This is a genomic window from Micromonospora sp. NPDC047812 (assembly GCF_040704175.1).
Lineage (GTDB): Bacteria > Actinomycetota > Actinomycetes > Mycobacteriales > Micromonosporaceae > Micromonospora.
Genome location: NZ_JBEYRY010000012.1, coordinates 56,330 through 149,426 on the forward strand (window position 1 = coordinate 56,330; position 93,097 = coordinate 149,426).

General features: G+C 73.4%; 82 protein-coding genes and 1 pseudogene. 36 read left to right on the forward strand and 47 right to left on the reverse strand.

Features of this window, described 5'->3' with window-relative positions:
• Window positions 1-133 precede the first annotated feature (133 nt).
• From AB0883_RS27505 to AB0883_RS27530, 6 genes are all read right to left on the reverse strand, one after another.
• Window positions 134-736, reverse strand: a complete 603-nt coding sequence (locus AB0883_RS27505) for a hypothetical protein (RefSeq protein ID WP_366644219.1) — start codon at window positions 734-736, stop codon at window positions 134-136.
• Between the two features lie 223 nt (window positions 737-959).
• Window positions 960-1,376 (reverse strand): CBS domain-containing protein, encoded by a 417-nt coding sequence (locus tag AB0883_RS27510; RefSeq protein WP_121399506.1) that lies wholly within the window; start codon window positions 1,374-1,376, stop codon window positions 960-962.
• Between the two features lie 76 nt (window positions 1,377-1,452).
• Window positions 1,453-1,893 (reverse strand): PPOX class F420-dependent oxidoreductase, encoded by a 441-nt coding sequence (locus AB0883_RS27515; protein WP_366644220.1) that lies wholly within the window; start codon window positions 1,891-1,893, stop codon window positions 1,453-1,455.
• 157 nt (window positions 1,894-2,050) lie between these two features.
• The gene (locus AB0883_RS27520) at window positions 2,051-3,076 is read right to left on the reverse strand and encodes an aspartate-semialdehyde dehydrogenase (RefSeq protein ID WP_366644221.1); all 1,026 of its coding nucleotides are present in this window, start codon (window positions 3,074-3,076) and stop codon (window positions 2,051-2,053) included.
• A 258-nt stretch (window positions 3,077-3,334) separates the two neighbouring features.
• On the reverse strand, window positions 3,335-4,681 hold the full coding sequence (locus tag AB0883_RS27525; RefSeq protein ID WP_366644222.1) for a pitrilysin family protein: 1,347 nt from the start codon (window positions 4,679-4,681) through the stop codon (window positions 3,335-3,337).
• Entirely contained in the window at window positions 4,681-5,973 is a 1,293-nt protein-coding gene (locus AB0883_RS27530) for a pitrilysin family protein (protein WP_366644223.1), read from the reverse strand. The genes AB0883_RS27525 and AB0883_RS27530 overlap by 1 nt, the downstream gene beginning before the upstream one ends.
• 89 nt (window positions 5,974-6,062) lie before the next feature.
• Here AB0883_RS27530 and AB0883_RS27535 point away from each other — a divergent pair, with 89 nt between their 5' ends.
• Entirely contained in the window at window positions 6,063-6,803 is a 741-nt protein-coding gene (locus AB0883_RS27535; RefSeq protein ID WP_366644224.1) for a phosphodiesterase, read from the forward strand.
• Here AB0883_RS27535 and AB0883_RS27540 read toward each other — a convergent pair.
• Both AB0883_RS27540 and AB0883_RS27545 read right to left on the reverse strand, forming a co-directional pair.
• Window positions 6,770-6,985, reverse strand: a complete 216-nt coding sequence (locus AB0883_RS27540; RefSeq protein WP_121400099.1) for a hypothetical protein — start codon at window positions 6,983-6,985, stop codon at window positions 6,770-6,772. The two genes, AB0883_RS27535 and AB0883_RS27540, sit on opposite strands and share 34 nt — an antisense overlap.
• Before the next feature lie 88 nt (window positions 6,986-7,073).
• The gene (locus AB0883_RS27545) at window positions 7,074-8,228 is read right to left on the reverse strand and encodes an alkaline phosphatase PhoX (protein WP_366644225.1); all 1,155 of its coding nucleotides are present in this window, start codon (window positions 8,226-8,228) and stop codon (window positions 7,074-7,076) included.
• Between the two features lie 304 nt (window positions 8,229-8,532).
• Between AB0883_RS27545 and AB0883_RS27550 the strand changes: the two genes are divergently transcribed.
• From AB0883_RS27550 to AB0883_RS27560, 3 genes are all read left to right on the forward strand, one after another.
• Window positions 8,533-9,630, forward strand: a complete 1,098-nt coding sequence (locus AB0883_RS27550; RefSeq protein WP_366644289.1) for a 3-deoxy-7-phosphoheptulonate synthase — start codon at window positions 8,533-8,535, stop codon at window positions 9,628-9,630.
• A 610-nt stretch (window positions 9,631-10,240) separates the two neighbouring features.
• Window positions 10,241-10,489: a hypothetical protein gene (locus AB0883_RS27555; RefSeq protein WP_199729530.1), complete on the forward strand. Its 249-nt coding sequence runs from the start codon at window positions 10,241-10,243 to the stop codon at window positions 10,487-10,489.
• Window positions 10,490-10,623: 134 nt separating this feature from the next.
• The gene (locus AB0883_RS27560; RefSeq protein WP_121399515.1) at window positions 10,624-10,833 is read left to right on the forward strand and encodes a hypothetical protein; all 210 of its coding nucleotides are present in this window, start codon (window positions 10,624-10,626) and stop codon (window positions 10,831-10,833) included.
• Window positions 10,834-11,012: 179 nt separating this feature from the next.
• Here AB0883_RS27560 and AB0883_RS27565 read toward each other — a convergent pair whose 3' ends face one another.
• Genes AB0883_RS27565 through AB0883_RS27575 form a run of 3 tightly spaced genes read right to left on the reverse strand, consistent with a single transcriptional unit; the run spans window position 11,013 to window position 12,232 of the window.
• On the reverse strand, window positions 11,013-11,549 hold the full coding sequence (locus AB0883_RS27565; RefSeq protein ID WP_132239401.1) for a DUF1360 domain-containing protein: 537 nt from the start codon (window positions 11,547-11,549) through the stop codon (window positions 11,013-11,015).
• A 36-nt stretch (window positions 11,550-11,585) separates the two neighbouring features.
• Window positions 11,586-11,906 (reverse strand): hypothetical protein, encoded by a 321-nt coding sequence (locus AB0883_RS27570; protein WP_366644226.1) that lies wholly within the window; start codon window positions 11,904-11,906, stop codon window positions 11,586-11,588.
• Window positions 11,906-12,232: a DUF6158 family protein gene (locus tag AB0883_RS27575; RefSeq protein ID WP_366644290.1), complete on the reverse strand. Its 327-nt coding sequence runs from the start codon at window positions 12,230-12,232 to the stop codon at window positions 11,906-11,908. The genes AB0883_RS27570 and AB0883_RS27575 overlap by 1 nt, the downstream gene beginning before the upstream one ends.
• Window positions 12,233-12,354: 122 nt before the next feature.
• Between AB0883_RS27575 and AB0883_RS27580 the strand changes: the two genes are divergently transcribed.
• Together AB0883_RS27580 and AB0883_RS27585 are read left to right on the forward strand one after the other, a co-directional pair.
• On the forward strand, window positions 12,355-12,789 hold the full coding sequence (locus AB0883_RS27580) for a hypothetical protein (protein WP_366644227.1): 435 nt from the start codon (window positions 12,355-12,357) through the stop codon (window positions 12,787-12,789).
• A gap of 26 nt (window positions 12,790-12,815) precedes the next feature.
• Window positions 12,816-13,145, forward strand: coding sequence for a DUF3817 domain-containing protein (locus tag AB0883_RS27585; RefSeq protein ID WP_121399519.1), 330 nt, complete (start codon window positions 12,816-12,818; stop codon window positions 13,143-13,145).
• 6 nt (window positions 13,146-13,151) lie between these two features.
• Here the strand turns inward: AB0883_RS27585 and AB0883_RS27590 are convergent, their stop codons facing one another.
• Window positions 13,152-13,676, reverse strand: coding sequence for a DUF6232 family protein (locus AB0883_RS27590; RefSeq protein WP_366644228.1), 525 nt, complete (start codon window positions 13,674-13,676; stop codon window positions 13,152-13,154).
• Window positions 13,677-14,174: 498 nt separating this feature from the next.
• Here AB0883_RS27590 and AB0883_RS27595 point away from each other — a divergent pair, with 498 nt between their 5' ends.
• Window positions 14,175-15,149 (forward strand): NlpC/P60 family protein, encoded by a 975-nt coding sequence (locus AB0883_RS27595; RefSeq protein ID WP_366644229.1) that lies wholly within the window; start codon window positions 14,175-14,177, stop codon window positions 15,147-15,149.
• A gap of 75 nt (window positions 15,150-15,224) precedes the next feature.
• Here the strand turns inward: AB0883_RS27595 and AB0883_RS27600 are convergent, their stop codons facing one another.
• From AB0883_RS27600 to AB0883_RS27615, 4 genes are all read right to left on the reverse strand, one after another.
• Window positions 15,225-16,214, reverse strand: a complete 990-nt coding sequence (locus tag AB0883_RS27600; RefSeq protein ID WP_199729496.1) for a sigma-70 family RNA polymerase sigma factor — start codon at window positions 16,212-16,214, stop codon at window positions 15,225-15,227.
• A gap of 435 nt (window positions 16,215-16,649) precedes the next feature.
• Window positions 16,650-17,606 carry an N-acetylmuramic acid 6-phosphate etherase gene (locus tag AB0883_RS27605; protein WP_366644230.1) on the reverse strand — a complete coding sequence of 319 codons (957 nt, stop codon included), beginning with the start codon at window positions 17,604-17,606 and terminating at the stop codon, window positions 16,650-16,652.
• Window positions 17,603-18,517: a MurR/RpiR family transcriptional regulator gene (locus AB0883_RS27610; RefSeq protein ID WP_366644231.1), complete on the reverse strand. Its 915-nt coding sequence runs from the start codon at window positions 18,515-18,517 to the stop codon at window positions 17,603-17,605. The genes AB0883_RS27605 and AB0883_RS27610 overlap by 4 nt, the downstream gene beginning before the upstream one ends.
• A 299-nt stretch (window positions 18,518-18,816) precedes the next feature.
• Window positions 18,817-19,557 carry a dTMP kinase gene (locus AB0883_RS27615; RefSeq protein WP_366644232.1) on the reverse strand — a complete coding sequence of 247 codons (741 nt, stop codon included), beginning with the start codon at window positions 19,555-19,557 and terminating at the stop codon, window positions 18,817-18,819.
• Window positions 19,558-19,658: 101 nt separating this feature from the next.
• Between AB0883_RS27615 and AB0883_RS27620 the strand changes: the two genes are divergently transcribed.
• From AB0883_RS27620 to AB0883_RS27640, 5 genes are all read left to right on the forward strand, one after another.
• Window positions 19,659-20,297 (forward strand): nucleotidyltransferase, encoded by a 639-nt coding sequence (locus AB0883_RS27620; protein WP_121400101.1) that lies wholly within the window; start codon window positions 19,659-19,661, stop codon window positions 20,295-20,297.
• Window positions 20,294-20,569: a hypothetical protein gene (locus AB0883_RS27625; protein ID WP_121399527.1), complete on the forward strand. Its 276-nt coding sequence runs from the start codon at window positions 20,294-20,296 to the stop codon at window positions 20,567-20,569. The genes AB0883_RS27620 and AB0883_RS27625 overlap by 4 nt, the downstream gene beginning before the upstream one ends.
• Window positions 20,570-20,578: 9 nt before the next feature.
• Window positions 20,579-21,355 carry a metallophosphoesterase gene (locus AB0883_RS27630; protein WP_366644233.1) on the forward strand — a complete coding sequence of 259 codons (777 nt, stop codon included), beginning with the start codon at window positions 20,579-20,581 and terminating at the stop codon, window positions 21,353-21,355.
• The gene (locus AB0883_RS27635) at window positions 21,346-21,489 is read left to right on the forward strand and encodes a GPGG-motif small membrane protein (RefSeq protein ID WP_165947907.1); all 144 of its coding nucleotides are present in this window, start codon (window positions 21,346-21,348) and stop codon (window positions 21,487-21,489) included. Before AB0883_RS27630 ends, AB0883_RS27635 begins: the two co-directional genes overlap by 10 nt.
• A gap of 158 nt (window positions 21,490-21,647) precedes the next feature.
• Window positions 21,648-22,142 (forward strand): TspO/MBR family protein, encoded by a 495-nt coding sequence (locus tag AB0883_RS27640; RefSeq protein WP_366644234.1) that lies wholly within the window; start codon window positions 21,648-21,650, stop codon window positions 22,140-22,142.
• A 66-nt stretch (window positions 22,143-22,208) separates the two neighbouring features.
• Here the strand turns inward: AB0883_RS27640 and AB0883_RS27645 are convergent, their stop codons facing one another.
• A complete protein-coding gene (locus tag AB0883_RS27645) occupies window positions 22,209-22,985 on the reverse strand; it encodes a peptidoglycan DD-metalloendopeptidase family protein (RefSeq protein WP_366644235.1) in 777 nt (258 codons plus the stop codon).
• A 247-nt stretch (window positions 22,986-23,232) separates the two neighbouring features.
• Here AB0883_RS27645 and AB0883_RS27650 point away from each other — a divergent pair, with 247 nt between their 5' ends.
• The 5 genes from AB0883_RS27650 to AB0883_RS27670 all read left to right on the forward strand — a co-directional run bounded on the left by AB0883_RS27650 (window position 23,233) and on the right by AB0883_RS27670 (window position 29,510).
• Window positions 23,233-24,576, forward strand: coding sequence for an ABC transporter substrate-binding protein (locus AB0883_RS27650; RefSeq protein ID WP_363899365.1), 1,344 nt, complete (start codon window positions 23,233-23,235; stop codon window positions 24,574-24,576).
• 70 nt (window positions 24,577-24,646) lie between these two features.
• Window positions 24,647-25,696, forward strand: a complete 1,050-nt coding sequence (locus AB0883_RS27655; RefSeq protein ID WP_363899362.1) for a sugar ABC transporter permease — start codon at window positions 24,647-24,649, stop codon at window positions 25,694-25,696.
• A gap of 1 nt (window position 25,697) precedes the next feature.
• Window positions 25,698-26,666: a carbohydrate ABC transporter permease gene (locus AB0883_RS27660; protein WP_366644236.1), complete on the forward strand. Its 969-nt coding sequence runs from the start codon at window positions 25,698-25,700 to the stop codon at window positions 26,664-26,666.
• 60 nt (window positions 26,667-26,726) lie between these two features.
• Window positions 26,727-27,773, forward strand: a complete 1,047-nt coding sequence (locus tag AB0883_RS27665) for a LacI family DNA-binding transcriptional regulator (protein WP_366644237.1) — start codon at window positions 26,727-26,729, stop codon at window positions 27,771-27,773.
• Between the two features lie 60 nt (window positions 27,774-27,833).
• A complete protein-coding gene (locus tag AB0883_RS27670; protein WP_366644291.1) occupies window positions 27,834-29,510 on the forward strand; it encodes a glycoside hydrolase family 13 protein in 1,677 nt (558 codons plus the stop codon).
• A gap of 48 nt (window positions 29,511-29,558) precedes the next feature.
• Here AB0883_RS27670 and AB0883_RS27675 read toward each other — a convergent pair whose 3' ends face one another.
• From AB0883_RS27675 to xylA, 4 genes are all read right to left on the reverse strand, one after another.
• Window positions 29,559-30,983, reverse strand: a complete 1,425-nt coding sequence (locus tag AB0883_RS27675; RefSeq protein WP_366644238.1) for an MFS transporter — start codon at window positions 30,981-30,983, stop codon at window positions 29,559-29,561.
• 62 nt (window positions 30,984-31,045) lie between these two features.
• Entirely contained in the window at window positions 31,046-32,149 is a 1,104-nt protein-coding gene (locus AB0883_RS27680) for a DUF5925 domain-containing protein (RefSeq protein ID WP_366644239.1), read from the reverse strand.
• Window positions 32,150-32,189: 40 nt separating this feature from the next.
• Window positions 32,190-33,641, reverse strand: a complete 1,452-nt coding sequence (xylB, locus tag AB0883_RS27685; RefSeq protein ID WP_366644240.1) for a xylulokinase — start codon at window positions 33,639-33,641, stop codon at window positions 32,190-32,192.
• Between the two features lie 11 nt (window positions 33,642-33,652).
• Entirely contained in the window at window positions 33,653-34,840 is a 1,188-nt protein-coding gene (gene xylA, locus AB0883_RS27690) for a xylose isomerase (protein ID WP_366644241.1), read from the reverse strand.
• Between the two features lie 75 nt (window positions 34,841-34,915).
• Between xylA and AB0883_RS27695 the strand changes: the two genes are divergently transcribed.
• Both AB0883_RS27695 and AB0883_RS27700 read left to right on the forward strand, forming a co-directional pair.
• Window positions 34,916-36,154, forward strand: coding sequence for an ROK family protein (locus tag AB0883_RS27695; RefSeq protein ID WP_366644242.1), 1,239 nt, complete (start codon window positions 34,916-34,918; stop codon window positions 36,152-36,154).
• A 128-nt stretch (window positions 36,155-36,282) separates the two neighbouring features.
• A complete protein-coding gene (locus tag AB0883_RS27700) occupies window positions 36,283-37,953 on the forward strand; it encodes a PP2C family protein-serine/threonine phosphatase (protein ID WP_366644243.1) in 1,671 nt (556 codons plus the stop codon).
• Between the two features lie 76 nt (window positions 37,954-38,029).
• On the opposite strand, the gene AB0883_RS27705 is transcribed toward AB0883_RS27700, so the two are convergent.
• Entirely contained in the window at window positions 38,030-38,563 is a 534-nt protein-coding gene (locus tag AB0883_RS27705) for a MarR family transcriptional regulator (protein ID WP_366644244.1), read from the reverse strand.
• A 96-nt stretch (window positions 38,564-38,659) separates the two neighbouring features.
• Here AB0883_RS27705 and AB0883_RS27710 point away from each other — a divergent pair, with 96 nt between their 5' ends.
• Window positions 38,660-39,790 carry a PP2C family protein-serine/threonine phosphatase gene (locus AB0883_RS27710; RefSeq protein ID WP_366644245.1) on the forward strand — a complete coding sequence of 377 codons (1,131 nt, stop codon included), beginning with the start codon at window positions 38,660-38,662 and terminating at the stop codon, window positions 39,788-39,790.
• A gap of 42 nt (window positions 39,791-39,832) precedes the next feature.
• Here the strand turns inward: AB0883_RS27710 and AB0883_RS27715 are convergent, their stop codons facing one another.
• The 9 genes from AB0883_RS27715 to AB0883_RS27755 all read right to left on the reverse strand — a co-directional run bounded on the left by AB0883_RS27715 (window position 39,833) and on the right by AB0883_RS27755 (window position 50,708).
• Window positions 39,833-41,314, reverse strand: coding sequence for a sugar transferase (locus AB0883_RS27715; RefSeq protein ID WP_366644246.1), 1,482 nt, complete (start codon window positions 41,312-41,314; stop codon window positions 39,833-39,835).
• 213 nt (window positions 41,315-41,527) lie between these two features.
• Window positions 41,528-43,288: a substrate-binding domain-containing protein gene (locus tag AB0883_RS27720; protein ID WP_366644247.1), complete on the reverse strand. Its 1,761-nt coding sequence runs from the start codon at window positions 43,286-43,288 to the stop codon at window positions 41,528-41,530.
• Between the two features lie 143 nt (window positions 43,289-43,431).
• Window positions 43,432-44,469 (reverse strand): lactonase family protein, encoded by a 1,038-nt coding sequence (locus AB0883_RS27725; RefSeq protein ID WP_366644248.1) that lies wholly within the window; start codon window positions 44,467-44,469, stop codon window positions 43,432-43,434.
• Window positions 44,470-44,601: 132 nt separating this feature from the next.
• Window positions 44,602-45,204, reverse strand: a complete 603-nt coding sequence (locus AB0883_RS27730; protein WP_366644249.1) for an ATP/GTP-binding protein — start codon at window positions 45,202-45,204, stop codon at window positions 44,602-44,604.
• Complete coding sequence (locus AB0883_RS27735) at window positions 45,185-45,574, reverse strand: DUF742 domain-containing protein (protein ID WP_366644250.1); 390 nt, start codon at window positions 45,572-45,574, stop codon at window positions 45,185-45,187. The genes AB0883_RS27730 and AB0883_RS27735 overlap by 20 nt, the downstream gene beginning before the upstream one ends.
• Window positions 45,564-45,983: a roadblock/LC7 domain-containing protein gene (locus AB0883_RS27740; protein ID WP_366644251.1), complete on the reverse strand. Its 420-nt coding sequence runs from the start codon at window positions 45,981-45,983 to the stop codon at window positions 45,564-45,566. The genes AB0883_RS27735 and AB0883_RS27740 overlap by 11 nt, the downstream gene beginning before the upstream one ends.
• Entirely contained in the window at window positions 45,983-48,535 is a 2,553-nt protein-coding gene (locus AB0883_RS27745; protein WP_366644252.1) for a nitrate- and nitrite sensing domain-containing protein, read from the reverse strand. Before AB0883_RS27745 ends, AB0883_RS27740 begins: the two co-directional genes overlap by 1 nt.
• A gap of 230 nt (window positions 48,536-48,765) precedes the next feature.
• Complete coding sequence (locus tag AB0883_RS27750) at window positions 48,766-50,256, reverse strand: catalase (RefSeq protein ID WP_366644253.1); 1,491 nt, start codon at window positions 50,254-50,256, stop codon at window positions 48,766-48,768.
• 32 nt (window positions 50,257-50,288) lie between these two features.
• Window positions 50,289-50,708 (reverse strand): Fur family transcriptional regulator, encoded by a 420-nt coding sequence (locus AB0883_RS27755; RefSeq protein ID WP_366644254.1) that lies wholly within the window; start codon window positions 50,706-50,708, stop codon window positions 50,289-50,291.
• 196 nt (window positions 50,709-50,904) lie between these two features.
• Here AB0883_RS27755 and AB0883_RS27760 point away from each other — a divergent pair, with 196 nt between their 5' ends.
• The 5 genes from AB0883_RS27760 (at window position 50,905) to AB0883_RS27780 (ending at window position 55,187) form a co-directional block, all read left to right on the forward strand.
• The gene (locus AB0883_RS27760; RefSeq protein WP_366644255.1) at window positions 50,905-51,498 is read left to right on the forward strand and encodes a hypothetical protein; all 594 of its coding nucleotides are present in this window, start codon (window positions 50,905-50,907) and stop codon (window positions 51,496-51,498) included.
• A 10-nt stretch (window positions 51,499-51,508) separates the two neighbouring features.
• Window positions 51,509-52,510 (forward strand): hypothetical protein, encoded by a 1,002-nt coding sequence (locus AB0883_RS27765; RefSeq protein ID WP_366644256.1) that lies wholly within the window; start codon window positions 51,509-51,511, stop codon window positions 52,508-52,510.
• Window positions 52,511-52,743: 233 nt separating this feature from the next.
• Entirely contained in the window at window positions 52,744-54,402 is a 1,659-nt protein-coding gene (locus AB0883_RS27770; protein WP_366644257.1) for a sodium:solute symporter family protein, read from the forward strand.
• 16 nt (window positions 54,403-54,418) lie between these two features.
• Window positions 54,419-54,727 (forward strand): hypothetical protein, encoded by a 309-nt coding sequence (locus AB0883_RS27775; RefSeq protein WP_366644258.1) that lies wholly within the window; start codon window positions 54,419-54,421, stop codon window positions 54,725-54,727.
• A gap of 88 nt (window positions 54,728-54,815) precedes the next feature.
• Complete coding sequence (locus AB0883_RS27780; RefSeq protein WP_366644259.1) at window positions 54,816-55,187, forward strand: hypothetical protein; 372 nt, start codon at window positions 54,816-54,818, stop codon at window positions 55,185-55,187.
• A gap of 111 nt (window positions 55,188-55,298) precedes the next feature.
• On the opposite strand, the gene AB0883_RS27785 is transcribed toward AB0883_RS27780, so the two are convergent.
• Window positions 55,299-57,086, reverse strand: a complete 1,788-nt coding sequence (locus AB0883_RS27785) for a glycoside hydrolase family 6 protein (RefSeq protein ID WP_366644260.1) — start codon at window positions 57,084-57,086, stop codon at window positions 55,299-55,301.
• A gap of 571 nt (window positions 57,087-57,657) precedes the next feature.
• Here AB0883_RS27785 and AB0883_RS27790 point away from each other — a divergent pair.
• Both AB0883_RS27790 and AB0883_RS27795 read left to right on the forward strand, forming a co-directional pair.
• The gene (locus tag AB0883_RS27790) at window positions 57,658-58,701 is read left to right on the forward strand and encodes a hypothetical protein (protein ID WP_366644261.1); all 1,044 of its coding nucleotides are present in this window, start codon (window positions 57,658-57,660) and stop codon (window positions 58,699-58,701) included.
• 1 nt (window position 58,702) lies between these two features.
• The gene (locus AB0883_RS27795) at window positions 58,703-59,377 is read left to right on the forward strand and encodes a class F sortase (RefSeq protein ID WP_366644262.1); all 675 of its coding nucleotides are present in this window, start codon (window positions 58,703-58,705) and stop codon (window positions 59,375-59,377) included.
• Between the two features lie 89 nt (window positions 59,378-59,466).
• Here the strand turns inward: AB0883_RS27795 and AB0883_RS27800 are convergent, their stop codons facing one another.
• Window positions 59,467-64,545 carry an NAD-glutamate dehydrogenase gene (locus tag AB0883_RS27800; protein ID WP_366644263.1) on the reverse strand — a complete coding sequence of 1,693 codons (5,079 nt, stop codon included), beginning with the start codon at window positions 64,543-64,545 and terminating at the stop codon, window positions 59,467-59,469.
• Window positions 64,546-64,833: 288 nt separating this feature from the next.
• On the opposite strand from AB0883_RS27800, the gene AB0883_RS27805 reads away from it, so the two are divergent.
• Window positions 64,834-66,795: a penicillin-binding transpeptidase domain-containing protein gene (locus AB0883_RS27805; RefSeq protein ID WP_366644264.1), complete on the forward strand. Its 1,962-nt coding sequence runs from the start codon at window positions 64,834-64,836 to the stop codon at window positions 66,793-66,795.
• A gap of 1,116 nt (window positions 66,796-67,911) precedes the next feature.
• On the opposite strand, the pseudogene AB0883_RS27810 reads toward AB0883_RS27805, so the two are convergent.
• From AB0883_RS27810 to AB0883_RS27835, 6 genes and pseudogenes are all read right to left on the reverse strand, one after another.
• Window positions 67,912-68,847: pseudogene (locus AB0883_RS27810) on the reverse strand (arginase family protein); the annotation flags it as partial.
• An 87-nt stretch (window positions 68,848-68,934) separates the two neighbouring features.
• The gene (locus tag AB0883_RS27815) at window positions 68,935-69,852 is read right to left on the reverse strand and encodes a tetratricopeptide repeat protein (RefSeq protein WP_366644265.1); all 918 of its coding nucleotides are present in this window, start codon (window positions 69,850-69,852) and stop codon (window positions 68,935-68,937) included.
• A 232-nt stretch (window positions 69,853-70,084) separates the two neighbouring features.
• A complete protein-coding gene (locus AB0883_RS27820) occupies window positions 70,085-71,773 on the reverse strand; it encodes a methylmalonyl-CoA mutase family protein (RefSeq protein WP_366644266.1) in 1,689 nt (562 codons plus the stop codon).
• Between the two features lie 108 nt (window positions 71,774-71,881).
• Window positions 71,882-72,295 (reverse strand): Asp23/Gls24 family envelope stress response protein, encoded by a 414-nt coding sequence (locus tag AB0883_RS27825; RefSeq protein WP_366644267.1) that lies wholly within the window; start codon window positions 72,293-72,295, stop codon window positions 71,882-71,884.
• A 74-nt stretch (window positions 72,296-72,369) separates the two neighbouring features.
• The gene (gene meaB / locus AB0883_RS27830; RefSeq protein WP_366644268.1) at window positions 72,370-73,374 is read right to left on the reverse strand and encodes a methylmalonyl Co-A mutase-associated GTPase MeaB; all 1,005 of its coding nucleotides are present in this window, start codon (window positions 73,372-73,374) and stop codon (window positions 72,370-72,372) included.
• Between the two features lie 33 nt (window positions 73,375-73,407).
• Complete coding sequence (locus AB0883_RS27835) at window positions 73,408-74,607, reverse strand: acetyl-CoA C-acetyltransferase (RefSeq protein ID WP_366644269.1); 1,200 nt, start codon at window positions 74,605-74,607, stop codon at window positions 73,408-73,410.
• A 61-nt stretch (window positions 74,608-74,668) separates the two neighbouring features.
• On the opposite strand from AB0883_RS27835, the gene mce reads away from it, so the two are divergent.
• From mce to AB0883_RS27860, 5 genes are all read left to right on the forward strand, one after another.
• Entirely contained in the window at window positions 74,669-75,142 is a 474-nt protein-coding gene (gene mce / locus AB0883_RS27840) for a methylmalonyl-CoA epimerase (RefSeq protein ID WP_121399562.1), read from the forward strand.
• Between the two features lie 285 nt (window positions 75,143-75,427).
• Entirely contained in the window at window positions 75,428-76,783 is a 1,356-nt protein-coding gene (gene ccrA, locus AB0883_RS27845) for a crotonyl-CoA carboxylase/reductase (RefSeq protein WP_366644270.1), read from the forward strand.
• A 288-nt stretch (window positions 76,784-77,071) separates the two neighbouring features.
• Window positions 77,072-78,334: a cell division protein DivIVA gene (locus AB0883_RS27850; protein WP_366644271.1), complete on the forward strand. Its 1,263-nt coding sequence runs from the start codon at window positions 77,072-77,074 to the stop codon at window positions 78,332-78,334.
• Window positions 78,335-78,518: 184 nt separating this feature from the next.
• Window positions 78,519-80,735: a hypothetical protein gene (locus AB0883_RS27855; protein ID WP_366644272.1), complete on the forward strand. Its 2,217-nt coding sequence runs from the start codon at window positions 78,519-78,521 to the stop codon at window positions 80,733-80,735.
• A gap of 394 nt (window positions 80,736-81,129) precedes the next feature.
• Window positions 81,130-82,401: an AI-2E family transporter gene (locus tag AB0883_RS27860; protein ID WP_366644273.1), complete on the forward strand. Its 1,272-nt coding sequence runs from the start codon at window positions 81,130-81,132 to the stop codon at window positions 82,399-82,401.
• A 78-nt stretch (window positions 82,402-82,479) separates the two neighbouring features.
• Here AB0883_RS27860 and AB0883_RS27865 read toward each other — a convergent pair whose 3' ends face one another.
• From AB0883_RS27865 to AB0883_RS27895, 7 genes are all read right to left on the reverse strand, one after another.
• Window positions 82,480-83,289 carry an alpha/beta hydrolase gene (locus AB0883_RS27865; RefSeq protein ID WP_366644274.1) on the reverse strand — a complete coding sequence of 270 codons (810 nt, stop codon included), beginning with the start codon at window positions 83,287-83,289 and terminating at the stop codon, window positions 82,480-82,482.
• Between the two features lie 66 nt (window positions 83,290-83,355).
• Window positions 83,356-83,682: a hypothetical protein gene (locus AB0883_RS27870; RefSeq protein ID WP_366644275.1), complete on the reverse strand. Its 327-nt coding sequence runs from the start codon at window positions 83,680-83,682 to the stop codon at window positions 83,356-83,358.
• Between the two features lie 65 nt (window positions 83,683-83,747).
• Window positions 83,748-84,800 (reverse strand): hypothetical protein, encoded by a 1,053-nt coding sequence (locus AB0883_RS27875; RefSeq protein ID WP_366644276.1) that lies wholly within the window; start codon window positions 84,798-84,800, stop codon window positions 83,748-83,750.
• Window positions 84,797-85,291: a SigE family RNA polymerase sigma factor gene (locus tag AB0883_RS27880; protein ID WP_366644277.1), complete on the reverse strand. Its 495-nt coding sequence runs from the start codon at window positions 85,289-85,291 to the stop codon at window positions 84,797-84,799. The genes AB0883_RS27875 and AB0883_RS27880 overlap by 4 nt, the downstream gene beginning before the upstream one ends.
• A 40-nt stretch (window positions 85,292-85,331) precedes the next feature.
• Entirely contained in the window at window positions 85,332-87,119 is a 1,788-nt protein-coding gene (locus tag AB0883_RS27885) for a 3-hydroxybutyryl-CoA dehydrogenase (RefSeq protein ID WP_366644278.1), read from the reverse strand.
• Window positions 87,120-87,302: 183 nt separating this feature from the next.
• The gene (locus AB0883_RS27890) at window positions 87,303-88,364 is read right to left on the reverse strand and encodes an alpha/beta hydrolase (RefSeq protein WP_366644279.1); all 1,062 of its coding nucleotides are present in this window, start codon (window positions 88,362-88,364) and stop codon (window positions 87,303-87,305) included.
• Between the two features lie 99 nt (window positions 88,365-88,463).
• Window positions 88,464-88,916: an FHA domain-containing protein gene (locus tag AB0883_RS27895; protein WP_366644280.1), complete on the reverse strand. Its 453-nt coding sequence runs from the start codon at window positions 88,914-88,916 to the stop codon at window positions 88,464-88,466.
• A gap of 315 nt (window positions 88,917-89,231) precedes the next feature.
• Between AB0883_RS27895 and AB0883_RS27900 the strand changes: the two genes are divergently transcribed.
• Together AB0883_RS27900 and AB0883_RS27905 are read left to right on the forward strand one after the other, a co-directional pair.
• Window positions 89,232-90,728, forward strand: a complete 1,497-nt coding sequence (locus AB0883_RS27900) for an aldehyde dehydrogenase family protein (protein WP_121399573.1) — start codon at window positions 89,232-89,234, stop codon at window positions 90,726-90,728.
• A 68-nt stretch (window positions 90,729-90,796) separates the two neighbouring features.
• A complete protein-coding gene (locus tag AB0883_RS27905; RefSeq protein WP_366644281.1) occupies window positions 90,797-91,474 on the forward strand; it encodes a class I SAM-dependent methyltransferase in 678 nt (225 codons plus the stop codon).
• 114 nt (window positions 91,475-91,588) lie between these two features.
• Here AB0883_RS27905 and nucS read toward each other — a convergent pair whose 3' ends face one another.
• The gene (gene nucS, locus AB0883_RS27910; protein ID WP_334565082.1) at window positions 91,589-92,248 is read right to left on the reverse strand and encodes an endonuclease NucS; all 660 of its coding nucleotides are present in this window, start codon (window positions 92,246-92,248) and stop codon (window positions 91,589-91,591) included.
• A 71-nt stretch (window positions 92,249-92,319) separates the two neighbouring features.
• Here nucS and AB0883_RS27915 point away from each other — a divergent pair, with 71 nt between their 5' ends.
• Window positions 92,320-92,937, forward strand: coding sequence for a DUF4126 domain-containing protein (locus AB0883_RS27915; protein ID WP_366644282.1), 618 nt, complete (start codon window positions 92,320-92,322; stop codon window positions 92,935-92,937).
• Window positions 92,938-93,097 lie beyond the last annotated feature (160 nt).

The window sequence follows — 93,097 nt, forward strand, 5'->3', positions numbered from 1 at the left end:
TCCCCCGTCGGTCAATGTCCCGAGCAGGGGGTCCCCGTCCGGTGCCGGACCAACCTCGCCCGGATGGGGTGAGGCGCCCCTGTCCGGCGCGTCGCGACGGCGCGGCCCGCCTCCCCGTTCCGGGGCGCACCGGCTAGATCACCAGGGTGTCGTAGCGGCCCTTCCACCGGCGGACGTGGCCGCGCCACCCGGCGAGCAGCGCGATGACGGTCCAGCCGACGCCGCCGAGGAGCAGTGCCGCCAGCATGCCGCCGGGGTCGACCCGGTCGGCGACCTCGAGGTCGACCACCCCGTCCGGGTCGGTGAGCACGGCGAGCCTGTCGCCGACCCGGTGGCCGGGGTTGCTGCCCTGGTGGACCAGCGGCTCGTCGAGGCGCCCGTCGGCGCCCTGGAGCGTGAACTCGTGCCGCTTGCCGACGACCCGCACGTCGACGATGCTCACCTCCTGGCGGACGCCGCGCGCCTCCAGCACCGCCTCCGGGGCGAGCTGCACCGATCCCACGAGGACGAAGAGGGCCGGAACCACCGCGAGAAAGGCGAGCCACGCGGCCCGGTGCAGCAGACGGACGGCGAACACGAAGGCCAGGCAGAGGAGCAGGCCCGTGATGATCGGTACGACCGTCGCGCCCACCGCCACGTACGCGACGGCGGTGTTCAGCGCGATCACGACCAGACCGAGCAGCACCACCAGCAGCGTCGTCGTGATCGACCTGCCGGCCGACCAGGCTCCCGCCATGGGTCCGGAACCGGTAGGCGGCGCCCCGGCCGGCGCCGTCATCGTGGATCGGTGCTGGGGCGGCCATCCGCCCGGCTGGCTCCGGCCTGGTGTGGGGAACTCTGCAGACACGGCAAGATCATAGAACTGGCGGTCCATCACGCCGGGGCGGCGACGTCACGCCCACGGTGAAGACGCGACGCCGGCTCCCGCTTCGGGGAGCCGGCGCGCCCGCGGCGGACGGTCAGTTGTTCGGTTCGTCGGCGCTGATGTCGGCGAGCACCGACTGCGGCTCCCGCTCCACGGCGAGGTCACCCATCGAGACCAGGCCGACCAGCCGCCCGTCGTCGATGACCGGCAACCGGCGTACGGCGTACGTCCGCATGAGGTCGGCGGCCGCGACCGCGTCGTCGTGCTGGCTCACCGTGATCACGTCCTTGCTGGTGATCCGGTTGAGCGGGGTCGAGTTCGGGTCCATGTTCTCGGCCACGCCCCGGACCGTGATGTCCCGGTCCGTCACGATTCCAATGACGTCGTCCCCGTCGGTCACCACCACGTCGCCGATGGCGCTGTCGCGCATCTCCTGCGCCGCGGCGGTCAGCGTGTCGTTGCCGTCCATCGTCACCAACCGGGTCGTCATGAACTCTCCGACCGTTGTCATGGTGCTCCCCTCTCGGTGTCGGCACCGCCGTCTACCCGCCGACCGGACGGGGTAACGCGAGCGACCCCGGCCCGGGTCAGGCGCGCGGCGGGAGGCCGTAGAGGCGCTCGACGTGCAGCCGGAGCACGAGGCGTCCCTCGGCGACCATCGCCCGCCGGTAGTCGGCCCAGTCCGGATGCTCACCCTGGATCGCCCGGTAGAGGTCGACCAGCTCCGCCACGGTCGCGTCGTCCGGGTCGGCGGCCACCGGGGTCAGCTCGGCGCGCCCCTCCGCGACCGCGTACGCCCAGCCGTCGTCGCTGGCGACGTGGAAGGAGGCGCGCGGGTCCCGGCGCAGGTTGGCGGTCTTGGCCCGGCCGTCGGTCACCGAGACGCGGATCAGGGCCGACGGACTGTCGAAGGCGTAGATGACGGTGGAGAGCTGCGGTCGCCCGTCCCGCTTGAGCGTGGCCAGCACCCCCAGCCGGTGGCCGGCGATCAGCGCCGTCAACGCCCGCTGGGTCTCGTCGTCCGCCACGGCAACCTCCCGCTCGACCGGTCACGGCGTACCCATCGAACCACGGCGGACGCCCCGCCCGCGCCCGCGCGCCTGCCGTACGCCGACGCGGCGGGCCGCACCGGAGGACGCGGCGGGCCCCCGCCGCGGCCGGCGGGGGCCCGAGGAGGCGCGTCGGTCAGCGGCGCTCGGCGGCGACCAGCTCGGCGAGCTGCACCGCGTTGAGCGCGGCGCCCTTGCGCAGGTTGTCGTTCGAGCAGAACAGGGCGAGGCCGTGCTCGACGGTCTCGTCGGCGCGGATCCGCCCGACGTAGGTCGGGTCCTGGCCGGCGGCCTGCAACGGGGTCGGCACGTCGGCGAGCGCCACGCCGGGGGCGCCGTCGAGCAGCTCGCGGGCCCGCTGCGGGCTGACCGGGCGGGCGAAGCGGGCGTTGATCTGGAGCGAGTGGCCGGTGAACACGGGCACCCGCACGCAGGTGCCGGAGACGCGCAGCCCGGGGATCTCCAGGATGCGGCGGCTCTCGTTGCGCAGCTTCTGCTCCTCGTCGGTCTCGAAGCTGCCGTCGTCGACGATCGAGCCGGCGAGCGGGAGCACGTTGAACGCGATCGGCCGGGCGAACGAGCGGGGGGCCGGGAACTCCACGGCCGCGCCGTCGAAGGCGAGACCGGCGGCGTGCTCGGCGACCTTGCGGACCTGCTCGTCGAGTTCGGCGACGCCGGCCAGGCCGGCGCCGGAGACCGCCTGGTACGTCGAGACGACCAGGCTGACCAGCTCCGCCTCGGCGTGCAGCGGGCGCAGCACGGGCATCGCGGCCATCGTCGTGCAGTTGGGGTTGGCGATGATCCCCTTGGGGCGTACGGCGGCGGCGTGCGGGTTGACCTCGGCGACGACCAGCGGCACCTCCGGGTCCATGCGGAACGCCGAGGAGTTGTCGATGACGACGGCGCCGGCGGCGGCGACCCGGGGCGCGAGCTCCTTCGCGGTGCCCTTGCCGGCGGAGAAGAGCACGATGTCGAGCCCGGAGTAGTCGGCGGTGGCCGCGTCCTCCACGGTCACCTCGCCGTCCCGCCAGGGCAGGGTGCGCCCGGCCGACCGCGCCGAGGCGAACAACCGCACCTGCTCCGCCGGGAACTCCCGCTCCGCCAGCACCTGCCGCATCACGCCACCGACCTGGCCGGTGGCCCCCACAATGCCGATCCTCATGCCCGCGAGGCTACCCAGCCCGGCGACCCGACCGGGAACGCTTTCCCACCCACCGGGGCCGCCGGTGCTCCCGCCGGGCGGTGGCCGTGGCCGCCCCGGGCCTCGACCGGGACGGAACGACGCCGCCGGAGGGGCCGGTGGGACGCAGGATCGTCAGCCGGCGGGGCGGCCCGCCGAAGCATCCACGCCGGCCGCCCCGGACAAGCCACCCGCACCCGGCGGGGGCGGCGCGACCGATGTCACACCGCCCCGGGCCGGTCAGGAGGCGTGCTCGACCAGTTCACCCAGGCCGGTGGCGACGAGTTCGTCGCGGATCACCGCGGCGTCGCCCTCCACGACGAGGGTGAGCTCCTCCGGGCGCAGGTGCGTGGCGGCCGCCGCGGAGACCTCCGCCACGTCGGCGGCGAGCAGCGCCTCGCGCAGCCGGGCGTGGTAGTCGTCCGGCAGGTCGTGCACGACCAGGGTGGTCAGCGCGGAGGCGATCGCCCGGGGGCTCTGCAACTCGACCGAGAGCTGCCCGGCCCGCCAGGAGCGTGCGACCGCCAGCTCCTCCTCGGTCACCCCGGTCTCCCGGGTACGGGTGATCTCGCCGACCGCCTCGACGACGGCCGGCGCGGTGACCGCCGTCTGCACGCTGGAGCTGACCCCGAAGCGGCCGAACCGGCGGGACGAGGCGAAGTCGCCCCGGATGCCGTACGTGTAGCCGCGCACCTCGCGGATCAGGTGGTTGAGCCGGGAGGTGAACGCCCCGCCGAGCACCGTGCCGGCGAGCGTCATCGGCACGTGGTCGGGGTGGGCGCGGTGCGGCGACGGGTGGCCCAGCCGCAGCGTGGACTGCACCGAGCCGGGCCGGTCCACCAGGATGATGCGCCGGCCGGAGCGGGTCGGCACCTCGATCGGGCCGCCCCGGTCGACCGGCCCGCCGCCGGTGCCGGCGAAGGCCGCCGCGCCGAGCGTGTCCAGGTCCAGCCGGTCCAGGTCACCGGCGACGACCAGCGTGCCGGGGCGGATGAACCACTCGGAGTGGAAGACCGTGACGTCCTCCACGTCCAGCGCCGCCACCGACTCCGGGTCGCCGTACAGGGGGCGACCCCAGCGGTTACCGGCGCCGAACAGGTCCGCGCGCAGCGCCGCGTCGGCCCGCGGGCCGGGGTTGGCCCAGTCCATCCGCAGCGCCGTCGCCTCGTCGTCGCGGACCCGCCGGACGTCGTCCGGGTCCAGCTTCGGGGTGCGCACCGCCTCGGCGAGCAGTTCCACGGCGGCGTTCAGCCGCTCCACCGGCACCTGCACGCTGACCTGGAAGGAGTCCCAGTCCAGCCCGATCACCAGCTCGGTGCCGAGCCCTTCGATCGCCAGCGCGTACGCCGTCGCGTCGCGCTGCGCGGTCCCCTCCTCCAGGGCCTTGGCGAGCACCGCGCCGAGCCCCTCCTTGCCGGTCGGCTCGCGGCCGGCGCCCGCGTCGAGCAGCAGCAGGGCCACGGCCAGGTTCTGCCCGGGCAGGTGCGCGGCGACCACCTGACCAGCCGCCACGGTGCGGCGGACCACCTGCGGGAACCGGTACGGGCGGGCGGCGCCGGGCCCGGGACGGTCGGCGATCAGCGTCATCAGGGCTTCTCCTCGGGCAGGTAGGTCAGGGTCACCCGGTCGTCGGCGGCGAGCACCTCGGCGGCGGCCTCGGCGATCTGCTCGGCGGTCACCGCGAGCCAGGCCGGCAGCCGCTCCGCGGCCTTCGCCGGGTCGCCGAACTGGGTGGCGTAGCGCCCGAGCGTGTCCGCCCGGCCGTCCACCGTGGACATCTGCCGCCACCACGAGGTGCTCAGCAGGGACTTGGCCCGGTCCAGCTCGGTGGTGGTGACCGGGACGGTGGCCAACTCGTCGACCACCTCGGCCAGCCCGGCGCCGAGTCGTTCGGCGCTCACCCCGGGGCGGGCCGTGGCGGTGGCGATCAGCGGCGCGGGGGCGTGCGCCAGGTCCACGCCGTACGCCCCGACCAGGTCGGGCTGGGCGATCCGCTCACCGTCGGCGAGGCGCTGGTAGAGGCGGCTGCCCCGGCCGCTGCCCAGCACGGTGGCGAGCACCGTCATCACGTCGTAGCCGGGGCTGCCGAAGGGGTGGGTGCGGTGCGCGACGTAGACGCGCGGCGCCGGCACCTCGGCGGTGACCGTCTCCACGGCGGGTCGGCCGGTGGCCGCGACGGTGCGGCCGTCCGGCGCGGGCGGGATCTGCGCGCGGGGCGGGATCGCGCCGAAGTACTTGTCGGCCAGCGCGAACACCTCGGCGGCCGAGGCGTCGCCCACGACGGTGAGCACGGCGTTGTTCGGCGCGTAGTACGTCCGGTGGAACGCCTGGAAGGTGCCCAGGTCGGCGGCGTTCAGGTCGGCCATCGACCCGATCGTGGCGTGGTGGTAGGGGTGCCCGGGCGGATAGAGCAGCGGCAGCAGCCGCAGCCAGGCGTCGCCGTAGGGCACATTGTCGTAGCGCTGGCGCCGCTCGTTCTTGACCACGTCCCGCTGGTTGTCCAGCGTCTCCTGGGTCAGCGCGGGGACCAGGCCGCCCATCCGGTCCGCCTCCAGCCACAGCGCCAGTTCCAGGTGCTCGGCGGGGACGGTCTCGAAGTAGTTGGTGCGGTCCGGGTTGGTGGTGGCGTTGAGCGAGCCGCCCGCGCCCTGCACCAGCTTCATGTGCTCGGTCTTCGCCACGTTGACCGAGCCCTCGAACATCAGGTGCTCGAAGAGGTGCGCGAAACCGGTCTGCCCCTCGGGCTCGTGCCGGGAGCCGACGTCGTACCAGAGGTTCACGGCGACCGCGGGGGCGGTGCGGTCCTCACTCACCACCACGCGCAGGCCGTTGTCCAGTCGGGTGGTCTCGATGGGCCAGGGGTAACCGCTGTCGGGCATGGCACGACGCTATCCGATCAGGTGGGCGGGAAGGGGACGCGCCGCACGCGGCGAGGCATCGACCGCCCGCGGCCGGGTACCGGGGGAGCATGCCGACTGCCGCCACCGTGACCGACCGGGCCGCCGTCGCGGTCGACCACGCGACCGCCGCCCTGACCCGGCTGCGCCGGGCCCGCCTCCTGCACCCCGCGGGCCGCTCGTTCGCGGGCGAGGTCGTCGTCTGGGGTACGCCGGGACCGCCGACCGGGGTGCCGCTGCTGGACGGTCCGGGTCGCTTCCGGGCGACCGTCCGGCTCTCCAAGGGCGTGCCCACCCCGGGCGGCTGGCCGGACGTGCTGGGGCTGGCCGTGCGGCTGCACCGCGACGGTGGCCGGCCGTTCGACCTGCTGGTCAGCTCCAGCGGGGCCGCGCCGCTGCTGCGGAACCTGCCGCTGCCCCGGCGGCGCTTCGCGGGGACGTACAGCACGATCATGCCGTTGCGCGCGGGCCGGCGGCGGCTCTTCCTGGCCGCGCTGGCCGACCCGGAGTCACCCGACCTGGGCCGCAGCCTGGCCGAGGTGGCCGCCGCGGCCCGGTCGGACGCGCCGCGCCTGGTGCTCGCGGTCGCGTCCGCCGTCGGGCCGTGGCGGCCGTTCGGCCAGGTCGGCCTCGGTGCCCAGCTCAGCGCCCGGGAGGACGCCGCGCTGGCCTTCGACCCGATCGGCAACCTGCCGCCGGGGCTGCGGGCGGTCGGCCCGATCGCCTGGCTGCGGGAGCACACCTACCGGGGCTCGCGACGGGCCCGAGGCGCCGTGGCTCAGTCGGGGGGCTCGATGGGGGTCACCGTCTGATCGGAGGTGCGTCGTTCCAGCACGGTGTCGGGGGCGGCGTTGCGGTCCTCCTCCCGGATGTCGGACTCGGCGAGGATCGCTTCCGCCTGGGCCTGGGGGTCGTCGCTGCCGACCGCCGCCTCCTCGGGCAGCAGGTGCGCGCGGGACTCCACCCGTTCCTGGTCGCTCTGCTCGTGACTCATGACCGCCCACATACCCCGCCGCCGCCTCCGGCACGCCGCATGATCGCGACCGACCCGGCGGGGCGGGGCGCAGGCGGAGGCGGGCCGCTCAGGAGCGGAACGGTCCGCGCACCTCGTAGGTGATGCCGCCCGAGGACGAGCCGGACGTGCCGCGCTGCGACGAGAAGTAGAACCGGCTGCCGTCGGGCGAGAAGGCCGGCCCGCAGATCTCCGACGACGACTGACCGGTGATCCGCAGGAACGGGGCGACCACCCCGGCCGGCGTGATCACGTTGATCTCCATGTTGCCGCCGTCCTCGGCGACGTAGAGGTCGCCCGAGCGGGCCCCGGTGATGTTGTCCACCCCGGTCAGCGGCGCCGTCCCGGAGACCAGCGAGTCGTCGTACGCCAGGTCGATGCGCTGGTTGACCGCGTCGTAGGCCCAGACCCGGTTGTCGCCCTTGGTGGTGAACCAGCAGGTGCCGCCGGCGTACCAGCAGCCCTCGCCGCCGTTGAACCTCTTCGCCCCGGCGACCTGGTCACGGGTGAGTGTGGGCGAGCCGTCCGGGTCGGGCACCCGCGCCCAGCTCACCGGGCCGCTGGTGCCCGTGCCCGCGACCAGCACCTCCAGGGTGCCGGCGGAGAGGTCGCCCCAGGTGGTCGGTCGGAACCGGTAGAAGCAGCCGCTGGTCTCGTCCTCGGTGAGGTAGACGACCCGACGGTCCGGGTCGCAGGCGGCGGCCTCGTGGTTGAACCGGCCCATCGCGGCCCGCCGTACGCCGGCCCGGCCGCCCTCGGGGTACGTCTCGTAGACGTATCCCCGGCTGACCTCCTCGCCCGAGAGCCAGGTCCCCCACGGGGTCGCGCCGCCCGCGCAGTTGCGGTTGGTGTTCGACAGGATGCGGTACGCCGAGACGACGCTGCCGTCGGCGGCGAAGCGCACCGCGGACGCCCCACCGGTGCTGAGGATCTCGGAGTTCGAGACGTAGATCCAGCCGGTGCCGGCGACGAAGCAGGCGCCGCCGTCGGGCGCGTCGTGCCAGCTGTACGACGTGCCGGGCACCGCCTGCCGGGAGCGGGCGATCACCCGGCTGGTGAAGCCGGCGGGCAGTTGGATGCCGTTGGCGTCGGCCGCGCCGAGCGGCCCGTACGGGCTGGCACCCGGCTGAGCAGGGGCGGCCTGGGCGGCGCCGGCCCAGAGACTGCCGGCGAAGGCGGCGGCGCCACCGACGACGGTGGCACGCAGGACGGTACGACGGTCCATCGGAAACCTCCGGAGATGCAGCGACTTGTGTCGATGAAACTACCGTCGCGGGCATCGACGAAGATGAACGCGAAGCGAGGCTTTCCCGACGACCGGGTGGACCTTCCCGCACGGTCGGGTACGCTGGGCCGCGTGACGCGTTCGTATCGATGGTTTAGGCAGCCGGCTCGCAAGCCGGTGACTTCACCATGATCTGACGTCACCACATTCGAGCCGGCCGGGCAGGAACTCTCGTTCCTGCCTTTTTGCGTACGAGCAGCCGGCTCGACCCGGGCACCGGCCCCGGGGCACGGTCGGCGGAAGGATTCCCACCGTGACGACCCCGGAGACCCATCGGGTCAGCGATCAGCGGATCGACCGTGTCGTGCCGCTGACCACCCCGGCCCTGCTGCACCACGAGCTGCCCCTCGACGACACGCTCGCCTCGGCCGTGCTGGCCGGGCGACGCGCGGTCGGCCGGGTGCTGGACGGCGCCGACGACCGCCTGCTGGTGGTGGTCGGCCCGTGCTCGGTGCACGACCCGGCCGCCGCCCTCGAGTACGCCCACCTGCTGCGCGACGCCGCCGCCCGGGTGGCCGACGACCTGCTGGTGGTGATGCGGGTCTACTTCGAGAAGCCGCGCTCGACGGTGGGCTGGAAGGGCCTCATCAACGACCCCGGGCTGGACGGTTCCGGCGACGTCAACGCCGGCCTGCGTACCGCCCGCGCGCTCCTGCTCGACGTGCTGCGCCTGGGCCTCCCCGTCGGCTGCGAGTTCCTGGACCCGATCACCCCGCAGTACATCGCCGACACGGTGGCGTGGGGCGCGATCGGCGCGCGGACGGTGGAGAGCCAGGTCCACCGGCAGCTCGCCTCCGGCCTGTCGATGCCGATCGGCATGAAGAACCGCCCGGACGGCAGCATCGGCACCGCCGTGGACGCCATCCGGGCCGCCGGCGTACCGCACGTCTTCCCCGGCATCGACGTCTCCGGCACGCCGGCGATCCTGCACACCCGGGGCAACGCGGACGGGCACCTGGTGCTGCGCGGCGGCGGCGGACGGCCGAACTACGACGCGGAGTCGGTGGCCGGCGCCCTGGAACTGCTGCGGGCCGCGGGCCTGCCCGAGCGCGTGGTGATCGACGCGAGCCACGCCAACAGCGGCAAGGACCACCGCAACCAGCCGAGGGTGGCGGCCGACGTGGCCGCCCAGCTCGACGCCGGCCAGCGCGGCATCGTCGGGATCATGCTGGAGAGCTTCCTGCTCGCCGGCCGCCAGGACCTCGACCCGACCCGCGAGCTGACGTACGGCCAGTCGGTCACCGACGCCTGCATCGGCTGGGACACCACCGAGGAGGTCCTCAGCCACCTGGCCGCCGCCGTCCGCACCCGCCGCCGCACCCCCGCCCCCACCCCCGCCTGACCCCGCCCCGCCCCGCCTCTCCCCCGCCCCCCGCCCCCGCCCCGCCCTCGGTGATCATGAGGTTAACGGCGAAGTCGATCTTCATCACTGCCGCCAACCTCATGATCGCCGGCCGGGCGGGAGGGCGGGAGGCCGGGAGGGGCGGGCCGGCGCGGGAATGGAGACGGACAGTGCCGCCCCCGGGCCCTAGGGCTCGGGGGCGGCACCAATGTCGGTGTGCAGGTCGCCTCTCGGCGAGTGGCACGACGCGGCTCCAGCCGGACGGTATTCCGCGAAGGCAATTAGGTGAGGCCCGGGGACACTGGACACACCGACACCTCACTCAACCGGCGACCCCCCGCCGGTGTTCCGACCCCCGCCATGACCGCCGTCACAGCCCGGTGACGACTCCGCGTCGGCCGGGCCCGGCGCGGGCACCCCCGGCACGGCGCCGGCACCGCGGGAACCGCAGGCACCCTCGGCACGGCGCCGGCACCGCGGGAACCGCCGGCACGGCGGGGGCCGCCGGCACGGCGGGCACCGTCAGCGCAGCGCGGGCACCGTCAGCGCGGTGGCGCGCGGACCCGTGGAAGGCGAGGCGGTGACGTTTGACCGGTTCGGACGCGGGTAGCTGACCGTCGTGACCGACGACGCACCCGTGACGGACGCGCCCGTGACCGAGGAGCCGGACATCCGGCGCCTCGACGACCTCCTCGAGGATCTCTACCACGGCCAGGAGCGGATCAGTCAGGCGGACATCTATCGCCGGGCCGTCGCCGCCGAGCTTCCCGCGCAGCTCCTCACCCGCATGGCCGCGCTGCCCGAGGGCGAGTACGCCGTGGACGAGGTGGCCGACCTGCTCGGCGGTTCGGTCACCTGACGCCCGGCGGCCCGGGACCGGCACGGCCCTGGCGGGCCGTGGCGACCCGTCGTGGGGCGATACCGCCGCCCACCCGTCCCCCGGGGGCGGACGGCCTTCCGCACCGGAGGCCGACGAGCAGTGAGGAGAGCGAGATGTCCCACCACGAGGAAGAGCACGAGAAGCTGCCGGCGCTCGGTCAGCCCCCCGAGGGCCGGGACACGCTGCCGGAGCCCGACTTCGCCAACGAGCACGACCGCACCGCGGTCGACCGGGACATCATCACCGGGGCGGACGCCGACGAGCGCGAGCCGGAGGCCTCCCGCGGCTGGGCCGGCGAGGACCACGGCACGACCCCGACCTGACGCGGCGGCGACCACCACGGCGCAGGCCGACCCGACGCGACAGGGTAGGGCCACGACAGCATCCCGGGCCGCCGGGCGGGGGAAGAGACAGCCGGGACCACGGCACGACAAGCACAGGCACAGGCACATGGCAGCGACGAAGGGGCCGGCTCAAGCGCCGGCCCCTTCGTCGTACGTCCTCAGTCCTCGTCGTGGTCACCGCCCTCGGCGGCCTGCTGCGCCACCGCGTACGCCATCTGGAGGAAGTCCGAGGCGGCGACGGCGGTCAGCGCGGTCGCCACCAGGCGGGTCAGCCGGGGGGCGAGCACCAGCCCTCCGGTGAACCCGGTGGCGACCCAGACGGCGAGGCAGAACGGGCAGCTCAGCAGCTCCCCGATCGCGTGCCGGGTGGAGCTGCCCTGGTCGCGGACCTGTTCCATCACCTCGCCGCTGCCGATCGGCTTGTCGTAGCGGGTGAACGGCGCCCGCAAGGGGCTCGTCACCGCGTCCTTCGTCAGCAGCCGGCTCAGCTTGTGGGTGGCGATGCTCAACAGGACCACGTCGGCCGGGGCGGGACGCTCGGGCACCGGGCGGCCGGTCGCCCGGACCAGGCCGGCGATGCCGGCGGTCACCCCAGCGTAGGTGCCCATCGCCGCCAGGTAGCCGCCCAGCGGCCGGTGCTCGTGCGGCGCGTACGCCTGGCGCAGCCGCGCCACCTTCTCCTTCAGGGCGGTCACCCGGTCTCCTCGGTCTTCTCGGTGGTGCGGGCCGGCTCAGCCGGCCTGCAGGTTGTCGGCCACCTCGCGGGCGAGGCTGTCCAGGGCCTCGTCGGCCAGGCGCCCGGCGTCCGGACCGCCGGTGAGGTCGAGCCGCGTCCGGGCGCCACCCGCCTGGGCGGGCTCCACCCGGATCTCGGCCGACCACTCCTCGGCGGCGCTCCACCGGGCCCGCAGCTCCTCCGCGCTGACCTCGTCCGCCGGGCTGCCGTCGGCCCGCAGCGGCTCGGGCAGCCACGCCGACGCCCGGGCGGGGTCGGTAGCGGTGTTGAACACCACCTCCGGCGGCGCGGACATCCCGCGCTCGGCGGACGCCATCACGCGTCCCGCAGCCGGTTCGGGTCGACCTCGCGGCCGGGGTGCCGGGCGAGGTACTCGGTCTCCAGCTCGGCGGTGCGCCGCAGGTGGTTGGCGAGCGCGGAGTCCGCCGCGTGGCGCAGGGTGTCCAGGCGGGTGCGGTGCAGGCTGTGCATCTCCCGGATCAGGTCCTCGTCGGCCAGTTCGGCGGGGTCGACGCCGAGCAGCCCGCCGTCGGGCGGGTCCGCCTCGCCGGAGGCCCTGTCGTGGACATGGTCGCCGTCCCACTCGGGCATCCGCTGCTCCGGGCTGCCGAAGTCGTCCTGCCGTACCGATCCCGTCATGATCGACCCCCTGCTCTGGTTTGGGCTCGCGTCTAGACGGATGCCCACACCGGAAGGCACCAAACCATCCCCGCGCCTACGACGCCGCGTCGGAGACCCCGGCGGCCCCCGGTACTCTCGATGCCATGAAACGGCTCTGGACCCCGGCGTGGATCGCGCGCCACGTGGCCATGGTCGTGCTCGTCACCGGTTTCCTGGGGCTGGGCTGGTGGCAGGTCAGCCGGGCCGCCGCCGGCAACGCGATCAGCTGGGGCTACGCGGTCGAGTGGCCGATCTTCGCGGGCTTCGTGGTCTTCGTCTGGTGGCGTGAGGTCCGGCACGCGCTGCGTGGGCCGGCGGCAGCCGCCGCGCCCGAGGAGGCGTCGACCGCCGTCGGGACGCGACCGGCCGACGCCCCGCAGGCCGCCGCGACGCGCCCCGTCGTACGCCGGCCCGTGCGGGTCGCCCGCGTGTCCGCGGCTGCCGACGGCGGCGACGACGGCGACCTGGCCGCCTACAACCACTACCTGCAATGGCTGAACGACAACCCGGGCGCCAAGCCCGGTGACTACCCCGGCTGAGGCCGGGCGCGAAAGGACGGACGACGGTGGGCGCAGCCCTGACCCGGTACCGAGTCATCGCCTGGATCGTCGGCGTGGCGCTGATCCTGCTGGTCGTGATCGGCATGCCGATGAAGTACGGCTTCGACGACCCGATCCTGGTGGAGACCGTGGGCCAGGCGCACGGTTTCCTCTACATGCTCTACCTGCTCGCCGCCTTCGACCTGTCCCGCCGGGCCGGCTGGCCGCTGAAGCGGATGGTCCTGGTGATGCTGGCCGGCACGGTGCCGTTCGTCTCCTTCTACGCGGAGCGTCGGGTCAGCTCCTGGGTGACGGCGGAGCAGTCCGGGCGCACCCCGGAGCCGGTCGCCGGCTGACCCCGGTCACCGGGTGGGCCGCCACGGGTCGGCCGAGGCGAGCGGGTCCTCCCAGCCGCCGTACCGGTTCATCTCCCGGGCCCGGCGCAGGGCCCGGGTGACCTGGCCGAACTGTCGCTCGTCGTCGCTGCTGAACAGCAGCACCCGTTCGCCCCGGCGCCGACCCCACAGCTCGTACGCGGGCGGCCGCCACCGGTCCCCCGCCAGCGCGACCAGCACCGGCAGCAGGAACACCAGGCCCAGGACGAGGTACGCCCCCGCGGTGAGCCGTTGCAGCCCGCCGGTGAAGCCGAGCAGTAGGCCGACGCCGCCGATCATGGCGCCGGTGACCAGGACGGCCCGTACCGCGACGCGGTCGTGCGGGCCTCGGCCGGTCTGCAGGTGGGTCAGCTCGGTGACCTGCCAGCTGTTGCGGCCGACGGTGAACCGGTCGACCGTCACGATGATCCCGGGTCGGGCGTAGAGGAGGGTGTTCTTCCGCGCGGTCGCGTGCGATGACCGCGTCTGTCGGGTGGCGCCTTGAGGGTTCACGGTTCTACCTCCCGCGGCTGGTGCCGGGTCGGTTCCCGTCGACGGTCTCGCCTCGTGCCGGTCGACGGGATTCCCGGCTGCGCGCTTCATTGTGTGGCGCACGTGCCAGCCCGGACGGCGATTTCGGTTCGCGTCCGAGGGTCGCGATTGCACGGCCCGCCGGTTCCGACCGCCATGTCGGTCTTGTCGGTCATAACGGCTCAGGTTGCGGCGGCATGCGTCGACAACGACGAACGGCGCGGATCGCCCGATCGCCGACAATAACCGCCACCTACCGCGGCGGGCCGGACGAGTCGATCACGTACCGCGCCCCTCGTGATCAACAATTTCCGTCACTCCGCCAACATTCGACCCTGCTTCAACTGCGCATCACTCCTGCCCCGGGTTAGGTTGTCCGGGCCGGCCCGGTCGATCGCCGTCCACCCGGACAGCACCGGCCCGGTGTCGCCGGGGGCGTCAGCAGCCCGCGGCGACCGGTGGGAGAGGAGCCTTCCGCTCTTGTCGTCCCTCAGGAACACGCTGCGCGCCCTGGCGGTCGCCGTGGTGTCGGCCACGCTGCTCGCACCGGCGGTCCCCGCCCGGGCCGAACCGTCCCCCGCCGAGCTGACCCGGCGGATCGAGAACTCCTCCGCGAAGCTCGAACACGTCGTCGAGGCGTACAACAAGCTCCGGGAGGAGATCAAGACCAACCAGGCCGCCGTGGCGCGGGTGCAGAGCCGGATCGGTCCGCTGGAGCAGGAGACCGAACGGAGCCGGGCGGACGTCGGCGAGATGGCGGTGACCGCGTACAAGACCGGCAGCAACCTGACCACCGCGGAGGCGCTGCTGCGTCCCGGCGGCGCCGACACCCTGCTCGACCGGCTGGGCATGCTCGACCAGCTCACGCGGCAGCGGCAGGAGAAGATCTCGAACTTCACGGGCAACCAGCGCCGGCTGCTCGACGAGAAGACCCGGCTGGAGGTCACGCTGGGCCGGCAGGCGGCGCAGGCCCGCGAGATGACCGCCGCGAAGAAGCGGATCGAGCGCGACCTGGCCGAGCTCTACGAGCTGCGCCGGCAGGCGTACGGCCGCGCCACCGAGAAGCCGGCAGCCCGACCCGACAGCGCGAAGGAGGCGCCGGCGGTCTCCGGCCGGGCCGGCGTCGCGGTGCGGTACGCGTACGGCGCGCTCGGCAAGCCGTACGTCTGGGGGGCCGACGGGCCGAACGGCTACGACTGCTCGGGCCTGACCTCGGCGGCCTGGCGGGCGGCCGGCAAGTCGCTGCCGCACAACACCCGGATGCAGTGGGGCGCGGTGGCCCACGTCAGCCGGAGCGAGCTGCGCCCCGGCGACCTCGTCTTCTACAGCGGGCTCGGGCACGTGGCCCTCTACGTCGGCGGCGGACAGGTGATCGACGCGCCGAGCGCCGGGCGCAACGTGCTCAAACGGGGCATGAACCTGATGCCCATCCAGGGCTACGGCCGGGTCCGCTGACCGCACCCGGCAAGACGGCGAACGGCCGGCGTCCCCCTATCGGACGCCGGCCGTTCGCCGTTGTTCCTACCCTGCTCAGGCCGCCTGCAGCCCCTCGGCCCGGGCCAGCTCGCGGAGCCGGCCGAGCGCCTGGATCTCCAGCTGCCGGATCCGCTCCCGGGAGAGCGAGAACCGCGAGGCCACCTCGGTGAGGGAGTGCTCCCGGCCGTCCTCGAGCCCGTAGCGGGCCCGCATGATGCCGGCCGAACGGTCGTCGAGGTGGTTGAGCAGACCCTCGATCCGCTGCCGCTCCAGCCCCGTCAGGACGATCTCCTCCGGCGACGGCGCGTCGCTGTCGGCGACCAGGTCACCGAGGTTGGTGTCGCCGTCGTCGCCCACCGGGGTGTCCAGCGAGACGGTGTCCTGCGACCAGCGGACCAGCTCGTTGACCCGCTCGACGGTGACCCCGAGGGACGCCGCGATCTGCTCCGGCTCCGGGTCGCTGCCCAGCTCGCGGGTGAGCTGCCGGGCCACGTTGCGCATCCGGTTGACGTCCTCGACCAGGTGCACCGGCAGTCGTACGGTGCGCTCCTGCTGGGCGATCGCCCGGCTGATCGCCTGGCGGATCCACCAGGTCGCGTAGGTGGAGAACTTGTAGCCGCGCACGTAGTCGAACTTCTCGACCGCCCGCACCAGGCCGGTGTTGCCCTCCTGGATCAGGTCCAGCATGGGCATGCCCGAGCGCACGTAGCGGCGGGCGATCGAGACGACCAGCCGCAGGTTGGCCCGGATGAACAGGTCCTTGGCCCGCTCACCCTCGGCGACCAGCCGCTCCAGGTCGTCCCGGTCGGCGCCGGCGGGGACGCGGTCCTCACCGAGCAGGTGCTCGGCGTAGAGGCCGGCCTCGATGGCCTTGGAGAGGTCCACCTCCTTGGCGGCGTCCAGCAGTGGCGTCCGGGAGATCTCGTGAAGGTAGACGCCGACCAGGTCGCGCTCCTCGGCAACCTCGTCGGTTCGCATGCCGATGTTCTTGTCCACGTTGCCCACGGTCCCCTCGCTCGCGCCGGTTGCCCGGTTCCTTGCCATCCCCACGTCCATCAGCCCTCCCCCGTAACTTCCGCTGTGCCCACCGGTGCTGACACCTACACAACAGTTGAGACGCGCCGGGGATTCCATGTCGTGAGTCGAAAGTGTCACGAATGCCTGATAATCCGCTGAGAGCGCGGTCCATGTTTGCTGTCAGCACCCCGGGGTGGCGGCTCTCCGATGGGCACCACGCCAGGGGCGGCGGATCGACGTGTCGCCGCGTCCCGGTCCATGGCAGCACCGCCACGCCCGCAGACGCAGCGACCCGGGTCACCGTCGTGCTGCGATCCTGGTCACTGCGGAGACACGCACGGGTGGACCGGTCGGTTCATCCACGCCCGTGCTAATACCCCACCCCCCGGTGAACAATCCGGGCCGCGGGCCGATGCCCGTACGTGACGGGGGTCGCAGGGCGGGTGGAGGGGTGGGGTCGGCTCAGGAGGCGAGCAGGGCCAGGGCGCCGCGGACCTGGTCGGCGGAGCGGGCCAGGGCGGCCCGCGCGGCCGACACCTCCACCCCGGAGACGAGCGAGACCAGCGCCACCTTCATGTCGCCGTCGGCCTCGTGGAGGGCCCGCCGGCAGATCTCCTCCGAGCAGCCGGTCGCCTCGATCAGGATCGAGATCATCCGGCCCCGGAGCTTGGCGTTGGTGGCGACCATGTCGATCATGAGGTTCGAGTAGACCCGGCCCAGGCGGACCATCACGGCCGTGGAGAACGTGTTCAGCACCAGCTTCTGCGCGGTGCCCGCCTTCATCCGGGTCGACCCGGTGACGACCTCCGGCCCGGTGTCCACCCCGATGAAGACGTCCACCGACCGGGCGGCCTCCGCCTCCGGGTTGGCACAGAGCAGCACGGTCGAGGCGCCCTTGGCACTCGACGCGGCGAGCGCCCCCAGGACGTACGGTGTGCGTCCGCTGGCGGCGAGTCCGACCACCAGGTCCCCGGCCCGTACGCAGTCGGCGGCCTCCGCCGCGCCGCCCCGGTCGTCGTCCTCGGCGTCCTCGACCGCCCGCCACATGGCTTCGGGCCCGCCCGCGATGTGGGCGCAGAACCAGTGCCGGGGCGAGTTGAAGGTCGGCGCCAGCTCGGCGGCGTCGAGCACGCCGAGCCGGCCGGAGGTGCCGGCGCCGAAGTAGTGCACCCGGTGCCCGCCGCGCAGGGCGGTCACCGCCAGGTCCACCGATGCGGCGATCTCGTCGAGGACGGCCGCGACGGCGCCGGGCACCCGCCGGTCCGCCTCGTTGATCACCGTGAGCACGTCCCGGGTCGACATGAGGTCGAGGTCCGCGCTGAGCGGGTTGCGCCGCTCCGTCGGCGCGCCGACCCGGATCACCGGCCGGGCCGCCACCGGGGCCGTCACCTCGTGGGGTTCCACCGCGCCCGCCGTCATGCCCGCCTCCGTCCCGGGCCGACCCGGTGTGACCGGACCGCCTCGGCTGTCGCTTCGAGGGCCTTCCTGGCCCGGGACCGGTTGCGCGCCGCCACCCCGACGAAGAGGCAGTCGACGACGGTTAGCTGGGCCAGCCGGCTCGCCATCGCCCCCGAGCGGTAGGTGGTCTCGCGGGCGGCCGTGGTGAGCACGAAGTCGGCCACCTCGGTGATCGGCGACCGGGGGAAGTTGGTGAGCGCCACCGTGGACGCTCCCCGCGCCCGCGCCTGTTCCAGCACCTCGATCACGTCGGAGGTGGTGCCGGTGTGCGAGATGCCGACCGCCACGTCGCCCCGCCCGAGCAGCGCGGCCGACGTCAGCGCGGTGTGCACGTCCGGGAAGTAGAAGGCGGTGCGGCCGATGCGGTGCAGCTTCTGCTGGAAGTCCGAGGCGACGAAGCCGCTGGCGCCCGCCCCGTAGACGTCGATCCTTCCGGCGCCCGCGATGGCGTCGACGACCTGCTCGCAGATCGCCGGGTCGAGCTGCTCGGCCGTCTCCTCGACGGCCCGCGCGTCGTTGAAGGCGATGGTCGCGATGATCTGGGCGAGGTCGGCCCCGGGTGGGATGTCGCCGCCGACGACCCGCGCGTCCGGCGGCTCGATCCGGCGGGCGGCCTCGGCGGCGAGCCGGATCCGCAGCTGCGGGTAGCCGTCCATGCCGACCGAGCGGCAGAAGCGGATGACGGTCGCCTCGGATGTCTCGGCGGCGGTGGCGAGGTCGGTGATGGTCCGACGCGCGGCGTCGGCCGGGTCGGCGACCACCAGCCGGGCGACCCGCTGCTCAGCCGGCGACAACGACGGGAGCAGGCCGCTGATGTGGACGATCAGCCCACCCGGCTCGTGACTCGCAGAAATCTTCGGACTCTTCGCCACGGATGAAACTTACTTTCACGAGGCGTGAGCGTCAACCATGACTCCGCGTATTGAGGAAAGTACCGCCTGCCCGGACGTGCCGTTTCGTTCAGCGTGCCATCCGTACCGCCCAGCGTGCCATTCCCGCGGAGGCGGGCGCCTCCCCCGGCGGACCTGCGCGGAGAGGCCGTACGGCCGCCACCGGCCCGCGCGCGACCCCCGCGCAGACGATGCCATCCCGCCGCCTCCCGCGGCGCCCCGGCCACCCGGCCGCGTCCCGGGCAGCCGGCCCGTGGGGGTGGCTCAGCCGGTCAGGCGGATCAGGCGGTCAGCCGGCCGATCGCGACCCGCTCCGCGCCCGGCGGCGCGGGGACGACGGTGGGCCGGACGTCGGGCCCGTCGGCCGGCCGGGCGTCGCGACCGTCGGCGGGCGCCAGCCAGCCCGCCATGTGGGCCTGGATCTGCCGGGAGACCTCCTCCGGCGGGCGCCCGGCGTCCACCACGACGAAGGTCGGGTACTCCGGCAGGGTCCGGTACGCGGTGTCGGCGGCGGTCAGGTAACGCATGCTCTCGTGGTCGGTGCCGCGCTGCTCGATCCGCCGGTACGCCTCGGCGGGATCGACGGTCAGCAGGAAGGTCACCTGCGGTCGCGGGAACATCCGGTAGCCGGCCCGGGCCAGCCGCTCCCAGCGCTGGCCCCCGTGTGCCCGGATGCTCGCGTACTGGCAGGCGGAGTAGCGGTCCATCACCGCGACCCGGCCGGTGGCCAGGCAGCTCAGCAGGGCGACGGCGATCGCCAGCCAGCGGAGCACGGACTCCACCGCCAGCATGCCGCTGCGCCCGACGAGCCGCTGGGCGTCCGGGCGGCCGAGTCGGTGCGCGAGGCGGCTCAGCCAGCGCCGCCCGCCGGCGTTGCGGTGGTAGGTGGCGGGGTGGCCCGCCGCGGTGAGCGCGTCGGCGAGCCGGTGCGCCTGGGTGGTCTTGCCCGAGCCGTCGATGCCGATCAGGGCGACGGCGCGCAATCGGGCCCTGCCGCGCCGCGCCCCCGGTGATCTGGACACTCTGCACAGGCTATCCGACCCACGCTCGCGTACCCGGAGATTTGTGCCGTGTCCTCCCGGTTGACCCCGACCGTGCCACCTGCCAGGTGTGGCCCGCCGGGATGCCGGGTACCGGAGTTGGATCAGCCGCCCACCACCATCGACGGGAGACGCCAATGGCAGAGCGCGGGGACGAGAGCCTGGTGCACACGCTGAAGAAGGTCGCCGCCGTGCTCAAGCAGGAAGAGATTCCCTTCGCGCTCGGGGGCAGCTTCGCGGTGTACGCCCACGGCGGTCACTCGAGCGAGCACGACGTCGACTTCCTGATCCGCGAGGTCGACGTGGAACGCTCCCTGGAGGCGCTGGTCGCGGCGGGCTTCACCGCCGAGCGGCCGCCCGAGGACTGGCTGGTCAAGGTCTTCGACGACGGCCGCATGGTGGACCTGATCCACCGGCCGATCGAGACGCCGGTCACCGAGGAGACGTTCGCCGACACGGTCGTCCGGCCGGTCGACGCGATCCACATGCCGGTGCTCTCGGCCACCCAGCTCATGGTGCACAAACTGCTGAGCTTCTCGCAGCACTACTGCGACTTCGCCCGGGGTCTGCCGCTGGCCCGTTCCCTGCGGGAGCAGATCGACTGGGAACGGGTACGCAAGGAGACGCAGCACTCCCCGTACGCGGAGGCGTTCCTGGTGCTGCTGGACCGGCTGGAGGTGGTGCCGCACTCCGGCACCGGCGAGGGAGAGGGGACACCGTGACCGAGCACCGCGACGTCGCCACCGGACCGCCCGACGAGTACGTCGAGGCGGAGATCCACCGGCTGCTGACCGAGGACCCGGACGTGGCCGAGCAGGGGATCACCGTGGTCCGCCGGGAGCGCGGCCTCGTGCTCTACGGCGAGGTCGAGAGCCCGCACCGGCGGGAGGAGATCCTGCGCCGGGTGGCCGAACGCTTCCCCGACGTGCCGGTCACCAGCGACATCGGGGTGATCCGCGCGCAGGCGCCCACGGAGATCGAGCAACTGCCCTGAGGAGGTTCCATGGTGATCCGGATCGCCGCCGTGGGCGACGTGCATCTGGACGAGGACGTGGTCGGCCGGTTCCGGCCGGCACTGGACGAGCTGCCCGAGCACGCCGACGTGCTGCTGCTCGCCGGCGACCTGACCCGGCACGGGACAGAGTCGGAGGCCCGGTGCGTGGCCACCGAGTTCGGCGGGCTGGGCGTGCCGGTGGTGACCGTGCTGGGCAACCACGACCACCAGTGCGACCAGGTGCCGCAGGTGGTCAAGGTGCTCGAGGACGCCGGGATCACCGTGCTGGAGGGCGACGGCGTCGTACTGGACTGCGCCGGCGGCCGACTGGGCGTGGCCGGGGTGAAGGGGTTCGGCGGGGGGTTCGCCGGCCGCTGCGCCAGCGACTTCGGCGAGCCGGAGATGAAGGCGTTCGTCCGGACCACCACGGACAGCGCCGACGCCCTGGCCGCCGCGCTGCGGGGGCTGGAGTGCGACGTGCTGGTGGCGCTCACCCACTACTCGCCGGTGCCGGACACCCTCGCCGGTGAGCCGCTGGAGATCTACCCGTTCCTGGGCTCGTACCAGCTCGGTCAGGCGATCGACTCGGCGCCGACCGCGCTGGCCCTGCACGGGCACGCGCACGCCGGCTCCGAGCGGGGCACCACGCCCGGCGGGGTACGCGTCCGCAACGTCGCCCACCCCGTGATCAAGCAGGCGTACAGCGTCTTCCACCTGGGCGAGCACCTCGACCAGGCACAGGTTTCCGGCGTCGGCAGCTCGGGTATTCAGCAAACATGGAGCTGATTCTCTGGATTCTCGCAGTCGTACTCGTGGTCGCCGGCATCCTCGCGCTGTTCCGGCGGCAGATCCTGTGGGGCGTCGTCCTCATCGTGGTCGGCCTGCTCGTCGGGCCGGGTGGTGTGAGCATCTTCAATTGACGAGGCGGCTACAGGCCGCCGTTCAGGACCCACCGGGGTCGTCGTGACCGGAACTCCGTCCTCCCGACAGGAGCCTCCGGCCATGACGACCCCGGTGTCGTGCCGTCCGGAGGGTGACGGCGGGTTTACCGTCCGTCTCCGGCGGAAATATCTCGACCATGGAGATGTCTGGGAGCGCTGAACGGGCCGGCGGCGCCCGGCAGTGGTGGGCACTGCTCGGCTTCGGGGCGGCGGTGTTCGTCGCCGCGGCGATCGGCGGCCTCGGCGTGCAGGGCACCTCGGCCGAGTACGCGAACCTCGAACAGCCCGCCTGGGCTCCCCCGTCCTGGCTCTTCGGACCGGTCTGGAGCCTCCTCTACGCGATGATCGCGGTGGCCGGCTGGCTGGTCTGGCGGCGGGTCGGCTTCGGCCCGGCGCTCTGGGCGTGGATCGCCCAGCTGGTGCTCAACGCCGTCTGGACGCCGCTCTTCTTCGGCGCCGGCCGCTACGGGCTGGCGTTCGTCGAGATCCTGCTGATGTGGGTGGCGATCGGCGTGACGGTCGCGCTCTTCCGCAGGGTGTCCCGCCCGGCGACACTGCTGATGCTGCCCTACTGGGCGTGGGTCACCTTCGCGGCCGCCCTGAACTTCGCCATCTGGCGCCTGAACAGCTGAGCCGGGCGGCGGGGGACACGACGACGGAACGGGGCCCCGGCGCGCAGCCGGGGCCCCGTCGCCCGCTCAGCAGCGGGGCACGCCGGGGATGTAGCCGTCGGAGCCGGTGTAGACGTACGCGTCGGCGATGAAGCGGCCGGTGCCGATCCGGTCCCAGATCGTGCTGGTGCCGTAGGTGCCGGTGACGCTGGTGCCGCTGGTCTGGCAGTGGATGGTCACCTGGGTGCCGTCGGCGACGGTGCCCACCGCGGCGTAGCCGGTGCCCGGCCCGGAGCGGACGGTCAGCGCGGTCCCGGCGGTGTTGACCGTGCCGGAGCCGGTGCTGCTGCCGCAACCGTTGTCGCTGGTGTAGTTCTTGGTGCCCCAGTAGAGGGCGAGCGCGCCGTTGAACCGCACCTGGATGTCGGCGCCGTTGAGCCGCTGCTCGTAGTGCAGGTGCGGGCCGGTCGAGCCGCCGGTGCTGCCGACCCAGCCGATCACCTTGCCGTAGCCGACGGTCTGCCCCACGGACACGTTGAAGCCGTTGAGGTGGGCGTAGTAGGTGCTGTACCCGCCGCCGTGGTTGATCCGAACGTACTTTCCGTAACTGGTTCCGCCGAGATCGGTCACCCGGTCGACCGTGCCCGGGGCGCTCGCCACCACCGGGTCACCGAGGTCGTCCGTGCGGTTGAAGTCGATCGAATACGCCGGGCTGTGGTTGGTCCGGGTCTGCCCGGACCAGGACTGCCCGCACGGGAACGGGACCTTGAACGTGGGGGCGGCCATTGCCGGGGCCGCCGGGACCACCAGCGCGCCCACGGCCAGCAGACCGGCCGCCAGCAGGCCCAACCACCGCTTGCCCATCCAGCACCTCCTATGTCGAAATCCTTCGATCACCTGCTCTCAGCGTGTCAGAAAATGACATCGATGGAAAGGGGTCGTATCCCCGTGTGGGAGCGTGCCCAACAGGGAGCTTACGGGTTTCCGGATTGTTACTTGCTCGTGTCCGGATAGGGGTGGACCAGGCCAGATGCAAGCGCTTACATGTGGTGACGCCCATCGGACCGGCGCGGGTTCGATCCCTGACGCGCCGGCAAGGAAGGAGAACGGCATGGCGTTTGCCAGATCACGCCAGGCTTTCGCGATCGCCGGCGTACTGGGGCTGGCGCTGAGCGCCACGGCCTGCGGCACCGGCAACGACAAGAAGAGCGACTCCGCGGGGGGCTCCGCGGAGTGCGCCGCATACGAGAAGTACGGTGACAACGACGGCAAGAAGGTCACGATCTACTCGTCGATCCGGGACATCGAGGCCGACCGCCTCGCGGAGTCCTGGAAGCAGTTCGAGGACTGCACCGGCATCGAGATCGACCACGAGGGCAGCGGCGAGTTCGAGGCCCAGCTCCCGGTCCGGGTCGACGGTGGCAACGCCCCCGACCTCGCGTTCATCCCGCAGCCGGGTCTGCTCAAGCGCTTCGTCGACTCGGGCAAGCTCAAGGCCACCAGCGCCGACACCAAGAAGATGGCCGAGGAGAACTACCCGGCCGACTGGCTGAAGTACAGCACCGTCAACGGCCAGTTCTACGGCGCCCCGCTCGGCTCCAACGTGAAGTCCTTCGTGTGGTACTCGCCGAAGACCTTCAAGGAGAAGGGCTGGACGGTCCCGACCAGCTGGGACGAGCTGATCAAGCTCAGCGACCAGATCGCGGCGAGCGGCACCAAGCCGTGGTGCGCCGGCATCGAGTCCGGTGAGGGCACCGGCTGGCCGGCCACCGACTGGGTCGAGGACCTCATGCTGCGGACGCAGACCCCCGAGGTCTACGACCAGTGGACCACCCACGGCATCCCGTTCAACGACCCGAAGGTCGCCGAGGCCCTCGACCGGGCCGGCACCATCCTCAAGAACGAGAAGTACGTCAACGGCGGCTTCGGCGGCGTGAAGAGCATCGCCACCACCTCCTTCCAGGAGGCCGGCGTGCCGATCACCACCGGCAAGTGCGCGCTGCACCGCCAGGCGTCCTTCTACGCCAACCAGTGGCCGAAGGGCACCAAGGTGGCCGAGGACGGCGACGTCTTCGCGTTCTACTTCCCGGCCATCGACGCCAGCAAGGGCAAGCCGGTGCTGGGCGGCGGCGAGTTCGTCGCGGCCTTCGCCGACCGTCCCGAGGTCCAGGCCGTGCAGACCTACCTCGCCTCGGGTGAGTACGCCAACAGCCGCGCCAAGATCGGCGACTGGGTGTCGGCGAACAACAAGCTCGACCTGGCCAATGTCGCCAACCCCGTCGACAAGCTCTCCGTCCAGATCCTCCAGGACAAGTCCACCGTCTTCCGCTTCGACGGCTCGGACCTGATGCCGGCGGCCGTCGGCGCGGGGACGTTCTGGAAGGGCATGGTCGCCTGGATCAACGGCAAGGACACCAAGACGGTCCTCGACGGCATCGAGAGCAGCTGGAAGTGATCTGAACCGGGTGGGCCGGTCCGCGCACGCGGGCCGGCCCACCCGGCTGATCAGAGACCTGGGAGGGTCGATGGAGTTCGACTTCGCTGCGGAACAGCCGAAGTTCCTCATGCTGATGTACGGGCTGGTCGCCTTCGTCGCGGTGGTGGGCGGTCTGCTCCTGCTCCTCGACGTGGTGCCGGCCTGGTTCGCCCGCCGCCGGGAGGGGCAGATCATCGCTGCCGCCGCGAGCGGCGCCCCGCTCCCCCGCCGGCGCAAGCCGCGGGAGGGCCTGTTCGCGCTCTTCTTCCTGCTGCCGACGCTGCTGCTGCTCACCATCGGGCTGGTGGTCCCGGCCATCCGCACCACGCTGCTCTCGTTGATGGACGCGAGCGGCAACGAATGGGTCGGGCTGCGCAACTACGGCTGGATGTTCTCCGAGGACTCGATCGTCCGGGTGCTCGTCAACACCCTGGTCTGGGTGCTCCTCGTACCGCTCGTGGCCACCTCGTTCGGCCTGCTCTACGCCGTGATGGTGGACAAGGCCCGGTTCGAGGCGGTGGCCAAGTCGCTGATCTTCCTGCCGATGGCGATCTCCTTCGTGGGCGCGAGCATCATCTGGAAGTTCGTCTACGCCTACCGGGGCGAGGGGCAGGAGCAGATCGGCCTGCTCAACCAGATCGTGGTCAGCCTCGGTGGCGAACCGAGGCAGTGGCTGCTGGACTCGCCGCTGAACACGCTGCTGCTGATCGTGATCATGGTCTGGATCCAGGCCGGTTTCGCGATGGTGGTGCTCTCCGCCGCGATCAAGGCGATCCCCGCCGACATCGTGGAGGCGGCCCGGCTCGACGGGGTCACGCCCTGGCAGATGTTCTGGCAGATCACCATGCCGAGCATCCGGCCGGCGCTGATCGTGGTCGTGGTGACGCTGTCGATCGCCACCCTCAAGGTATTCGACATCGTCCGGACGTCCACCAACGGCAACTACGACACCAGCGTGATCGCGAACGAGATGTACAACCAGGCGTTCCGGTACGGCCAGAACGGGCAGGGCTCGGCGCTGGCGGTCTTCCTGTTCATCCTGGTGATCCCGATCGTGATCTACCAGATCCGCAACCTCCGTCAGCAGCGGGAGGGCTGAGATGACCACCGCAACGCCCACCGTCGCCGCCGGCACCCAGAAGACCGACGGCCGTGGCACCAGCACCGCCGGACGGGTTCGCAGGCGGCTGAACAGCCGCACCGCGACCCTCGTCTCGATCGTCATCGCGATGCTCTGGACCATCCCCACCTTCGGCCTGTTCATCTCCTCGGTCCGGCCGGAGGACGAGATCAAGAGCAACGGGTGGTGGAACTTCTTCACCAACCCGTCGTTCACCCTGGAGAACTACCAGGAGGTGCTGTTCGGGCGCTCCTCGTCGTCGGGGCAGCTCGCCAGCTACTTCATCAACTCGCTGGCGATCACCATCCCGTCGGTGCTCTTCCCGCTCGCCTTCGCGGCCCTCGCCGCGTACGCGCTGGCCTGGATCAACTTCCGGGGCCGGGACTGGATGTACATCGCGATCTTCGCGCTGCAGATCGTGCCGTTGCAGATGGCCCTCGTGCCGCTGCTGAAGTTCTTCTCCACCGGCGTCACCATCGGCGGGGTCACCGTCATGCCGGCCTGGGACCTGGTCGACGAACAGAAGTTCGCGCAGGTGTGGTTCGCGCACACCTGCTTCGCGCTGCCGTTCGCCGTCTTCCTGCTGCACAACTTCATCTCGCAGCTGCCCGGGGAGCTGATGGAGTCGGCCCGGGTCGACGGGGCCACCCACCCGAAGATCTTCCGCTCGATCGTGTTGCCGCTGATCACCCCGGCGCTGGCCGCGTTCGGCATCTTCCAGTTCCTCTGGGTCTGGAACGACCTGCTGGTCGCGCTGATCTTCGCCGGTGGCGGCAACGAGACCGCTCCGCTCACCGTCCGGCTGGCCGAGATGGCCGGCACCCGGGGCAACGAGTGGCAGCGGCTCACCGCCGGCGCGTTCGTCTCGATCGTCGTACCGATGATCGTCTTCCTGTCCCTCCAGCGCTTCTTCGTGCGCGGCCTGCTCGCCGGCAGCGTCAAGGGCTGAGGCGTCTCCGCCGCCGCCGGGCCACCGGCGGCGGCGGAGCCGGGCGGAGCGGGGGATAGCGTGACGAAGATCGACGACGTCGCACGCCTGGCCGGGGTCTCCACCGCCACCGTGTCCCGGGCGTTGCGCGGGCTGCCGACTGTCTCGGCCGCGACGCGGCGCCGGGTGCTCGCGGCGGCCGAGCAACTGGAGTACGCCGTCTCGCCGAGCGCCTCGCGGCTGGCCGGCGGGCGCACCGGCACGGTCGCCGTCGTGGTCCCCCGCATCACCCGGTGGTTCTTCGGCACCGTCGTCGAGGCGGTCGAGGACATCCTCCAGCAGGCCGGCTACGACCTGCTGCTCTACAACCTCGGTGGGCGGGAGCAGGTCCGTCAGCGGGTGCTGCGCACCGCCAACCTGCACAAGCGCGTCGACGCGATCATGCTGGTCGCCACGCCGCTGCGGCCCGCCGACCTGACCGCACTGACGAAGCTGAAGCTGCCCGGGGTGACCATCAGCTCCGGCACGGTGGTGCCCGGCTGGCCCTGCGTACGCATCGACGACGTGGGCGTCGCGCGGACCGCCACCCGGCACCTGCTCGACCTGGGGCACCGGCGGATCGCCCACATCTCCGGCGACCCGGACGACGAACTGGCCTACACCACCCACCTCGACCGGCGGCGCGGCTACCGGCAGGCGCTGCGCGACGCCGGGATGGTCCCCGATCCCGGCCTCGACGTGGAGTCGCAGTTCACCATCAGCGGCGGTACGCGGGCCACCGAGGAACTGCTCCGGCGCGGCGACCCGCCGACGGCGATCTTCGCGGCCTGCGACGAGATGGCGATGGGGGCGATGACCGCGCTGCGCGACGCCGGCCTGCGGGTCCCGCAGGACGTCAGCGTGATCGGCGTCGACGACCACGACCTGGCCAGCGTCCTCGGGCTGAGCACGATCGCCCAGCCGGCGGCGGAGCAGGGCCGGCTCGCCACGCGGATCCTGCTCGACCCGCTGCACGGCCGGGCCCTGCCGCCGGGGAGCAACCCCTATCTCGACACGCCGGGGTCACCGGTGATCCTGCCCACTCGGCTGATCGTGCGTGAATCGACCGCACCACCCCGGGCACACTAACGGGAAAACCGCCGACGCCGGCTGCATCCGACCGTCCGGCTCGACACACGGGAGAAGGCCCTGAACAGCAACCCGACGCACCAGGACACGCCCGCCGGCCCGGCCACCGGTTGGTGGACCAGGGCCACCATCTACCAGGTCTATCCGCGCTCCTTCGCCGACTCCGACGGCGACGGGATCGGCGACCTGCCCGGCATCACCGCCCGCCTGGACCACCTCGTGGAACTGGGCGTGGACGCGCTCTGGCTGTCGCCGTTCTATCCGTCCCCGCAGGCCGACGCCGGGTACGACGTGGCCGACTACCGCGACGTGGACCCGCTCTTCGGCACCCTCGCCGACGCCGACCGGTTGATCGCCGAGGCGCACTCGCGCGAGCTGCGGGTCATCGTCGACCTGGTGCCCAACCACACGTCGTCGGCACACCGGTGGTTCGCCGCGGCGGTCGCCGCCGCCCCCGGCAGCCCGGAGCGCGACCGCTACATCTTCCGCGACGGGCGGGGGCCGGACGGCGCGCAGCCCCCGAACGACTGGCAGAGCGTCTTCGGCGGGCCGGCCTGGACCCGCGTCACCGAGGCCGACGGCCGCCCCGGCCAGTGGTACCTGCACCTGTTCGACTCCGGTCAGCCCGACCTCAACTGGGACAACTCCGAGGTCCGGGAGGAGTTCCTGGAGGTGCTCCGGTTCTGGCTGGACCGCGGCGTCGACGGCTTCCGCGTCGACGTGGCGCACGGCCTGATCAAGCAGGCCGACCTGGCCGACTGGCAGGAGCCGCAGGAGATCCTCTCCGGTCAGGAGATCGACAAGCCGCGCCCGCCGATGTGGGACCAGGAGGGCGTGCACGAGATCTACCGGGACTGGCGGCGCGTGCTGGACGGCTACCCGGACGAGCGGATCCTGGTCGCCGAGGCGTGGGTCGAGCCGGCCGAGCGGCTGGCCCGCTACGTCCGGCCGGACGAGATGCACCAGGCGTTCAACTTCGAGTACCTGCTGGCCGCGTGGACCGCCCCGGCCCAGTACGCGGTGATCACCCGCTCGCTGGAGGCCACCGACGTCGTCGGCGCCCCGACCACGTGGGTGCTGTCCAACCACGACGTGGTCCGGCACGCCTCCCGGTTGGGGCTGCCGATCACCGGCAAGCGGCCCAACGGCATCGGCATCGGCGACCCGCAGCCGGACACCGCGCTCGGCCTGCGCCGGGCCCGGGCAGCCACGCTGCTGATGCTCGCCCTGCCCGGCTCGGCCTACCTCTACCAGGGCGAGGAGCTGGGCCTGCCGGAGCACACCACGATGCCCGACGAGGCCCGGCAGGATCCGACCTGGGCGCGCAGCGGGCACACCGAGCGGGGTCGCGACGGCTGTCGGGTGCCGATCCCGTGGGAGGCCGACGCCCCGTCGTACGGCTTCGGGCCGACCGACGCGAGCTGGCTGCCGCAGCCGTCGCTCTGGGCGGAGTACGCCCTGGACCGGCAGCGGGACACGCCCGGCTCGACGTACGAGCTGTACCGGACGGCCCTGCGGCTGCGCCGCGAGCACCGGCTCGGCGAGGGCACGCTGGAGTGGCTCGCCTCCGGCGACGAGGTGCTCTCGTTCCGCAACGGCGCGCTGACCGTGCTCACCAACTTCGGCGACGCCGCCGTGCCGCTGCCCGCCGGGTCCGAGCTGGTGCACGCCAGTGCCCCGCTGGACGCGGACGGCGCCGTGCCCACCGACGTGACGGTCTGGGTCCGCCCGGCCTGACGCGGCAGGGGTCCCTCGGCGGCGCCGCGCCTGCCGAGGGGCCCCTTCCTACAGGCGCTCGGCGCGGTCGTGCAGCAGGTCCCGGACGCCGGCGATGTCGCCCGGCGAGGTCCGCGAGGCCAGCCAGTACATGACGCCCGTCGGGATGAAGAAGAGCTGGAAGGCCGCCAGCCCGACGGCGTAGTTCAGCGGCGGCGGGAAGGCCGCCCGCAGGCCGTGGAAGGCCACCCCGACCAGCCCGTTGCCGGCCGCCCGGCCGACGCCGTTGACCAGGTTGCCGAGGCTGTAGACGGTGCCCCGGTGCTCCGGCGGGTTGACGTCGGCGATCAGGGCGAACCAGTTGGGCGAGTTGGCCGAGGTGAGCGCCAGCGCCACCACGGCGGTGAGCAGGCTCAGCCCGACCGTCGGCTCGGTGAACACGCTGGCCAGCACCGCCCGGACCACCGACCCGGCGCCGGCGCCGTCCGGCACGTCGATGCGGATCGGCACGAAGAAGAGCACCAGGTAGAACGGCAGCGCCGCGAGGATGCCGACCGCCGCGACCAGCGCCCGGCCCCGGGGCGTACGCCGTTGCAGCGCGTCGCCGACCAGCCCGCCCACGATGGAGAGCACCCCGCCGAGCTGGAACAGCGTGGCGAAGACGCTGCCCACGACCACGGCGGTGGCGGCGGAGTAGCCCTGCTCCTCGGCCCGCTCGGCGAAGAGCACCGGCAGCCAGACCAGCGACCCGAAGGCCGCCTGGGCGGTGAGGCCCTGGAGGATCAGCCAGCGGTTCGTCCGCCGGCCCAGGATCCTCGGCAGGTCCGCCCGGCTGATCCGGTAGTCGTACTCGGCGCCGGTGGCGAGCGCGTCGGCCAGCTCCGGCTCGCTCTGCCCGCGCCGGATGTCGTAGGTGAACAGGTAGGCGACGGTCGCCGCGACGCCGACCACGGTCAGCAGCAGGAACGGCCGTCGCCAGTCGGTCGCCCCGAGCAGCCCGCCGACCAGCGTGCCGGCCAGTGTGCCGACGCCCTGGGACAGCCCCCAGAAGCTCATCACCAGCCCCCGGCGGCGGGGCGAGATCAGGTCGGTGACGACCGAGAAGCCGACGGAACCGACCGCGCCCAGCCCGACCGCCGCCACGATCTGCGCGGCCAGGAAGGCGGGATAGTTCACCGCGACCGCGCTGCCGCCCGTGCCGAGCGCCCAGATCAGGGTGCCGACCATCAGCAGCGGCTTGCGGTTCGCGCGGTCGCCCACGTACGCCCAGCCCACCGCGGCCACCGCGCTGGCCAGGAAGCTCACGGCGGTGACCAGGCCGAGCAGCCGCTGCGGCACGTCGAAGGCGGCGGAGATGGGGCCGTACAGCGGGGGCACCAGTCCGATCGCCACGTTGTCCAGCGAGGCGAGCAGCACGAAGACCACGACGCTGTAGAACCGGTGTGCGGGCGTCCCGCCCCGGGCCCGCGCCGGCCCGCCCCTGGTCAAGGTCATGAGCGGCAGCCAACCAGGATCAGGTCACGAGCGGGTGACGACGCGCGGGCGCGCCGGGGCGCTCAGAGGTAGCCGCCGATCGCGGGCGGGGCGGCGGGCGCGGCCGGCGTGCCCGCCCGCAGCGCGTACAGCTCGGCGAGGGTGGCGCCCTGGGGCGGCACCCCCGCCGCCGTGCCCAGCCACCCGGTCGCCTCCTCGTACGACAGCGGGCCCACCTCGATCCGGGCCAGGCAGCGCCCCGGGCGGACCACCGCCGGGTGCAGCCGGGACAGGTCCTCGTTCGTGGTGATCGCGACGAGCACGTCACGCCCCTGCCCGAGCAGCCCGTCGGTCAGGTTGAGCAGCCGGGACAGGGCCTGCCCGGCGGCCTGCTTCGCCTCGCCCCGGATCAGCTCGTCGCAGTCCTCCAGGATGAGCAGCCGCCACCGGCGGCCCGTCCCCTGCTCGCCGTCCTCGTCCCCGACCGCCACCTCCGACAGGTACGCCGTGTCCGCGAAGAGCACGTCCGGGTCGAGCACGGCGTCGACCTGGCACCAGTCGTGCCACTGGCGGGCGAGGGCGCGCAGCGCGGTGGTCTTTCCCGTCCCGGGCGCCCCGTGCAGCAGCACCAGCCGGCCGGAGAGCCGCTCCGGGGTGGTCGCCATCAGCTCGTCGAGCGCGTTGCGGGCCGCCGCCGCGTAGTTCGGCCGGATCGCCGCCCACTCGGGCGCGGCGATGGCGCGTACGTCGCGCTGGCTGCCCCGCCGGGGGTTCTGGTGCCAGAAGCCGATCCGGCCGGCGCCCGGATCCTCCGGTTCGGCGGCGCCGTCGACGATCCGGTCGAGGGTCGAGCGACCCACCTCCTCGGAGACCGCCGTGACCGTCACCTCCGCGCCGCGCCCCTTCCAGGTGACCACCCGGGCCGTCCAGCCGTCGCCGGCCAGCAGGCGGGACTTCTGCCGGTTCTCCACCGCCGTGCGCAGCAGCCGCCCGTCCGGGGCGGTCAGCGGCGCGTCGGGGCGCACCCGGGAGAGCCGGACGGTGTGCGACCAGGGGTGCCGGCCGGTGACGAAGTCCGCCAGGACGAGCGCGTCGATGACGTCGCAGGGGGTGTCCGCGTCGTCGTACTGGAGCATCGAGGGAATGCCGGTGCCGGGTGCCTCGTCCGCTTCGGGGGTGGTCCGCATCCGTCGATGATCGCGAGCCGGAGCGCGCCCGTACAGTCGTTTACCCCGCCACGGCGTCGACCCGGTCGAGGAAGTGCTCGCGGGCGGCGGCGTACCGCTCCCGGATGGCGGGGACCGGGGCGGCGGCGTACTCCTCGGTGCCGTGGACGGACCACGTGGGGGGCGCCGCGCCGCCCAGGGCGACCCAGGCGGCCTGCCGCGCGGCGCCGTCGGCGACGTACTCGCCGGGCGGCGGGACGACCACCGGCACCCCGAGGACCTGCGGCGCGATCCGGCGTACGGCCGCCGAGCGGGCGCCGCCGCCGACCAGGATCACCCGGCGCACCGTGGCGCCCTGGGCGACGAGCGCGTCGAGACCGTCGGCGAGGGCGCAGAGCAGCCCCTCGACGGCGGCGCGCGCCAGGTGGGCCGCCGTCGAGGTGCGCAGGGTCAGCCCGTGCACGGCCCCGGACGCCAGCGGCCGGTCGGGCGTCCGCTCGCCCTCCAGGTAGGGCACCATGACCAGCCCGTCCGCGCCGGCGGGGGCGGTGAGCGCCAGCGCGGCCAGCTCGTCCAGGTCGACCCGGAGCATCGACGCGGCGGCGTCGAGCACCCGGGCCGCGTTGAGCGTGCAGACCAGCGGCAGGAAGCGGCCGGTGGCGTCGGCGAAGCCGGCGACCGCGCCGCCCGGGTCGGCGGCCGGGGCGTCGGCGACGCTGAACACGGTGCCGGAGGTGCCGATCGAGACGACGACGTCGCCCGGGCCCGCGCCGACGCCGAGCGCGGCGGCGGCGTTGTCCCCGGTGCCGGGACCGAGCACCGCCCCGCCGGCGGGCAGGCCCCGCAGGGCGTCGGGGCGTACGGCGCCGGCCGGCTCCGCCGGGCCGAGCACGGTCGGCACGTGCGGCCGCCGGCCGAACGCCCGCTCCAGCAGGTCGAGGCGGTAGTCGCCGGTCGCCGGGGACCAGTAGCCGGTGCCGCTGGCGTCGCCCCGGTCGGTGCGCAGCGCCGCCAGGTCGGGCGCGCCGGCCAGCCGCCAGGTCAGCCAGTCGTGCGGCAGGCAGACGGCCGCCGCCCGCGCCGCGTGCTCCGGCTCGTGCCGGGCCAGCCAGCGCAGCTTCGTGGCGGTGAAGCTGGCGACCGGCACGCTGCCCACCGCCTCCGCCCAGAAGCGGCGGCCGGTCTCCCCGCCGCCGGCCTCCTCGACCAGCTCGGCGGCGGCCCCGGCGGAGCGGGTGTCGTTCCACAGCAGCGCGGGCCGGACCACGTCGCCCGTCTCGTCGAGGCAGACCATGCCGTGCTGCTGGCCGGCGACGGAGACCGCCGCCACGTCGGCCAGCCCGCCGGCGGCGTCGGCCGCCGCGCCCAGCGCGGACCACCACGCCGCCGGGTCGACCTCGGTGCCGTCCGGGTGCGGCGCCCGGCCCTGCCGGAGCAGGGCGCCGGTCTCCGCGTCCCGGACGACCACCTTGCAGGACTGGGTCGAGGAGTCGACCCCCGCGACGATCGGCATCGCCGGCGGCCTCAGCGGGCGCCGAGCAGGTGCTCGACGGCGAGCTGGTTGAGCCGGACGAAGCCGAAGCCCTTCGCGGCGGCGGTGTCGACGTCGAACTCCTCGAACGCGGAACGGTCGGCGAGCAGGTCGGCGTGGCCCTCCCCCGGCGCCAGCGTCGGCGTGCCCAGGTCGGCGACCCGGCTCGCGGCCAGCGCCCCGGCGACCTCCGGGTCCGCCCGGAACGCCGCCGCCCGCTCCTTGAGCAGGAGGTAGGTGCGCATGTTCGCCTCCGCCGACGCCCAGACGCCGGTCATGTCCTCGGTGCGCGAGGGCTTGTAGTCGAAGTGCCGGGGGCCGTCGTAGGCGGGCACCCCGCCGGGACCGCCGTGCTCCAGCAGGTCGACCAGGGCGAACGCGTTCAGCAGGTCGCCGTGGCCGAAGACGAGGTCCTGGTCGTACTTGACGCCGCGCTGGCCGTTGAGGTCGATGTGGAACAGCTTGCCCTGCCAGAGCGCCTGGGCGATGCCGTGGGCGAAGTTCAGGCCGGCCATCTGCTCGTGCCCCACCTCCGGGTTGAGCCCGACCAGCTCGGGGCGGGCCAGGGTGGAGATGAAGGCCAGGGCGTGCCCGACGGTGGGCAGCAGGATGTCGCCGCGCGGCTCGTTCGGCTTGGGCTCGATGGCGAAGCGCAGGTCGTAGCCGGAGTCGACGACGTACTGGCAGAGCAGGTCGACGGCCTCCCGGTAGCGGTCCAGCGCGGCCCGGACGTCCTTGGCGAGGTCGTACTCGGCACCCTCCCGGCCGCCCCACATCACGAAGGTGCGGGCACCCAGCTCCGCGGCGAGGTCGACGTTGCGCAGCACCTTGCGCAGCGCGTACCGCCGGACGTCGCGGTCGTTGCTGGTGAAGCCGCCGTCCTTGAAGACCGGGTGGGTGAAGAGGTTGGTGGTCACCATCGGGACCACCAGGCCGGTCTCGTCGAGCGCCTTGCGGAAGCGGGCCACGTGCCGGTCGCGGGCGGCGGCGTCCGCGCCGAAGGGCACCAGGTCGTCGTCGTGGAACGTGATCCCGTACGCACCCAGCTCGGCGAGCCGGTGCACCGCCTCGACCGGGTCCAGCTCGGGGCGGGTGGCGTCGCCGAACGGGTCGCGGGCCTGCCAGCCCACCGTCCAGAGGCCGAAGGAGAACTTGTCGGCGGGGGTGGGACGGGGTGCCATGGCAGACCTCCGGGGTGTCGTCCGCTATTTGTTCAGTGGTTGAATTATTTGGTCGGCGTGTGGCAGTGTCAAGGGGTGACCCGACCCGACGCCCCGCCCGGCCCGGTGCGCCAGGGCAGCCTGCGCGAGTGGAACCTCGCCGTGGTGCTCGGCCGGATCGCCGCCGCCGACCGACCGCCCTCCCGGGCCGAGCTGGCCGCCGGCACCGGCCTCACCCGGGCCACCGTCTCGGCCGTGGTGGAGGACCTGCTCGCCGGCCGGTTGGTCGCCGAGTCGGAGCCGACGCCCCGGACCGGCGCGGGACGGCCCTCGCGGGGCCTGGTGCTCGCCACGGACGGCCCGGCCGGGCTCGGCCTGGAGGTCAACGTCGACTACCTGGCCGCCTGCGTGGTCGACCTCGCCGGCCGGGTCCGCCACCACGCCGTGCACCGCGCCGACCTGCGGCCCGTCTCCCCCGCCGGGGCGCTCGCCCGGCTGGCCGACCTGGCCGCCCACGCCCGCGCCGACGCCACCCGCGAGGGGCTCACCCTGGTCGGCGCGGCCCTCGCGGTGCCCGGCCTGGTCGACGACGCCGGCCTGGTCCGGCTCGCGCCGAACCTCGGCTGGCGCGACGTGCCCGTCCCCGCCCTGCTCGCCGACGAACCCCCGCTGACCGCGCACGTCGACGGCATCCCCGCACTGGTGGTCGACAACGAGGCCAACCTCGCCGCGCTGGGCGAGCTGCACGCCGGGCCGGCGGACGCGGCCAGCTTCCTGCACATCTCCGGCGAGGTCGGCATCGGCGCCGGGATCGTGCTCGACGGGTCCCTGTTCCGGGGCTCGCGCGGCTGGAGCGGCGAGATCGGTCACGTCCCGGTCCGGCCCGACGGCCCGCCCTGCCGGTGCGGCGGGCGCGGCTGCCTGGAGACGTACGCCGGCCAGGAGGCGATCCTCGCGGCGGCCGGCCTGGCCGGCGCGGACCTTCCGGCGGACACCGCGACGACCCGGCTGGCCGAGCTGGCCGGGGCCGGCGACCCCGGCGCGCTGCGGGCCCTGGCCGAGGCCGGGACCGCCCTGGGGGTCGCCGTCGCCGGCGTGGTGAACCTGCTGGACCTGGACACCGTGGTGCTCGGCGGCGGGTACGCCCCGCTGGCGCCGTGGCTGCGCCCGCCGGTGCTCACCGAGATCTCCCGGCGGGTGCTCACCGCCGCGTGGTCACCGGTCACCGTCCGACCGGCGGCCCTCGGCGCCGCCGCCGCGGCCGTCGGCGGAGCCGGTTCGGTGGTACGCCGGATCCTGGCGCGCCCGGCCGGCTGGCTGGCCCGCCCGGCCTGAGCCGGATTCCTCCGATGGCGGCGCGACTGCGCCTCGGTACGCTTGCCCCGAGGCAACGAACCACCATCCGAGGAGTGCACGACCAGCATGCGCACAGGTCGACAGACCGGGGCGCCCGGCGAGCGGCGGTGACCACCGCTCCCGGGGGCGGTGACACGCGCCCGGCCGACGGCGGGCAGCCCGCCCGCTCCCGCTCCGACCTCTCCCCCGACCCCGCGCGCCCGGCCGACTCCCGGCTCACCCGGGAGGTGCTCGACGGGCTGGCCGAGGCCGTCGTGACCGCCGACCGGGCGGGGCTGGTGACCCTGGTCAACGCCGTGGCGACCGCACTCCTCCCCGAGGTCGTGCCCGGCGCGGACCTGCACACCTGCCCGATACCGGCCGTGTCCCGGGCGGTGGGGGCCGGGGCGGACAGCTTCGACGCCGAACACGGCGGTCGCCGGCTGCGCGGCGTACGACGCGACCTGGCCGACGGGCGGCAGGCCTGGTACGTGCGCGACGTCACCGAGGAGCACGCGCGCACCGAGGCGCTGAGCGTCGAGCGGTCGCGGACGACGTTCCTCGCCCAGGCCGGCAGCCGCCTCGGGCTGTCCCTCCAGCGCGAGCAGACGCTGCGGACCACCACGACCCTGCCCGTGCCCTACCTGGCCGACCTGGCCATCGTGGTCCACCTGCCGCCCCCGCCCGCGCAGGGCCAGCCGCACTGGATCCGGTACGACGGGGTCGACCCGGCCCCGGTGACCGGGCTGGCGACCTGGTCGCTGACCGGCTCGCTGCCCGGCCTGCCCGAGGCGCTGGCCGGGCACGCGGTCGGCCCGGCCCCGTGGCCGGACGGGGAGACGGCCGCCCTGTCCACCGTGCTTCCGCCCGACTTCGGTCGGCCCGGCACCGTGCTGGTCAGTCCCATGCGGGGTGCCGGACGCACCACCGGCGCCCTGGTGCTGGTCCGCCGCGCCGGGCGGGCCGGCTTCGCCCGGCGCGACGTCGAGCTGGCCCGGGAGTTCGCCGCCCGCGCGGGCGCGGCCCTCGGCGCCGCCGAACTCTACGGCGAACAGGTCCACCTGGCCCGGGTGTTGCAGAACAGCCTGCTCCCGCCCGACCTGCCGGCCGTGCCGGGCGCCACGCTGGCCGGCGGATACCGGGCGGCCGGGGACCGGCTGCGCATCGGCGGCGACTTCTACGATGTCTTCCCCATCACCGGGGGCGCGATCTTCGCCCTCGGGGACGTGGCCGGCAAGGGCGTCGGCGCGGCCGTCCTCACCGGGCGGGTCCGCCAGTCCCTGCGGACCCTGCGCCTGGTCGAGCAACGGCCGCTGGAGTTGATGCGGCTGCTCAACCAGGCGCTCTTCGACGCCCCGGACGCGGCCCGCCGCAGCCAGTTCACCACCCTGCTGCTCGGCACCCTCGGCGCCGCGCCCGACGGCGGGTGCACCGTCCGGATCGCCGGCGGCGGCCACCCGTCCCCGCTGCTGGTCCGGGCCGACGGTGGGGTCGCCCCGGTCGCGGTCGGCGGGATGCCCGTGGGCGCGCTCGCCGCCGCCCGGTTCGCCGAGGCCGAACTCCGCCTCGTCCCGGGCGAGCTGCTGCTCGCGTACACCGACGGGGTGGTGGAGGCGCGCGGCGGCCCCGGCGGCCAGGAGATGTTCGGCGAGGAACGGCTGCGCGCGGCGCTGGCCTCGGCCGCCGGGCTCCCCCCGGCCGCGCTGGTCGACCGGCTGCTCGAGTCCGTCGACGAGTGGCTCGACGGGCAGAGCCAGGACGACATCGCGATGCTGGCCGTCGCGGCGGCACCGCCCTGACCGGCTGGACCGTCGCCGCCGGCCGGCCCTTCGGCGGCCGCCGTCGACGCGGAAGCGCGTGCTCCCTCCGCCCGGGTCAGGCCGACCTGGCCACCCGCGGGCCGTCCCCCGGCCGCTCCTGCGTCGGTAGACCGACCGGGCGCTCGCGCGACACCGCCGGCCAGGGGTCGGCGGCCTCGACGGACTGCACGGAGGCGTTCCGGTGCCGCGCCGCCTCGTCGAACTCCCGCATGCCCCGCAGCAGGGCCTGCCGCCCCTCGTCGGTCATGTCGGCGAGGATCGCCGCGAGCTGCTGGCGCCGGTCGTCCCGCAGCTCGGCGAGGAGCCGGCGGGATTCCGCAGTGAGGTGCAGCGAGATCTCCCGCCGGTCGAACCGGCCGGGTTCCCGTTCCAGCATGCCCGCCGCCACGAGGCGGTCACAGAGCCGGCTGGCGGAGGAGAGCAGCATGTCGAGCCCGGTGGCCAGGCCGCGGAGGTTGATCCCCTCGTGCTGCTCGACCAGCATGATCGCGCGCAACTGCGCGCCGGAGACGCGACTGGTCGTCCGCTCCCGCGCGGCCTCCCAGACCGTCAGCAGGGCGTCCGCCACCGTGTCGAGCTCGACGACCATACTCGTCTCGGGTCCGGAGGGACCGTGCACATCCGCCATGGTGGGCCCGAGACTACTCCGAATCCCCAGGTCTGGGCTCGTGACGAGGGAGTGATGATGAACGAACCGGTCAACCGGGCACGGCAGGTCCTCAACGAGGCGCCCGCCGACCTGCTGCTCGACCGGATCGCCGACGTCCTGGCCGAGGCCTACGGGATCGCCCGGGTGGAACTGCTCCAGGTCGACTACCGGCTGGCGGCGCTGCTGCCGCTCGGCGGGGACGAGCCCGTCACCGCGCCGGGGCACCCCGCCTGGCGCTGCTTCGACCACCAGGCCCCGATCGTCGCCGACGACACCGGCTACCTCCCGGTGTCCATGCGCGGGGAACGCCGCGGCGTGCTGGTGGTGACCCCCGCGCCGGCCCGGCCGGCCGCGCTCGACGAGCTGACGGAGATCGCCACCGCGCTCGCCCACGAGATCGCCGCGGTCACCCCGGGCACCGACGTGTACCGGTCCGCGCGGCGTAGCAGGCGGCTCACCCTCGCCGCCGAGATGCAGTGGGAGATGCTCCCGGGCCGCAGCCGGACCCGCCCGTCGTTCAGCCTCGCCGGGCAGCTGGAACCGGCGTACGCGGTGCGCGGCGACAGCTTCGACTGGTCCGACGACGGCAGCCGGGTCTGGCTGGCGACCATCAACGGCATGGGCGAGGGGGTGGCCGCCGCGATGCTCACCTCGCTCGCCACCCACGCGCTGCGCAACGCCCGCCGGTCCGGGCTCGACCTCGCCGACCAGGCGGCCCTCGCCGACCAGGCGGTCTACGACCTGCACCGGGGTGACCAGCACCTCGCGGCGCTGCTGATGGAGCTGGACCTACGCTCGGGGCTGCTCACCGTGGTCGACGCCGGGTCGCCCCGCCTCGTGCTGCTGCGCGACGGGCAGGTCCGGGAGCTGCCGCTGGAGGCGCAGTTCCCGCTCGGCATGTTCGAGGCCACCGACTACCGGGAGCAGCGCTTCGAGCTGTGCCGCAACGACCGGCTCTTCGTGGTCAGCGACGGCGTCATCGACGCCACCGGGCGGGACGTCCGCTACGGCGAGACCGCGCTCGACCGGTTCCTGCGCCGGACCGGACCGATGGAGCCGCTGGACGCCGTCCGCTCGCTGATCGGCGACCTGCGCGCGTTCGTCGCCGGCGACCTGACCGACGACGCGGTGGTGGTGTGCCTGGACTGGACGGGTCCGAAGGACTGAGCGTCCGGCCGGCGGCGGCGGGCTGAAGGCGATGCGCGGCGCTCAGTAGGCCCCGCGGCTGTTGACCACCGCGCCGAAGGTCTTCCAGAGGATCGTCAGGTCGGCCGCGAGCGACCAGTTCTCCACGTAGTAGAGGTCGAGCCGGATGCCGTCCTCCCAGCTCAGGTCGGAGCGGCCGCTGACCTGCCAGAGCCCGGTCATGCCGGGCTTGACCAGCAGCCGGCGGGCCACGTCGCCGTCGTAGCGGGCCACCTCCGAGGGCAGCGGCGGGCGGGGGCCGACCAGGCTCATGTGCCCGAGCAGGACGTTGACCAGCTGCGGCAGCTCGTCCAGCGACCACTTGCGCAGCAGCCGCCCGATGCGGGTCACCCGCGGGTCGTCGCGCATCTTGAACATCAGGCCGTCGGTCTCGTTGCGGGCGGCCAGCGCGGCCAGCAGGGCGTCGGCGTTGACCACCATCGTGCGGAACTTGTAGACGCCGAACTCCCGCCCGCCCTGCCCGACCCGGGTCTGCCGGAACAGCACCGGCCCCCGACTGTCGACCTTGATGGCCAGCGCGACGGCGGCCAGCAGCGGCAGCAGCAGCGTCAGGGCCACCGACGAGACGGCCCGGTCGACGAAGCCCTTGACCAGCTTGCGGGCCCCGCGGAACTCGGGCGCCTCGACGTGGATCAGCGGCAGGCCGGCGACCGGCCGGGTGTGGATGCGCGGCCCGGCGACGTCGGTCAGCGCCGGGGCCACCACCAGGTCGATGCCGGTGCCCTCCAGCTGCCAGCCGAGCCGGCGCAGGCGGGTGGCGGTCAGCTCGCCGGAGGCGGTCACGGCGACGGTGTCCGCGCCGATGGCGGTGGCCGCCTCGGGGATGCCCCGGAACGACCCGACCACCGGCACGTCGCCCAGCCGCTGCGCGACCGGGGCGAGCAGCGCGTCCGGGATGCAGGCGCCGACCACCTGGTAGCCCGCGTACGGCTCGCGCCGCAGGGTGTGCACCAGCTCCAGCACGTGCGCGGTGTCGCCGACCACCAGCACCTTGCGCGACCAGCCGGCGCCCTCGGAGCGCGCCCGGTGCAGCCGCTTGCGGGCGGCGAACCGGGCCAGTTCCAGGCCGAGCATGCCGAGGGCGAACGAGATGCCGAGGAACCCCCGGGAGACGCCCACGTCGGCGATGTAGCCGGCGATCGCGATGCCGCCGGCGAGGCGCAGGCTGGCGGTGCCGACCCGCCGGTACTCGTCGGCGCCGTAGCCGAGGACGCGGTCGTCGTAGCAGCGCAGCACCCGCAGCGAGACCAGCCAGGCGAGGACCAGCCCGGGGGCGACCAGGACGTACGGGATCTTCGAGCCGCCGGGGGTGTCGTCGCCGAACCGGGCCACGTATCCGACGAGCACGGCGACGGTCAGGACGGTCGTGTCCAGCACCACCAGCGAGCGGACGTAGGCGCGCTCGCGGGTGCGGGCCGGCCCTGGCCGTGGTTCGTCCGGTCTCGACGACGTGCTGGCGGGGGTCAACAGCGTCGCTGAGGTCACCGGCCCTCCCCACTTCGGTCGCCGACGGCCCGTGCGACGGGCCCGGGTCGCGGGCCGGCCGTAGGGGCACCAGGACATCGTGCCCCGACAGCCACGTTCGCCGATTGCTTCGGACGCATTACCGTCACTACTTTCCCCGAGGGACCCCTTGCGGGGAAAGGGCCCACGGCACCGGATCCCGTGCGGCGGGTCCGCCCCGCGCTACGTTGCGGCTCAGGCCGGAGCCTTGCGCAGCGCGATCGCCTTGAGGAAGATGTCGCCGATCTTGGTCGGGTCCTCGGTGACGAAGGCGCCTCCGCCGGTGACGTCGGTGATCGACTTCAGCTCGGCCTTGCTCACGTCGCTGCCGATACCGATGATCACGACCTGCACCGGCCGCTCCGGATCCTTGATCTTGTTCAGCTCGCCCAGCAGCTTCTGCTGCGTGATGCCGTCGGAGTCCTCGTTCTTGCCGTCGGTGAACAGCACGATCGAGTTGACCCGGCCGGGCTCCCAGTTGTCCTGCACCTTCTGGTACGCCGCCAGCACGGTGTCGTAGAGGCCGGTGTCGCCGTCCGACGACCGGATCGAACCCAGGGACTGCTCCAGCTTGCCGCGCTGGCGGGACAGCGGCCCGATGGCGAGCAGTTCCCGGTGGTCGCGGGGGCCCACCAGCTGGGTGGAGAACGTCCAGAGACCGATCGACCAGGAGTCGTCGAAGAGGTTCAACCCTCGCCGGGCCGCCTCGACGGTCACCTGCTGCCGGGTCGCGTTGCCGGCGTTGGCCACCTTCTCCTTCATCGACCCGGAGACGTCGATGACGGCGAGCATCCGGCCGGACTGGGTGGCGATCGACCAGCTGGAGACCGCGCGCTCCATGGCCTGCGGGTCGAGCCCACCCGGAGCCGATCCGCCGCCGTTGGCCGGCGGGGCCGGCGCGCCACCGGCCGGGCTGGGCGCGCCCTGCGGCGCGTCGAAGCCCGCGCCCCAGTTGCCGTCCGGCGCGCGCAGCGAACGGCTCGCCAGCTGGTCACGGAAGTCGTCGGTGACGAGCACCTCGTAGAGCACCCTCGCCGCCGCCGCCTTGGCCGGCTCGATGCCGGGCAGCACCGCGTACGGGTAGTCCAGCGGCGCGGGCGCCGGCTCCAGGTAGAGCGCGGCCAGCCGTACCGGCGGCTTCTTGCTGTTGTACTGGATCACGTCCTCTTCCGAGAGCGCCGCCGCACCCAGGCTGCTCGCGATCGTCGTGGGATCCGAGGCGGTGGGGAACCGGGCGAGCAGGTCCGGCCGCAGCGCCGAGCGGTCGGTGGCCAGCGCCCGCAGCGCGGCGACCTTCTCCTTCTCCGCGTCGGGGCCGCCGGAGGCGCTGGCGGCGGCCGTCAGCGAGAGCAGACCGGACAGGCCGGCGGCGTCGCGGGTCGGTTCGACGATCCCGGTGCGCAACGGCTTGTCGCTCTGCACCTGCTGCAGGAGCTGGGTCCAGCTGAACTTCTTCTGCGGCCAGCCCAGCCGCGTGGCGATCGGCTCCGGCATCGCCACGACCACGGGGCTGCGCGCGATGGACGCCCCGTTGCCCGGCTCGAACGCGGTGGCGCCACCGGTCTTGAGCCGCAGCAGCCAGGTGGAGGAGTCGGGAACCCAGACGTCCGGGCTGACCGACGTGCCGCTGGCCTGCCCCACGCCGGCCAGGGTGACGCCGTGCTTGGCGGCGACCGTCGCGGCCACGTCGACCGGATCGGACGCCGCGACGTTCACCGCGATGCAGGTGCCGCCCACCGCGGCGCCGTCCCTCACCCACCGCGCGGCGGCGGCGTCGACCGCCGGGGCCAGCTCGGCCGCGACCGCGACGGACAGCTCGATCCGCCCCGAGCAGTTCGGTTGCGCCAGCTGCTGGTAGCCGAACCAGCCGCCGGCCGTGACGGCGAGGACGCCCACGGCAGCGGCGGCGGTGGCTGCGTGAAGGTTCGTACGCATGCGATGGCGGCCTGCTGACACGGTGACCATCTTGCGGACCCACCGGGACGACTGCCACGGGCCGTTCGGACGAAAGTTACGCAGGAGAAATAGTTGATCGCCAAATTGCTACGGTGAGTGACGACACCGCCCCGTCGCGTCGATCTCGCGGACATGATGGCTGGTCAGGGCACCACACAGGTGGGGCTCGTCACAGCCACCGGCTCCCCGACCGGAGCCGGGACGCCGGTGCCCGGGTCCACCCGGAGGACCCGGATCATGTCGGCCCGCTCGTCGGCGACGTAGAGGTGCTCCCCGGCCAGGGCGAAGTGCCGCGGCCACTCCCCGCCCGTGTCCACCTCGGCGACCAGCTCCGGCAGCTCGCCGGCGACGGCGAAGACCGCGACGGTGCCCACCCCCCGGTTGGCGACGTAGAGGAAGCGTCCGTCCGGACCGACCGCGATCTCCGACGGCTGGACGGGCCCGGGCCGGTCGCTGGCCTCGACGCGGCCCCGCTGGTGCAGCGCACCGTCGCCGGTCAGCTCGTAGGCGGTGACCGAACCGTCCAGCTCCCCCGCCACCCAGCAGCGCCGCCCGTCCGGATGCCGGGCCAGGTGCCGGGGACCGACGCCGGCGGCCGTGCGCACCCGGGGCGCCCGGGGCACCAGCCGGCCGGAGGCGGCGTCCAGGTCGTAGCGGTAAATCGAGTCGGTGCCCAGGTCGACCGCGAGCAGCGGGCCCCGGCCCGGGTCGGGGTTCACCATGTGGGCGTGCGCGCGCTCCTGGCGCTCCCGGTCCGGCCCGTGCCCCTCGTGCTCCACCAGGTCGCTGCGCTCGCCGGGCACCCCGTCGGGGTCGAGCGGGAACACCGCCACGCTGCCGCCGCCGTAGTTGGCCGCCACGAGGTGGCCGCCGTCCGGGACGACCGCCAGGTGGCAGGGCTCCGCGCCCCCGGTGGGCCGGGTGCCGAGCGGGGTGAGGTCGCCGCCGGCGCCGACGCGGAAGGCGCTGACCTGCCCGTCGGGCAGCTCGTTCACCGCGTAGAGCACGGGCAGCCGCGGGTGCCGGGCGAGAAAGGAGGGCGAGGGGGTGACCGCGACGGTGCCGAGCGGGGTCAGCTCACCGGAGACGGGGTCCCGCCGCGCCGCGACGATGCCGGCGGCCCGGCCCCCGCTGTGCGCCGTGTAGCCGCCGATGTGGACGATCTCGTCCTGACCTGTCACCGTATCCGCCTTCCGCCGATTCCTCCGTCGATCCCACCAGCCTTCCCACCCGGCCGCCCGCTTAGCCCCGAAAACCCCGCCCGATCGCGGCGCTCTGCCGCGGGACGCCCGCCGGGCCGCCGCCGCGCCGGCTCAGGCCGCCGGCACGGGCTCGCCGCGCTGCCGGGCCACGTGCTCGACCAGCGCGATCAGCACCTCCTTGCCGGACTGCCGGTCCCGCGCGTCGCAGAGCACCAGCGGCACGTCGGGGTCGAGGTCCAGCGCCTGGCGTACGGACTCCAGGCTGAACCGGCGGGCGCCGTCAAAGCAGTTCACCCCCACCACGAACGGGACGCCCCGCTGCTCGAAGTAGTCGATCGACGGGAAGCAGTCGGCCAGCCGGCGGGTGTCGGCGAGCACCACCGCCCCGAGCGCGCCGAACGCCAGCTCGTCCCAGAGGAACCAGAACCGGTCCTGGCCCGGGGTGCCGAAGAGGTAGACCTGGAGGTCGTCGTTGATCGTGATCCGGCCGAAGTCCATCGCCACCGTGGTGGTCGACTTCGCCTCGACGCCGGAGAGGTCGTCGGTGCCGATGCCGGCGCCGGTCAGCACCTCCTCGGTCTGCAACGGCCGGACCTCGCTGAGCGCGCTCACCAGCGTCGTCTTGCCGGCGCCGAACCCCCCGGCGATCAGGATCTTCAGCGCGAGCGGGATCCGGGAGCCGGATCCGGTTCGGTCATAGCGCACGGAGTCCACTGACCACCGCCTTGAGGATGTCGTCGTCGGGCAGGTACGCGGCGGCCGTCGGCTGGTGCACCGCGACCAGCCCCCGCGCCAGCAGGTCGCCGAGGAGTACGCGGACCACGCCCACCGCGAGGTCGAGGTCGGCCGCGAGCTCCGCGACGGGGACCGGCCGGGCGGCCAGCTCCACCAGGCGCCGGTGCTCGGGGTGCAGCTCCGGGTGGACGGTCGGGTCGGCGGCCGCCTCGGCCAGCACGTACGCGACCAGGTCGAAGCCGACCGCGCCCGACCGGACCCGGCCGCCGGTGAGGGTGTAGGGCCGCACGACCGGGCCGGCGTCGTCGTCCAGCCACTCGTGCTGCGGCCCGGGCGACTCAGCCCGCATCGGCGGCCCCCGCCGTCGTCCGGGCCGGGGCGCTGAGGTACTCGCCGACCCGCGTGACGAGCATCGCCATCTCGTACGCCACGAGGCCGATGTCCGCGTCCGCCTCGGCGACCACGGCCAGGCAGGCGCCCTGCCCGGCCGCGGTGACGAAGAGGTACGCGGACTCCATCTCCACCACGGTCTGCCGGACCGCCCCGCCGGCCACCTGCCGGCTCGCGCCCCGGGCCAGGCTGGAGAAGCCGGACGCCAGCGCGGACAGGTGCTCGGCGTCGGCACGGTCCATCCCGGCGGAGGAGCCGATCAGCAGCCCGTCCGCCGAGAGCACCACCGCCTGTCGGGCGGGCGGCACCCGTTCCACCAGCTCGTCGAGCAACCAGTCGAGATCGGCGCTCTGCCTCGTCGGATGCATCAGGCGTCCCTCTCAGTCGCGGTCATGGGTTCTGTGTCCACCGGCCGCTCGGCCGGCGTCGTGCTCTGGTCTTCGCGCGGCGGGCCCGGCCGCCCGGCGGCGGTGGCGGCATCTCGCGGGGTCGTCCCGGTGGCCGCCGCGCGGCCACGGGCGGTGCCGGCCTGGAGGGCGGACATGATCCGCCGCGCCTCCTCCGGGCTGCGCGGGGCGGGACTCTCGATCACCGGTTGCCGCAGTGTCGGGCCGTCCAGCGCGGACCGCCCCGTGCCGGCCCCGACGGACGGCTGCCCCCCGGTCGTGTCCGGGTGCCGGGGCCGGACCGCCGGGGGCCGCCGGCGCACCCGACGGGGCAGCCCGTCGATCTGCCCGGCCGCCTCGACGGGGGCGGGACCGCCGGCGGCCGCCCCACCCGCGGCCGGACCGCCCGTGGCCGCGCCGTCCCGGCGGCCCGCGGACGGTACGCCGGCCGGGGCCGGCCGCGCGGGGTCCGTGCCGGCGTGCGCGGCGCGGGAGGAGGCCGCGGCCCCGGTGGAGGATGCCGTGGCGGCCCCGGCGGAGCGGGCCGGGCGGGGCAGCGTGCCCAGTCGGCTCGCCCGGGCGAGCCGCCGCTCCTCCGGCGTCGCGGCGGACCGGGGCGCCACCGGCGGGCCGCCGGTCGGGGGCAGGGAGGGCTCGTCGGTGACCAGGTCGGCGGGGATGAGCACCACGGCCGTCAGCCCGCCGCCGTCGGACGGGCGCAGGCGCACCCGGACCCCGTGCCGGGCGGCGAGGCGGGCCACCACGAAGTGTCCGAGGCGGGCGGTCTCGGACGGCTCGAAGTCGGGCGAGCGGGCCAGCCGCCGGTTCGTGTCCTCCAGCGCGGCGGCGGACATGCCCAGGCCCCGGTCGGTGATCTCCACCGCGTAGCCGTTCGCCACGTGCTGCCCGGAGACCTCCACCCGGGTCTTCGGCGGCGAGAACGCGGTGGCGTTCTCGATCAGCTCGGCGAGCAGGTGGATCACGTCGCCGACGGCCCGCCCCAGCACGCCCGCGGGTGCCACGGCGGTGATGTCGACCCGGTCGTACGACTCGACCTCGGAGATCGCGCCCCGGACCAGGTCGACCGCCGCGACCGGGTTGCGCCAGCCCCGCCCGGGGGCCGCGCCGGCCAGGATGACCAGGTCCTCGGCGTGCCGCCGCAGCCGGGTGGCGAGGTGGTCGACGCGGAACAGCTCCGCCAGCTCGTCCGGGTCCTCGGTGTGCCGCTCCATCCGGTCGAGCAGCGCGAGCTGCCGGTGCACCAGCCCCTGGCTGCGCCGGGCGATGTTGAGGAACACCTCGTTGAGCCCCCGGCGCAGGGTGACCTCGTCGACGGCCGACTGCACGGCGGTGCGTTGCACCTCGGTGAACGCCCGCGCCACCTGGCCGATCTCGTCGCCGCCGTACTCCAGCGGGGGCGCCTCCCGGGCGACGTCGACCTGCTCGCCCCGGCGCAGCCGGGCCACCACGTCCGGCAGCCGGCGCTCGGCGGTCTCCAGGGCCGCCGTGCGTACGCCGCTGAGCCGGTGGGCGAGGTTGCGGCCGACCCGCAGCGCCACGAGGACCGAGACCACGACGGCGGCCAGGCCCAGCACTCCGGCGGCGGCGAGCCGGACCAGGATGCGCACGGCCGACGGCACCGACCGGTCGGCGAGCCCGTCGGCCTGCGCCAGCTCGAACTCCCGCAGCGCCTCGTGCACCGCCTGGTAGCTCTCCTGCCAGGCCGTCGGGTCCACGTCCGGCCGGGTGGCGGAGCCGGGACCCACCAGCGTGTCCTGCATCGCCCGCAACCGGCCGAAGGCCGGCCCCTCGGTCATCCGCTGGAACGCGGCGCGCTCGGCGTCCGGCAGGTCGGCGATCGCCGTCTCGGCGAGGAACCGCTGGTTGCCGACGGTCTGCACCAGCTGGAGGTGCTCGCCGTCGGCGAACCGGCCGGCGGTGAACGCCCCGGCGAGCAGGGCGTCGGTCTGCCCGAGCAGTTCCCGGGAACGGCCCAGCCCGGTAACGGCGAGCGCCTGCCGGTTGAGGTCCCGGTCGGGCAGGTTGGCCATCGCGGAGAACGCCTGGAAGGCCGAGTTGATCATCCCGCTGTAGAGCCCGACCGCGCCGGCCCGGTCCACCGCCCGCCGGTCGATGAACCCCCGCCCGGCGGGCAGCGCCTCCAGCGCGGTGACCAGCTGGTCGAGCCGGGCGTCGAGGATGTCGTCGGCGGCGTCGCGCAGCTCCTCCCCGGCGACCCGCCGGCGCAGCTCCGCGATCGCCCGGTCGGTCCGCTGCCGCTGCTCGGCGAGCCCGGGGGCGGCGTCCTCGCCGGCCAGGTGGACCACCGAGAGCCGGCGCTCCCGTTGCAGCTCGGCCACCACCGTCTCGCCGGGACGGCCGAGGTCGTAGAGGAGCGTCCGGGCGGCGAGCAGGTCGAGGGCGGGCCCGAAGGTGAGCGAGGTGGCGAAGATCCAGAGCGCCAGCAGCGCGGTCACCGGCACGACGACCAATGCGGTCAGCTTCGAGCGGATCGGCCAGTCGCGGGTGTTCAATCAGACCTCGCCCGGAAGGTGTGGCTGCGGGGGCGCCGGCGCCGGCCGGGCAGCGTCGCGGTCGGACTGTTCCGGCCCGCGGTGCCGGGCAGGTCCGGCTGACGCCTTGGGCAGGATACGTAATCCTCGCCCGATGCACTACCGTCCGTCGCGCCCGGCCCACCGGACGAACGTCCATCGTCGACGAACGCCCCGCCGGGGGCCGGCGGGGCGTTCGTGGACGGTGCGGATCAGGCGTCGACGGAGATGCCGAGGCCCTCGGCGACCCGGCGGCCGTAGTCGGAGTCGCACTGGCTGAAGTGCCAGACCATCTTCTCCTGGATGTGCTTGTCGCACTGGGCCAGCAGGGTGGTCAGGTTGAGGATCAGGTCGTCGCGCTCCCAGTCGGCCATCTCGCGGTAGCGCCGGCCGGCCTGGGAGTAGTTGTTCTGCCGCTCGATCGGGGCCTTCATGACCTGGCCCGAGACGAACGGACGGTACTCCCGGTAGGACTCGTCGGCCTCCCGGAGACCGGCGACCGAGGACGGCTCGAAGTTGATGTGCGGGTTGGCACCGCGGTTGTCCACCCCGTACGACATCTGGCCGCCGGTCTGGTTGGTGCTGACCTGCACGTCCTCGCGCGGCCGGTTGACCGGCAGCTGGAGGTAGTTCGGGCCGACCCGGTAACGCTGGGTGTCCGAGTAGGAGAACGTCCGGCCGACCAGCATCTTGTCGTCGGAGAAGTCGATGCCGTCGACCAGCACGCCGGTGCCGAAGGCGATCTGCTCGTTCTCGTTGTGGTGGTCGGTGATGTTGCGGTTGAGGGTCATCATGCCGACCGGCAGGTAGGGGAAGTCCTCCTCCGGCCAGATCTTGGTGTCGTCGAGCGGGTCGAAGTCCAGTTCCGGGTGCTCGTCGTCGCTCATGATCTGGACGTTGAGCTCCCACTTCGGGTGGTCGCCGCGCTCGATCGCCTCGAAGAGGTCCTTCGAGGCGTGGCCCAGGTCGGTGGCCTGGATGGCGTCCGCCTCGGCCTGGGTGAGGTTGTGCTCACCCTGCTGGGACATCCAGTGGAACTTGACCAGCACGCCCTCGCCCTCGGCGTTGACGAGGCGGTAGGTGTTCACCCCGGAGCCGCGCATCGTCCGGTAGTTCTTCGGGATGCCGTACGGGGAGAAGAGCCAGGTCAGCATGTGCATCGACTCGGGCGTGTTCGACATGAAGTCGAAGATCCGGTTCGGCTCCTGACGGAAGGTGACCGGGTCCGGCTTCAGCGAGTGGATCACGTCCGGGAACTTGATCGCGTCGCGGATGAAGAAGACCTGGAGGTTGTTGCCCACCATGTCCCAGTTGCCGTCCTCGGTGCGGAACTTCACGGCGAAGCCGCGTGGGTCGCGCGCCGCCTCGGAGGAGTCCCGGCCGCCGATGACGGTGGAGAAGCGGATCGTGACCGGGGTCTTCCTGCCCCTGGTCTGGAACAGCTTGGCCCTGGTGTACTTCGACGCCGGCTCGTCGCCGATCGTCCCGTACGCCTCGAACTCGCCGTGCGCGACGAAGCCACGGGCGTGCACCACCCGCTCCGGGATGCGCTCCCGGTCGAAGTGGCTGATCTTCTCCAGGAAGTGGTAGTTCTCCAGCGTCGCCGGGCCGCGCGAACCGACCGTCCGCTGCTGCTGGTTGTTGTGCACGGGGTGACCCTGGCGGGTCGTGAGGATCGGCCTGTTGGCCTGCGGGTCGCTCATGGCTCTCCTCCTGATCGGTGTGGCGGCTGGCGTCAGTCGTGCTTCGGCTGGCACCCGGGGCACCGGCCCCAGTAGGTGACCTCGGCGGACTCCACCGCGAAGGCGGCGGCCCCGGGGTCGAGGCAGGGCCCGGGGGCCCGGTCGCGCCGGGTGTCGACGATCGCGCCGCAGTCCCGGCAGACCAGGTGGTCGTGGTCGTCCCCGCCCAGCTCGTACCGGGCCGGCCCGCCGGCCGGGGCGAACCGGCGCAGCAGGCCCGCGCCGGTGAGCGCGTGCAGGACGTCGTAGACCGCCTGGCCCGAGATCCGCCCGAGGCGGGCCCGGGCGAGTCGGGTGATCGTGTCGGCGTCCAGGTGCGGCCGGTCGCGCACCGTGGCGAGCACCGCGAGCCGCGGCTGCGTGACGCGCAGCCCCGCCGCCCGCAGGCGTTCGACGTCGGGTCCGACCGGCATCACCCCACCCAAGCGCGTTTTCTGGAATGAGTCAAGTTTTGGTGGCCGATCACGCTGTGTGACTCGTCATGCTGTGGCGGGGAATCAGCAGGGGTCGGGTCCGTCGGGTCGCGGGGTCGGGTTCGTCAGGAAAGTGCGCCGGAACGGGATTGGCGATCAGTGAGCGGAGGGAATACCACCTGATGAAGGAGGAGCCATGTCGCCCACGCAGATAGTCGTCATAGTTCTCGTCGTGCTGGTGATCGCGGCCGTAGCCGTGGCCGCCCGGTCGTACGCCCGCCGCCGCGCGCTGCGGTCGCGGTTCGGTCCCGAGTACGACCGCGCCGTCGCCGAGCAGGACAGCCGGACCGCCGCCGAACGGGAACTGCGGGAGCGGGAGCGCCGCCACGCGGAGCTCACGCTGACCCCGCTCGCTCCCGAGTCCCGGGCCCGGTACTCCGCCGCGTGGGAGGAACTCCAGGTCCGCTTCGTCGACTCCCCCGCCGAGACCGTGGGTGAGGCGGACGAACTGGTCACCCGGCTCATCGCGGAACGTGGCTACCCCACCGGCGAGTTCTCCGACCAGATCGCCCACCTCTCCGTCGAGCACGCCCGGACGCTGGGCCACTACCGCGACGCCCACGAGATCCACCTGCGCAACTCCCGGGGCGAGGCGAGCACCGAGGAACTCCGCCAGGCCGTCGTCCACTACCGCGCCCTCTTCGCAGACCTGCTCGGCGAGGAGCCGGTCGGCGCCCGACCGTCCGAGCAGCACGACCCGGACAGCCAGCACGACGTCACGAGCCGCTAGGAGGATGACCATGCGCCAGGAAGAGCAGCGGGTGGGCAACGAGCACCCCGAGGCCGTCCGCTCCGAGCCGGTGCCGGTGCCGCCTCCGGGCGACCGGGCCGGCCGGGCCGACGTACCCGAGGACGTCCTCGACGACCGGGGCACCTTCGACGATCCGGCGGTCGCCGACCGCGACCGGACCGACCGCGACGAGCCGTCGCGCGGCCGGGACTCCGGCACGGGCCGGCCGGACGACCGGGACGCGGACCGCGACCGGGCCGGGTTCCACGAGCCGGGGCCGGTGCCGACCGCCTTCGGGGCCACCAGCGTCGGCGGCGCGGTCGCCGCGTCCGCCCTGGCCAGTCCCCTCCCCGAGGACGAGCCCGACCCGCGTACGGAGGCGACCGCGCGGCCGGGCGACGGCGCCGTGGACGGTCCCCGGGAGGGCCGCCGGGCGGACCCGACCGCCGAGTTCCACCGTTCCGTCGGGCTCGGCGACCACCGCTCCGACGACCGGCAGTCCCGCCGCAACGGCGCCGCGGTGCTGCCGCCGGACGCCGCCGACGGCCGTCCCGAGCGTCGGGCCGACGTGACCGGGTGGGCCGGCGACCCGGAGGGCGGGGCGGCCGGGGCGGCCGGGTACGGCAGCGCCACGCCCGCCATGGTCGACCCGGACGCCGAGCACGCGCCGGCCGGACGCGCGGTCGCCGGGAAACTGGGGTCCGCCGGGACCGACCGGCCGGCGGGCGCGACGGTGGCCGCCGAACCGGCCAGCCTCTTCGACCCGGCGACGGCGCAGGGCTTCCGGGACCGCTGGCGCAACGTCCAGCTGCGGTTCGTCGACGATCCCCGCGCGGCGGCCGGGGAGGCCCAGTCGCTGGTCGACGAGGCCATCCAGGCGCTCTCCTCGGCGCTGTCCGCGCAGAAGAACAAGCTGGGCGGCTGGCAGGACGCCGGCTCCGCCGACACCGAACAGCTCCGGATGGCCGTCCGCCACTACCGCGACTTCCTGGACCGGGTGCTCGGGCGCTGACCCGGTTTCCCACAGGCGCCCCCGGCCGACCGGCCGGGGGCGTCTCGGCGTCCGGGTTCCACTCACGGGGTGCGGGGACGGCGCCTTCCGGCAGCGGCGTCCCGTCCGTGCCCCTCGGGTCGGGTACGGGGTGCGGGCGGGGTTTGGCCACCGCAGGCGTGAAACTGCGCGTTCGGGGTAATTGGCCGCGCGCGCACTCATCCGGCGCGCGCGGTCGACGAAGGGTTACAGGGATGGACGGCGATGGCCTGCGGCTGAACATGAACGTCCTGGACTACGGCATCCTGGCGCTCTACTTCGTCACGGTGCTCGGTGTCGGCTTCGCCGCCCGGCGGGCCATCAAGACCAGCGTCGACTTCTTCCTCTCCGGCCGCTCCCTGCCCGCCTGGGTGACCGGCCTGGCCTTCGTCTCGGCCAACCTCGGGGCGTTGGAGATCATCGGCATGGCCGCCAACGGCGCCCAGTACGGCGCGATGACGCTGCACTACTACTGGATCGGCGCCGTGCCGGCGATGGTCTTCCTCGGCATCGTGATGATGCCGTTCTACTACGGCTCCAAGGTCCGCAGCGTGCCCGAGTACCTGCGGCTGCGCTTCAACCGCCCCACCCACCTGCTGAACGCGCTCAGCTTCGCGGTCGCCCAGGTGCTCATCGCCGGGGTGAACCTCTACGCCCTGGCGCTGATCATGCAGGCGCTGCTCGGCTGGCCGCTCTGGGTCGCCATCGTGATCGGCGCGCTGATCGTGCTCGCGTACATCACCGTGGGTGGGCTCTCCGGGGCGATCTACAACGAGGTGCTCCAGTTCTTCGTGATCATCGCGGGCCTGCTGCCGATCACGATCCTGGGACTGGTCAAGGTGGGCGGCGTCTCCGGCCTGATGGACGCGGTGCGCGAGTCCAAGCTGGGCGAGGCGGGGCTGCACACCTGGCAGGACACCGGCGGCACCGACAACCCGCTCGGCGCGCACTGGATCGGCATCGTCTTCGGCCTCGGCTTCGTGCTCTCCTTCGGCTACTGGACGACCAACTTCGCCGAGGTGCAGCGCGCGCTGTCGGCCAAGAACATGAGCGCCGCCCGGCGTACGCCGATCATCGCCGCGTACCCGAAGCTGCTCATCCCGGTGGTCACGGTGATCCCCGGCCTGGTCGCCCTCGTGACCGTCCAGGGGCTCGGCGCGGAGAGCGGCGACCTGGTCTACAACAACGCGATCCCGCTGCTGATGCGCGACCTGCTCCCCAACGGCGTGCTCGGGATCGCGGTGACCGGCCTGGTCGCCTCGTTCATGGCCGGCATGGCGGCGAACGTGAGCGGCTTCAACACCGTGTTCACCTACGACATCTGGCAGCAGTACGTGCGCCGGGACCGCCCGGACGACTACTACATCCGCATCGGCCGGTGGGCGACGGTCGGCGGCGTGCTGGTCGGCATCGGCACGGCGTTCATCGCCGCCGGGTTCAGCAACATCATGAACTACATCCAGGCGCTGTTCTCGCTGTTCAACGCGCCGCTGTTCGCCACCTTCATCATCGGCATGTTCTGGCGGCGGATGAGCGCGGCGGCCGGCTTCCTCTCCCTGCTGTTGGGCACCCTGGCGGCGCTGGCGACCTACCTGCTCTACAAGGCCGGGGTGGTGCACTTCAACTCCGACCTGGAGGAGAGCTTCTGGGGCGCCGGCATCGCGTTCGTCACGGCGGCCGTCGTCGCCGCCGTGGTGACCCCGTTCACCGCGAAGAAGCAGGACGAGGACCTGCGCGGGCTGGTCTACGGCATGGGCGCCGTCGACATGAAGGGCGACCTGCTGACCGGGGACGCCGTCTGGTGGCGCTCCCCGGTGCTCCTCGGCCTGATCGCGGTGGCGCTGTCCCTCCTCCTCTACGTGCCGTTCTTCTAGGAAGGGGTGCTCGGCCATGAGCATGGAAAACCTCAACCCGCACGGGCACGACCGGTCGGTCGAGGCCACCGAGGAGGCCCGCCGCCGCTCGGCCGCCGCCCGGCTGTTCGACATCCGCCGGGTGATCGGTGGCCTCTTCACCGCGTACGGGGCGATCGTGACCCTGATCGGCGTCTTCGACGGCGACTCCGCCGTCCAGAAGGCGCAGGGGGTCCGGATCAACCTCTGGGCGGGCCTCGGCATGCTCGCCTTCGGCGTGCTGATGCTGCTCTGGCAGTGGCGCAATCCGGTCGAACCGCCCGACACCTCCGACCAGGAGCGCTGAGCCGGCCCGCCGGCTTCCGGCATGGGCACCGCCACGCCGGGTACGCGAGCGGGATCAGGAGACCACCTGGCGACAGGAGGGCAGCGACATGACGGACCGTGACCGTGACCGACCGCTGGAGGAGAGCCCGGAGGTGGCCGCGGCGGTCGAGGACGACACCGGCATCCCGCAGCTGATGACCGGCGGCGGCGCCGACCGCGACACTCCGTCGTTCACCGGGCCCGGGGACGAGGCGGGTGGCGACGAGCTGATTGGCGACCCGTACGCCGCCGGCACCGGCGCGACCGGCACCGGCACGGGCGCGGCCCCGGACGACATCCGTACCGGGGCAGAGCAGCCCTGGGAGCCGGAGGACCTGGTCGCGGCCCGGGGGCAGGACCTGACGCCGGAGAACGTCGAGCGGGCCCGCCGGGACCTGGCCGAGCTGGGCCGCGCGGCGATCGAGAAGACGGTGCCCTGACCGGCGTACGCGAGGGGCCCCCGGCCCGACCGTCGGACGGTCGGACCGGGGGCCCGGGGAACCTGCCGCTGGAGCGCCTCACCTACTGCCAGCGGCGGGTGGGCACCGCTCTCAGAGCGCCGGGTACGCGTTCTGCATGAGCTGCGCGAACTGCGCCGGGAACCAGGCGCCCGAGATCGGGGCGTCCGGCAGGGCGCCGCTCATGCTGTTGCCGTTGCGGGCGTTGCCGGTGTAGGTCGGGTCGCACATCCGGTCGAAGCCCTTGCCCTCGTTGTTCGGGATCTCCTTGCTGGAGCCGTCCGACTCGCCCGGGGGCTTCACCCAGACGTACGCGTCGATGCCCGGCTCCGGCGCGGCCTTCGGGCGCTCGCCCAGACCGGCCCCGGCCTGGTTGCACCAGTTACCGGCGTGGATCCGCCGGTCCACCCGGCCGCCGTTGACGTACGTGTCCACGCTGGTCGTCGCGCCCGGGCCGGTGGGCCGGGCGGAGCCGCCCCAGCCGTTGCGGGACGTGTCGATCAGCATGCCGATCTTCGAGTCGAAGCCCTTGGCGACGAGCTCGTTGCGGAACGCCTGGGCGAACGAGAGCTCGTCCACGTAGAAGTTCCAGTCGATCCACTTCGACTGCCGCACGCTGGTCCCGTTCACGTTGTCCGTGATCTTGATGTAGGGCTCGCGCAGCGCCGAGTAGTTGGCGGTGTTGACGATGAAGCCGTGGACGTTGTTCACCGTGCTGCCGGAGGCCACGGAGGCTTCCTTCAGGATCTGCGCGGTCGGGCTGAAGTTGCTGTCCCAACCGATCCAGCCGTGGTGGGCGGCGTCGATGTAGTTGTAGACGTTGCCGATCGCGCCCAGCTTCGCCAGGGCGTACCCGACACCGTTGACGTAGGCGCCGTTGGCCTTCACCGTGTCGCACATCGCGGTGCCGCCGGGGTTGCCGGAGGTGTTGGTCACCAGGTTCGGCAGCGAGTCGATCTCGATGATGTTGACGATCCGCAGGCTGGCGTACTTCGGGTCGGCCTGGATCGCGGCGATCGGGTCGATGTACTCGGCCTTGTACCTGGGCAGTTCGTCCGCGCGCAGCTCACCGTTCGAGGCCAGCGCGGCACAGTCCCGGCCGGGCAGGTTGTAGATGACGAACTGGATGTAGTCCGCGCCCTGCTCGAGGGCCTTGTTCAGGTGGTCGCGGACGCCCATCGCACCGTTGGAGCTGCTGTCCGGGGTGCCGTTGATGGCGGCGATCCGGTCGATCCACACGGCGGTCGGGTTGTTCGACACCCGGTTGCCGCCCGCGACCGACTCGGCCTTGGCCTTCCACTCCGGGTTCACGTACCCCTGGGCGTTCAGGTAGGGGTTGTCCACCTTCTGCCCGGGCGGCGGGGTGGTCGGCGGCGGGGTGGTGGGCGGCGGCGTCGTGGGGGGCGGCGTCGTCGGCGGGGCCGTGGTGGGCGGGGCCGTGGTGGGCGGGGTGCCCCCGTTGCAGGTCACGCCGTTGAGCGTGAACGAGGTGGGCTTGGGGTTGCTGCCGCTCCAGGCCCCGTTGAAGCCGAGGCTCACCGTGGCGCCGCTGGCCACCGCGCCGTTGTAGGACTCGTTCTGCGCGGTGACGTTCTGGCCGCTCTGCGACCAGCGGGCCGACCAGCCCTGCTGCACCCGCTGGTTGCCGTCGGGGAAGGTGAAACCGAGCGTCCAGCCGTTGAGGGCGTCGCCGATGTTCTTGATGTTGACGGTGGCGGTGAACCCGCCCTGCCAGTCGCTGGTCGTGTACGACACGTCGCACTGGGTGGCGGCGTGCGCCACGGTGACCGGCAGGGTCACCAGTCCGCCCGCGACCAGAGCGCCCGCGCCACCGAGCGCGAGGGCCCGGCGGGGGCCGGACAGCCTTCTCCACACATTCATGCCACTGATCTCCTTGGGCGAGACCGGATCCGCGAACGGCCCGGCGTTACGGCCCGATGGGCGTCCTGCGCGGACGTCCGCCGGCACCACGGGTTCTTCGGGGGGTGTGCCCGACCCGGTCGGGCGTTTTGGTGGTGGTCCGACCGGCGACGACTGGGCCGGTCGGGAGGCGGGACGTCGTCCGGCGGACCGGTGCCCTCGACTCCTGCCTTTCGCGGTGTGGCTCCCCGAACCGCGTGCAGCGATTCTTGCATGGGAGCGCTTCCATGGCAATGCCTCGATGTGGCGCGGGGGTCCGGAGGGGACCTTCGGCGCCAGCGGGGCTGATGGGACCGGACGGGAGGACCGGCGCGGCACGGGCCGCGCGACCGGCACTGACCGCGCCAGGAGGGCGGGAACCACCCGACCGGGCCCGGCATGACGCCAAAGCGGCGTAGCGCTCCTAGCGCGCTTACCCTGCTGAAATACCAAAACACGAATCTTTCCCTTCATAGGTCGTGAAACGGTCTAACGTCGTCCGTAGCTCGGTTGTCGCCGGGCTCAGGACAACAGGGATGGAGTGACGCAGGTCATGGCAAACAAGATGCTCGGGAAGGTCGTTGCTGGCGCGGCCCTCGGTGGCGCCTCCTTGCTCGTGTTCACGCCGGGGATCGCGTTCGCGGACGGCCACCAGGACGAGGGCAAGGTCTACGCCAAGCCGCACGTCGTCAAGGCGGGCGACACGGTCAAGCTCATCGAGGTCTGCCCGGACCGGCAGGAGCACGCCTTCGTGTGGTCGAAGGTGACCGGCAAGGTCAAGCTCAAGCCGGCCCAGGGCCGCACCGACTGGCGTGGCGGGGAGGAGGACTCCCGCGACCACGACAAGGGCAGGGACCACGAGGACAAGGGCCGCGACCACGGCAAGGACGACAACGGCAAGGACGACAACGGCAAGGGCGAGAGCCCCAAGCCGCAGCCGACGGCCAGCGACACCAGCAGGCCGCAGCCGCCGGCCAACGGTGGCCAGCCGCCCGCCGGCGGCCAGGGTGGCGGCGCCGCCGACGCCGCCGGCGCCGAGGGCGACCGCGACTGGAAGGGCTACGAGCACGGCCAGGACGCCGAGGGCGACCGCGGCGACAAGGGCCACGACAAGGGCGACCGTGAGGGCCGCGAGGGCCGCGAGGGCCGCGAGGGCCGCGACGACAAGTACGGCTCGGGCAGCAACGGCTCGGACGAGTACGACCGCGAGGACCGCAAGGACCACGCCGGGTACGGCTCGGACAGCAACGGCTCGGACGAGTACGACCGGAAGGGCCACGACAACGGCTGGTCGGACGAGGAGTCCGAGGGCAACGGCAAGGACAAGGACCACTGGGAGCACAAGCGGCACTTCGTCTACTACGGCGAGGCCGAGGTCTCCGAGGACGCCAAGCCGGGCCGTTACGAGCTCAAGGGCTCGTGCGGCGAGGGCGAGCTGGTCGTGCTGCCGCGCGGTGGGGTCGACGGTGGTGACGGTGGCGTCGGCGCCGGCACCGACCGGGGCCTGGCCGCCGGTGGGGCGAGCCTGATCGGCGCGGCCGCCCTGGGCGGCCTCGTGCTGATGCGCCGGCGTCGGACCGATGAGTCCTTCGTCTGACATGACGGCGACACCGGCCGGCGGCCGTCACGGGACACCGTGGCGCGCCGCCGGCGCGGCCGTCGTCGTCGTGGTCGCCATGGTCGGCGCCGGCCTGATCGGCGCCTCGGTCGAGACCGGACCCGCTCCCCGCCCCCCGCAGCCCCTGGCCGCGTCGGCCAGCACCGGGCCGGCGGTCGCCGACGCGCCGGACCCGGACGTCGCCGCCGGCACGGGCCTCGCCCGCTCCGCCCCCACCACGATCGCCATCCCCCGGATCGGGGTCGACGCCGCGATCATGCCGCTCGGCACCAACCCGGACGGCACCGTCCAGGTGCCCCCGCTGGAGCGGGCGCAGCTGGCCGGCTGGTACGAGCCGGGGCCGAGCCCGGGTGAGATCGGCAACGCGGTCATCGTCGGGCACGTCGACTCGGCGGCGATCGGCCCGGCGGTCTTCTTCTCCCTCGGCGCGCTGCAACCGGGCGACACCATCACCGTCACCCGGCAGGACGGGCAGCAGGCCACCTTCACCGTCGAGTCGGTCAAGGCGTACCCGAAGACGGAGTTCCCGACCGAGCAGGTCTACGGTCCCAGCGACCGGCCCGGCCTGCGCGTGGTCACCTGCGGCGGGACCTTCGACCAGGCCGCCGGCAGCTACCCCGACAACGTGGTCGTCTTCGCCTCGATGCCGGCCTGAGCCGGCAACCGCGCGGCGGCCTCCACCGCAGGACACGACGCGGTCCGGCCGGTCGGAACACCGACCGGCCGGACCGCGTGCCGTACGCGTCAGGCGGCGGCGGAGGTCCGCACCAGGGTGCGGATCTGGCGCAGCAGCACCGACAGGGCGGCGAGGTCCGCCCGGGACTCGTCGAACTCCCCCATCGCCCGCTCGGCCCGGTGGATCGAGGTGGCGTTCGACTGCTCCCACTGGAGCACCCGCTCCTGCGGCGACAGGCTGCCGGAGGTGGAGCCGAGAACCTCCGCGGTCAGCGCGGCCAGCGCGGCGTACAGGTCGTAGCGCAGCGCCATCCGGGCCAGCGTCTGCCAGCGGTCCTCACGCGGCAGCAGGGAGATCTTCGACAGCAGCGAGTCGACCCGGAACCGGTCGGAGAGCACGAAGTAGACCGAGGCCACCTCGCCCACGTCCCGCCCGCTGCTCGCCGCGGTCTCCACCACGTCGAGCAGGCCGAAGCTGTACATCAGCCGGGTCGCCTGCTCGGCCAGGTCGCGCGGCAGCCCCCGCTCGGTGAGCGAGTCGATGTGCGCCGCGAGGGACTCCCGCTCGCTGCCGTAGAAGCGCTCCTCCAGGTCGGGCAGGAGCCGGGCCACCCCGTCGCGCAGCCGGGCGATCTCCGCCGGCACGTCGATCGGCGAACGGCGGTTGGTCACCAGCCACCGCACCGCCCGGTCGAGCAGGCGCCGGGTGTCCAGGTAGACGCTGGTCTGCAACTCGGGGTCGATCCGGTTGTCCAGGGTCTCCACCGCGTCCCACAGCGCGCGCAGCCCGAACACCTCGCGGACCACCACGTACGCCCGGATCACGTCCGCCGCCGAGGCGGCCGTCTCCTCGACCACCCGGAAGACGAACGAGATGCCACCCCGGTTGATCGCCTCGTTGACCAGCACCGTCGTCACGATGTCCCGGCGCAGCCGGTGCTGGCCCATCCGGTCGGCGAACCGCTCGCGCATCGGCGTCGGGAAGTAGTTGACCAGGACGTCGGTCGTCCACTCCTCGTCCGCGAGCCCCTCCGCCAGGATCTCCGTCTCAAGGACGATCTTGACGTACGCGAGCAGCACCGCGAACTCCGGCGCGGTCAGCCCGGACTCGGTGCGCACCGCCATCTCGTCGTCCGGCGGCAGCGCCTCCAGGGACCGGTCCAGCGCCCCCGAGCGCTCCAGGTCGGTGATCATCCGCCGGTGCACCGGCAGCAGCGAGGCGGCCTGCGCCTGCGCGTTGTTGATCGCCCGGGCCTGGTCGTAGTTGTCCCGCAGCACCAGCTCGGCGACCTCGTCGGTCATCCCCGCGAGCAGCTCGTCCCGCTCGGGCAGGGTCAACGCGCCGTCGGCGACCGCCGTGTTCAGCAGGATCTTGATGTTCACCTCGTGGTCGGAGCAGTCCACCCCGGCCGCGTTGTCGATGAAGTCCGTGTAGATCCGCCCGCCGGTCTGGGCGTACTCGATCCGGCCGAGCTGGGTCCAGCCCAGGTTGCCGCCCTCGCCGACCACCCGGCAGCGCACGTTCCTGCCGTCCACCCGGATCGCGTCGTTGGACTTGTCGCCCACCTCCGCGTTGGTCTGGCTGGAGGCCTTCACGTACGTGCCGATGCCGCCGTTCCAGAACAGGTCGACGGGCGCGGTCAGGATGGCCTTCATCAGCTCCTGCGGCGAGAGCTGCGTCACGTCGTCGTCCAGACCCAGCACCTCGCGGACCTGCGGCGAGATCGGCACCGACTTGGCGGTACGCGGGTACACGCCGCCACCGTCGGAGATCAGCGCCCGGTCGTAGTCCTCCCACGACGAACGGGGCAGGTCGAACAGCCGCCTCCGCTCGGCGTACGAGGTGGCGGCGTCCGGGTCCGGGTCGAGGAAGATGTGCCGGTGGTCGAACGCGGCCACCAGCCGGATGTGCTCCGACAGCAGCATCCCGTTGCCGAACACGTCACCGGACATGTCGCCGACACCGACCACGGTGAAGTCCTGGGTCTGGGTGTCGTGGCCCATCTCGCGGAAGTGCCGCTTCACCGACTCCCAGGCGCCCCGGGCGGTGATGCCCATCTTCTTGTGGTCGTACCCGGCGGAGCCGCCGGAGGCGAACGCGTCGCCGAGCCAGAACTGGTGCGCCGTGGAGATCTCGTTGGCGATGTCCGAGAACGTCGCCGTGCCCTTGTCCGCCGCGACCACCATGTACGGGTCGTCGCCGTCGTGCCGGACCACGTCCTCCGGCGGCACGATCTCGCCGCTGACGATGTTGTCCGTGACGTCCAGCAGCGCCGAGATGAACTCCTTGTAGCAGACGACCGCCTCGTCGCGGTCCCCCGGCTTCTGCTTGAGCACGAAGCCGCCCTTGGCGCCGACCGGCACGATGACGGCGTTCTTCACCATCTGCGCCTTGACCAGGCCGAGCACCTCGGTGCGGAAGTCCTCGCGGCGGTCGGACCAGCGCAGCCCGCCCCGGGCCACCGGCCCGAACCGCAGGTGCACGCCCTCGAAGCGCGGCGAGTACACGAAGATCTCGAACTTCGGCCGCGGCGCCGGCAGGTCGGGGATCGCCTGCGGGTCCAGCTTGAGCGCCACGTACGACTTCGGCCGCCCGTCGGAGCGCTTCTGGTAGAAGCTGGTGCGCAGGGTGGCCTGGATCATCGTCAGGTAGGCGCGCAGGATCCGGTCCTGGTCGAGACTGGCGACGTCGTCCAGCGCGGCCCGGATGTCGCCCACCAGCTCGGCGCTGCGCTGCTGCCGCTGCTCGTGGCCGTCCGCGCCGGGCGCGAACCGCACCTCGAACAGCTCCACCAGCAGGGCGGCGATCCTCGGGTACGCGATGAAGGTCTGCTCCATGTACTCCTGGGAGAAGACCGTGCCGGCCTGGCGCAGGTACTTCGCGTACGCGCGCAGCACCACCACCTGCCGCCAGGTGAGACCGGCGCGCAGCACCAGCTCGTTGAAGCCGTCCACCTCGGCCTCGCCCCGCCACGCCGCCGCGAAGGCGTTCTCCACGTGCGGGCGCACCTCGGCCAGCTCCTGGTGGCCCTCGGGCAGCCGCAGCCCGAAGTCGTAGAGGTAGACCCGACCGTCGATCCGGTCCACCTCGTGCGGGTGCTCGTCGACCACCTTGACGCCGAGCGAGTGCAGCACCGGCAGCACGGCGGAGAGCATCATCGGCTCGCCGTAGCGGTAGACCTTGAAACGGACGTCCATCGCCTCGTCGACGTCCGGCCCCCGCCCGCCGGCCCGCGGCGCGAGCTGCTTGCGGAACAGGTGCATCTCCAGCTGGCCGGGCTCCTCCAGCAGCTCCAGCTTCGCCAGGTCCTTCATCGCCTCGTACGGCGTGTGGCCGTCCTTGTAGCCCTCGGGGAAGGCGTCGGCGTACCGGGTGAACAGGTGCTTGGCCTGCTCGTCGCCGAGCTTGCGCTCCAGCACCAGCCGGTAGTCGTCGTCCCAGAGCCGGGTGGCGTCGGCCAACTCCTCGGCGAGCAGGTCGGCGTCGATGTCGCCCGGAGTGTTGGTCGGGTCGGTCCGGACGATGAAGTGCACCCGGGCGAGCATCGACTCGGTGACCCGGGTCGTGTAGTCGACCCCGACGCCGTTCAGCTCGCGCAGCAGGATGTCCTGCATCCGCAGGCGGTTCTGGGTGGTGAACCGGTCCCGGGGCAGGTAGATCAGGCAGGAGATGAACCGCCCGTACGCGTCCCGGCGCAGGAACACCCGCAGCTGCCGGCGACCGGCCATCCGCAGCACCCCGATGACCGCGTGGTAGAGGTCCTCGGTCTTGATCTGGAACAGCTCGTCGCGCGGGTAGGTCTCCAGGATCTGGAGCAGGTCCTTGCCGGAGTGGCTGCGCTGGCTCAGGCCGGAGCGGTCCAGCACCTCGGCCACCTTGCGGCGGACCACCGGCAGCTCCTGCACGCTGGTCCGGTACGCGGCGGTGGAGAACAGCCCCAGGAAGCGCCGCTCGCCGATCACCTCGCCGGCCTCGTTGAAGATCTTGAAGCCGATGTAGTCGAGGTAGGCGGAGCGGTGGACGGTGGCCCGCGAGTTCGCCTTGGTGATGATCAGCAGCCGCTTCTCGGTGACCTTGTCGTGCGCCTCGGGCGTCATCGACGACAGCGGCCGGGCCTCCGGGGAGTCCTGGCGCAGGATGCCCAGCCCGGTGCCGAGCACCGCCTCCAGGGCCTGCCCGCTGCCCCGTTCCCCGTCCCCGGCAGCCGGCTCGCCGGTGTCGACCAGCCGGTACTCCCGGTAGCCCAGGAACGTGAAGTGGTCGTGGGCGAGCCAGCGGAGCAGCTCCACCGAGTCGGTGATGTCCTTCTCCGGCACCGGCGGCCGGTTGTCCGACGTCCGCGCGGCGGCCAGCTCGTCGGCGAGGGCGAGGGCGCGCTGGCGCATCTTCGGCCAGTCCTCCACCGCCTCCCGCACGTCGGTGAGCACCCGCTGGAGCTCCCGGCGCAGCCTGTCCCGCTCGGCGGCGTCGCGCACCGGGTCGATCTCGATGTGCATCCAGCTCTCGACCAGGTCGCCGGCGATGGCGTCGTCGGGCTCGACGTCGGCGGAGACCTCGACCAGCCGGCCCAGCGGCTCGCGCCGGACCACCACCAGCGGGTGGACCAGCAGGTGCACGTCCAGGTGGTGCGAGTTGAGCAGGGCGGTCACCGAGTCGACCAGGAACGGCATGTCGTCGGTGACGATCTCGATGACGGAGTGGTGCTGATCGGCGTCGGGCTCGTGGATGCGCAGCTTCAACTCGCCCGGTACCCGCTGCTGGGCGAGGTCGCGGTGCGCGCGGGCCGCCTCCAGCATCTCCTCGGCGGTGAAGCCGATCAGCTCCTCGTCCGGCGCGAACCGCCAGAAGCGGCTGACCAGGGTCGCCGCGTCGTGGTCGTCGCCGGCGAGCGCGACCGCCTGGGCGACCAGGCGCTCCACGTTGGGAACCGGCTCGTCGAGTTCGTTGTCCTCCACGTCGTCGGCCAGCGCGTCGGCGGGCAGACCCAGATCGTAGAGGGTGTCGATACTCGAACCGGTCATCCCGGTCACTCCTGTGTCGAGTCGGCCGTAGCCGTCCCCGTCGGTCGCCGAATCGAAGCTGTCGTCCCGGCCGGTGTCATCCTGCCGGAGGTCGGGTCCCGGTTTGATCGCCGGACGCCGGTCCATCGGTGCCACTCCCCTCGACCCACCGCATTGTGGGTCACTCTGCCGCCCAGCCTAGGCCCTGCCGTTCCGCCCCTTGCTCGGCGGACCACAGTGCGGACGTCCGGTTCCGGACTTCGTCCTTTCACCCGTTGCGGGTACGAGGTTGGCCGGTTCAGGAGTACCCCGCCACCAGTCGTTCATCACCCGGGCGATGGCCTCTCTTTCCGCACGTCCCGGTGCGGGGGGACGGTGCGGACGGCGCCGCCGTACTAGCGTGCAGGGCAGTTCCGAGATCGGAGAGCTGCCTCCATGAGCCTGACCTACCCCCGCCGCCCCCGCCGCAACCGGCTCCGCCCGCCGCTGGCGCTGCTCGCCGCGACCACGCTCGCGGCCGGCGCCCTCACCGCGTGCTCGGGCGGTGACGGGCCGGAGCGCAGCGTCGACGCGTTCCTGTCCGGCTGGCGCTCGGGCGACCTCCAGGCCGTCGGCTTCGTCGACCCGACCGGCGCCAAGGTGCCGGCGGCCGACGTCGCCCGCGAGCTCAAGGAGCTCTCCGGCGAGCTGGCGGCCACGCCGCCGTCGCTGACCCGCCGGGGCGAGGCGAAGGTGACCAAGGACGTCGCGACCGCGGTGGTCAAGGTCGACTGGGCCCTCCCGGGCCAGACCCGCTGGGCGTACGAGCGTCCGGTGCGGCTCAGCCGGGGCGGCGACGAGTGGCGGGTGATCTGGGAGCCGCAGGTGGTGCAGGAGCAGCTCACCCGGGGCGACCGGCTGGGGCTGCGCCGCGACGCCGCCACCCGGGCCGCGGTGCTCGACGCCGCCGCCCGGCCGATCGTGGCGCCCCGGCCCGTGGTGCGGGTCGGGCTCCAACCGGGCGAGGTCACCGACCTCCCGGCCCTGACCCGGAGGCTGGATTCGGCCTTCCGGGCGATCCGGCCGGCGATCACCCCGCCGGTGGACCTCTCCGGGCTGCCCAAGCGGCTCGCCGACGCGGATCCGGGCGCGTTCGTCGAGGTGGTGACGCTGCGGGAGGAGGCGTACCGGCAGATCAAACCACGCATCTACGACCTGCCGGGCACCAAGTTCCGCAGTGACAAGCTCGACCTGGCGCCCACCCGGGAGTTCGCCCGGGCGGTGCTCGGCTCCGTCGACCCGGCCCAGGCCGACGACCTCGCCCAGCACCCCGACCGTTACGAGGCCGGCGACCTGGTCGGCCACGGGGGCCTCCAGGGCCGCCACGACGAGCGGCTACGCGGCGCGCCGGGGCTGACCGTGATCACCGAGCGCCCCGGGCCGGACGGCACGCTGGTGCCCACCGGCATTGAGGTGTTCCGCAGCGAGCCGAAGCCGGGGCAGCCGGTGAAGACCACGCTCGACGTGGCCACCCAGAACGCGGCCGACACCGCCCTGCGCGGCGAGAAGCGCCGGGCGGCGCTGGTGGCGGTGCGGATCAGCGACGGCGCGGTGCTCGCCGCGGCCAACGGTCCCGGCGGGGCCGGGGAGAACCTGGCCTTCACCGCCCAGGTCCCGCCGGGCTCCACCTTCAAGATGGTCAGCGCGCTCGGCCTGCTCGACCGGGGTGCGGTCACGCCGGACGCGACGGTGGCCTGCCCGAAGACGTTCACCGTCGACGGCAGGCCGTTCAAGAACTCCGACAACTTCGCGCTGGGTCCGGTGCCCTTCCGCACGGACTTCGCCAGGTCCTGCAACACCGCGTTCGCCGCGCTGGCGCCGAAGCTCGGCCCCGACGGGCTGGCCGTGACCGGCCGTTCCCTCGGGCTGGAGGGGCAGTGGGACGTCGGCCTCGACGCCTTCACCGGCAAGGTCTCGGCGAACGGCGGGGCGACCGAGCAGGCCGCCGCCGCCATCGGCCAGGGCACCACCCTGGTCAGCCCGCTCGCCATGGCGTCCGCCACCGCGGCGGTCGCCCGGGGTCGCTTCGAGCAGCCGAAGCTGGTGCTCGACCCCGCCCCGGCCCAGCCCGCCGCCCCCGGCCCGCAGCTCAAGCCGGAGTCGGTCGAGGGGGTCCGGGCGATGATGCGGGAGGTGGTCACGGCCGGCTCCGGCAGCGCGCTGCGGGACGTGCCGGGCGCGCCAGTGCACGGCAAGACTGGCACCGCCGAGTACGACGACAACCCGGCGCACACACACGCCTGGTTCGTCGGCTGGCAGGGCGACGTCGCGTTCGCGGTCTTCGTCGAGAAGGGCGGAGCCAGCACCGCCACCGCCGTCCCGGCCGCCGAACGCTTCCTCCGCGCCCTCTCCCGCTGACCAGCCCTCACCGGACCTAGACGAACGACCTCCGTCAGCAGCCCGCGCCGCCCTCCGCACCCCTCCACACCGCCGGCGTCGGCACCCGACACGTCCGCACCCTGACGGGACCGGCAGCCGGCGGCGTCGGTACCCGGCACCGTCCGCAGCCACCGGCGTCGGCACCCGACACCGTCCGCACCCCGGCACCGTCCGCAGCCGTTGCGGCGGCATCCGGCGGGTGCGCGGTCCCGCCCAACCAGCCCGACGCTGTCGAGCTGCCCCTACAGACGGGGCAGGCGCCCACGCGGTCCGGCGCACGTCCGGCCATCCACCGGTGGAACGTCACGGGTGTCAAACCCCGTCGGTGACAGCCATGACGTTCCACCGGTGGCCCCGGATACCACCGGCCGCCCGGATCGGACCCGACAGGCGCACCGGCCCTACCTCGATCGCCCCTGCCCCGACCACCCCGGACACATGCCACCAGCCCCGCCCGCCACGACGGATCGGCAGGTGGGCGCACAGACGGGGCAGCTCGACAGGGAGTCAGGCGATGCCGGCGGCGGACGACGAGGTGCCGTCCTCCGGCGCGGGCAGCGGGTCGCCCGCGTCCAGGCCCGCGAGCGGCGCCCGGCGCAGCAGGCCCGGGCCGGCGGAGGCGGGCGGGCCGACGGGTTCCGGCACGGTAGGCCCGTCGGAGGCGACTGCGACCGGGGCCACCGGCCCGAGCGGCCGGAGCGGGGCTGGCGGAGCATCCTCCGCACGCTCCTCGCCGCCGCCCGGGTGCCGGTCGTCGCCGTCGCTTCCTGGAACGGGGGCGGGAACGGGAGCCGGGGCGGAGGCCGACGAATGCATGACCGGGACCTCGGGGCGGCCGTTGCTCCCCCGCGCCGAGGGCACGGCCCAGACCGGGGGCACGGCCGACTCGGCAGACGCCGAGAAGCCGCCGGGGGCGGCAGACGCCGGCGGCGCGGCCGAAGCGGCAGACGCCGAGGGCACGCCGGGGGTGGCAGACGGCACGGTCGGGGCGGCAGACGGCGACGGCACGGTCGGGGCGGCGGACGCGGAGGGCCTGGTGGGGGCGGCCGACCGGGACGGCCCGGACGAGGCGGCCGACGCCGACGGGCCCGGCAGCAGTCGGGGCGGCGACGCCGTCGGCGCGGAGACCGGACGCAGCCCGGCCACCACGGTGTTGACGATCTCGGCCGCGTACGCGCCGTCCGGGTCGTAGTCGGGGTCGAAGACGGTCAGCTCGACGCCGAGGCAGTGCGGGGTGTCGACGAGGCCGGCGAGCAGGATCTCCAGCTCGGCGAAGGCGATGCCGCCCGGGTCGGGGGCGTCGACGGCCGGCATCACGGCCGGGTCCAGCACGTCCACGTCGATGTGCACCCAGTAGCCGGCGCAGTCGGCGAGCTGCTCGTGCGCCCACTGGGCCGTACGCGCGGCGCCCTCGGCACGCAGCGCCGGCACCGGCCGGGTGGTGATCCCGGCGGCTTGGAGGTCCAGGCGGTACTCGTCCTGCGCCCGGATGCCGAGCACCACCACGTCGATGTCCCGGAAGTACGGCCGGCGCCCCTCGATCGCGGCCAGGTCGGCCTGCCCCCGCCCGGTGACCAGCGCGAGGTCCTCGCCGGCCGCCGCGCCCACGTAGGAGGCGTTGCCGGGGTGCCGGAAGTCGGAGTGGCCGTCGACGAAGACCAGCCCGATGCGCCCGCCGACCGCCTCGCCGAGCCGGTGCATGGCCAGTGCCGAGCCGAGCAGGATGGAGCAGTCGCCGCCGAGCACCAGCGGGAACTCGCTGCGGTCGATGATGGCGCCGATCCGCTCCGCGAGCGCCACCGAGTAGTCGGCGATCTCCCGGGCGTGGCAGACCCCGTCACCCGGTCGCCAGTCGCCGGGGTCGTAGCGGGGCGCGGTGAGGCAGCCGGCGTCGCGGGCCCGCAGCCGGGCGAGCAGCCCCTGGTCGCGCAGCGCGCCCGGGGCCTTGCCGCAGCCGGGGACCGAGGTGGACGTGGGTGGGCGCAGGCCGAGGTTGCTGGGCGCGTCGAGGACGGCGATCCGGCGCATCATGGGCTCCCGTCCTCGAGGTGTCGGGCGGGCCGGCCGGAACGCCGGCCCGCGCTGGCGTGCTATGTGCTCACAAACAGGGCGTGGTGCTCAGAACAGGGCGCTGGCGAGGGCTCGGCGCGCCGAGGCGACCGCGGGGTCCTCCGGGCCGGCGACCGTGAAGAGGCTGACCAGGTGCTGGCGTACCTTCTCCCGCTCGTCACCGGCGGTGCGGCGGACCAGGCCCACCAGGCGGGCGTACGCCGCCTCGGCCTGACCGCTGAGCACCTCGATGTCGGCGGCCAGGAGCTGGGCCTCGACGTCGTCGGGGTTCGCCTGGGCGGCGGCGATCGCCGCGCCAGGGTCGGCCCCGGCCACCCGGCGGGCGAGCCCGACCTGGGCGAGGCCCGCCTCCGCCGCGGCGTCCGCGGGCGACTCGGCGAGGATCTTGCGGTACGCCCGCTCGGCCGCGTCGAGGTCGCCGCTCATCAGGGCGTCGTCGGCCTCGTCGAGGCGCGGGTCCTCCGGCTCGGCGACGCTCACGCCACCGGCCTTGAGTACCGCCTGGATCCACTGCCGAAGCTGCGCCTCGGGCACCACTCCGGAGAAGGCGTCGATCGGCTGGCCGCCGACCACCGCGTAGACCATCGGGATGCCCTGTACGCGGAACATCTGGGCGATCCGCGGGTTGGCGTCCACGTCGACCTTGGCGAGCACCCAGGCGCCGCCGCCCTCGGCGGCCAACCGCTCCAGCACGGGGCTCAGCTGCTTGCACGGCTCGCACCACTCGGCCCAGAAGTCCACGATCACCGGTGTGGTGAGCGAGCGCTCGAGAACCTCGGACTGGAATGTCGCCTCGCTCACGTCGATGACGGCGACGCCGCCACCGGCGCTGCCGGGAAACTCGGCGGAGGGGGCGGACTGTGCCGGGGTGGCGGGGCGGGCGGGGGCCGGTGCGGGGGTGCGCAGCGCGCTGAGGTCGACCGCGCCGCGGGTGAAGATCGACGAGGTGATCCGTGGGTCGCTCATGGTTACCTAGTCTCGCACGCGACCCGCCGAACTCAGATCAACCGCGACGGCGACAGTTGCGACTGTCACGGCTGCTCCCGCCCTTCCCCGCCCCGTGCCCGCGCCCCTGCCCGACCACCCCGCCCGGCACGCCTCGATCCCGCACCCACGGTCCTCGGTACGGGGCCTGTCGCGGCGTCCGCCGGGACACGGGGTGCGGGATCGCGGATGCGGGATCGGGTCGGGGAACGGGTCAGAAGCGGGCGGGTTCGCGGTAGACGCCCCACTCGGCGCGCAGGGCGTCGCAGATCTCGCCGAGGGTGGCCTCCGCGCGTACGGCGTCCAGCATGGCCGGGATCATGTTGCCGTCGGTCCGGCCGACGGCGACCATCCGCTCGATCGCGGCCTTGACGGCGGTCTCGTCGCGGCCGGCCTTCCGCTCGGCCAGCACCCGGCGCTGCTCCAGCTCCACCTCGTGCGAGATGCGCAGGATCTCCAGGTCCTTGGCGACCGTGCCGGTGTGGCAGTTGACGCCGACGATCCGCTTGTCGCCCTTCTCCAGCGCCTGCTGGTAGACGAAGGCGGACTCGGCGATGTGGCCGGTGAACCAGCCGTCCTCGATGCCGCGCAGGATGCCGGAGGTCATCGGGCCGATCTGGTGCGGGCCCTCCCCACCGAGCTGCCGGATCCGGGCGAAGATCTCCTCCGCCTCGGCCTCGATCTTGTCGGTGAGCGCCTCGACGTACCAGGACCCGCCCAGCGGGTCCGCCACGTTTGTCACCCCGGTCTCCTCCATCAGCACCTGCTGGGTACGCAGGGCGATCTCGGCGGACTCGTCGGTGGGCAGCGCCAGGGTCTCGTCCAGGGCGTTGGTGTGCAGCGAGTTGGTGCCGCCGAGCACCGCCGCGAGTGCCTCCACGGCGGTACGCACCACGTTGTTGACCGGCTGCTGGGCGGTCAGCGACACCCCGGCGGTCTGCGTGTGGAACCGCAGCCAGAGCGCCTTCTCGCTGGTCGCGCCGTAGACGTCGCGCAGCCAGCGGGCCCAGATCCGGCGGGCGGCCCGGAACTTGGCGATCTCCTCGAAGAAGTCGACGTGCGAGTCGAAGAAGAAGCTCAGGCCGGGCGCGAAGACGTTGACGTCCAGACCCCGGGAGAGCCCCAGCTCGACGTAGCCGAACCCGTCGGCGAGGGTGTACGCCAGCTCCTGCGCGGCGGTCGAGCCGGCCTCGCGGATGTGGTAGCCGGAGACCGAGAGCGGCTTGTAGCGCGGGATCTCCCGGGCGCAGTACTCCATCAGGTCGCCGATCAGGCGCAGGTGCGGCTCCGGGTCGAAGAGCCACTCCTTCTGCGCGATGTACTCCTTGAAGATGTCCGTCTGCAGCGTGCCGTCCAGCTTGGACAGGTCGGCGCCCTGCCGCTCGGCGGCCACCAGGTACATGCAGAACACCGGCACGGCCGGCCCGGAGATGGTCATCGACGTGGTGACCCCGGCCAGGTCGATGCCGTCGAAGAGGGCCTCCATGTCGGCGGCGGTGTCGATGGCGACGCCGCAGTGCCCCACCTCGCCGAGCGCCTGCGGGTCGTCGGAGTCCCGGCCCATCAGCGTGGGCATGTCGAAGGCGACGGAGAGGCCCCCGCCGCCGGCGCCCAGGATCATCTTGTAGCGCTCGTTGGTCTGCTGCGCGTTGCCGAAGCCGGCGAACTGCCGGATCGTCCAGGTCCGCCCGCGGTAGCCGGTCGGGTAGAGGCCCCGGGTGTACGGGTACTCGCCCGGCCAGCCGATGCGCTCGAAGCCCGGGTAGGCGACACCCTCCGGCGGCCCGTAGACCGGGTCGACGGGCATCCCGGAGAGCGTGGTGAAGTCGGCGTCCCGCTTGCGCGCGGCGTCGTAGCGGGCCTGCCAGCGCGCCCGTCCGGCGGCGATCTCGTCGGCGTTCATCGGCGGGGCTCCTCCTCGAGTCCTCGACTGCACTGCGAGTGTAGAGCCCAGACCTGAACGATCGCTAAGTAAGTTCGTACCGGCAGGTAACCTGCGCCGCCGGGCGCGTCACGCGACGGGCGCGGCGGAACCGCCCAGGGCCACGTCGTCGACCCTGATGTTGACCTCGTCGACCCGCAGCCCGTACGCCTCGACCGCCCCGGCGACCTGCGCCCGGACCTCGGCGGTCACCTCTGGCACCGCGTGGCCGGCCTCGATCACGATGACCAGGTTGACCACCGCCGCGCCGTTCGTGACGTGGGCCGAGCAGCCGCGCCGGGCGTCGCCGACCTGGTCGAGCCCGACCTTGTCGAGCACCGCGTTGAAGAACCGGGCCACGTCCCCGCCCAGCTCGACCACTCCGGGCACGGACCGCGCGGCGGCCACCGCGATCTTCTCCACCACCTCGTCGGAGACGAGCGTCGTCCCGCCCGGCACCGCGTCCGGCGTCACCGACAGCTCCTGCGTCGCCTCGTCGCCCATCGTCTCCCCACTCCGCCGCGCACCGCCCCACGCCGACCGTGGAGCGGTGCGAGCGTACTAGCTCGGAGGGTCCCTCAGGAGCCGAGCTGGGCGAGCAGCTCGTCGGCCGCCGCGTACGGGTCGAGGGCGCCCTCGGCCACCTTCGCGGCGAGCGCCGGCAGCTCCGTACCGTCGCGCAGGGAGCCGATCCGGGCGCGGAGCACGCCCAGCGCGATCGCCTCGACCTCGGCGGCGGCCCGCGTCTCCTGGCGGCGGCGCAGCTCGCCGTGCTCGACCAGCCAGCCACGGTGCTTGTCGATGGCGGCGGCGATGTCGTCGATCCCCTCGCCCCGGGAGGCGATCGCGCGCACCACCTGCGGCCGCCACTGGCCCGGGCCGCGCTCGCCCAGGGCGATCATGCCCTGGATGTCGCGGTACGTGGCGTCGGCGCCGTCCCGGTCGGCCTTGTTGACCACGAAGACGTCGGCGATCTCCAGGATGCCGGCCTTGACCGCCTGGATCGCGTCACCCATGCCCGGGGCGAGCAGCACCAGCGTGGTGTCGGCAAGCGAGGCGACCTCCACCTCGGCCTGCCCGACGCCCACGGTCTCCACCAGCACCACGTCGCAGCCGGCGCCCTCCAGCACCCGCACCGCCTGCGGCGTGGCCGCCGACAGCCCGCCCAGGTGGCCCCGGCTCGACATCGACCGGATGTAGACCCCCGGGTCGGTGGCGTGGTCCTGCATCCGGACCCGGTCGCCGAGGATCGCCCCGCCGGTGAACGGGCTGGACGGGTCGATGGCCAGCACGCCCACCCGGTGACCGCGGGCGCGCAGCGCCCGGACCAGCTCGTTGGTGGTGGTCGACTTGCCCACCCCGGGCGAGCCGGTCAGCCCGACCACCTGGGCCTGGCCGGCGTACGGCGCGAGGGCCGCCGCGATCCGCGGCAGCGTCTCGTCGCCGGACTCGACCAGGGTGATCAGCCGGGCCACCGCGCGGGGATCACCCGCGCGGGCCCGCTCGACCAGCATCGGCACGTCCCGGCTGCGGCGCACCGGGGGTGCGCCCGCCGCCGGGACGTCGTCGACGATCTCGCTCACTGTGCTGCCTCTACGGGATCGGCCGGCCGGCGGTCAGTGACCGCTCTCGCCGGGGGCCGGGACGTGGATGATCAGAGCGTCGCCCTGGCCGCCGCCGCCGCAGAGCGCCGCCGCGCCCGTGCCGCCGCCCCGGCGCTTGAGCTCCAGCGCGAGGGTGAGCACCAGCCGGGCGCCGGACATGCCGATGGGGTGGCCCAGCGCGATCGCCCCGCCGTTGACGTTGACCTTGTCCGGGCTGACCCCGAGGTCACGGGTGGACTGGATGCCGACCTGGGCGAACGCCTCGTTGATCTCGATGAGGTCCAGGTCCTCGATGCCGAGCCCGCCCTTCTTGAGCGCGTGCTGGATCGCGTTGGACGGCTGCGAGTGCAGGGAGTTGTCCGGGCCCGCGACGTTGCCGTGCGCGCCGATCTCGGCCAGCCAGGTCAGCCCCAGCTCCTTGGCCTTGGCCTTGCTCATGACGACCACCGCGGCGGCGCCGTCGGAGATCGGCGAGGAGGTGCCGGCGGTGATCGTGCCGTCCTTGGCGAACGCCGGGCGCAGCTTCGCCAGCGACTCGACGGTGGTGTCCGGGCGGATCCCCTCGTCCTCGCTGATCACCAGCGGGTCGCCCTTGCGCTGCGGGATGACCACCGGGGTGATCTCGTCGGCGAAGTGGCCGTTCTTCTGCGCGGCGGCGGCCCGCTGGTGGCTGGCCGCGGCGAACGCGTCCTGCTCCTCGCGGGTGATGCCGTGCCGTGCGTTGTGCCGCTCGGTGGACTCGCCCATCGCGCAGCTGTCCCAGGCGTCGGTGAGCCCGTCGAGCGCCATGTGGTCCTTGACCACCACGTCGCCGTACTTGTAGCCGCCGCGCTGGCCGAGCAGCAGGTGCGGGGCGTTGGTCATCGACTCCATGCCGCCGGCGACGACGATGTCGAACTCGCCGGCGCGGATCAGCTGGTCGGCCAGGGCGATCGCGTCCAGGCCGGAGAGGCAGACCTTGTTGACGGTCAGCGCCGGCACGGACATCGGGATGCCGGCCTCCACCGCCGCCTGGCGGGCCGGGATCTGCCCGGCACCGGCCTGGAGCACCTGCCCCATGATCACGTACTGGACCTGGTCGGGGGCGACGCCGGCGCGCTCCAGCGCCGCCTTGATCGCCACGCCGCCGAGTCTGGTCGCCGGGAGGTCCTTGAGGTTGCCCAGCAGGCGCCCCATCGGGGTCCGCGCGCCGCTGACGATCACCGAAGCCATGCCTGCCTCCGAGGGGGTGCCGACCTGTACGCCTTAACGATTGTTCGGTCAGACTAACGCCATGGCTGAGAACTCCCCCGTCGAGACCGCTGCCGACTATGTCACAGACATCGGCCTGCGCCGCATCGACCACGTCGGGGTCGCCGTCGCCGACCTGGACGCCGCGATCGACTTCTACCAGCGCACCTTCGGAATGCGCTGCGTGCACACCGAGGTGAACGCCGAACAGGGCGTACGCGAGGCGATGCTGGCCGTCGGCCCGGACGCCGAGGGCGGCTGCGTGCAGCTGCTCGCCCCGCTGACCCCGGAGTCGACCATCGCCAAGTTCCTCGACAAGAAGGGCCCGGGCGTGCAGCAGGTGGCGTACACCGTCGAGGACATCGACGCCGCCTGCGCGAAGCTGCGCGAGCGGGGCGTGAAGCTGCTCTACGACACCCCCAAGCGCGGCACCGCGAACTCGCGGGTCAACTTCGTCCACCCGAAGGACGCCGGCGGGGTGCTGGTCGAACTCGTCGAGCCCGCCGCCGGGCACTGACCCCCACCTCCGGCCCCCGCCGACCGGGCGGGGGCCGGATCCCACTCCCCCCGCCGAGCGCGCCGGTGCGTGGTTCCACCGCCGCCCGGACAGCACCACGCATCGGCCAATGCAGTTTTTCACAGAGACTTCCGGCCCTACCTACTGTTCAGTAACGTCCCGCCCCACAGGAGCGCGGCCGGTACCGGATGTGTCGGACACCGACATGGCGGCGGGCCGCACCGACGCCGACGATGACAGCACCCGGGCCCGCGTGGGCTGGGTGCGGACGAACGGGAGGTCGACGTGCAGGACATCCTCGAAGCGATCATGGCGGCGGAGGGATCCGACCAACCGGAACGGGAGCTCGCCGGAATCGCCGGCCTGCCGGTGCCCGAGTCGTACCGCGGCGTCGTGGTGCGCGCCGACGAGACCCGGATGTTCGACGGCCTGGCCACCCGGGACAAGGACCCGCGCAAGGCGCTGCACGTGCAGGAGGTGCCGACGCCGGAGCTGGGGCCGGGCGAGGCGCTGGTCGCGGTGATGGCGAGCGCGATCAACTACAACACGGTCTGGACCAGCATCTTCGAGCCGCTGCCGACCTTCAGGTTCCTCCAGCGCTACGGCCGGATCTCCGAGCTGACCCGCCGGCACGACCTGCCGTACCACGTGGTGGGCTCGGACGCGGCCGGCGTGGTGCTGCGCACCGGGTCCGGCGTGACCAGGTGGAAGGCCGGCGACGAGGTCGTCGCGCACTGCCTCTCCGTCGAGCTGGAGGACGCGGCCGGGCACGACGACACCATGCTGGATCCGCAGCAGCGGATCTGGGGCTTCGAGACCAACTTCGGCGGCCTCGCCGAGCTGTGCGTGGTCAAGGCCAACCAGCTGATGCCCAAGCCACGCCACCTGAGCTGGGAGGAGGCGGCCAGCCCGGGGCTGGTCAACTCGACGGCGTACCGGCAGCTGGTGTCGCACCACGGGGCGAACATGAAGCAGGGCGACGTGGTGCTGATCTGGGGCGCCTCCGGCGGCCTGGGCGGCTACGCCACCCAGATGGCGCTCAACGGCGGCGCGATCCCGGTCTGCGTGGTCTCCTCGCCGGAGAAGGCGGAGCTGTGCCGGAAGATGGGCGCCGAGCTGGTGATCGACCGCACCGCCGAGGGCTTCCGCTTCTGGAAGGACGAGCAGACCCAGGACCAGGACGAGTGGCGCCGCTTCGGCGAGCGCATCCGCGAGCTGACCGGCGGCGAGGACCCGGACATCGTCTTCGAGCACCCCGGCCGGGAGACCTTCGGCGCCAGTGTCTACGTGGCCAAGAAGGGCGGCACCATCGTCACCTGCGCCTCCACCAGCGGCTTCGTGCACCAGTACGACAACCGCTACCTCTGGATGCACCTGAAGCGGATCGTCGGCAGCCACTTCGCCAACTACCGCGAGGCGTGGGAGGCCAACCGGCTGGTGGCGCTGGGCAAGGTCCACCCCACCGTGTCGAGGACCTACGCGCTGGAGCAGACCGGCCAGGCCGCGTACGAGGTGCACCGCAACGCGCACCAGGGCAAGGTCGGCGTCCGCTGCCTCGCCCCGTCGGACGGGCTCGGCGTACGCGACCGCGAGCTGCGCTCCCGGCACGAGGACGCGATCAACCGGTTCCGCGGTCACTGACCCGACGGATGAGGCGCCGTCGACCATTGCGGTGAACGGCGATTGCCTTTCCGCCGGGGCGTCGGACGCTCATTCGAGTGACCCGCGCCATGACACGACAAAGGGCCGCGGGGTGCTCCCGCGGCCCTTTTCCGATGTCACGCTCCGTGCCGTCCGACCCGCCCGGGACCTGCCAAGATCGGCGATCTGTCCGGCCATCTGCGGACCCGCAGTTGACCATGTAAAGAGGACACGAAAGCTCGGCACCGCTCTTGCGAAGCACCCTGGGGGGTCTGCGAGTATGTCCCAATGCCCCAGCAGTCCTCCCCTCTTGCGTTCTTCGATAACGCGAACTCGCAGCCCGATTTCACCGTTGGCCTGCGCGGCTACAACACCCACCAGGTCGATGACTTCATCGGCCGGATGACGGCCGCGCTGACCCAGTCCGAGCAGGCCCGCGCCGAGGCCGAGCAGCGGATGAACGACGCCCAGCGCCGCCTGCGCCAGGCCGAGCAGCGCATGAGCGCGCTGGAGCAGAAGCTCGCCGACACCAACAAGCAGCTCGAGGAGAACAGCCGGCCCACCCTCTCGGGCCTCGGCACCCGCGTCGAGCAGATCCTCCGGCTGGCCGAGGAGCAGGCCAACGACCACCGCAACGAGGCCAAGCGGGAGTCGGAGGGCATCCTCTCCGCCGCCCGCCTCGAGGCGCGCGAGATCACCGACAAGGCGCGCGCCGAGGCGGCGGCCATGAAGGCCAACGCCGAGCGGGAGGCGGGCAGCGTCCGCACCGCCGCCGAGCGCGAGGCCGCCGAGGTCCGCGTCCAGGCCCGGCGCGAGGCCGACACGCTGCGCGCCGACGCCGACCGGGAGACCAAGCAGCTGCGCACGGTCACCGCCCACGAGGTCGCCGAGCTGAAGTCCACCGTCGAGCGCGAGGTCGCCACCCTGCGGGCCACCGCCGAGCGGGAGATCACCCAGCAGCGGGCGAAGGCCGCCCGCGAGGCCGAGGAGAAGCGCGCCGAGGCGACCAAGCTGCTCACCGACGCGCGCGACAAGCGCGACAAGGACCTCCAGGCCCTGGAGCTCCAGCTCGCCGAGCGCCGGGAGAAGGCCGAGCGCGAGGAGTCCGAGCGGCACGCCGCGCAGGTGGCCCAGACCCAGAAGCTGGTCGGCGAGGCCGAGCAGCGGGCGCACGCCGCGCAGGAGCGGGCCAAGGAGATCGAGCAGCGCGCCGAGGCCCGCCGGGTCGAGTCGGAGCGCACCGCCAACGAGACCGTCGACAAGGCCAAGGCGCTGGCCGACAAGACGCTCACCGAGGCGAAGGCCGAGGCCAACCGCCTGCTCACCGAGGCGCGCACCGAGGCCGAGCTGACCACCCAGGCGGCCCGCCGCGAGGTCGAGGACCTCACCCGGCAGAAGGACGCCGTCACCTCGCAGCTCGGCCAGATGCTCTCCGGCCTCGCCGGCATCGTGCCGGGCGTGCCCGCCCAGCCGCCGGCCGCACAGGCCAAGCCGGAGGCGAAGAAGGCCGACAACGCCGACGAGCGGGTGTCCGCGGAGACCGCCAACTGACCCAACCGACCCACCCGACCGGGGCATGATCCGCGGCGCGGGGTGACACCGGGTGACCGGTGCGCCCCGCGCCGTATGCGTTTTCCCGTAAAGCGAATTGCCCGGGCGTGTCAGTAGTGAAGTAGGTCCTATCCGGGGCGTCCGTATCGCCCCAGCCGGACGGGATGCGTGTGAGGATGGGGGCATGTCGCACGGCGAGGAACTGTTCGCTCTCGGCGGGGACGTGACCACGGAGCCCAGCTTCGAGTCCGCTCTGCGGGGGTACGAGAAACGACAGGTCGACCGGTACGTCGCTCGCGCGGAGCACGAGATCGCGGCCCTGGCGGCCGAGCGGGAACAGGCCTACACACAGATCCACAAGCTGGCCGGCCAGGTCGAGGTGCTCCAACGCGACCTCGCCCAGGCGCGCAAGTCGTCCGGGGCGCTCGAGAACGTCTCCTACCGGCACCTCGGCCCGCGGGTGGAGCAGATCCTCACCCTCGCCGAAGAGCAGGCCGACGCGATCCTGGTCGCCGCCAACGAGGAGATCGAGGCTCGCCGGGCCGCCGCCGAGCACATCGTCGAGGACGCCCGCGAGCAGGCCGCCACCGCCCTCAAGGACTTCGAGATCGCGCTGGCCGCCCGCCGGACGGAGGAGGAGCGGCACACCGCCGCCCGCAAGGCCGAGGCGGACGCCGCCGTCCGGACGGCCAGGGACGAGGCCGCCCGGCTCCGCAAGGCCGCCCAGGAGGCGCTGGCGAAGGCCCAGCAGGAGGCCACCCAGCTGCGGGACGCCGCCAAGGAGATCCACCAGCGGGCCCAGCAGGAGGCGACGAAGCTGCGCGAGGCCGCCAAGGAGGTGCACGCCAAGGCCCAGCAGGAGGCCACCCAGCTGCGCGAGGCCGCCAAGGAGGTGCACGCCAAGGCCCAGCAGGAGTCCAGGCGCCTGGTCGACCAGGCCACCGAGGCGGGCCGGGCCACCCACGCCAAGGCGCAGCGCGACGCCAAGCAGATCATCGACGACGCCGCCGACGCCGGCCGGGCCACCCGGGAGAAGGCCCGCCAGGAGGCGGAGCGGCTGACCACCCAGGCGGCCGAGACGGCCAAGCGCAACCGCGCCGAGACCGAGGCGTACGTGCAGCGGATGCGCACCGAGACCGAGGCGTACGTGCAGCACTCCCGGGCCCAGACGCAGCAGGAGCTCGGCGCCTGGCGGGCCGGGGTGGAGCAGGAGGTCAACAGCCGGCGCGAGGCCGCGGACCGCGAGCTGACCCAGCGCCGCGCGGCGGCCGAGCAGGAGTTCACCAAGCGCCGCGAGGAGCTGGAACAGCAGTACAAGACCCGGCTCGCCGAGCTGGAGAAGCAGCACACGAGCCGGCACGACGAGCTGGAGTCCGGGTTCGAGGCGCGTCGCGCCACGCTGGAGGCGGAGTACACCGCCCGGAAGAACGAGATCGAGCAGGGTGCCGCCGCCGTCCGCCAGGCCGCCGAGCAGGACGCGCTGACGATGCGCCGGCAGGCAGAGGAGGAGGCCGCGGCGCTGCTCGGCCGGGCCGAGTCGGAGGCGGCCGACAAGCGCCGCAAGGCCGACGAGCACGTGGCGACGTCGCGCCGGCAGTTCGAGGAGTACGCGGCCACGACGCAGCAGCACCTGGCCACCACCCAGCAGCACCTCGCCGCCACGCAGCAGGAGGCCGCCGCCAGCCGTCAGCAGCTCGCCCAGGTGATGCTGGAGATCGCCCAGGCCCAGCAGGAGCTGGCCGACCTGCGGCAGGAGACCTGGAAGTCCCGGCAGGAGTCCGACGAACTCCAGCGGCAGGTGGCGGAGCTGCGGTTGGGCCTGCTCGGCGCGGCCGACCGGCCGGGCGGGACGGACGGCGCCGTCGCCCCGGTGGTGGCGGATGCCAAGCCGACGCCGGCCAAGGCGAACGGCGGCAGGCCCCGCCCCGACGCGGACAAGTCCCCGGCCGACAAGGCCGGCCACCCCGCCCCGGCGGGCGCTGGCACTGCGGGCGCGGGCACGGCGGACAAGACCCCGGCGGGAGCGGGCTCCCCGGACAAGGCCCCGGTCGGCGCGGGCGGGGCGACGGGCTCCGCGGCGGCCGCGTCCCCCTCGGGCGGCAAGCCCGCCGCCGGCAAGGTGGAGCCGGAGGACGCCGGGCAGCCGGCCAAGGGCCGGATCGAGCCGGCCGACGCCGGGCAGCCGGCCATCGGCAAGGCCACCGTGACCACCGTCGACGGGGGCACGGCCAGTGCCGGCGTGGACGGGGAGCCGACCGTGGCGGCGGTGCCCGGCGAAGGGGGCCGGGACGCCACCCCGACGAAGATCACCAGCACCGGCGAGAACGGCAAGCGCCCGGCGAAGCCGACCACCGACGAGCGCAGCGCCAAGCCGAGCAAGGTCGTCGTCGAAAAGGACTGACCGCTCCACCGCCCGGGCGCCTGGTCGCTTGGTCGCCTGGCAGATCTTGGAAGAATCGGGCCCCTCCAGGGGCGGTCCCGTTCCAAGATCTCAGGACTCGGACCTGCCCGCCTCCAGGGGCGCGGAGGGCGGCGGTGGGCGGTCCCGATGGCGCGGTCGGGCCCGGCGACACGTCCGGGTCCGGGTGGCACGGCCAGGGTCCCGGTGGCACGGCCAGGTCCCGGTGGCACGGCCAGGTCCGGGTGGCACGGCCAGGTCCCGGTGGCACGGCCGAGTCGGTCGGGTCGGGCCGGGTGACACGGTCGGGTCGGGTTCGCGGCGTACGCTCCCGGGTGGGATCCGCCGACGTGAGCCGTGACCGGGCCGTCCGGCGGGAGTCGATCAGGGAGGTCCGATGGCAGACGACGGACCGACGGCGTCGAGCGGCGACCGGGAGCCCGACGGCACCCCGGGACCGGGCGACAGGAGCCGGAAGCCGGAGCACACCACCGCTCCCGAACACGCCACCTCGCCGGAGCACGCCACCTCGCCCGGGCACGCCACCGCTCCCGAACAGGCCGACAGGACGACAGGCACGGCAGGCACGACGGGCGGCGGCGGGCCGGCGGCGAACGGATCGGGCCGGTTCGGCACGCCGGGGCGGCCGCTGAAGCGCAGCAGCTTCCTGGTCGGCTTCACCGGCGCGGCCGGGGTGCTGCTCGCGTACGCCCTCTATCTGGGCCTGCGCAACGCGGCCGGCATCCTGGTCCTGGTGGTCATCGCGCTCTTCCTCGCCGTCGGCCTGCATCCCGCGGTGGTCCGGCTGCGGTCCTGGGGGCTGCCGCACGGGATCGCCGTGGCGGTGGTCGCGCTGACGGTCGTGCTGCTGCTCTGCGGTGGCGTGTTCGCCCTGGTGCCGCCGATCGTCACCCAGAGCGGGCAGTTCATCGAGCAGCTGCCGAGCTACCTGGAGGCGTTGCGCCGCAACGAGACGGTCAACGACCTGGTGGTCCGGTACGACCTGATGGAGCGGGTGCAGAACGCGGCGAACGCGAACACGGTCGGGCAGGCCCTCGGCGGGGTGCTCGGCGGCGCCCAGTTGGTCTTCGGCACCGTCTTCCGGGGGCTGACCGTGCTGGTGCTGACCATCTACTTCCTGGCCTACTTCGACCGGCTGCGCGACCTGGGCTACTCGCTGGTGCCCCGCTCGCGCCGGGAGCGGGTGCAGCTCATCGGGGACGAGATCCTGACCAAGGTGGGCGCGTACATGGTCGGCGCGCTCAGCATCGCGGTGCTGGCCGGGATCTCCACGTACGTGTTCGCGCTGATCGTCGGGCTGCCGTACCCGTTCGCGCTGGCCGTGGTGGTCGCGGTGACGGACCTGATCCCGCAGATCGGGGCGACCCTGGGCGCGGTGATCGTCAGCCTGGTCGGTTTCGCCACGGACCTGCCCATCGGCATCGCCTGTGCGGTGTTCTTCCTGATCTACCAGCAGGTGGAGAACTACCTGATCTATCCCAAGATCATGCGCCGGTCGGTGTCGGTCAACGAGGTGGCCGCCCTGGTGGCCGCCCTGCTCGGGGTCTCCCTGCTGGGGGTGGTGGGCGCGCTGATCGCGATCCCGGCGGTGGCCGCGCTCCAGCTCATCCTGCGGGAGGTGGTCCTGCCCCGGCAGGAGTCCCGCTGACCCCACCCGGCCCGGCCCGGCCGGTCACGGTGGACCGGCCGGTCGGGTCCGCGACGGGAGCGCGGGGCGGAGGGTGCGTCAGCCGGCCTGGCCGGCGGGCGGGCCGGGCACCGGGCGGTCCGCGAAGGAGGCCACCGTGCGGTCGGCGTACGCGCTGACGTCGCCGGTCTCCATCGGGCCGTCCCAGGTGGTCGGCAGCGGCACGGCGGCGGCCGGGTTGACCCGGCGCACCACCTCGTCCAGCACGGTCTCGGAGTCGCCGACCCAGAGGTGCTTAGCGCCGGGCACCCCGACCACCTCGGCCTGCGGCACCGCCGCGAAGCGCTCCCGGGCCTCGTCGGGGCGCAGGTAGTCGTCGAACTCGGGCACCAGCGCGGTCAGTGGCTTGCCGGACTCCGCCCAGTGCTCCAGGTCCGCCGAAGCGGAGAAGCGCAGCGGCGGGGAGAGCAGGATCGCCCCGACGACGGCCGGGTCGCAGCCGTACTTGAGGGTCAGGTCGGTGCCGAACGACCAGCCGAGGAGCCAGACGTTCGGCAGTTCGTGGAACTCGGCGTACTCGATGGCGGCGGCGACGTCGAAGCGCTCGCCGACCGCGTTGTCGAAGGCCCCCTCGCTGGTGCCGCGCAGGCTGCTGGTCCCCCGGGTGTTGAAGCGGAGCACCGCCAGGTCGGCCAGGGCCGGCAGCCGCCACGCCGCCTTGCGGAACACGTGGCTGTCCATCATCCCGCCGTGCGTCGGCAGCGGGTGCAGGCAGACGAGGGTGCCCACCGGCTCACGGTCCAGCGGCCGGGCCAGCTCGCCGACCAGCCGCAGGCCGTCCGCGGTGTGCAGCTCGATGTCCTCGCGGTGCCCGGGCAGGATGGAGGACGCGCGGATCGGTGTGCTCACCCCACCAGTCTCGCCGGTGCGGCCGGGAACCGCCGGGCGGGGCGGAAACAGCGTGATCCAGATCGCTCAGCCGTAGCGGGGAGCGCCCCGGCCGCGCTGGACGACGGGTCCGCGCCGGTCCCGGGCCCGCCAGCATCCGCTGTGCCAGTGCCGCCGGTCGGTCAGGTCGCCCCGCCCGTCCGCCGGCCACGCCACCAGGTGCGCCATCCCGGGCCGGATCTCCTGGTCGCAGCCCGGACAGCGGTACGTCTTGGTGGAGGCGCCGCCGCTAATCCCGCGTACCTGCCAGTCGCCGTCGCGCCACTGCTGCACCGAGGCGACGCCCTGGCGGACCCGGTCGGAGTCGAGGTGCGCGGCGTCATCGCGGCGGGGTCGGTTGCGACGGGGGCTCACGCTTGCCAAGCGTACGTGCCGGCTGCCGGGCCGACCCGGGGCGGGCGGGCGGCCCCCGACTCCGGTCAGTCCCAGGTTCGCGGGTCGGTGAGGTCCGGGGCGACCTGCGCCCCGCCCAGCACGACGGCGGCGTCCGCCTCGGTGAAGCCCTGGCTCGGCCAGCCGAAGCGAGCCGTCAGGTGCGCCTTCGGGAAGCCGAGCAGCTCCAGCTCGTCCCCCTTCGGGTAGAGATAGGCCGCCCGGTCGCCGATCGTCCGGTTGCCTTCGTCGCGGCTGCCAACTATCTCGCTGTGGTACTGCAACCGCACCTGCATCCAGCGCTCCCCGGGCCGGGTGACGCGCAGCAGGACGTCGAGCGAATCCGGAAAGCCGATCGCGTTCACCTCACAGCCCGCGAGCCCGGCGTCCGGCGGCAGCACGCCCAGCCGCAGCGGGGACGCGCACCGGTGCACCGCGTCGAGGCGCAGCGCCGACCGTGCCGCCCGCAGCACCGAACCGTCGTCGGCCACCGTGTGGACCCGCGCGTACAGCCCGGGGACCGGCTGCCAGCGCAGGAACCACCCGGGCTGCGCGCCGGGCCCGGGCGAGGGCACCTGCCGCACCTGGCCGTCGAAGGCGTCGGCGCCCGCCGGCCCGGCCGGGTAGGTCATTCCCTCGTGGCGCATGTCCTCCACCGCCTCGGCTGTCCGGGCAAGGTCGAACGCGACCTGCCGGCCACCGCCGAGATCGAGGCGGGCGCCCTCCGCCCCGGCGACGGACCGCCAGGTGAGCCAGCGGGCCCGGGCCGGGTCGACCGAGAAGTGCAGCAGATGCGGGTCGCTGCCGACAAGGTCGGGCTGGGCGGCGGCGCCGGGTACCCCGTGCACCGGGGCCGGCGCGGCGACGGCGACCGCCGGCTCGGCGCCCGGCCACCGTGGTCCGGGCACCGGCCCGAGAGCGCCGGCGCCGGCGAACCCGAGCAGGGCCACCACCCCCAGCGCGCTGCCCGCGCCGATGCGGCGGCGTCGGCGACGGGCGCGCCCCCGGGCCACCGCCCGCGCGGTGAGCCGGTCCGTGTCGACCGTTCCCTCGGCGCGCTCCCGGAGCGTCCGTACGATCCGCTGGTCGAGGTCGGTCACGGTCGGCTCCCGTTCGTCGTCGGGACGCCGCAGCGCTCCCGGAGATTTGTGAGCGCCCGCATGCCATGGGTACGGACGGTGACCGGCGAGCAGCCGAGGATCTGGGCGATGGTCGCGTCGTCGAGGTCCTCGTAGTAGCGCAGCACGAGCACCGCCCGCTGGCGGACCGGCAGCGCGAAGACGAGCCGCCACATCGCGTCCCGGTCGGCCGTCTCGCCGCTCAGGTCGCCGCGCTGCGGGCGTTCCGCGAAGTCGGCTACGGCCAGTTCGCGGTTCGTGCGCCGGCGCCACCAGGAGTTGTTGGCGTTGACCAGCATCCGGCGCACGTACACGTCCGGCCGGTCCGCCCTGGCGATCCTCCGCCAGTGCACGTACGCGCGGGCCAGGACGTCCTGGGTGAGGTCCTCGGCCCGGTGCTCGTCCCCCGTCAGCAGCCGGGCCAGCCGCATCAGGGCGGGGCCTCGGCTGCCGACGTACTCCTCGAAGGTCACACCACCCAGACGCCGTCACCGGCCCGAGTTGTTTACCCGTTCAGCGACGGGTGTGGTCGCGGAAGCCGCGGCCGCTCTTGCGGCCAAGGTAGCCGGCCGTGACGAGGTGCTCCAGCAGCGGCGCGGGCGCGAAGCCCGGCTCGCGCAGCTCCAGGTAGAGCTCGCGCTGGATGGCCAGCGAGACGTCCAGGCCGACCACGTCGAGCAGCTCGAACGGGCCCATCGGGTAGCCGCAGCCCAGCTTCATCGCGTGGTCGATGTCGTCGGCGGTGGAGTAGCTCGCCTCCAGCATCTTCACCGCGTCGTTGAGGTACGGGAAGAGCAGCGCGTTGACGATGAAGCCGGACCGGTCGCCGCAGACGACGCCCGTCTTGCCCAGCGCGGCACAGACCGCGCGGGCGGTGGCGGTGGTCTCCGCCGAGGTGCGGATGGTCTCCACGACCTCGACCAGCGGCATGACCGGCGCCGGGTTGAAGAAGTGCAGCCCGACCACGTCGGCGGGCCGCTGGGTGGCCATCGCGACGTCGATCACCGGCAGCGAGGAGGTGGTGGTGGCGAGCACGACGCCCGGCTTGCAGATCTCGTCGAGGCTGGCGAAGAGGGCCTTCTTGACGCTCAGCTCCTCGACCACCGCCTCGACGACGAGGTCGACGTCGGCGAGGTGGTCCAGGGTGGCCGACCAGTTGATCCGGCCGAGCGCGGCGTCCCGGTCGGCCTCGCCGAGCTTGCCGCGCACCACACCCTTGTTGAGCGAGGTCTTGACCGCCTCGAAGACCTTGGCGGACTTCTCCGCGCCCCGGGTCACCGAGACGACCTCGTAGCCGGCCTTCGCGAAGACCTCGATGATGCCGGTGGCCATCGTCCCGGAGCCGACGACGCCGACCTTCGCGATCGCGGCGGCGCCGCCGAGCGCGGCCTCCGACGCCACCGGCGTCTGCTCGTCGGGTACGACGACCGGGGAGCCCGGCCGCTCGTAGGTGTAGAAGCCCCGGCCGGACTTGCGGCCGAGGAGCCCGGCGGTGACCATCTGCTTGATCAGCGGCACCGGGGCGTGCCGGCGGTCGCGCCCGCCGCGCCGGTACATGGTGTCCAGGATCTCGTACGCGGTGTCCAGGCCGATCAGGTCCATCAGCGCCAGCGGGCCCATCGGCAGGCCGCAGCCGAGCTTCATGGCCGCGTCGATGTCCTCGCGGGTGGCGTAGTGCGACTCGAACATGCCGACGGCGTGGTTGAGGTAGCCGAAGAGCAGCGCGTTGGCGATGAAGCCGGCCCGGTCGCTGATGGTGACGTCGACCTTGCCCAGCCGCTTGCAGAGCGCCTCCACGTCGGCGACCACGTCGGCGGAGGTGACCACCGTCCGGACCACCTCGACCAGCTTCATCACCGGGGCCGGGTTGAAGAAGTGGATGCCGATCACCTGGTGGGGCCGGCTGGTGGCGACGGAGATCTCGGTGACGCTGAGCGACGAGGTGTTGGTGGCCAGGATCGCCTCGGGCTTGCAGACCCGGTCCAGCTCGGCGAAGATCCGCTGCTTGAGGTCCAGGTGCTCGGGCACCGCCTCGATGACCAGGTCCACCGAGTGCAGCGCGTCCAGCCCGACGGCGAACCGTACGCGGCTCAGCAGCGCGTCCCGGTCGGCCTCGGCGAGCTTGCCCTTGACCACGGCCCGGTCCGTCGACCCGGTGAGGATGGCCCGGCCGCGTTCCAGCGCGTCCTCGGAGACCTCCACCGCGACGACGTCGACCCCGTTGCGCGCGAATACCTCGACGATGCCGGCACCCATGGTGCCCAGACCCACAACGCCCACGCTGGTGAAATCACGCGCCACGACCAGCCTCCTCAATGCTCCGCACGGCCGCGTTAACGACCATTAAGGTTATGCGCGCGAGTCTGCCACGTGACGCTGAGTTGTCGAGGCGCCGTGGGAAATTTCACGAGCCCAGCGGGGCTGCGCGCGCCGCCCGGCGGGGTCGTCGGCTCACCGCCGGTCGGCTCGCCGCGTCGGTGAGCCTCAGCAGCCCGCCGCGTCGGTGAGCCTCAGCAGCTCGGCGACGAACTCGGCCGGCCGCTCCAGGTGCGGGCTGTGCCCGCAGCCGGGCAGCAGCACCTCGCGGTACGCCCCGCCGGCCGCCGCGTAACGCTCCAGCACCGCCCGGGTCTGCGCCACCATCGGCTGCGCGGGGCAGGCCGCCTCCCCCGGCCAGCCGGGCACCACGCCCAGTGCGCCCAGGTGGGCCAGGTCCATCATCGCGGTGTCCGAGACGATCACGTCGGCGTCCCCGTGGACCCAGGTGACCGGCGGCTTCCCGGCCACGGCGACCAGTTCGTCGGCGACCCGGAAGTGCGCCGGGGAGAGGGCGTTGAGCACGCCGCGCCGCCCCGGGGCGGTGCCGGGCCAGTTCGCCGAGGCCACCGCCGTACCGGGGTAGTTGTCGTCACCGACCGCGGTGGACAGGAGGCTGTCCAGCAGCAGCTCCTCGTCGTCGCCGAGCGAGTCCGGGTCCGCCACGTAGGTGGCCCGCAGCACGGCGCGCGGGCTGGTCGGGCTGTCCGCGCCCCGGTCGCCGGCGGCCAGCCGCTTGACGAAGTCCCGGTTGGCGGTGCCGCCGCCGGTGCCGGCGAAGTCGGGGGTGGTCGGCGTCCCCGTCAGGTCCCGGGTGCCGCCGTAGCCGTACGGCGAGACCGGCGCGGCGAGCAGCAGCGCGCCCACCCGGTCGGGGTGGTCGACGAGCAGTCGCATGGCCACCCCGCCGCCGAGCGAGTGGCCGACCACCACCGGCCGCGCGCCGGGGGCGAAGAGGGACGGCTCGTCGAGCAGCGCGGCGACGTCGTCGGCGAAGTCGCGCAGCCCCCGGGTCGCGTCCACTCCGACGGTGTCGGTCAGCCCGTAGCCGCGCAGGTCGGGCGCGACCACCCGGAGGGTGGCCGGCAGCCGCCGCACCAGCGGCTCCCAGAAGGCCGCCGACGAGCAGTTGCCGTGGATCAGCAGTACGGGGGCGCCGTCCGGCGGCCCGGCCACCCGTACCGCCTGGGTGATCCCGTTCGCCGACACCTGCCGCTGTCCGGTCTCCATCCGCCGGATGCTGCCACGGGGGCGCCGGACGCGTCCATGGGCCGGCCCGCCACCTTCCGCCACCGGGAGGTGTGCGCCGGCATCCGCCGTCGGCCCCGGTCAGGACGGCGCGGACAACACCGCCGGAACCGCCGCCGGCACCGCGTCGACGCCCGACGCGGACAAGGCCGCCGGAACCGGCACCGCGTCGACGCCCGGTGCGGCCGGGGCCGCGATCGGCAACGGCAGGGTCGGGCGGCGGTCCCGGCGCGGCCCGTTGAAGCTGAAGCCCACCGGGTCGGTACGCGCCACGCCCGGGTCGTAGACGCGCAGCTCGGTGCGGCCGAGCCGGATCACGTCGCCGTCGGCCAGCCGCTCCACGCCGGTGATCCGCCGGTCGTTCAGCCAGGTGCCGTTGGTGGAACCCAGATCCGCCAGGGCAGCGCCTTCGCCCGTCAGCCAGACCTCGGCGTGCCGGCGGCTCAGGTGGGCGTCGTGCACCATGATGTCGGCGGTCGGCGCCCGGCCGATGACCTGCCGCTCAGGGCCCACCCGGACACTCAGCCCTCGCATCGCCCCACCGGCCACCGTCAACAACGGTCTCAGTTCCGGATGTTCCTCCATGGAAAGTCAGCCTCCACCCCGCGCGGTCACCCCACGCGTCAGCCTGCCATCACACGGTAGTCGCCCTCCACCGCCGCGTGGTCACCTGCGCGCCCCCGGCCGGACACCTCGCGTTCGGCGGTTCGGCGCGCTCCGGCGGAAGAATCATCACAAGTCCGGCCCACCCTCGTCCACCCCGTCCCACCGCCACCCGGGCGGTCCGGCGGGCGGGACCGGGCCGCCGCGGCCCTACCGGCGAGTAATCCTCGGGTCTAGACTTCCGCCATGACGGCTGTGCGTGTCCCGGGTACCCCGGTCATCGAGGACGGTCGGCTGGTGTCGACGAGCCCGGCGACCGGCGCGGAGGCCGGACGCCTGCCGGTCGCCACCGCGGAGGACGTGGGGCGGGCCGTCGACCGGGCCCGCGCGGCCGGACAGTGGTGGGCCGGGCTCGGCTTCGGCGGGCGCAGGGAGCGGCTGCTGCGCTGGCGCAGCCTCCTCGCCCGACGGATCGAGGAGATCGCCGAGCTGGTGCACGTCGAGGGCGGCAAGCCGGTCGCCGACGCCGTCGTCGAACTCGTCACCGCCGTCGAGCACGTCGACTGGGCGGCCCGCAACGCCGGCCGGGTGCTGGGCCCCCGCCGGGTCCGCTCGCGGCTCGTCCTGGCCGAGTTCTCCGCCCACCTCGAATACCAGCCGTACGGCGTCGTCGGCGTGATCGGCCCGTGGAACTACCCCGTCTTCACCCCGATCGGCTCCGCCGCGTACGCGCTGGCGGCGGGGAACGCGGTGGTGCTGAAGCCCAGCGAGTACACCCCCGTCGTCGGGCAGTGGCTGGTCGACACGTTCGCCGAGGTGGTGCCGGAGCAGCCGGTGTTCACCGCGGTACACGGGCTCGGCGACGTCGGGGCGGCGCTCTGCCGTTCCGGAGTGGACAAGGTGGCCTTCACCGGCTCGTCCGCCACCGCGCGGAAGGTGATGGCGGCGTGCGCCGAGTCGCTGACGCCGGTGCTGCTGGAGGCGGGCGGCAAGGACGCGATGATCGTCGACGCCGACGCCGACCTGGACGCCGCCGCCGAGGCGTGCGTCTGGGGCGCGCTGACCAACGCCGGCCAGACCTGCATCGGCATCGAACGGGTCTACGCGGTCGAGCCGGTCTTCGACGCCTTCGTCGGCAAGGTCGTCGAGCGGGCCGGCCGGTTGACCGTCGGCCCGGACGACGCGGACATCGGGCCGATCACCATGCCGAGCCAGGTCGACGTGATCCGCCGGCACATCGACGACGCGCTGGCCCGGGGCGGCCGGGCGGTACTCGGCGGGGCCGACGCGGTGCAGCCGCCGTACGTACGGCCGACCGTGCTGGTGGACGTCCCGGAGGACTCCGCCGCCGTACGCGAGGAGACGTTCGGCCCGACCCTGACCATCAACCGGGTCCGCGACGCCGACGAGGCCGTCGCCCGGGCCAACGCCCTGTCGTACGGCCTGGGGGGTTCGGTCTTCGGCCGGCGGCGCGCGGTGGCGATCGCCCGGCGGCTGCGCTCGGGCATGGCGTCGGTGAACTCGGCGCTGACCTTCGCCGGGATGTCCACCCTGCCGTTCGGCGGCGTCGGCGACTCCGGCTTCGGGCGCATCCACGGCGAGGACGGGCTGCGCGAGTTCAGTCGCGCCAAGGCCATCACCCGGCGGCGGGCCCGGTCGCTGCTGCCCTCGACGACCTTCGAGCGGACGCCGGCCGACGTCGCCCGGCTCGTGAAGGCCATCAAGGTCATGTACGGCAGGTGACTGTCGGATAACCGATCATGAATGCCCTCGCGTGTGTCCAACGTGGTGGGAGCGGTACATTGCGTTAAATGCGCCCCCATCGATTGCGCTTCCACCTCGTCGACAGTGACCGGTCCTGGAGTGCCCGGCAGCGCCGTCGCCGCGCCGACTGGCTGGTCCGGACCTTCCCTGACCTGGAGAAGATGCACATCATCGATCTGGGTGGCCGGCTCGGCACCTGGACCCGCGCCGACGTGCGGCCGGCACGCGTACACGTGGTCAACCTGGAGCGACCGCCCACGGACGTCCCGGAGTGGGCGGAGGTCGACCGGGCCGACGCCTGCGACCTGCCGGCCCGGATCACCGGACGCCGCTACGACCTGGTCTTCTCCAACTCCGTGCTGGAGCACGTCGGGGGGCACGAGCGGCGGCTGCGCTTCGCCGACGCCGTGCGCGGGCTCGGCGACCGGCACTGGGTGCAGACGCCCTACCGCTACTTCCCCATCGAGCCGCACTGGATCGCGCCGGGGATGCAGTTCCTTCCCGTACGGCTGCGCACCGCGTTCGCCCGCCGCTGGCCGCTCGGGCACAAGCCGACCCGCAGCCACGAGGCCGCCCTGCACCAGGTGCTCTGGACGGAACTGCTGGACCGCTCGCAGATGCGGCACTACTTCCCCGACTCGCGGATCCTCGTCGAGCGGGTGGCCGGCCTGCCCAAGTCGCTGATCGCCGTCCTCGCGGACGGCCCGCCGGAGCCGCCCCGCTGACCTGCGGCGAGCCCGGCCTTCGACGGCGGGCGGCCGGCCGGCAGGGTCCCGGGCCCGCGCGTCCGGCAACGGCCGCAGCGTCGGACGGCGCCGAAGCGCCAGGCGGGCGGCCCGTCAGAAGAGGGTGAGCTCGTCGCGCTCGATGCCGCGCAGCCTGTCGTAGTTCACGACCACGCAGCGGATGCCCCGGTCCGTGGCGAGCACCCGGGCCTGCGGCTTGATCTCCTGCGCGGCGAAGACCCCGGCGACCGGGGCGAGCAGCGGGTCGCGGTTGAGCAGTTCGAGGTACCGGGTCAGCTGCTCCACGCCGTCGATCTCGCCCCGGCGCTTCACCTCGACGGCGACGGTGCCGGACGCGGCGTCCCGGCAGAGCAGGTCGACCGGGCCGATCGCCGTCATGTACTCCCGGCGGATCAGCGTGAACCCCTCACCGAGGGCCTCCGGGTTGGCCGCCAGCAGCTCCTGGAGGTGCGCCTCCACACCGTCCTTGCGCAGGCCCGGATCGACGCCCAGCTCGTACGAGGTGTCCTGGAAGATCTCCTCCAGGGTGATCCGTAGTTCCTCGCCCGCCTTGTTGACGACCCGCCAGACGCCGGGGGCCTCCTCCAACCGGCAGGGCGGGCTCATCCAGTTCAACGGCTTGTACGCACGGTCGTCGGCGTGGATCGACACCGACCCGTCCGCCTTCACCATGAGCAACCGGGTGGCCGGCGGCAGATGGGCCGAGAGCCGTCCGACGTAGTCCACCGAGCACTTCGCAATGACCAACCGCACCCGACGAGGGTAGCCGAGACCCCGGCCCGCGCCACCGAGCGGCACTGGCGCGCCGGTGCGATGCTGAGACGGTGCTCGAAGTTCTCACCGGTACCGGTCTCGCCGCCTCGGCGGGGCTGAACGCGTACGTCCCCCTGCTCACCATGGGCCTGCTGGCCCGCTACACCAGCCTGATCGACCTGCCCGGCGGGTGGCAGTGGCTGGGCAACGGCTGGGTGATCGCGATCCTGGCGGTGCTGCTGGTCGTCGAGGTCGTCGCCGACAAGGTCCCGGTGGTCGACCACGTCAACGACGTCGTGCAGACCGTGGTCCGGCCGACCGCCGGCGGACTGGCCTTCGGCGCGGGCTCGTCGTCGGAGACGGTGACGGTGAGCGACCCGGGTAGCTTCTTCTCGTCCAACCAGTGGGTCCCCGTGATGACCGGGGTGGTGATCGCCTTCGGCGTGCACCTGTTGAAGTCCGCCGCCCGACCGGTCATCAACGCGACCACGGCCGGCGTCGGCGCACCCGTGGCCAGCACCGCCGAGGACGCCACCAGCGTGGCCATGTCGGTGGTGGCGATCGTCCTGCCGGTGCTGGTACTGGCGTTCCTGCTCGGGCTTGTCGTCTTCGTCTTCTGGTTCGTCCGACGCCGCTCCGACCGCCGCCGGGAGCGTCAGGCGGCGCGGGCCGCCGGCTTCCGCGTCTGACGAATCCGGACCCGCCGCTGGCCGGCACCCCGGGTGGGGTGCCGGCCAGCGGCGTTCATGTCTTCTTGTCAGCTGTTCCAGTGCTCGGCGACGAGGTCGGCGGCCTGCTGCTCCCACTGGGCGTAGTGGTCCGGGTACGCCGACACCTGCACCGTCTGCG

What these genes read in the sequence shown, in the direction of transcription:
- AB0883_RS27905 (WP_366644281.1), top strand. Translation starts at nt 90,797, where the DNA reads ATGCGCCCCCATCGATTGCGCTTCCACCTCGTCGACAGTGACCGGTCC.
- AB0883_RS27630 (WP_366644233.1), top strand. Translation starts at nt 20,579, where the DNA reads ATGGTGATCCGGATCGCCGCCGTGGGCGACGTGCATCTGGACGAGGAC.
- AB0883_RS27775 (WP_366644258.1), top strand. Translation starts at nt 54,419, where the DNA reads ATGAGCATGGAAAACCTCAACCCGCACGGGCACGACCGGTCGGTCGAG.
- AB0883_RS27815 (WP_366644265.1), bottom strand. Translation starts at nt 69,852, where the DNA reads ATGAGCGACCCACGGATCACCTCGTCGATCTTCACCCGCGGCGCGGTC.
- AB0883_RS27900 (WP_121399573.1), top strand. Translation starts at nt 89,232, where the DNA reads ATGACGGCTGTGCGTGTCCCGGGTACCCCGGTCATCGAGGACGGTCGG.
- AB0883_RS27545 (WP_366644225.1), bottom strand. Translation starts at nt 8,228, where the DNA reads ATGGACCGTCGTACCGTCCTGCGTGCCACCGTCGTCGGTGGCGCCGCC.
- AB0883_RS27785 (WP_366644260.1), bottom strand. Translation starts at nt 57,086, where the DNA reads ATGAATGTGTGGAGAAGGCTGTCCGGCCCCCGCCGGGCCCTCGCGCTC.
- mce (WP_121399562.1), top strand. Translation starts at nt 74,669, where the DNA reads ATGGCTGAGAACTCCCCCGTCGAGACCGCTGCCGACTATGTCACAGAC.
- AB0883_RS27505 (WP_366644219.1), bottom strand. Translation starts at nt 736, where the DNA reads ATGGCGGGAGCCTGGTCGGCCGGCAGGTCGATCACGACGACGCTGCTG.
- AB0883_RS27760 (WP_366644255.1), top strand. Translation starts at nt 50,905, where the DNA reads ATGTCGCCCACGCAGATAGTCGTCATAGTTCTCGTCGTGCTGGTGATC.
- AB0883_RS27860 (WP_366644273.1), top strand. Translation starts at nt 81,130, where the DNA reads ATGGCAGACGACGGACCGACGGCGTCGAGCGGCGACCGGGAGCCCGAC.
- AB0883_RS27540 (WP_121400099.1), bottom strand. Translation starts at nt 6,985, where the DNA reads ATGAGTCACGAGCAGAGCGACCAGGAACGGGTGGAGTCCCGCGCGCAC.
- AB0883_RS27740 (WP_366644251.1), bottom strand. Translation starts at nt 45,983, where the DNA reads ATGCATCCGACGAGGCAGAGCGCCGATCTCGACTGGTTGCTCGACGAG.
- AB0883_RS27795 (WP_366644262.1), top strand. Translation starts at nt 58,703, where the DNA reads ATGACGGCGACACCGGCCGGCGGCCGTCACGGGACACCGTGGCGCGCC.
- AB0883_RS27710 (WP_366644245.1), top strand. Translation starts at nt 38,660, where the DNA reads ATGAACGAACCGGTCAACCGGGCACGGCAGGTCCTCAACGAGGCGCCC.
- AB0883_RS27570 (WP_366644226.1), bottom strand. Translation starts at nt 11,906, where the DNA reads ATGGCGTCCGCCGAGCGCGGGATGTCCGCGCCGCCGGAGGTGGTGTTC.
- AB0883_RS27510 (WP_121399506.1), bottom strand. Translation starts at nt 1,376, where the DNA reads ATGACAACGGTCGGAGAGTTCATGACGACCCGGTTGGTGACGATGGAC.
- AB0883_RS27825 (WP_366644267.1), bottom strand. Translation starts at nt 72,295, where the DNA reads ATGGGCGACGAGGCGACGCAGGAGCTGTCGGTGACGCCGGACGCGGTG.
- AB0883_RS27805 (WP_366644264.1), top strand. Translation starts at nt 64,834, where the DNA reads ATGAGCCTGACCTACCCCCGCCGCCCCCGCCGCAACCGGCTCCGCCCG.
- AB0883_RS27650 (WP_363899365.1), top strand. Translation starts at nt 23,233, where the DNA reads ATGGCGTTTGCCAGATCACGCCAGGCTTTCGCGATCGCCGGCGTACTG.
- AB0883_RS27705 (WP_366644244.1), bottom strand. Translation starts at nt 38,563, where the DNA reads ATGGTCGTCGAGCTCGACACGGTGGCGGACGCCCTGCTGACGGTCTGG.
- AB0883_RS27655 (WP_363899362.1), top strand. Translation starts at nt 24,647, where the DNA reads ATGGAGTTCGACTTCGCTGCGGAACAGCCGAAGTTCCTCATGCTGATG.
- AB0883_RS27835 (WP_366644269.1), bottom strand. Translation starts at nt 74,607, where the DNA reads ATGGCTTCGGTGATCGTCAGCGGCGCGCGGACCCCGATGGGGCGCCTG.
- AB0883_RS27850 (WP_366644271.1), top strand. Translation starts at nt 77,072, where the DNA reads ATGCCCCAGCAGTCCTCCCCTCTTGCGTTCTTCGATAACGCGAACTCG.
- AB0883_RS27600 (WP_199729496.1), bottom strand. Translation starts at nt 16,214, where the DNA reads ATGGCAAGGAACCGGGCAACCGGCGCGAGCGAGGGGACCGTGGGCAAC.
- AB0883_RS27890 (WP_366644279.1), bottom strand. Translation starts at nt 88,364, where the DNA reads ATGGAGACCGGACAGCGGCAGGTGTCGGCGAACGGGATCACCCAGGCG.
- xylA (WP_366644241.1), bottom strand. Translation starts at nt 34,840, where the DNA reads ATGGCACCCCGTCCCACCCCCGCCGACAAGTTCTCCTTCGGCCTCTGG.
- AB0883_RS27855 (WP_366644272.1), top strand. Translation starts at nt 78,519, where the DNA reads ATGTCGCACGGCGAGGAACTGTTCGCTCTCGGCGGGGACGTGACCACG.
- xylB (WP_366644240.1), bottom strand. Translation starts at nt 33,641, where the DNA reads ATGCCGATCGTCGCGGGGGTCGACTCCTCGACCCAGTCCTGCAAGGTG.
- AB0883_RS27765 (WP_366644256.1), top strand. Translation starts at nt 51,509, where the DNA reads ATGCGCCAGGAAGAGCAGCGGGTGGGCAACGAGCACCCCGAGGCCGTC.
- AB0883_RS27680 (WP_366644239.1), bottom strand. Translation starts at nt 32,149, where the DNA reads ATGCGGACCACCCCCGAAGCGGACGAGGCACCCGGCACCGGCATTCCC.
- AB0883_RS27895 (WP_366644280.1), bottom strand. Translation starts at nt 88,916, where the DNA reads ATGCGAGGGCTGAGTGTCCGGGTGGGCCCTGAGCGGCAGGTCATCGGC.
- AB0883_RS27605 (WP_366644230.1), bottom strand. Translation starts at nt 17,606, where the DNA reads ATGACGGCGGGCGCGGTGGAACCCCACGAGGTGACGGCCCCGGTGGCG.
- AB0883_RS27770 (WP_366644257.1), top strand. Translation starts at nt 52,744, where the DNA reads ATGGACGGCGATGGCCTGCGGCTGAACATGAACGTCCTGGACTACGGC.
- AB0883_RS27640 (WP_366644234.1), top strand. Translation starts at nt 21,648, where the DNA reads ATGGAGATGTCTGGGAGCGCTGAACGGGCCGGCGGCGCCCGGCAGTGG.
- AB0883_RS27530 (WP_366644223.1), bottom strand. Translation starts at nt 5,973, where the DNA reads ATGCCCGACAGCGGTTACCCCTGGCCCATCGAGACCACCCGACTGGAC.
- AB0883_RS27535 (WP_366644224.1), top strand. Translation starts at nt 6,063, where the DNA reads ATGCCGACTGCCGCCACCGTGACCGACCGGGCCGCCGTCGCGGTCGAC.
- AB0883_RS27780 (WP_366644259.1), top strand. Translation starts at nt 54,816, where the DNA reads ATGACGGACCGTGACCGTGACCGACCGCTGGAGGAGAGCCCGGAGGTG.
- AB0883_RS27560 (WP_121399515.1), top strand. Translation starts at nt 10,624, where the DNA reads ATGTCCCACCACGAGGAAGAGCACGAGAAGCTGCCGGCGCTCGGTCAG.
- AB0883_RS27750 (WP_366644253.1), bottom strand. Translation starts at nt 50,256, where the DNA reads ATGAGCGACCCGCAGGCCAACAGGCCGATCCTCACGACCCGCCAGGGT.
- AB0883_RS27635 (WP_165947907.1), top strand. Translation starts at nt 21,346, where the DNA reads ATGGAGCTGATTCTCTGGATTCTCGCAGTCGTACTCGTGGTCGCCGGC.
- AB0883_RS27525 (WP_366644222.1), bottom strand. Translation starts at nt 4,681, where the DNA reads ATGACGCTGATCGCCGACCGTCCCGGGCCCGGCGCCGCCCGCCCGTAC.
- AB0883_RS27645 (WP_366644235.1), bottom strand. Translation starts at nt 22,985, where the DNA reads ATGGGCAAGCGGTGGTTGGGCCTGCTGGCGGCCGGTCTGCTGGCCGTG.
- AB0883_RS27520 (WP_366644221.1), bottom strand. Translation starts at nt 3,076, where the DNA reads ATGAGGATCGGCATTGTGGGGGCCACCGGCCAGGTCGGTGGCGTGATG.
- AB0883_RS27660 (WP_366644236.1), top strand. Translation starts at nt 25,698, where the DNA reads ATGACCACCGCAACGCCCACCGTCGCCGCCGGCACCCAGAAGACCGAC.
- AB0883_RS27755 (WP_366644254.1), bottom strand. Translation starts at nt 50,708, where the DNA reads ATGCCGGTCGGACCCGACGTCGAACGCCTGCGGGCGGCGGGGCTGCGC.
- AB0883_RS27800 (WP_366644263.1), bottom strand. Translation starts at nt 64,545, where the DNA reads ATGGACCGGCGTCCGGCGATCAAACCGGGACCCGACCTCCGGCAGGAT.
- AB0883_RS27735 (WP_366644250.1), bottom strand. Translation starts at nt 45,574, where the DNA reads ATGCGGGCTGAGTCGCCCGGGCCGCAGCACGAGTGGCTGGACGACGAC.
- AB0883_RS27620 (WP_121400101.1), top strand. Translation starts at nt 19,659, where the DNA reads ATGCCGGGTACCGGAGTTGGATCAGCCGCCCACCACCATCGACGGGAG.
- AB0883_RS27580 (WP_366644227.1), top strand. Translation starts at nt 12,355, where the DNA reads ATGAAACGGCTCTGGACCCCGGCGTGGATCGCGCGCCACGTGGCCATG.
- AB0883_RS27675 (WP_366644238.1), bottom strand. Translation starts at nt 30,983, where the DNA reads ATGACCTTGACCAGGGGCGGGCCGGCGCGGGCCCGGGGCGGGACGCCC.
- AB0883_RS27790 (WP_366644261.1), top strand. Translation starts at nt 57,658, where the DNA reads ATGGCAAACAAGATGCTCGGGAAGGTCGTTGCTGGCGCGGCCCTCGGT.
- AB0883_RS27820 (WP_366644266.1), bottom strand. Translation starts at nt 71,773, where the DNA reads ATGAACGCCGACGAGATCGCCGCCGGACGGGCGCGCTGGCAGGCCCGC.